Annotated in this window: 109 protein-coding genes and 2 pseudogenes (1 of these 111 only partly in view); 52 read left to right on the plus strand and 59 right to left on the minus strand. The window is 68.2% G+C overall.

All coding sequences use genetic code 11. The annotated features are described in order from the left end of the window. Nucleotides 1-393: 393 nt before the first annotated feature. From IFU30_RS00005 to IFU30_RS00055, 11 genes are all read right to left on the minus strand, one after another. Nucleotides 394-1,860, minus strand: coding sequence for a hypothetical protein (locus tag IFU30_RS00005; RefSeq protein WP_192003888.1), 1,467 nt, complete (start codon nt 1,858-1,860; stop codon nt 394-396). Next, a complete protein-coding gene (locus IFU30_RS00010) occupies nt 1,850-2,662 on the minus strand; it encodes a TIGR03943 family putative permease subunit (RefSeq protein ID WP_241160967.1) in 813 nt (270 codons plus the stop codon). Before IFU30_RS00010 ends, IFU30_RS00005 begins: the two co-directional genes overlap by 11 nt. Next, nucleotides 2,655-3,743, minus strand: coding sequence for a permease (locus tag IFU30_RS00015; protein WP_441005539.1), 1,089 nt, complete (start codon nt 3,741-3,743; stop codon nt 2,655-2,657). The genes IFU30_RS00010 and IFU30_RS00015 overlap by 8 nt, the downstream gene beginning before the upstream one ends. A 7-nt stretch (nt 3,744-3,750) precedes the next feature. Then, on the minus strand, nt 3,751-4,152 hold the full coding sequence (locus tag IFU30_RS00020; protein WP_079704165.1) for a Fur family transcriptional regulator: 402 nt from the start codon (nt 4,150-4,152) through the stop codon (nt 3,751-3,753). Between the two features lie 92 nt (nt 4,153-4,244). Then, nucleotides 4,245-5,144: a metal ABC transporter permease gene (locus IFU30_RS00025; protein ID WP_085511689.1), complete on the minus strand. Its 900-nt coding sequence runs from the start codon at nt 5,142-5,144 to the stop codon at nt 4,245-4,247. Next, nucleotides 5,141-5,995, minus strand: coding sequence for a metal ABC transporter ATP-binding protein (locus IFU30_RS00030; protein WP_192003889.1), 855 nt, complete (start codon nt 5,993-5,995; stop codon nt 5,141-5,143). The genes IFU30_RS00025 and IFU30_RS00030 overlap by 4 nt, the downstream gene beginning before the upstream one ends. Next, the gene (locus IFU30_RS00035; protein WP_192003890.1) at nt 5,992-6,966 is read right to left on the minus strand and encodes a metal ABC transporter solute-binding protein, Zn/Mn family; all 975 of its coding nucleotides are present in this window, start codon (nt 6,964-6,966) and stop codon (nt 5,992-5,994) included. Before IFU30_RS00035 ends, IFU30_RS00030 begins: the two co-directional genes overlap by 4 nt. Before the next feature lie 97 nt (nt 6,967-7,063). Next, entirely contained in the window at nt 7,064-8,437 is a 1,374-nt protein-coding gene (locus IFU30_RS00040) for a dihydrolipoamide acetyltransferase family protein (RefSeq protein ID WP_192003891.1), read from the minus strand. A 26-nt stretch (nt 8,438-8,463) separates the two neighbouring features. Beyond that, nucleotides 8,464-9,444: an alpha-ketoacid dehydrogenase subunit beta gene (locus IFU30_RS00045; protein WP_192003892.1), complete on the minus strand. Its 981-nt coding sequence runs from the start codon at nt 9,442-9,444 to the stop codon at nt 8,464-8,466. Continuing rightward, nucleotides 9,441-10,580: a thiamine pyrophosphate-dependent enzyme gene (locus IFU30_RS00050; RefSeq protein WP_079704171.1), complete on the minus strand. Its 1,140-nt coding sequence runs from the start codon at nt 10,578-10,580 to the stop codon at nt 9,441-9,443. Before IFU30_RS00050 ends, IFU30_RS00045 begins: the two co-directional genes overlap by 4 nt. Beyond that, nucleotides 10,577-11,728: a histidinol-phosphate transaminase gene (locus IFU30_RS00055; RefSeq protein ID WP_342450772.1), complete on the minus strand. Its 1,152-nt coding sequence runs from the start codon at nt 11,726-11,728 to the stop codon at nt 10,577-10,579. Before IFU30_RS00055 ends, IFU30_RS00050 begins: the two co-directional genes overlap by 4 nt. Nucleotides 11,729-11,828: 100 nt before the next feature. Between IFU30_RS00055 and IFU30_RS00060 the strand changes: the two genes are divergently transcribed. Further along, nucleotides 11,829-12,221 carry a phage holin family protein gene (locus IFU30_RS00060; RefSeq protein WP_159876305.1) on the plus strand — a complete coding sequence of 131 codons (393 nt, stop codon included), beginning with the start codon at nt 11,829-11,831 and terminating at the stop codon, nt 12,219-12,221. A gap of 21 nt (nt 12,222-12,242) precedes the next feature. On the opposite strand, the gene IFU30_RS00065 is transcribed toward IFU30_RS00060, so the two are convergent. Beyond that, nucleotides 12,243-13,685 (minus strand): hypothetical protein, encoded by a 1,443-nt coding sequence (locus IFU30_RS00065; RefSeq protein ID WP_192003893.1) that lies wholly within the window; start codon nt 13,683-13,685, stop codon nt 12,243-12,245. 478 nt (nt 13,686-14,163) lie between these two features. On the opposite strand from IFU30_RS00065, the gene IFU30_RS00070 reads away from it, so the two are divergent. Both IFU30_RS00070 and purB read left to right on the plus strand, forming a co-directional pair. Further along, nucleotides 14,164-14,691, plus strand: a complete 528-nt coding sequence (locus IFU30_RS00070) for a low molecular weight protein-tyrosine-phosphatase (RefSeq protein ID WP_079704175.1) — start codon at nt 14,164-14,166, stop codon at nt 14,689-14,691. Continuing rightward, nucleotides 14,688-16,070: an adenylosuccinate lyase gene (gene purB / locus IFU30_RS00075; protein ID WP_064296029.1), complete on the plus strand. Its 1,383-nt coding sequence runs from the start codon at nt 14,688-14,690 to the stop codon at nt 16,068-16,070. Before IFU30_RS00070 ends, purB begins: the two co-directional genes overlap by 4 nt. 114 nt (nt 16,071-16,184) lie before the next feature. Here purB and IFU30_RS00080 read toward each other — a convergent pair whose 3' ends face one another. The 3 genes from IFU30_RS00080 to IFU30_RS00090 form a co-directional block, all read right to left on the minus strand. Next, on the minus strand, nt 16,185-16,451 hold the full coding sequence (locus IFU30_RS00080) for a hypothetical protein (protein ID WP_056010480.1): 267 nt from the start codon (nt 16,449-16,451) through the stop codon (nt 16,185-16,187). Continuing rightward, the gene (locus IFU30_RS00085) at nt 16,448-17,107 is read right to left on the minus strand and encodes a hypothetical protein (protein ID WP_192003894.1); all 660 of its coding nucleotides are present in this window, start codon (nt 17,105-17,107) and stop codon (nt 16,448-16,450) included. Before IFU30_RS00085 ends, IFU30_RS00080 begins: the two co-directional genes overlap by 4 nt. Before the next feature lie 70 nt (nt 17,108-17,177). Further along, nucleotides 17,178-18,233 (minus strand): nitronate monooxygenase, encoded by a 1,056-nt coding sequence (locus IFU30_RS00090; RefSeq protein ID WP_192003895.1) that lies wholly within the window; start codon nt 18,231-18,233, stop codon nt 17,178-17,180. A 124-nt stretch (nt 18,234-18,357) separates the two neighbouring features. Here IFU30_RS00090 and IFU30_RS00095 point away from each other — a divergent pair, with 124 nt between their 5' ends. From IFU30_RS00095 to IFU30_RS20145, 6 genes are all read left to right on the plus strand, one after another. Beyond that, nucleotides 18,358-19,137, plus strand: coding sequence for a carbon-nitrogen hydrolase family protein (locus IFU30_RS00095; RefSeq protein ID WP_192003896.1), 780 nt, complete (start codon nt 18,358-18,360; stop codon nt 19,135-19,137). Nucleotides 19,138-19,198: 61 nt separating this feature from the next. Continuing rightward, the gene (locus tag IFU30_RS00100; RefSeq protein WP_192003897.1) at nt 19,199-20,665 is read left to right on the plus strand and encodes an APC family permease; all 1,467 of its coding nucleotides are present in this window, start codon (nt 19,199-19,201) and stop codon (nt 20,663-20,665) included. Nucleotides 20,666-20,706: 41 nt separating this feature from the next. Then, complete coding sequence (locus IFU30_RS00105; RefSeq protein WP_192003898.1) at nt 20,707-21,441, plus strand: FadR/GntR family transcriptional regulator; 735 nt, start codon at nt 20,707-20,709, stop codon at nt 21,439-21,441. A gap of 124 nt (nt 21,442-21,565) precedes the next feature. Then, nucleotides 21,566-23,197 (plus strand): chromosome partitioning protein ParA, encoded by a 1,632-nt coding sequence (locus IFU30_RS00110; protein WP_192003899.1) that lies wholly within the window; start codon nt 21,566-21,568, stop codon nt 23,195-23,197. A gap of 7 nt (nt 23,198-23,204) precedes the next feature. Next, nucleotides 23,205-24,065: a helix-turn-helix transcriptional regulator gene (locus tag IFU30_RS00115; RefSeq protein ID WP_192003900.1), complete on the plus strand. Its 861-nt coding sequence runs from the start codon at nt 23,205-23,207 to the stop codon at nt 24,063-24,065. A 97-nt stretch (nt 24,066-24,162) separates the two neighbouring features. After that, complete coding sequence (locus IFU30_RS20145; protein ID WP_159876324.1) at nt 24,163-24,732, plus strand: MmyB family transcriptional regulator; 570 nt, start codon at nt 24,163-24,165, stop codon at nt 24,730-24,732. Between the two features lie 38 nt (nt 24,733-24,770). Here the strand turns inward: IFU30_RS20145 and IFU30_RS00120 are convergent. Next, nucleotides 24,771-25,592: pseudogene (locus tag IFU30_RS00120) on the minus strand (helix-turn-helix transcriptional regulator); the annotation flags it as partial. A 184-nt stretch (nt 25,593-25,776) separates the two neighbouring features. On the opposite strand from IFU30_RS00120, the gene IFU30_RS00125 reads away from it, so the two are divergent. The 5 genes from IFU30_RS00125 (at nt 25,777) to IFU30_RS00145 (ending at nt 30,543) form a co-directional block, all read left to right on the plus strand. Beyond that, nucleotides 25,777-26,322 carry an MmyB family transcriptional regulator gene (locus IFU30_RS00125; RefSeq protein ID WP_192003902.1) on the plus strand — a complete coding sequence of 182 codons (546 nt, stop codon included), beginning with the start codon at nt 25,777-25,779 and terminating at the stop codon, nt 26,320-26,322. A gap of 126 nt (nt 26,323-26,448) precedes the next feature. After that, entirely contained in the window at nt 26,449-27,666 is a 1,218-nt protein-coding gene (locus IFU30_RS00130) for a cupin domain-containing protein (protein WP_192003903.1), read from the plus strand. A 95-nt stretch (nt 27,667-27,761) separates the two neighbouring features. Further along, the gene (locus tag IFU30_RS20150; RefSeq protein ID WP_192003904.1) at nt 27,762-28,661 is read left to right on the plus strand and encodes a helix-turn-helix domain-containing protein; all 900 of its coding nucleotides are present in this window, start codon (nt 27,762-27,764) and stop codon (nt 28,659-28,661) included. 8 nt (nt 28,662-28,669) lie between these two features. Next, nucleotides 28,670-29,737 carry a Dyp-type peroxidase gene (locus tag IFU30_RS00140; protein WP_342450773.1) on the plus strand — a complete coding sequence of 356 codons (1,068 nt, stop codon included), beginning with the start codon at nt 28,670-28,672 and terminating at the stop codon, nt 29,735-29,737. Between the two features lie 2 nt (nt 29,738-29,739). Continuing rightward, nucleotides 29,740-30,543 (plus strand): family 1 encapsulin nanocompartment shell protein, encoded by an 804-nt coding sequence (locus tag IFU30_RS00145; protein WP_192003905.1) that lies wholly within the window; start codon nt 29,740-29,742, stop codon nt 30,541-30,543. On the opposite strand, the gene IFU30_RS00150 is transcribed toward IFU30_RS00145, so the two are convergent. Further along, complete coding sequence (locus tag IFU30_RS00150; protein ID WP_192003906.1) at nt 30,540-31,619, minus strand: GlxA family transcriptional regulator; 1,080 nt, start codon at nt 31,617-31,619, stop codon at nt 30,540-30,542. The two genes, IFU30_RS00145 and IFU30_RS00150, sit on opposite strands and share 4 nt — an antisense overlap. 174 nt (nt 31,620-31,793) lie before the next feature. Here IFU30_RS00150 and IFU30_RS00155 point away from each other — a divergent pair, with 174 nt between their 5' ends. Together IFU30_RS00155 and IFU30_RS00160 are read left to right on the plus strand one after the other, a co-directional pair. Then, nucleotides 31,794-32,609 carry an SDR family NAD(P)-dependent oxidoreductase gene (locus tag IFU30_RS00155; RefSeq protein WP_197977342.1) on the plus strand — a complete coding sequence of 272 codons (816 nt, stop codon included), beginning with the start codon at nt 31,794-31,796 and terminating at the stop codon, nt 32,607-32,609. A 31-nt stretch (nt 32,610-32,640) separates the two neighbouring features. Beyond that, nucleotides 32,641-33,882: an MFS transporter gene (locus IFU30_RS00160; RefSeq protein ID WP_249404614.1), complete on the plus strand. Its 1,242-nt coding sequence runs from the start codon at nt 32,641-32,643 to the stop codon at nt 33,880-33,882. 21 nt (nt 33,883-33,903) lie between these two features. On the opposite strand, the gene IFU30_RS00165 is transcribed toward IFU30_RS00160, so the two are convergent. From IFU30_RS00165 to IFU30_RS00185, 5 genes are all read right to left on the minus strand, one after another. Continuing rightward, a complete protein-coding gene (locus tag IFU30_RS00165) occupies nt 33,904-35,163 on the minus strand; it encodes an FAD-dependent oxidoreductase (RefSeq protein ID WP_192003907.1) in 1,260 nt (419 codons plus the stop codon). After that, nucleotides 35,160-35,525 carry a UBP-type zinc finger domain-containing protein gene (locus tag IFU30_RS00170; RefSeq protein WP_249404615.1) on the minus strand — a complete coding sequence of 122 codons (366 nt, stop codon included), beginning with the start codon at nt 35,523-35,525 and terminating at the stop codon, nt 35,160-35,162. The genes IFU30_RS00165 and IFU30_RS00170 overlap by 4 nt, the downstream gene beginning before the upstream one ends. Nucleotides 35,526-35,638: 113 nt before the next feature. Beyond that, nucleotides 35,639-35,965: a transcriptional regulator gene (locus IFU30_RS00175; RefSeq protein WP_192003908.1), complete on the minus strand. Its 327-nt coding sequence runs from the start codon at nt 35,963-35,965 to the stop codon at nt 35,639-35,641. Further along, nucleotides 35,958-36,401 (minus strand): hypothetical protein, encoded by a 444-nt coding sequence (locus IFU30_RS00180; protein ID WP_192003909.1) that lies wholly within the window; start codon nt 36,399-36,401, stop codon nt 35,958-35,960. Before IFU30_RS00180 ends, IFU30_RS00175 begins: the two co-directional genes overlap by 8 nt. 97 nt (nt 36,402-36,498) lie before the next feature. Then, the gene (locus IFU30_RS00185) at nt 36,499-36,813 is read right to left on the minus strand and encodes an ArsR/SmtB family transcription factor (RefSeq protein ID WP_124767719.1); all 315 of its coding nucleotides are present in this window, start codon (nt 36,811-36,813) and stop codon (nt 36,499-36,501) included. Nucleotides 36,814-36,898: 85 nt separating this feature from the next. Here IFU30_RS00185 and IFU30_RS00190 point away from each other — a divergent pair, with 85 nt between their 5' ends. Both IFU30_RS00190 and IFU30_RS00195 read left to right on the plus strand, forming a co-directional pair. Further along, nucleotides 36,899-37,948: an SDR family oxidoreductase gene (locus tag IFU30_RS00190; RefSeq protein ID WP_192003910.1), complete on the plus strand. Its 1,050-nt coding sequence runs from the start codon at nt 36,899-36,901 to the stop codon at nt 37,946-37,948. Nucleotides 37,949-38,036: 88 nt separating this feature from the next. Then, nucleotides 38,037-38,531 carry a hypothetical protein gene (locus tag IFU30_RS00195; protein ID WP_192003911.1) on the plus strand — a complete coding sequence of 165 codons (495 nt, stop codon included), beginning with the start codon at nt 38,037-38,039 and terminating at the stop codon, nt 38,529-38,531. 36 nt (nt 38,532-38,567) lie between these two features. On the opposite strand, the gene bla is transcribed toward IFU30_RS00195, so the two are convergent. Genes bla through IFU30_RS00210 form a run of 3 tightly spaced genes read right to left on the minus strand, consistent with a single transcriptional unit; the run spans nt 38,568 to nt 40,800 of the window. Further along, the gene (gene bla / locus IFU30_RS00200) at nt 38,568-39,506 is read right to left on the minus strand and encodes a class A beta-lactamase (protein WP_192003912.1); all 939 of its coding nucleotides are present in this window, start codon (nt 39,504-39,506) and stop codon (nt 38,568-38,570) included. Continuing rightward, on the minus strand, nt 39,503-39,907 hold the full coding sequence (locus IFU30_RS00205; protein WP_192003913.1) for an SRPBCC family protein: 405 nt from the start codon (nt 39,905-39,907) through the stop codon (nt 39,503-39,505). The genes bla and IFU30_RS00205 overlap by 4 nt, the downstream gene beginning before the upstream one ends. 8 nt (nt 39,908-39,915) lie before the next feature. After that, nucleotides 39,916-40,800 carry an AraC family transcriptional regulator gene (locus IFU30_RS00210; RefSeq protein WP_192003914.1) on the minus strand — a complete coding sequence of 295 codons (885 nt, stop codon included), beginning with the start codon at nt 40,798-40,800 and terminating at the stop codon, nt 39,916-39,918. 122 nt (nt 40,801-40,922) lie between these two features. Here IFU30_RS00210 and IFU30_RS00215 point away from each other — a divergent pair, with 122 nt between their 5' ends. The 4 genes and pseudogenes from IFU30_RS00215 to IFU30_RS00230 all read left to right on the plus strand — a co-directional run bounded on the left by IFU30_RS00215 (nt 40,923) and on the right by IFU30_RS00230 (nt 43,986). Then, nucleotides 40,923-41,471: a carboxymuconolactone decarboxylase family protein gene (locus tag IFU30_RS00215; protein ID WP_192003915.1), complete on the plus strand. Its 549-nt coding sequence runs from the start codon at nt 40,923-40,925 to the stop codon at nt 41,469-41,471. A gap of 27 nt (nt 41,472-41,498) precedes the next feature. Further along, nucleotides 41,499-41,726 (plus strand): hexameric tyrosine-coordinated heme protein, encoded by a 228-nt coding sequence (locus IFU30_RS00220; protein WP_192003916.1) that lies wholly within the window; start codon nt 41,499-41,501, stop codon nt 41,724-41,726. A gap of 104 nt (nt 41,727-41,830) precedes the next feature. After that, complete coding sequence (locus tag IFU30_RS00225) at nt 41,831-42,901, plus strand: S41 family peptidase (protein ID WP_192003917.1); 1,071 nt, start codon at nt 41,831-41,833, stop codon at nt 42,899-42,901. 249 nt (nt 42,902-43,150) lie between these two features. Further along, a pseudogene (locus IFU30_RS00230) lies at nt 43,151-43,986 on the plus strand (alpha/beta fold hydrolase). A 141-nt stretch (nt 43,987-44,127) separates the two neighbouring features. On the opposite strand, the gene IFU30_RS00235 reads toward IFU30_RS00230, so the two are convergent. After that, nucleotides 44,128-44,595 (minus strand): LptM family lipoprotein, encoded by a 468-nt coding sequence (locus tag IFU30_RS00235; protein WP_192003918.1) that lies wholly within the window; start codon nt 44,593-44,595, stop codon nt 44,128-44,130. A gap of 86 nt (nt 44,596-44,681) precedes the next feature. On the opposite strand from IFU30_RS00235, the gene IFU30_RS00240 reads away from it, so the two are divergent. Then, nucleotides 44,682-45,080 (plus strand): AraC family transcriptional regulator, encoded by a 399-nt coding sequence (locus tag IFU30_RS00240; RefSeq protein ID WP_307783365.1) that lies wholly within the window; start codon nt 44,682-44,684, stop codon nt 45,078-45,080. 9 nt (nt 45,081-45,089) lie between these two features. Here IFU30_RS00240 and IFU30_RS00245 read toward each other — a convergent pair whose 3' ends face one another. From IFU30_RS00245 to IFU30_RS00255, 3 genes are all read right to left on the minus strand, one after another. Continuing rightward, on the minus strand, nt 45,090-45,548 hold the full coding sequence (locus IFU30_RS00245) for an NUDIX hydrolase (protein WP_192003920.1): 459 nt from the start codon (nt 45,546-45,548) through the stop codon (nt 45,090-45,092). 80 nt (nt 45,549-45,628) lie between these two features. Further along, a complete protein-coding gene (locus IFU30_RS00250) occupies nt 45,629-46,204 on the minus strand; it encodes an NUDIX hydrolase (RefSeq protein ID WP_192003921.1) in 576 nt (191 codons plus the stop codon). Between the two features lie 41 nt (nt 46,205-46,245). Continuing rightward, the gene (locus tag IFU30_RS00255; RefSeq protein ID WP_071262105.1) at nt 46,246-46,629 is read right to left on the minus strand and encodes a cupin domain-containing protein; all 384 of its coding nucleotides are present in this window, start codon (nt 46,627-46,629) and stop codon (nt 46,246-46,248) included. A gap of 203 nt (nt 46,630-46,832) precedes the next feature. Here IFU30_RS00255 and IFU30_RS00260 point away from each other — a divergent pair, with 203 nt between their 5' ends. From IFU30_RS00260 to IFU30_RS00275, 4 genes are all read left to right on the plus strand, one after another. Next, nucleotides 46,833-47,468 carry a phosphatase PAP2 family protein gene (locus tag IFU30_RS00260; RefSeq protein WP_161578592.1) on the plus strand — a complete coding sequence of 212 codons (636 nt, stop codon included), beginning with the start codon at nt 46,833-46,835 and terminating at the stop codon, nt 47,466-47,468. A gap of 49 nt (nt 47,469-47,517) precedes the next feature. After that, the gene (locus IFU30_RS00265; RefSeq protein ID WP_197977344.1) at nt 47,518-48,300 is read left to right on the plus strand and encodes a phosphotransferase; all 783 of its coding nucleotides are present in this window, start codon (nt 47,518-47,520) and stop codon (nt 48,298-48,300) included. A 101-nt stretch (nt 48,301-48,401) separates the two neighbouring features. Then, nucleotides 48,402-48,875 (plus strand): GNAT family N-acetyltransferase, encoded by a 474-nt coding sequence (locus tag IFU30_RS00270; protein ID WP_192003922.1) that lies wholly within the window; start codon nt 48,402-48,404, stop codon nt 48,873-48,875. Nucleotides 48,876-49,015: 140 nt separating this feature from the next. Further along, the gene (locus tag IFU30_RS00275) at nt 49,016-49,525 is read left to right on the plus strand and encodes a hypothetical protein (RefSeq protein WP_192003923.1); all 510 of its coding nucleotides are present in this window, start codon (nt 49,016-49,018) and stop codon (nt 49,523-49,525) included. On the opposite strand, the gene IFU30_RS00280 is transcribed toward IFU30_RS00275, so the two are convergent. Together IFU30_RS00280 and IFU30_RS00285 are read right to left on the minus strand one after the other, a co-directional pair. Continuing rightward, entirely contained in the window at nt 49,480-49,884 is a 405-nt protein-coding gene (locus IFU30_RS00280; RefSeq protein ID WP_124767731.1) for a VOC family protein, read from the minus strand. The two genes, IFU30_RS00275 and IFU30_RS00280, sit on opposite strands and share 46 nt — an antisense overlap. A gap of 53 nt (nt 49,885-49,937) precedes the next feature. Then, nucleotides 49,938-50,426, minus strand: a complete 489-nt coding sequence (locus tag IFU30_RS00285) for a MarR family winged helix-turn-helix transcriptional regulator (protein ID WP_137243013.1) — start codon at nt 50,424-50,426, stop codon at nt 49,938-49,940. Between the two features lie 96 nt (nt 50,427-50,522). Here IFU30_RS00285 and IFU30_RS00290 point away from each other — a divergent pair, with 96 nt between their 5' ends. Beyond that, nucleotides 50,523-51,314: an SDR family NAD(P)-dependent oxidoreductase gene (locus IFU30_RS00290; RefSeq protein ID WP_192003924.1), complete on the plus strand. Its 792-nt coding sequence runs from the start codon at nt 50,523-50,525 to the stop codon at nt 51,312-51,314. A 58-nt stretch (nt 51,315-51,372) separates the two neighbouring features. Here the strand turns inward: IFU30_RS00290 and IFU30_RS00295 are convergent, their stop codons facing one another. Both IFU30_RS00295 and IFU30_RS00300 read right to left on the minus strand, forming a co-directional pair. Then, nucleotides 51,373-52,689, minus strand: coding sequence for a DUF7507 domain-containing protein (locus tag IFU30_RS00295; protein ID WP_192003925.1), 1,317 nt, complete (start codon nt 52,687-52,689; stop codon nt 51,373-51,375). A 229-nt stretch (nt 52,690-52,918) separates the two neighbouring features. Beyond that, complete coding sequence (locus IFU30_RS00300; protein WP_192003926.1) at nt 52,919-53,809, minus strand: MurR/RpiR family transcriptional regulator; 891 nt, start codon at nt 53,807-53,809, stop codon at nt 52,919-52,921. A gap of 202 nt (nt 53,810-54,011) precedes the next feature. Between IFU30_RS00300 and IFU30_RS00305 the strand changes: the two genes are divergently transcribed. The 5 genes from IFU30_RS00305 to IFU30_RS00325 all read left to right on the plus strand — a co-directional run bounded on the left by IFU30_RS00305 (nt 54,012) and on the right by IFU30_RS00325 (nt 61,233). After that, on the plus strand, nt 54,012-55,337 hold the full coding sequence (locus IFU30_RS00305) for an MFS transporter (protein WP_197977345.1): 1,326 nt from the start codon (nt 54,012-54,014) through the stop codon (nt 55,335-55,337). Next, nucleotides 55,334-56,497, plus strand: a complete 1,164-nt coding sequence (locus tag IFU30_RS00310; protein ID WP_342450774.1) for an anhydro-N-acetylmuramic acid kinase — start codon at nt 55,334-55,336, stop codon at nt 56,495-56,497. The genes IFU30_RS00305 and IFU30_RS00310 overlap by 4 nt, the downstream gene beginning before the upstream one ends. An 87-nt stretch (nt 56,498-56,584) precedes the next feature. Continuing rightward, complete coding sequence (gene murQ, locus IFU30_RS00315; protein ID WP_192004730.1) at nt 56,585-57,481, plus strand: N-acetylmuramic acid 6-phosphate etherase; 897 nt, start codon at nt 56,585-56,587, stop codon at nt 57,479-57,481. 19 nt (nt 57,482-57,500) lie between these two features. Then, complete coding sequence (gene nagB / locus IFU30_RS00320) at nt 57,501-58,286, plus strand: glucosamine-6-phosphate deaminase (protein ID WP_192003928.1); 786 nt, start codon at nt 57,501-57,503, stop codon at nt 58,284-58,286. Between the two features lie 148 nt (nt 58,287-58,434). Beyond that, nucleotides 58,435-61,233, plus strand: a complete 2,799-nt coding sequence (locus IFU30_RS00325) for an FAD-binding and (Fe-S)-binding domain-containing protein (protein WP_192004731.1) — start codon at nt 58,435-58,437, stop codon at nt 61,231-61,233. A gap of 105 nt (nt 61,234-61,338) precedes the next feature. Here the strand turns inward: IFU30_RS00325 and IFU30_RS00330 are convergent, their stop codons facing one another. The 4 genes from IFU30_RS00330 to IFU30_RS20780 all read right to left on the minus strand — a co-directional run bounded on the left by IFU30_RS00330 (nt 61,339) and on the right by IFU30_RS20780 (nt 67,346). Next, nucleotides 61,339-61,890 carry a TetR/AcrR family transcriptional regulator gene (locus IFU30_RS00330; protein ID WP_192003929.1) on the minus strand — a complete coding sequence of 184 codons (552 nt, stop codon included), beginning with the start codon at nt 61,888-61,890 and terminating at the stop codon, nt 61,339-61,341. Nucleotides 61,891-61,977: 87 nt separating this feature from the next. Beyond that, the gene (locus IFU30_RS00335; protein WP_192003930.1) at nt 61,978-62,406 is read right to left on the minus strand and encodes a hypothetical protein; all 429 of its coding nucleotides are present in this window, start codon (nt 62,404-62,406) and stop codon (nt 61,978-61,980) included. 106 nt (nt 62,407-62,512) lie between these two features. After that, nucleotides 62,513-65,623 carry a DUF7507 domain-containing protein gene (locus IFU30_RS00340; protein WP_192003931.1) on the minus strand — a complete coding sequence of 1,037 codons (3,111 nt, stop codon included), beginning with the start codon at nt 65,621-65,623 and terminating at the stop codon, nt 62,513-62,515. Nucleotides 65,624-65,813: 190 nt separating this feature from the next. Further along, the gene (locus tag IFU30_RS20780) at nt 65,814-67,346 is read right to left on the minus strand and encodes a LuxR C-terminal-related transcriptional regulator (protein WP_192003932.1); all 1,533 of its coding nucleotides are present in this window, start codon (nt 67,344-67,346) and stop codon (nt 65,814-65,816) included. 160 nt (nt 67,347-67,506) lie between these two features. Here IFU30_RS20780 and IFU30_RS00350 point away from each other — a divergent pair, with 160 nt between their 5' ends. Continuing rightward, a complete protein-coding gene (locus tag IFU30_RS00350) occupies nt 67,507-68,361 on the plus strand; it encodes a helix-turn-helix domain-containing protein (protein WP_192003933.1) in 855 nt (284 codons plus the stop codon). 502 nt (nt 68,362-68,863) lie between these two features. Here IFU30_RS00350 and IFU30_RS00355 read toward each other — a convergent pair. Then, entirely contained in the window at nt 68,864-69,466 is a 603-nt protein-coding gene (locus IFU30_RS00355) for a hypothetical protein (RefSeq protein ID WP_192003934.1), read from the minus strand. Then, on the minus strand, nt 69,466-70,188 hold the full coding sequence (locus IFU30_RS00360) for a hypothetical protein (protein ID WP_192003935.1): 723 nt from the start codon (nt 70,186-70,188) through the stop codon (nt 69,466-69,468). Before IFU30_RS00360 ends, IFU30_RS00355 begins: the two co-directional genes overlap by 1 nt. 144 nt (nt 70,189-70,332) lie before the next feature. Here IFU30_RS00360 and IFU30_RS00365 point away from each other — a divergent pair, with 144 nt between their 5' ends. The 3 genes from IFU30_RS00365 (at nt 70,333) to IFU30_RS00375 (ending at nt 72,069) form a co-directional block, all read left to right on the plus strand. Next, the gene (locus tag IFU30_RS00365) at nt 70,333-70,692 is read left to right on the plus strand and encodes a PadR family transcriptional regulator (protein ID WP_124767744.1); all 360 of its coding nucleotides are present in this window, start codon (nt 70,333-70,335) and stop codon (nt 70,690-70,692) included. Then, nucleotides 70,689-71,435: a hypothetical protein gene (locus IFU30_RS00370; protein WP_192003936.1), complete on the plus strand. Its 747-nt coding sequence runs from the start codon at nt 70,689-70,691 to the stop codon at nt 71,433-71,435. Before IFU30_RS00365 ends, IFU30_RS00370 begins: the two co-directional genes overlap by 4 nt. Before the next feature lie 241 nt (nt 71,436-71,676). After that, complete coding sequence (locus IFU30_RS00375; RefSeq protein WP_192003937.1) at nt 71,677-72,069, plus strand: hypothetical protein; 393 nt, start codon at nt 71,677-71,679, stop codon at nt 72,067-72,069. A gap of 56 nt (nt 72,070-72,125) precedes the next feature. Here IFU30_RS00375 and IFU30_RS00380 read toward each other — a convergent pair whose 3' ends face one another. Continuing rightward, nucleotides 72,126-72,857, minus strand: coding sequence for a hypothetical protein (locus IFU30_RS00380; protein WP_192003938.1), 732 nt, complete (start codon nt 72,855-72,857; stop codon nt 72,126-72,128). Between the two features lie 133 nt (nt 72,858-72,990). On the opposite strand from IFU30_RS00380, the gene IFU30_RS00385 reads away from it, so the two are divergent. Next, nucleotides 72,991-73,827, plus strand: coding sequence for a hypothetical protein (locus IFU30_RS00385; RefSeq protein WP_192003939.1), 837 nt, complete (start codon nt 72,991-72,993; stop codon nt 73,825-73,827). 51 nt (nt 73,828-73,878) lie between these two features. Continuing rightward, nucleotides 73,879-74,223: a hypothetical protein gene (locus IFU30_RS00390; protein WP_192003940.1), complete on the plus strand. Its 345-nt coding sequence runs from the start codon at nt 73,879-73,881 to the stop codon at nt 74,221-74,223. A gap of 130 nt (nt 74,224-74,353) precedes the next feature. Here the strand turns inward: IFU30_RS00390 and IFU30_RS00395 are convergent, their stop codons facing one another. Further along, entirely contained in the window at nt 74,354-74,752 is a 399-nt protein-coding gene (locus IFU30_RS00395; RefSeq protein WP_137242998.1) for a hypothetical protein, read from the minus strand. A gap of 247 nt (nt 74,753-74,999) precedes the next feature. Next, nucleotides 75,000-75,887 carry a MerR family transcriptional regulator gene (locus tag IFU30_RS00400; RefSeq protein ID WP_192003941.1) on the minus strand — a complete coding sequence of 296 codons (888 nt, stop codon included), beginning with the start codon at nt 75,885-75,887 and terminating at the stop codon, nt 75,000-75,002. 151 nt (nt 75,888-76,038) lie between these two features. On the opposite strand from IFU30_RS00400, the gene IFU30_RS00405 reads away from it, so the two are divergent. From IFU30_RS00405 to IFU30_RS00415, 3 genes are all read left to right on the plus strand, one after another. Continuing rightward, a complete protein-coding gene (locus tag IFU30_RS00405; protein ID WP_192003942.1) occupies nt 76,039-76,242 on the plus strand; it encodes a hypothetical protein in 204 nt (67 codons plus the stop codon). 181 nt (nt 76,243-76,423) lie between these two features. Further along, nucleotides 76,424-77,353 carry a hypothetical protein gene (locus IFU30_RS00410; protein ID WP_192003943.1) on the plus strand — a complete coding sequence of 310 codons (930 nt, stop codon included), beginning with the start codon at nt 76,424-76,426 and terminating at the stop codon, nt 77,351-77,353. A 171-nt stretch (nt 77,354-77,524) separates the two neighbouring features. Continuing rightward, complete coding sequence (locus IFU30_RS00415) at nt 77,525-78,322, plus strand: hypothetical protein (protein ID WP_192003944.1); 798 nt, start codon at nt 77,525-77,527, stop codon at nt 78,320-78,322. A gap of 62 nt (nt 78,323-78,384) precedes the next feature. On the opposite strand, the gene IFU30_RS00420 is transcribed toward IFU30_RS00415, so the two are convergent. Then, the gene (locus IFU30_RS00420) at nt 78,385-79,257 is read right to left on the minus strand and encodes an alpha/beta fold hydrolase (protein ID WP_191939907.1); all 873 of its coding nucleotides are present in this window, start codon (nt 79,255-79,257) and stop codon (nt 78,385-78,387) included. A gap of 85 nt (nt 79,258-79,342) precedes the next feature. Here IFU30_RS00420 and IFU30_RS00425 point away from each other — a divergent pair, with 85 nt between their 5' ends. Next, nucleotides 79,343-79,840, plus strand: coding sequence for a CGNR zinc finger domain-containing protein (locus IFU30_RS00425; protein ID WP_192003945.1), 498 nt, complete (start codon nt 79,343-79,345; stop codon nt 79,838-79,840). Between the two features lie 46 nt (nt 79,841-79,886). Here the strand turns inward: IFU30_RS00425 and IFU30_RS00430 are convergent, their stop codons facing one another. The 5 genes from IFU30_RS00430 to IFU30_RS00450 form a co-directional block, all read right to left on the minus strand. Continuing rightward, nucleotides 79,887-80,396, minus strand: a complete 510-nt coding sequence (locus tag IFU30_RS00430) for an RES family NAD+ phosphorylase (RefSeq protein WP_342450775.1) — start codon at nt 80,394-80,396, stop codon at nt 79,887-79,889. Between the two features lie 61 nt (nt 80,397-80,457). After that, the gene (locus IFU30_RS00435) at nt 80,458-81,243 is read right to left on the minus strand and encodes an SDR family NAD(P)-dependent oxidoreductase (protein ID WP_191939909.1); all 786 of its coding nucleotides are present in this window, start codon (nt 81,241-81,243) and stop codon (nt 80,458-80,460) included. Nucleotides 81,244-81,329: 86 nt separating this feature from the next. Beyond that, nucleotides 81,330-83,582 carry a glycoside hydrolase family 3 C-terminal domain-containing protein gene (locus IFU30_RS00440; RefSeq protein WP_192003946.1) on the minus strand — a complete coding sequence of 751 codons (2,253 nt, stop codon included), beginning with the start codon at nt 83,580-83,582 and terminating at the stop codon, nt 81,330-81,332. Beyond that, nucleotides 83,579-86,074: an alpha-L-rhamnosidase gene (locus tag IFU30_RS00445; protein ID WP_192003947.1), complete on the minus strand. Its 2,496-nt coding sequence runs from the start codon at nt 86,072-86,074 to the stop codon at nt 83,579-83,581. Before IFU30_RS00445 ends, IFU30_RS00440 begins: the two co-directional genes overlap by 4 nt. A gap of 27 nt (nt 86,075-86,101) precedes the next feature. Beyond that, complete coding sequence (locus IFU30_RS00450; protein WP_191939912.1) at nt 86,102-87,454, minus strand: MFS transporter; 1,353 nt, start codon at nt 87,452-87,454, stop codon at nt 86,102-86,104. 102 nt (nt 87,455-87,556) lie between these two features. Here IFU30_RS00450 and IFU30_RS20785 point away from each other — a divergent pair, with 102 nt between their 5' ends. Beyond that, nucleotides 87,557-88,567: a substrate-binding domain-containing protein gene (locus IFU30_RS20785; RefSeq protein WP_192003948.1), complete on the plus strand. Its 1,011-nt coding sequence runs from the start codon at nt 87,557-87,559 to the stop codon at nt 88,565-88,567. Nucleotides 88,568-89,141: 574 nt separating this feature from the next. Here the strand turns inward: IFU30_RS20785 and IFU30_RS00460 are convergent. After that, on the minus strand, nt 89,142-89,429 hold the full coding sequence (locus tag IFU30_RS00460; RefSeq protein ID WP_192003949.1) for a hypothetical protein: 288 nt from the start codon (nt 89,427-89,429) through the stop codon (nt 89,142-89,144). 142 nt (nt 89,430-89,571) lie between these two features. Then, on the minus strand, nt 89,572-90,558 hold the full coding sequence (locus IFU30_RS00465) for an aromatic alcohol reductase (protein ID WP_206757113.1): 987 nt from the start codon (nt 90,556-90,558) through the stop codon (nt 89,572-89,574). A 69-nt stretch (nt 90,559-90,627) separates the two neighbouring features. On the opposite strand from IFU30_RS00465, the gene IFU30_RS00470 reads away from it, so the two are divergent. Both IFU30_RS00470 and IFU30_RS00475 read left to right on the plus strand, forming a co-directional pair. Next, nucleotides 90,628-91,011 carry a MerR family transcriptional regulator gene (locus IFU30_RS00470; RefSeq protein ID WP_056781292.1) on the plus strand — a complete coding sequence of 128 codons (384 nt, stop codon included), beginning with the start codon at nt 90,628-90,630 and terminating at the stop codon, nt 91,009-91,011. 145 nt (nt 91,012-91,156) lie between these two features. Further along, on the plus strand, nt 91,157-92,827 hold the full coding sequence (locus tag IFU30_RS00475; protein WP_192003951.1) for a CTP synthase: 1,671 nt from the start codon (nt 91,157-91,159) through the stop codon (nt 92,825-92,827). Nucleotides 92,828-93,242: 415 nt separating this feature from the next. Here the strand turns inward: IFU30_RS00475 and IFU30_RS00480 are convergent, their stop codons facing one another. Beyond that, nucleotides 93,243-95,666: a glycoside hydrolase family 2 TIM barrel-domain containing protein gene (locus IFU30_RS00480; RefSeq protein ID WP_192003952.1), complete on the minus strand. Its 2,424-nt coding sequence runs from the start codon at nt 95,664-95,666 to the stop codon at nt 93,243-93,245. 52 nt (nt 95,667-95,718) lie between these two features. Next, nucleotides 95,719-96,933, minus strand: a complete 1,215-nt coding sequence (locus tag IFU30_RS00485) for an MFS transporter (RefSeq protein ID WP_056781287.1) — start codon at nt 96,931-96,933, stop codon at nt 95,719-95,721. 224 nt (nt 96,934-97,157) lie between these two features. Between IFU30_RS00485 and IFU30_RS00490 the strand changes: the two genes are divergently transcribed. Then, entirely contained in the window at nt 97,158-98,108 is a 951-nt protein-coding gene (locus IFU30_RS00490) for a LacI family DNA-binding transcriptional regulator (RefSeq protein ID WP_192003953.1), read from the plus strand. Nucleotides 98,109-98,262: 154 nt separating this feature from the next. On the opposite strand, the gene IFU30_RS00495 is transcribed toward IFU30_RS00490, so the two are convergent. Beyond that, on the minus strand, nt 98,263-100,434 hold the full coding sequence (locus IFU30_RS00495) for a glycoside hydrolase family 3 protein (RefSeq protein ID WP_249404617.1): 2,172 nt from the start codon (nt 100,432-100,434) through the stop codon (nt 98,263-98,265). Between the two features lie 98 nt (nt 100,435-100,532). Between IFU30_RS00495 and IFU30_RS00500 the strand changes: the two genes are divergently transcribed. Further along, nucleotides 100,533-101,126 carry a TetR/AcrR family transcriptional regulator gene (locus IFU30_RS00500; protein WP_192003955.1) on the plus strand — a complete coding sequence of 198 codons (594 nt, stop codon included), beginning with the start codon at nt 100,533-100,535 and terminating at the stop codon, nt 101,124-101,126. 877 nt (nt 101,127-102,003) lie between these two features. Here the strand turns inward: IFU30_RS00500 and IFU30_RS00505 are convergent. After that, nucleotides 102,004-102,588: a MarR family winged helix-turn-helix transcriptional regulator gene (locus IFU30_RS00505; RefSeq protein ID WP_124767772.1), complete on the minus strand. Its 585-nt coding sequence runs from the start codon at nt 102,586-102,588 to the stop codon at nt 102,004-102,006. A gap of 108 nt (nt 102,589-102,696) precedes the next feature. On the opposite strand from IFU30_RS00505, the gene IFU30_RS00510 reads away from it, so the two are divergent. Next, a complete protein-coding gene (locus tag IFU30_RS00510) occupies nt 102,697-104,055 on the plus strand; it encodes an MFS transporter (protein ID WP_194718732.1) in 1,359 nt (452 codons plus the stop codon). A gap of 21 nt (nt 104,056-104,076) precedes the next feature. Beyond that, on the plus strand, nt 104,077-106,725 hold the full coding sequence (locus tag IFU30_RS00515) for an alpha-L-rhamnosidase (RefSeq protein ID WP_079704265.1): 2,649 nt from the start codon (nt 104,077-104,079) through the stop codon (nt 106,723-106,725). A 155-nt stretch (nt 106,726-106,880) separates the two neighbouring features. Here IFU30_RS00515 and dnaB read toward each other — a convergent pair whose 3' ends face one another. The 5 genes from dnaB to rpsF all read right to left on the minus strand — a co-directional run bounded on the left by dnaB (nt 106,881) and on the right by rpsF (nt 110,558). Next, complete coding sequence (gene dnaB, locus IFU30_RS00520) at nt 106,881-108,254, minus strand: replicative DNA helicase (protein ID WP_369808454.1); 1,374 nt, start codon at nt 108,252-108,254, stop codon at nt 106,881-106,883. A gap of 575 nt (nt 108,255-108,829) precedes the next feature. Continuing rightward, the gene (rplI, locus tag IFU30_RS00525) at nt 108,830-109,282 is read right to left on the minus strand and encodes a 50S ribosomal protein L9 (protein ID WP_056010352.1); all 453 of its coding nucleotides are present in this window, start codon (nt 109,280-109,282) and stop codon (nt 108,830-108,832) included. Between the two features lie 12 nt (nt 109,283-109,294). After that, entirely contained in the window at nt 109,295-109,558 is a 264-nt protein-coding gene (gene rpsR, locus IFU30_RS00530) for a 30S ribosomal protein S18 (protein ID WP_056010351.1), read from the minus strand. Between the two features lie 65 nt (nt 109,559-109,623). After that, a complete protein-coding gene (locus IFU30_RS00535; RefSeq protein ID WP_064295656.1) occupies nt 109,624-110,145 on the minus strand; it encodes a single-stranded DNA-binding protein in 522 nt (173 codons plus the stop codon). Between the two features lie 5 nt (nt 110,146-110,150). Further along, nucleotides 110,151-110,558 carry a 30S ribosomal protein S6 gene (rpsF, locus tag IFU30_RS00540; protein WP_194718777.1) on the minus strand — a complete coding sequence of 136 codons (408 nt, stop codon included), beginning with the start codon at nt 110,556-110,558 and terminating at the stop codon, nt 110,151-110,153. Nucleotides 110,559-110,762: 204 nt separating this feature from the next. Here rpsF and IFU30_RS00545 point away from each other — a divergent pair, with 204 nt between their 5' ends. Both IFU30_RS00545 and IFU30_RS00550 read left to right on the plus strand, forming a co-directional pair. After that, on the plus strand, nt 110,763-112,055 hold the full coding sequence (locus IFU30_RS00545) for a heparan-alpha-glucosaminide N-acetyltransferase domain-containing protein (protein WP_192003956.1): 1,293 nt from the start codon (nt 110,763-110,765) through the stop codon (nt 112,053-112,055). After that, nucleotides 112,052-112,182, plus strand: the 5' end (the start) of a protein-coding gene (locus IFU30_RS00550; RefSeq protein WP_192003957.1) for a hypothetical protein. The gene runs 973 nt beyond the window's last position; 131 of the gene's 1,104 nt are visible here — the first part of the coding sequence; the start codon lies at nt 112,052-112,054; its stop codon lies beyond the right edge, outside the window. Before IFU30_RS00545 ends, IFU30_RS00550 begins: the two co-directional genes overlap by 4 nt.

Genomic DNA, 112,182 nt, shown 5'->3' on the forward strand with positions numbered 1-112,182 from the left:
GTGCACGCTGTTGAGTTCTCAAGGATCGGATGCTCCTGCCTTTGGCCATCACGACCGCCCTGCAGGGCAACTTCTCTATCTTACATCTTCCCGGCTTGTTGTCAACTCGGCATTTCAGCCGCTCTGCGAACAGAGTCATGCTGAGCACGAGTGACACCAGGAGGAAGTCATCCAACCGAGACTTGAAACGGTAACATCGAAATGTTCTCGCTTTTGGCTGGGGATTGTCCCCGCTTGAGGCCGAGAAGCTCTTCCGCTTCCCGCACCTTTGGGGTGACGAGTGATTACTCTACGTGTGTCTCGGGATCGTGGCAAATTCCGCTTGCATCCCGGGCGTGTCGCCCGGAATCACGCGGTTTTCGCCGAGGCGGCCGCGAACGGGTCGGCGCAGGGTCACTGCGCGACACCCGTGCCTGCGCACCAGGACAGGTCGAAACCGGCCTGCGTCCCGACCACCTTGCCGGTGCGGGCGTCGACGACCTCGATCTCGGGGCCGTTGGGCATCGGCGCGTTGGCGTACCCGTCGAAGCCGGCCTTCGCGAAGTCGGGGACTACGACGACCGCGACGTACTCCGCGTTCGGGCTCGCGCACAGTGACCAGATGACGGCACCCGCGTCAGGTCGATAGAGCTCGGCGGTCGCGCCGTCCTTGATCGCCAGTACCCGCTGCTCCGTGGTTCCGGCGGCGCGGTCGTAGTCGGCGTAGATCCTGGCCGACAGGGACTCGGACAGTGCGACGAGTTGTCCGGGGATCTCGGTGGGTGCCACCGAGGGCAGGACGAACGGTTCGCTCTTCCCCGTCGCGAGGTCGAGCACGACCACACCGTCGACCTGCTCGATGACGACCTTGGTGGTGCCCGGGATGTAACTCGAGATGAGGGAGGCCCGGCCGAGCAGCACCGGGTCGGTCGTCGCAGCAGGATCGAGCAGCTCGAGCGAGTTGTCGACCGTGCGGACGAGCATCGAGGAGGTCCGGGGCACGAACGACCACTCCGCCGCCTGGACCGCAGCCCCGTCGATCCCGCCGACCCTGGCGGCCTCGGTGGGTTTCCCCTGCCGCAGCTCGAACGAGTACAGCGTGAGGTTGTCGCCGCCATCGCGACCGAACGACTGTTCCGTGAACAGGAACCCCACCCGACTCTGCGCCGGAGCGGTCTGCAATGAGGTGATCATCCCGCCCATCGGGAGTGCCACCTCCTCGGTACTCCCGTCGGTCGTGTCCACCACCACGATGCGACCGAGCCCGCTCGTCTCCTGCTCCACGACGATCAGGGAGTCGCCGATCGTCGCGAACTCCTGGATCTTCGCCGCTTCGTACGCGGTCTCGGGTTCACCACCGCCGATCGAGAGCCGCACGATCCGGTCGTCCGCCTTCGCCGCCGCCGAGCCGCCCTCCTTGACCGGACTCCGCACGAGCGAGAACCCCTCGACGGGCGGCGTCGAGAACGACGTCGTGAGCGTGGCCGCCGGTCCGCCACCCGGTGCGGTCACCCCGTCGACCGTGATCCGGTAGTCCGTCGCATAGGCGAGCGGCTCGGGGAACACCAGCGTGATGCCGCCGGCCCCGGTACTGACGTCGAAGTCTGCTGCCGGCTCGATCCGCACTCGGTCCGACCCGAGATCCGCGATCGGTTGGTTCACCGCCAGGACCACCCGCTGGCCCCAGGACTCCACGAGTCCGGTGGGATCGACCACCGTGCGGACGAGCTTCGGCCCCTGGGTCAAGCCCACGACGGCCGCGCCGCCACCGATGACGACGAGCGCGATCAGCACGATCGCGACCAGCCGGCCGAAACCGCTCCGGTCGCCGGCGGCCTGCGTCGACCGGCCTCGTGCGCCACCCCGGCGATCAGTAGTCATACGGGTCCGCCGGCTCCTCGACCTTGTCGACCTTCGCCGTCCCGACCACCAATGGCAGATGCGAGGCGTCGCTCGCGGTGAGCGCCCCCGAGACCTCGACCCAGTCACCGGGCTTGAGCTGTTTGTCCCAGCCGTCGAGCTGCACGGGCACACCGACCGGCTGGGCGTCCACGGCGCAGCAGTTCACGACGAACCGCGAGACGTAGAAGACGTCGGCCGCGTCCGGATCGGCGATCACGAAGCCGACCCCGGTGAAGGCGCGCCCTTCGAGGTCGGCGGGACGCGTCGTCTGGCGCAACAGCGTCGCCCAGTCCTTGATGCCGAAGGTGCTGAAGTCCGGGTTCGAGGTCAGCACCGTCTGGGCGTCCTGCCCCTGGACCTCCCCCGCGAGCGTGCCGGAGTTCACCGCGCGCTGGTCGGCCGTCGCGACCGACAGCGTCGACGGCGGGAGCACCACCATCGCACCGACCACCGCGAGACTGCCCACGACGGAGGCGAGCTGCAGCGCCGTTCGTCCGCGACGCTTCGGCACCTCCTCGACGTCCACGTGGACGAGTACGCTGACGATGCCGAGCGCGACCGCGATGAGCGCCATGATGACGGTGAACACGAAGTAGCGCGGGTGGATGTAGAGCCCGAGGCGGTCGGTCAACGCGAGCCAGAGGATGCACACGGCGGCGGTGACGAGCAGCAGCACGCCCCACCATCGCTGCCGGAGGCGTTCGAGCAGTGGGACGCGACGATCGCCGGCCGTCGACGTCTCGGCATGCGCGTGTCCGTGGGTGGCGTTCTGATCAGGCAAGGGCGTTCACTCCGAATCCGAGGGCCGCCGAGAACAGCACGGCGACCGCGGTGATGATCACGAGGGTCCTGGTCGTGTAGGTGGTGCGCATGAGTGCGAGCATCTTGACGTCGACGACGGGGCCGAGGACGAGGAAGGCGACGATCGAGCCGGGCATGAACGTGGATCCGAAGGACAGCACGAAGAAGGCGTCGACGTTCGAGCAGATCGAGACGATCACGGCGAGCGTCATCATCGCGAGCACCGACCAGACCGGGTTCGCGCCGAGGGTGACGAGCACCTCGCGCGGCACGAGCACCTGCACGGCGCCGGCCACGGCCGACCCGATGAGCAGCGCCGGCATGATCGCGCGCGCCTCGGCGACGAACTGCTGCAGGCTGCGCTCCACCTTCGTGTGCTCGTGCCCGTGCTGCTCGGTCACCTCGCAGCTGGCTTGGAAGGTCGGCGTGAGCAGCGAGCTGGGGTCGGGGTGCTTGCTGAAGAGCCACCCGATGAGGTTCGCGAGCAGGAACCCGCCGACGAGCCGGGCGACGAGGATCCCGCCGTCCCAGCCGAAGGCCTGATGCGTCGTGACGATGACGATGGGGTTGAGGATCGGCGCCGCGAGCAGGAAGGTGATCGACTCCGGCACCGTGAACCCGCGCACGATGAGGCCGCGGGCGAGCGGGACGTTCCCGCACTCGCAGACCGGCAGGAACATGCCGAGCAGCGAGATGCAGGCTCGGCGGAGGATCGGCTGCATCGGCAACCACCGCTCGAGCCAGCCGTCGGGAAGCCAGATCTGCACGAGGATCGACAGCACGATGCCGAGCACCACGAACGGCAGCGACTCCACCACCACGCTGAGCGTCAGGGTCACGAAGTCGCGCACCGCGGTGGGCGGGGTGAGCGCCTCACCGAGCGGCATGAGCGCCCGGAGCACGAAAAGCCCGACCACCACGAGCAGTGCGACGCCGATCAGGAGCGGTGTCCGCAGGTTCCGTGGATCACGCCCCTCGGTGCGACCCCAGTGCTCCGCGCCGTCGTCGTCGGGCGCGGTCCAGTCGTCGTCGACCCCGAGGGTGCCGGTCGTCCTGCTCACTCCGGCCTCACGCGCGCTGGGCCGCCGCCGAGCAGTTCTCGCAGAGCCCGAAGACGTCGACGACGTGCTTCGCCTCGGTGAACCCGTGCTGCGACGCGACCGAGCGCGCCCAGGCTTCGACCTCGTCGGCCTCGATCTCGATGGTGAGACCACAGTTGCGGCAGATGAGGTGGTGGTGGTGGGTGCCCGGCGTGCAGGCGCGGTAGAGGTTCTCGCCCTCCGGCGACTGCAGGGAGTCCGCCTCGCCCTCGACCGCGAGGTCGGAGAGGGCGCGGTACACGGTCGCGAGCCCGATCGGCGAACCGGTGTCGCGGAGTTCGGCGTGCAGACCCTGGGCGCTGATGAATCCGTCGTTGCCGCCGAGGGCCTCGCGGACAGCTTCTCGCTGCCAGGTGTTGCGCTTCGCCACGGGTGCTCCTGCCTGTCGCTTCAAGGGTACCCGGGAACCGCTCGGAGGACGCTCCGAAGCAGCTCCACGCGGACGCGGTGCACGGTCCACGATCATCGTGCGACCTGGGCGTGCCGCGTCTCGCCGACGGGTGCCCGACGACCACGTCGCCCGGACGCGGTGCGCGGCCCGACGATGCGGCAGACGAGGTAGATGAGGAAGGAGATCGTCGTGATGTAGGGGCTGATCGGAAGCGATCCACCGATGGCGAGCAGGATGCCGCCGACCGCCGAGACGAAGCCGAAGAGCATGCTCAGCACCGGGACGAGGACGGGCGACGACGACACCCTGAGCGCCGCGGCCGCAGGCGTCACGAGCAGTGCGAGGACGAGCAGCGCACCGATGATCTGCACCGACACCGCGACGGTGAGCCCGAGCAGCACCATGAAGGCGAGCGAGACGAACCGGCTCGGCACCCCACGCGCTGCGGCGACGTCCGGGTCGAGGCTGTCGAAGCTGAGGGGCCGCCAGAGGAGGAGGAGCGCTACCAGCACGACGATGCTGATGACGATGAGCAGGCCGAGCTGCGGGTCGTCGACCGAGACGATCTGCCCGGTGAGGAGCCCGAACTTGTTGGCACTCCGGCCCGGATAGAGCGCGAGGAACAGGATGCCGAGGCCGAGGCCGAACGGCATGAGCACCCCGATGATCGAGTTGCGGTCGCGCGCTTTGGAGCCGAGCAGGCCGATGAGGATCGCGGCGACGAGTGAGCCCGCGAGGGACCCGACGACGACGTTGGCCCCGAACAGCAGCGCACCCGCGGCGCCGGCGAAGGACAGCTCGCTGATCCCGTGCACCGCGAACGCCATGTCCCGCTGCATCACGAACACGCCGATGAGGCCGCCGACGATGCCCAGGACCGCGCCGGCGATGATCGAGTTCTGCACGAGTTCGAGGAGTGCGCCGTAGTCCTGGAAGTTGAACAGGCGTCCCCAGAGGTCGTCGGTGTTCATGCGCCGACCCCCACCGCACCGGTGTGCGGATCGTCGTGGTGATGGTGGTGGGTCTCGCTGTCGGGGATGCCGACCACGACGACCCGGCCGTGGCTGCGGAGCACGTCGACGGGCGTGCCGTAGAGCTCCGACAGCACCTCGCTGCGGAGCACCTCGTCAGGGGTACCCTCCCGGAACCGGCCGCCCGCGAGGTACAGGATGCGGTCGACCATGGGGAGCACCGGGTTCACGTCGTGGGTGACGAAGACCACCGCGGTGTCGTGCTCGCGCCGACGACGGTCGATGAGTTCGCTGACCCCGCGCTGATGCTGGAGGTCGAGGCTGAGCAGCGGTTCGTCGCAGAGGAGGAGGATCGGGTCGTCTGCGAGCGCCTGGGCGACGCGGAGCCGCTGCTGCTCACCGCCGGACAGGGTGCCCACCGCGCCGTCGGCGTAGGCGGTCGCGCCGACGGAGGCGATCAGCTCGTCGACCCGACGCTTCGTCGCCGCGGTGCGGATGGGGAGACCGAAGCGGTGACCGTCGACGCCGAGGGCGACGAGATCGCGACCGCGCATCGGCGTGCCGGCGGGGATGAGCTTCTGCTGCGGGATGTAGCCGATGCGGCGGTTGCCGCGGTGCACCGGGCCTCCGGCGACCCTGATGGTCCCGCGGTCGAGCTGCTGCTGCCCGAGGATGGTGCGCAGCAGACTCGTCTTGCCGGAGCCGTTCGGGCCGAGCACGGCGAGGAACTCCCCCGGGCGCACCGAGAGGTCGAGGCCGTCCCAGAGCGTGCGTCCGCCGAAACCGAGCTCGGCCCCGGCGAGCGCCAGGACGTCGACGGGGCCTGAGTCGTTGGTCGGACCGCTGGTCATCGATTCAGGGCGTCCGCCACGGCGTCGACGTTCTCGGTCATCCACGAGAGGTAGTCCTTGCCGTCCGGGAGGGTCTCGGTGAATGACAGCACCGGCACGCCTGCGTTCTCCGCGGCGGTCTTGACCTGTTCGGTCTCGCCGCCACTCGTCTGCTCATTGTAGGCAAGCAGCGCGACCGATCCGCCGCCGAAGAGGTCGAGCGTCTCCTTGAGGACGGTCGGTGACACGTCGGTGCCCTCCTCGATCGCCTCGCTGAACGCCTCGGGGGTCCGGTTCACGAGTCCGGCGCCCTCGAGCAGGTAGAGCGGGACGGGCTCGGTGATGGCGACGCCCTCGCCGTCGTGTGCGGTCTTGATCGCGGCCTGGGCCGTCTCGATCGTGCCGAGGGACTCGGTGAAGGCCTTCGCGTTCGCGGTGTACGTGGCGGCGTTCGCGCTGTCGAGTTCGCCGAGCTCCTTGGCCAGCTCGTCGGCGAGCTTCGCCATCGTCGGGAAGCTGTACCAGACGTGCTCGTTGAAGCCCTCGATGTGGTCGTGGCCGTCGTCCTCGGCGTGCGCCTCATCCGTGTGCTGCTCGTCTGCGTGGTCGTCGTCCGGGGCGAGGCCCGACAGGTCGACGACGTTGACGACCTCGACGGACTCGTTCTTGGCTGCGTCGAGGAGCGTGTCGACGAAGGGGTCGTAGCCGCCGCCGTTCTCGATGACGAGGTCGGCGTTCTTGATGGAGAGCTGGTCCTGCGTGCTCGCCTCGTAGGAGTGCGGGTCCTGGGCGGCCGAGGAGATGAGCGAGGTCACCTCGACGTCCTTACCGCCGATCTTCGAAGCGATGTCGCCGTACACGTTCGTGGAGGCGACGATGTTGATCTTGCCGTCGTCGGCCGCGCTCGACGCGCCGCTGCCGGAGCAGCCCGCGAGGACGAGGGCGGCCGCCGGGAGGATGGCCAAGGCTGGGAGCAGGGTGCGAGCGCGCATTGATGAACCTTCTCGATCGGGGTGAGAAGGCCAACGCTACGCCTATTGATACTGATTCTCAAAATCGCCCGGCTGGAAGGTTCCTGGGCAGGTGTACTCAGTCGAGCAGCAGCGCCGGCTCCTCGATGATCGACGCGACGTCCGCCAGGAACCGGCTCGCGACGTCGCCGTCCACCACGCGGTGATCGAAGGAGGCGCCGAGCGTCGTCACGAACCGACTGCGCACCTCGCCGTCGACGACCCACGGCTTCTGCTTGATCGTGCCGAGCGCGACGATGCCGACCTCGCCCGGGTTGAGGATCGGGGTGCCGGTGTCCATGCCGAAGACACCGATGTTCGTCACCGTGATCGTGCCGTTCTGCTGGTCGGCCGGCGGCGTCTTGCCGTCGCGGGCCGTGAGCGTGAGGGTCTCGAGGGCGCGCGCCAGCTCGAGCAGGCTCATCGCCTGCGCCTCCTTGACGTTCGGGACGATCAGTCCGCGCGGTGTCGCGGCGGCGACGCCGAGGTTCACGTAGTGGCGGACGATGATCTCCTGGTCGGTCCACTCGCTGTTGACCGTGGGGTTGCGGCGGACCGCCCAGATCATCGCCTTGGCCATGATGAGCAGCGGCGAGACCTTGACGCCCGCGAAGTCCGTCGAGTTCTTCAGGCGCTTGACGAACTCCATCGTGCGCGTCGCGTCGACGTCGACGAAGAGGGAGACGTGCGGCGCGGTGAAGGCACTGCGGGTCATGGCCGTCGCGATGGCCTTACGGACGCCCTTGACCGGGATGCGCTCCTCGCGCTCGTCGGCCCACTCCGGCGTCTCGATGTTGCGGAACACGCTCGCCTGGCTGGCCTCACGGATGACGTCGTCGCGGGTGATCTCACCCGCGAGCCCGGTGCCCTCGATGGCCGTGAGGTCGACCTCGAGGTCCTTCGCGAGCTTCCGGATCGGCGGCTTGGCGATGACCGGCAGCGCGGAGGCGGCGGGGATGCTCGACGGCGGCTGGCGGCGCACGGGCGGCTGCGGGGTGACGGCCGGGCTCGACGGCTCGACGATCGGCGTCGCGCCACGGCCACGACGACGGCTCGAGGTGCTGCCGGCACTGCCGTACCCGACGAGCACGGCACCAGGGCGCGGCTCTTCGGCAGGAGAGACGCTCGCCGCGGTGTCGGCGGCCAGCGTGGCCTCCTCCGACTCGACGACCGCCGGTGCGGGCGCGGTCGGCTCGGCGGTCGCTGCCCCACCACCGGTGCTCACGCTGATGATGGGCGTCCCGACGTCGACGGTCTGGCCCTCCTCGACGAGCAGAGCGCCGACAGTGCCGGCGAACGGCGACGGGAGTTCGACGAGCGACTTCGCGGTCTCGATCTCGACCAGCACCTGGTTGACCGAGACGGCGTCGCCCGGCGCGACCTTCCATGCGACGATCTCGGCCTCGGTCAGGCCTTCGCCGACGTCCGGCAGTTCGAACTGGAGATCACTCATCGTGGTTCCTCGTCTTCCTTCGGTGTTCAGTACGCCAGCGAGCGATCGACGGCCTCGAGGATGCGGTCGGCATCCGGGAGGTAGACGCCTTCGAGCTTCGCCGGCGGGAACGGGGTGTCGAACCCGGACACCCGAAGAACGGGTGCCTCGAGCGAGTAGAAGGCACGCTCGGTGACGGTCGCCGCGATCTCCGAGCCGACGCTCGTGAAGCCGGGCGCCTCCTGCACGTAGACGAGGCGGCCGGTCCGGCGGACGGATTCGACGAGCGGGTCGTAGTCGATGGGCGACAACGAGCGCATGTCGACGACCTCGACGCTCGTGCCCTCCGTGGCGGCCAGTTCAGCCGCCTGCAGCATGACGCTCACGATCGCGCCGTGTCCGGCGAGGGTGACCTCCGTGCCGGTGCGGACGATGCGGCTACCGTGCAGTGGCGCGGCCGAGCTGTCGAGGTCGACCTCGCCCTTCGGCCAGTAGCGGCTCTTCGGCTCGAGGAAGACGACCGGGTCGTTCGACGCGATGGCCTCCTGGATCATCCAGTAGGCGTCGTTCGGGGTCGACGGGCTGACGACGCGCAGGCCGGCGGTGTGGGCGAAGTACGCCTCGGGGCTCTCTTGGTGGTGCTCGACCGCGCCGATGTGTCCGCCGTAGGGGATCCGGATGACGACAGGCATCTGCAGCTTGCCCTCGTGCCGGTTGGTGAGCTTCGCGAGCTGCGTCGTGATCTGGTTGAAGGCCGGGAACACGAAGCCGTCGAACTGGATCTCGCACACCGGACGGTAGCCGCGCATGGCGAGACCGATCGCGGTGCCGACGATGCCGGACTCCGCCAGCGGGGTGTCGAGGACGCGGTCGCCGCCGAACTCGGCGTGCAAGCCCTCGGTGACGCGGAAGACGCCGCCGAGCGGGCCGATGTCCTCGCCCATCAGCAGGACCTTGTCGTCCTCGGTCATCGCCTTCCGGAGGCCTGCGTTCAGCGCCTTGGCCATCGGCATGGTGGTCGTCGTCATGCGTTGCCTCCTTCGAGCGAGGCCTCGTAGCGTTCGAGCCAGGCCTGTTGCTCGACCATGAGCGGGTGCGGTTCGGAGTAGACGCCGTCGAAGATGAGCTCTCGGCCGGGCGCTTCGAGGGCGAGCGTGCGGACGCGGGTGTCCTCCGCGAGCGCAGCAGCCTCCTCGTCGACCTCGGCGAAGAACGCGTCGGAAGCGCCGAGACCCTGGAGGTACGTCTTGAACCGGACGATCGGGTCGCGGGCGATCCAGGACTGGAGTTCGTCGTCGGTGCGGTACTTGGTCGGGTCGTCGCTCGTGGTGTGGGCGCCGACGCGGTAGGTCATCGCCTCGATGAGGCTCGGGCCGTGGCCGGCGCGGGCGTCGTCGAGGTGCTTCGCCGCCGTCGCGTAGCTCGCGAGCACGTCGTTGCCGTCGATGCGGACGCTGTCGAGGCCGAAGCCGGCCGCGCGCTGATACAGCGGCTCGCGGGCCTGACGGGAGACGGGGACGGAGATGGCCCACTGGTTGTTCTGGAGGAAGAACACCTGCGGCGTCTGGTAGCTGGCGGCGTAGATGTACGCCTCGTTCGCGTCACCCTCGGAGCTCGAGCCGTCGCCGAAGTAGACGAGCACGGCCGTGTCGCGGTCGGGGTCGCCGGTGCCGACGGCCTTGTCGAAGTTCAGGCCCATCGCGTAGCCGGTCGCGTGCAGGGTCTGGGCGGCGAGCACGAGGGTGTACAGGTGCATGTTGCCGTTCGACGGATCTGCCGGGTCCCAGCCGCCGTGCGTGTTGCCGCGCATGAGCCGGACGATGTCGATGGGGTCGACGCCGCGGATCATCGCGACGACGTGTTCGCGGTACGAGGGGAAGATGTGGTCCTGGGCTCGCGCCGCACGGGCCGAACCGACCTGCGCCGCCTCCTGCCCGTGACTCGGCGGCCACAGCGCCATCTGGCCCTGGCGCTGCAGGTTCGTCGCCTCGATGTCGAAGGCGCGGACGTTCGCCATGTCGCGGTAGAACTGCTGCAGGTCGGTCTCGGTCAGGCGATCGAGGAACGGCTGATAGCGCTCCGCGTGTTCGTTCGGCGCGAAGGTGCCGGCCGCGTCGATGAACTGGACGCTGGGCACGGTGGGGTCGTCTCCGGAACGGCTCATCGTGAGCGCACTCCCTCTCGTGTCGGGTGGTCGGCCGGCAGTCCGGCGAGGATCTCTGCAGCGGCGGCGAGGAGCGGTTCGATCGACTCGGCTTCACCGATCGAGATGCGGACGCCGTCGCCGGGGAAGGCGCGGCCGACGATGCCGTGCGCGAGGAAGGTCTCGTTCGCCGCAGCCGTCTGCTCGCCGAGGCCGAACCAGACGAAGTTGCCCTGTGACGCGGGGATGAACCAGCCCTGCTCGCGGAGTGCGGCGGCGAGGTCGTCGCGTCGGGCGGTGATGACCGCGACGCGGGCTCGGATGTCCTCGGCGTTCGCGAGTCCGGCGATGGCCGCCTGCTGCGCCGGCGCGGTGCTGGAGAGCGGGATGGCCGCGTTGCGGGCGCCGTCGAGGACGAGCTCGTGGCCGATGGCCCAGCCGACGCGGAGGCCGGCGAGTCCGTAGGCCTTCGAGAAGGTGCGGAGCACGACGAGGTTCGGGTGCTCGTCGAGGAGCGGGATGCCGTTCACGGCGTCGTCGTCCGTGACGAACTCGCGGTAGGCCTCATCGAGGAGGACGAGCACGTCGGACGGCACGGAGCGGAGGAAGGCGAGGAAGGCGGCGCGCTCGACGACCGGGCCCGTGGGGTTGTTCGGCGTGCAGACGATGACGACGCGGGTGCGGTCGGTGACGGCTGCGGCCATCGCCTCGAGGTCGTGGGAGCCGTCGGGCCGGTTCGGGACGCGCACGGACGTCGCGCCGGCGACGGTCACGAGACCCGGGTAGGCCTCGAAGGATCGCCAGGCGAAGACGACCTCGTCTCCCGGACCGGCGGTGGCGGTGATGAACTGGCTGAGGAGTGCGACCGAGCCCGCCCCGATGTGGATGCGTTCCGGCGTGACTCCGTTGGCTTCGGCGAGCGCCGTTCGCAACGCGAGTGCGGCGCCGTCGGGGTAGCGGTGGGAGTTGGCAGCCGTGTCGGTGATGGCCGAGAGGACGGCGTCGAGCGGCGGGAACGGGACCTCGTTGCTGGAGAGCTTGAACGCGTCGGGTGCGGCCGGCTTGCCCTGACGGTAGGGCGGCAGATCTGCGATCTCCGGACGGAGACGGACCGGGCTCCGGCCCGGCTGAGCGGCCGGCTGGGCGGTGGTTGGCAGGTTGTCACTCACTCGACGAGTCTAGGCCGCGAAGGATACCTGCGTCGGAATGCAGTGCGCCGGTCCGAATCGGCCCTTTGCCCGCCGTGGCAAGGGTGGGAGGATTGCCGTCATGGGACGTTTTCTGCTGAACCTGATCGTCAACGGCTTTGCCATCTGGGTCACCACCCTCATCGTCGCCGGTGTGAACGTGACACCGTACGCGCCCGGCGGCACGCTCGAGACGATCCTGACCTTCGCGCTCGTCGCCCTCATCTTCGCGGTCGTGAACACCATCATCGGCTCGGTCATCAAGGTGCTCGCGTTCCCCCTCTACATCCTCACGCTCGGCCTGATCGGGCTCCTCATCAACGGGCTCCTCCTCCTCATCACCGCGGGCATCAGCGGCTGGTTCGGCTTCGGCCTGACCGTCGACGGCTTCTGGTGGGGCGTCCTCGGGGCGATCGTCATCTCGATCGTGAACTGGCTGCTCGGCATCGTCATCCGCCCGAAGACGCGCGACTGACCACTCGGCTCCACCGCACGGTCACGGCAGGACCTTGTCGGCCCGGTACTGCCAGACCTCCCCGGTGCCCGTGAGCCCGGCGAGGGGGTCGATCGCTGGCGTGAGCCGCTCCTCCGAGGACTGGTCGATGAGGCGCGCCGTCTCCCGGTAACGGTCCAGATTGTGAGCCGGAAGGGGGTCGTCACCGGCCGGCGGTGGTCCTCCGTCGTACAACGAACGCTGGACGACGGTACCCCCGTTGAGTGAGTCGCGTCGTTCACCGGAGAGCGCGGGGATGACGTCCTCGGTGTGTTCGACATGGGTGCGCGGGAGGTCGTCCGCGAAGTCGACGGATTCGACCGGCGATCCGAAGGTGACGACCGAGGAGTCGTAGGTACCGCTGGCAGCGATGCGGGACGCGATGATGCCGCCCTGGGAGTACCCGACGTGGAGTACGGAGGCGCCGTCCGGGATACCCGCGAGTCGCATGGCTTGGAGGGTCGCTTCGGCGCTCTCCGCCTCCAGACCTGCGACGGCGTTGACATTGCTGCGGTTGTCGAAGGGCTCGGTCGATGTCTCAGGGAACCCGGTCTCGATGGTTCCACCCGACCAGACGATCCACTGGTCGGCGCCGGAGGCGTCCTCGTACCGCTCGATCCTGATCTGCGGGGAGCCCGCTCCCCCGTGCGGCATCCGCTCGACGAGGTCCTCGTACCGGGTCGGAGGTTTCAGGGGCGCCGGAGCGCCCTGGGCCTTCACCTCGACCGTGCGGACCGGCGCCGCGGGAGTGAGGAGGCCGGCACGGTCGACTCCGCGCAGTGCGACCGCGGCTGCGAACGCCACCCCGGTGATGCCCTCCTCGCTCAGACGGTTCGCGTCGAGCATCGCCGGCAGACCGAACGCGCTGATCATGAACTCGTCGGAACCCGATACGACTCCGCGCACGAGGGCGACGAACGCGGGTGACGACATCAGCTCACGCGCAGTCTTCGCCGAGACCTCATCGAAGCCGTCCTGCAGGTCCGAGGACAGCAACCCCAACACTCCGCGGAACACGGTCCTGATGAGCGTCACCTCTCCAACGGCGGCGAGGACACCGAGCGGGATCAATGGGGAGGCTCCCAGGACCCATCCCGCGGCGCCCCCGGTGAACGTGAACAACGATTGGACCATCCGCTCGAGCTCTCCGTACTGCTTCGCCCCGACGATGAGATGCCCGCCCAACCGGCTCGCGTCGTCGCTCGCACGCCGCAAGCTGGTGGCGGCCTTCGCAGCCGCCCCGCTTCCCGCCCCCGCATCGGCTTGGGGAACGATCGTCGGGCCGACGGGCACCAGGGACACGTCGTCGGTCGACACCGATTCCACGCGGTCGGCCCAGCTCGCGCAGGCCTCGCCGAGTTCGAGGAGCAACGCGCCGAGGAGCAGGTGATCCTCAGTGGCGACGGCTACGACGCCTCCTCCTCGGATGGTGAGGTCGTCGCTCATCTTCCACTCCCGTCGGCGATCGACGATGCCGCCCCACGAGCGCTTCGGAGTCCCTCATCGAGTGCAGAGGCCGATTGACGAAGCACTGCGGTCAGTTCGTCCGCGGACCAGGAGAACTGCACGGCTGCTGGACCGACCCACTCGAGACCGCTGCGCGCTTGCGCGAACCTGAGGATCTCCGGCTCCAGTTCGAGCAGGACGTCCTCGAGACATCGAGCGCGCCCCTTGAGGATCGAGGCAACCTCCTCTGCCGTCGACTGCGACGGGAAGCCCATCGCCAACGGGTCGTACTCCAACGCCATGTCCCCTCGCCCTCCGCCCGCCCACCGCCGGCATCACGCTCGACTCTGCCCAACCGGCGGAGCGGTCACGACGGCACACCGTGGTGATGTGGAGGAAGCTGACCGGAGTGGAGCTGTGGAGCGGAGTCAGCTGAGAACGGTTCGACGGCTCGGGCGCGGTCGGCCAGAATAGACGCATGAACACCCTCGGGGAGGCCGACCCCGGCACGACCCCGTTCCGCGTGTGCTTCGTCTGCGCGGGCAACATCTGTCGATCCCCGATGGCCGAGAGCGTCTTCACCGACCTCGTCGCGGCCGCCGGGCTGGAGCGGGTCGTGGAGGTCTCCTCCGCCGGCACCGGCGACTGGCACGTCGGCGAGCACGCCGACCACCGCACGGTCACCGCACTGCGAGCGCACGGCCACGACGCCACCGCCCACCGGGCCAAGCAGTTCGACCCCGACCGCTTCGACAGCTACGACCTCGTCGTCGCCCTCGACCGCAGTCACGAACGCATCCTGCGGGCCTGGGCGGGCAACGACGCCGACCGTTCCAAGGTGCACCTGCTCCTGAGCTTCGACAGCACCTCCGGGACCCGCGACGTGCCCGACCCCTATTACTCGGACGCCCAGATGTTCGAGACCGTCCTCGGCATGATCGACCATGCCTGCAGATCCCTCTTCCACCAGCTCGAACCAGCACTGACCCAGGGAGCCACCCCATGACCGAATTCCCCGCCCAGCCGCTCAGCCCGCTCGACGGTCGCTACCGCCCCGCCGTGACGGCGCTCGGAGAGTACCTCTCGGAGGCCGGCCTGAACCGCGCCCGCGTGCAGGTCGAGGTCGAGTGGCTCGTCTACCTCACCGAGCACTCGATGTTCGGCTCCTCCCCGCTCACCCCGGCGGAGATCGAACAGCTCCGCGCGCTCTACCTCGACTTCGGCCAGGCCGACATCGACTGGCTCGCCGAGAAGGAGGCCGTCACGCGTCACGATGTGAAGGCCGTCGAATACCTCGTGCGCCACCGCCTGTCCGAGCTCGGCCTCGACCGCATCGCCGAACTCACCCACATCGCCTGCACGAGCGAGGACATCAACAACCTCTCCTACGCGCTCACGGTGTCGCAGGCCGTCCGCGCCATCTGGCTGCCGAAGCTGCGACTCGTCCTCGACTCCCTGCGCACCAAGGCCGTCGACTTCCGGGCCGTCCCGATGCTCGCCCGCACGCACGGCCAGCCGGCGACGCCCACCACGATGGGCCGCGAGCTCGCCGTCACCGTCTACCGACTCGAGCGCATCGCCCTGCAGATCGAGGCGAACGAGTACCTCGGCAAGTTCTCCGGCGCGACCGGCACCTTCGCCGCCCATGTCGTCGCCGATCCCGACGCGGACTGGCCCGCCATCTCGCGCGAGTTCGTCGAGGGGCTCGGCCTCGACTGGAACCCGCTGACGACCCAGATCGAGTCGCACGACTGGCAGGCGGAGCTCTACGGCAAGATCTCCCACGCCAACCGCGTGCTGCACAACCTCGCCACGGACATGTGGACGTACATCTCCATCGGCTACTTCCGACAGATCCCGGTCGCGGGCGCTACCGGCTCGTCGACCATGCCGCACAAGGTCAACCCGATCCGCTTCGAGAACGCCGAGGCCAACCTGGAGCTGTCGAGTGCGATCCTCGACTCCCTCGCCGCCACCCTCGTCACCTCGCGACTCCAGCGCGACCTCACCGACTCGAGCGCCCAGCGCAACATCGGTGTCGGGTTCGGCCACTCGCTGCTCGCCCTCGACAACATCCTCGGCGGCCTCGGGCAGATCGACCTCGCAGAGGACGTGCTCGCCGCGGACCTCGACCACAACTGGGAGGTGCTCGCGGAGGCCATCCAGACGGTCATCCGCGCCGAGGTGACCGCGGGTCGCTCGAGCATCGAGGACCCCTACGCGCTCCTCAAGGAGCTCACGCGCGGCAAGCGTCTCGGCCAGGCGGAGCTCGTCGAGTTCGTCTCCAAGCTCGACATCGGCGACGCCGCGAAGCAGCGCCTGCTCGAGCTCACCCCGGCGACGTACCTCGGGCTCTCCGACGACCTGGTGGACTACCTGCCGTAGGTCGCCCATCGACAGGCTCGGGGAACGGGAGACCGGTCACCGAGCCTGTCGGCGTGCGCCCTTCGACAAGCTCAGGGACCGGAGGGAGCGCTCAGGGCCGGAGGGACGAGACGGTCAGTGGCCGGAGGGGCGCGGCGGACGCTTGTCGTCGCCGTCCTGCTCGTCGAGGTCGAGCTTCTCCTGGAAGTCGGGCTTCACGGCGAGCGCCAGCATCGCGAGGACGACGAGCGAGGCGATGAACGCGATGCCCAGGCCGATGAGCGACAGGACGATCTCGCGGGTCGACATCAGGACGACGACGCCGGTGAAGACCCCCATGACGCCCGAGAGCACGAGGAGCTCGATCGGCCGCAGGACGTCGTCGCGGTTGGGCTTGCTCATGATGCGGCTCCAGCCGTGCCGGTGGTGTCGTCGGTGGCTGCGCCGGTGACCGGGCGCTTGCCCGCCCACCGCAGCGACAGTCCGCCGATGACGAGGTAGACGCCGATGATCGCGGCGTATGCTCCGACGAGGCCGACGACGACGATGTCCGCACGGAGGACACCCTCGACACCTCCCGGGGCGGCGAATCGCTGCTCGAGTCCGGGCGGGACGAGGAGCGTCGCGATGGCGAGCAGCACCGTGAAGGCACCGACCGCGGTCCAGTCCTTCGCCGCGGCGAGGCGTCCGCGCCAGCGGATCCCGCTGTACAGCTCGAGGAATCCAGTGAGGGCCGCCCACAGGGTGACGACGTAGAGGAAGATGCTCAGCCCGCCGCCGCTCACGAGCAGCGAGAAGACGCCGGTCACGACGCCGATGACGCCCTGGCCGAGGAAGAACGCGCGCGTCACGGTGTCGGAGAAGTTCGGGAAGGCGAAGGCGCCGACGATCGCGCCGGACAGCAGCGTGAAGACCCCGAAGACCACGAGGCCGAACTGCGAGGAGTGGCCCTGCGTGAAGGTGACGACCCCCGCCGTGGCGAGCGCGATCACCGCACGCAGGATCGGGACCATCCAGTACCGATCGTGCTTGGCGCCGTCGAACGGAATGCTGGGCACGGTGAACGTCTCATCTCTTGCAGGAAGTCCCCTCCAGCTTACGCGGTCCTGCGGGCGACGCGGACCGGGGTCAGGGTGCCCTGGGTGGGACCGAAAGGCCCGCGGCGAGTTCCGCGAAGACGGACTCGGCATCGGCCCGATCCCGGGTCAGCAGTGACGCCTGCCCAGCCCAGAAGCCCTGGAGGTCCGCGACGCCCCGCTCGGAGGCGACGGTGCGGAACCGACCGGTCAGCCAGTTCTGGACCGGGAACGGGGCGACGACCCCCGAGGCCTCGATCTGGCGCAGCACCCGGTTCGGGACACCCCGGCCGAGCCTGCCGCTCATCGCGCGCGTGAGGACGGTGCCGTCGGCGGGCGTCGAGACGATGGCCGCCCGATGCTCGGCCGTCGCCGCGGAGACGCTCGTGCGGAGGAAGGCGGTCCCGACCTGCACGCCGGCGGCGCCGAGCGCCCGTGCGGCGGCGACACCACGTCGGTCGGCGATACCGCCGGCGGCGATCACCGGGACGTCCAAAGCGTCGACGAGTTGCGGGATCAGGGCGACCAGACCGACGAGGGAGTCCTCGGCCGCTCGCAGGAACGAGACGCGGTGGCCGCCGGCCTCCATGCCCGTGCCGACGACGACGTCGACGCCGCCCTCCTGCAGGGCGAGCCCTTCGGCAACCGTGGTCGCCGTCCCGAGCACGACGATGCCCCGCTCGTGCGCCGCGTCGACCACCGGCCGCGGCGGAACCCCGAAGACGAAGCTGACCACGGCGGGCCGCGCGTCCAGGACGGCCTCGATCTGCTCGTCGAACGGCGGCACGTACCGGGCCGGGCGATCGGGCAGCTCGAGCGACAACTCGTCGAACACGGGTCGGAGCGCCTCGACCGCGGCTGCGAAGGACGCCTCTGAGTCGTCGGGAGACAGCTCGTCGCCACGCGGCAGCCACAGGTTGAGTGCGAACGGCGCCGCGGTCCGTTCGCGGAGCGCCGTGACCGTCCGCTCGATGCGCTCGGCGTCGTAGCCGTACAGACCGAAGGAGCCGAGGCCGCCCAGCTCACTCACCGTCGCGGTGAGTTCGACGGAGGACAGGCCTCCGAAGGGGCCGAGCACGATCGGGACGTCGACAGGAAGGGCGCGCACGCCACCAGTATGGCCCTCGCCTCTTGCGGGCGAAACCGGATCGAAACATGATGGACATCAAACAACTCACTTTGAGCTGTTTACTGAGTGCATCGACGCACGCCCGCAGAGGAGCTCCACCGCCATGACCCTGACCATCGCCGGACTGCAGCACCACGGCGTCCCCGGAGACGTCGAGGCGAACCTCGCGCTCGTCGCCGACGCCGCCCGACAGGCATCGGATCGCGGCGCGGATCTGCTCGTCACCCCCGAGATGTTCATCACCGGCTACAACCTCGGCGACCGCCTCGCCCCGCTCGCCACCCCGGAGCTGGTCGACCGGGTCGCCGCGATCGCTGGCGAGACCGGGATCGCGATCCTCGCCGGCCTCCCCGAACCGCTCCCCGGCGGAGCCGTCGCGAACGCCCTCGTCCTCGTCGGTCCTGACGGGACGGAGCTACTCCGGTACCGCAAGACGCACCTGTTCGGCGAGCTCGACCGACAGCTCTTCGTGGCCGGTGACACCCTCGCACCGACCGTCGACCTGGGTGGCGTCCGCGTCGCCGTCCTCATCTGTTACGACGTCGAGTTCCCCGAGACCGTCCGCGCGGCGGCCCTCGACGGCGCCGACGTCGTGATCGTCCCCACCGCGCAGATGGAGCCGTACGCGCACATCGCCGAGCGGCTCATCCCGGTGCGCGCCTGGGAGAACCAGGTCCACCTCGTCTACGTCAACCGCGTCGGCTCCGAAGGGGACCTCACCTACGTCGGCCGCAGCAGCATCGTCGGCCCGGACGGCGTGGTCCTCGACGCGCTCGACGCGGACGCCGTCGGTCTCATGATCGCCACGATCGATCCCGAGGCCACCAAGCGCGCCAGGCAGGAGAACCCCTACCTCGCCGACCGCCGCGCCGAGCTGTATTGAAGGATCCCGTCCTTCCTCCCCACCCCCTCCGAGTCCCCCGACTCCCCTGGAAAGTGACCTCATGACCGTCAACCCCATCGCCGAGCCGCGTCAGCGCCTCGACGGCCAGCTCGGTACCGGCTCCATCGTCTTCATGGTGATCGCCGCCGCCGCACCACTCACCGTGATCGGCGGCAACGTCCCCATCGCGATCGGCACCGGCAACGGCGCCGGAGCCCCGATCGGCTTCGCCCTCGCCGCCGTGATCCTCCTCGTCTTCTCCGTCGGCTTCGTCACCATGACGCCGTTCGTCCGCGAAGCCGGCGCGTTCTTCTCCTATGTGACGGCCGGACTCGGCTCGCGCCTCGGTCTGGGTTCCGCCTTCACCGCGCTCGTCGCCTACACGGCGATCCAAGTGGGCGTGTACGGCTACATGGGGTGGGCGCTCGACGACCTCGTCACGTACTTCGGCGGCCCGAGCCTGCCCTGGTGGCTGTACTCCTTCGCGACGATGGCGATCGTGGCGGTGCTCGGCTACCGGCACATCGACCTGAGCGCGAAGGTGCTCGGCATCGCCCTGACGCTCGAGATCCTCGTGGTCGTCGTGCTCGACGTCGTCATCTTCGCGACGGGCGGCGCGGACGGCATCGCGGTCGAGACCTTCGACCCCGCCAACATCTTCACCGGTGGAATCGGCGTCGCCGTGCTCTTCGCCCTCACCGGTTTCATCGGATTCGAGGCGACCGCGGTCTTCCGAGACGAGGCGCGCAACCCGGAACGCACCATCCCGCGAGCAACGTACCTGGCCGTCGTCATCATCGGTGTGTTCTACGCCATCTCCTGCTGGGCGCTCGTGACGGGCGTCGGCGCAGGGAACGCCGTCGCGGTCGCCCAGCAGACGCTCGCCGGCGAGGGCAACCTCCTGCTCGACACGACGACGACCTACCTCGGCCCGATCATGCGCGATGTCGTCCAGGTGCTGCTCATCACGAGCCTGTTCGCGTGCGTGCTGTCCTTCCACAACGTCATCGCGCGCTACCAGTTCACACTGGCGCAGAAGTCGGTGCTGCCCGCCCGCCTCGGCCGGCGCCACCCCGCACACCACTCCCCGTCGGCCTCCTCGATCGTGCAGACGGTGACGGCGGCCATCGTCCTCGCAGCACTCGCACTCGCCGGCCTCGACCCGCTCGTCGGGGTCTTCGGATCCATGGCCGGGGTAGCGACCGTCGGGATGGTGCTGCTCATGCTGACGACCTCGATCGCCGTCCTCGTGTTCTTCGCGCGGCGACCCGAGCTGGTCGCCGGCCGCATGTGGGGTGCGCGGGTGTTCCCGATCCTCGCGGTGGTCGGACTCGCGTTCGCGCTGTGGCTCGTGCTGTCGAACTTCACGCTCGTCACCGGCGGAAGCGTCACCGTGAGTGTCGTGCTCGCCCTCATCCCCGTGGTCGCCATGCTGATCGGTATCGTGTTGGGGAAGCGGTTCCCCCTGGACGCCGAGCCGGACGGCGCGGTGAGCGAGGCGACCGCCGACCAACCGACCGCCGGCTGAACCAGGGTCGCGGAGTCGATCAGCGACGAGACGAGGGTGCCATGGATCTGGGTTCGCCCTCACTCGGAGCGATCCGACGCACGACCGCCGTCGACACCGTCCGCGCGCGGATCTCGCTGGCGCTGGAGCTCGGGATGCTGGTGCCCGGCCAACGGCTCCCGGCACCCGAGGAAGCGGCTCGAGCGTTCGGGGTCAGCGAGATGTCGGTGCGGCGCGCGTATCGGGCGTTGAGCGACGAGGGCGTCGTGGTCCGGCGGCAGGGCAACACGGGCGGCACGTTCATCGCGGATGCGCCCGCGGTGGGCACCGTGCCCGAGATCGCCGCCTACCGCGAGGACGCCGTCCACGTGCACACGCTCATCGACCAGCGCGCGACGCTCGAAGCCGGGCTGGCGGCGCGGGCCGCCGCTGCGCCGGAGGCGGCCTCCCTGCATCGACTCGACGACCTCGTGGCGACCATGCGGACCGAGCCGGACTGGAGCCGGTTCCGAGAGGCCGACGCGGCGTTCCACGCCGAGCTGGCGGTTTCGGCAGGTGTGCCGGGCGCGGCCGACCTCCATGACCGCGTGTCCCGCGAGCTGTACTCCTACTTCATCCCCTACCGGATCGAGTACCTGCGCGCGTCGAACGAGGAGCATGCTCTGCTCGTCGACGCCCTCCGCATCGGCGATGCGGCAGCAGCGAGTCGCCTGGCGTTCGACCACGTCGCGGAGCTCCACCGCTCGATGTACGTCGGCCTCGCGGGCCACACCGACGGCGCGCAATCCACTTCTTGAAGCGCCTGGAGACGACCGAAGGCGCGCCCTCGGCGAGGCGTCACGGCTGGGGCCGGAAATCCGACATGCGCCGTACTAAGGCATAGTGGGGACGGGTTCACCCCCGCCGCGAAGGAGTGAGAGCATGATCGACAAGGCCTCGATACAGGACTTCCCGCCGATGACGGCATCGCTGCTGGCGGATAATTCCGGCGTGTTCCGCGTCGGCACCGCCGAGCAGTACCTGACCGCCACCGACGAGGGAACGGCCCGCCGCCAGCTCGTCGAACTGATGCAGGCGGAGGCCCGGAAGTCGGGTCGACCGATCCGCGTGACGGTGACCGACCCCACGAGCGTCACCGTGCTCCTCATCGGTGTCGACGGCGAACTGCAGGAGGAACCGCAGTCCACAGCGCCCGCGCGCACCGCGCAACGGACCACGCCACCGCCCGCAGCCGCGCAACGGGTGCCGCTCATCCAGGCGCCGCCGCCCACGCCCGCGCAGCCGGCACCCGCGCGCCCGGCCCCGGCTCAGCCGCCGACACCGCCCCGTGCTGCGCCCGTCCAGCCGTCGACACCTGCGCCGGTCCCGGTGCAGCCCAAGCCGCCAGTCTCCGCCAACCCACAGGCGACCACGACGCCGCAGCCCGTCCCGCCGCAGCGCCCGACCGTGCAGCAGCCCGCGTTCGGCACACCTCCGTTCCAGCCGGTCTCGAACCAGCCGAACGCGCAGCAACCGGTGCCGTCGCAGCGGGCGGTCCCGGTCCAGCAGTCGGTGCAGGCACCGCCGGCCGCGCCCGCGCAGCAGCAGCACCCGGTCCCACAGCAGCAGCAGGCTCCGGGCCAGCCGGCCGCCACGGCTCGACGAGACCTGCGCGATGCACCCTCGTTCCTCGCGCCGCCCACGATCGGCCCGGCGCAGCAGGGACTCGCCGGCCTGCTCAACAAGCTCGGCTTCTCGGTGCCGCCGTCCGCGAGCGAGCGCGCCGAGCGTGACGACGTCCACGCCGTGTCACGCCACTTCCCGAGGCGTCGCACCATCTCCGTCGCGAACCAGAAGGGCGGCGCCAACAAGACGCCGACCGTCGTCAACCTGTCGTCCGTCTTCGCCCGGTACGGCGGTGGCGGCGTCGCGGCCTGGGACAACAACGAGACCATGGGCACGCTCGGCTGGCGGACCGAGCAGGGCGGCCATGATTCGACCGTCCTCGACCTCCTCGCCGCGGCGAGTGACCTCCTCTCCCCCGGCGCCGAGCGAGCCGACCTGTCGCGGTTCGTCCACCACCAGCCCGGCGACAAGTACGAGGTGCTGCGATCCGCGGCCGATGGCGAGCATGTGGTGACCGCCGACGAGGTCGACCTCGTCCATCGCGTCCTCGCGAAGTACTACCGCCTGATCGTCATGGACTCGGGCAACTCTGCCGGTGCCCCCAACTGGCGGCGCATGGTGGAGCTGACCGACCAGCTCGTCATCCCGACCACGACCGTCGAGGACAAGAAGGAGGGCGCGCGGCTCACCCTCACCGCCGTCAGCCGCGTGAGCGAGCGCGGTGCTGAACTCGCGCGCAACGCCGTCGTCATCGTCTCCGAGGCCGAGGCCAAGGACACGTCGATCGCCAACGCGTACGCCGAGGACTTCCGACCCTACGTGCGCGACGTGGTCGTCGTCCCCTTCGATCCCGCCTTGAAGAACGGCGTCATCCGTCACGACGCCCTGCGGTCGAGCACGCAGCGGGCGTGGCTCGCAGCGGCAGCCGCGGTGTCGCGCGGACTCTGACCGGGCCATGACGCAGGGAGCATCGGAGACCGGCATCACGCGGGCGGCCGCGCTGGGCGACTACCTCAGGGCTCGTCGAGGACTGGTCCGACCGGAGGACGCGGGGTTCGTCCCGGAGGACGGGCGGTGGGTCGCCGGACTCCGACGCACCGAGGTGGCAGCCCTCGCGGACGTCAGCGCCGACTACTACCTCCGCCTCGAGCAGGGGCGGGATCAGCGCCCGTCGGAAGAGGTGCTGGCGGGCATCGGTCGGGCCCTTCGACTCGACGAGCACGCCGTGGACTACCTCTTCCGGCTCGCCTATGACGTCGACCTCTTCCCGGCCGAGCGCCGACCGTTGGACGCCGGCACGCCCGCACCGGCCGGACGATCCGTCCCGGACACGACACTCCTCGACCACTGGTCGGACACCGGGGCGTACATCACCGACGGCAACCGGGACATCGTCGCATCGAACGCGCTCGCGCGACGCATCGGCGGTGGCCTCCTCGACGTCGGGCAGAACGACGTGCTCGGGTACTTCGACGATCGGGTGCGTTCCATCGCCCCGGAGTGGGAGGTGAGCGCCCCGGCCGTGGTCGCAGCACTCCGCTACAGCAGCGATCCGAGCAGCCCTCGATTACAGACAATCGTCGAGGAGCTCACCGCTCGCAGTCCGCTGTTCGCCCGCCTCTGGGCTCGCCATGACGCCCGTCCCCTCGCCGGCGGTCCACTTCGGGCCTCGATCGACGAGTTCGGAACCGTCGAGCTGCAGTATCAGCACCTCCTCGTCCCCGACTGGCCCGGTCATCAGTTGACGACGGTCTTCGCAGAGCGCGGCTCCCCAGGGGCCGCGGTGCTCGCCTACCTCGCCGCCCGGGCCGACTGACCGCCAACCGGAGCGATGACCGGCGCACGCTGACCGAGGTGGGCCGGCGGGCACCGGAGGGGTAGCCGACGGCGGTCGCAGCGCCTACCGTGGACGCATGATCGCGAACGAGGGCGTGCGTGAGCGCCGGGACCGGATCAGGGACTTCATCGACTCGTGGCGAGAGGTACCCGTGGTCCTCTGCGACCGCACGCTGGATGTCCTCGAGGCGAATCCGGCGGCGGCACGCTTGACGCCGGCGTTCCACACCGGCGTCAACCTGGCGCGCTTCGCGTTCCTCTCCCCCGACCGGGTCGTCGGCGATCCGCTGTGGACCCGGATGTCCGAGACCACCGCGGAGCTCCTCAAGCGGTCGGTCGAGGAGCACGATACGGATCGCCCGGCGGCTCGGATCATCGGCGAACTCTCCGCGAAGTCGCGCGACTTCGCCCAGACCTGGGCCTCGGGCGACGGCCACTCCGGGACGTCGGGCCCCATCGTCTTCCCCACGCCGGCCGGGGAGGTCCGGATGGTCTACAACGTCTTGAACGCGCCCGGGCCCGAGGGCGACCTGCTGTTGGTCTTCGTCCCGTCGGGAGCATCGTCCCGGGCGCGGCTGAAGCGGCTGTCCGAGGCGGTCTCGCCGGACGAGCCCTCCACCTCAAGCGATCCGGTGCCCTCCCGCTGAAGCTCGTCCCGAGCCGCGAGGTAGGCGATCGCCGCCGCCGCAGCTGAGCCTGGCTCGTCGAAGAACACCGTGAGGAACTGGTCCGTGTGCGGGACCTCGAAGGTCTGCGCCCGGAAGTCGACCCAGCCGAGCGGCTCGATGAACGTGCGCGTCCGCCGGGACATCTGCGGTTTGACGAGGTGTTCCGCCCAGATCGTCCGGAACACCGGGTGCCGTGCCGAAAGCATCCCGACGATCTCCTGGAGGCGCGGATCGTCCGGTCGGCCGTAGTAGCGGAGCGGGGCGGTGAGGTCGCGGAGGGTCCCTTCCCACTCCCGGTGCATGCGCTCGTACTCCGGTGCGTCGGGCGACGTGGTGCCTCGGAAGTCGGCGTACTGCTCGAAGGCCGAGACGAGTAGGTTGACCCCGGGGTCGAGCATGCCCGGCGGCACCCATGCCCGCGCGAGCGCGTTCGCGGCGACGACGTACTGATTGTCGTCGCTGACGTAGGCGGGCGTGCCGGACCAGTGCGCGAGGAGCCGGGCGACCCGGTCGTCGAGTCGCGTCGACCGGTCGTCGACCGCGCGCATGAACGGCCTCGGGCTCGCCAACCGGAGCAGGTATCGGCGTCCACTGTCGTCCAGCAGCAGGGCACGGGCGAGCCCGAGGAGGACCTGCTCCGACGGCCGCCGCACACGACCCTGCTCGATCCGCAGGTAGTACTCGGGGCTGATGCTCGCAAGGTGCGCGACCTCCTCGCGGCGCAGGCCCGGCACCCGTCGGGACGTGTCGGCGCCGATGCCGACCTGCTCTGGCCGCACGAACTCCCGGCGCGCGCGGAGGAACTCGCCGAGAGCATTCGACAGCCGAGTTGGTGACATCGCCGCGTCCTCCGGAGAGCGAGTGGGATCGACGCCAATCCTCCCCTAGCAAGCTCGTCCGTATGCATCCTTCCGCGGCCGATCATGGGTCGTTTCTGGACATGTCGACCGACGATCGGTCGTTCGCTGAGCCTGACCCTGCGCGTCCCACCCGGTCGCCGCCCGACGTCACTATCGTGGTCGCATGGTTGAGCGCGGACCCGCCGATCGGCTCCCTCAGGACCTGGTCGATCTCGTCGACTCCTGGTCGACCGTCCCCGCGTTCGTCCATGACCGCCACTTCACGGTGCTGCACGCCAACCCCCTCGCCCAGGCGTTGTCGCAGGCCTTCCGTCCAGGAGCCAACCTGCTGCGCTCGACCTTCCTCCGCCCGGAGGTCCTCCGGGCGAGTCCCGACCCCGGCCTCGTCACCGAGCATGTGGTGGGCGAACTCCGGAAGTCGCTCGGCACCCACGAGTGGGACGCGGTCTTCGAGGGCCTCGTGGACGAACTCCGCTCCGGGAACAGCCGCTTCGCCGAGGCCTGGGCCGGGCTGGAGCCGGGCCTCCGACCCGATGCGGCCGAGTCGTTCACCTTCGACCGTCCGGATCTCGGGCGCCTCGAGCTGCGCTACCTCCAGTTGGAGGTCCCCGAGCACTTCGGCATGAGTCTCGTGGTCTGGCGAGCGTGCGACGAGGCTTCGGCACGGCTGCTCGCGGTCCTCGCCGGGCAGTCCCCCGACCGGACCTGACGAGCGGGCCGCTACGATCCGACCGCCGACGGGCACGATCTCGTCATCCGTCGGAAGGGTTGTCGTGCCGTCCCTGCTGGGCTGGAGACGATCCAGGCCGCAGGGCGGCGGAGCGAGGAGGACACCATGGATTCGACGGACGACACCGTCCCGCACCACGAGACCCCGAGTCCGGGCAATCCGGATCTTCCGGCGGAGGGCGAGGTGAACACGCTCCGCCACCCGCAGAGCACGCAGATGACCGGCCCGCAGAACCCGGCAGTCGCAAGCCAGTTCCCGAACCAGATCGACGCTCCAGGAACCGACATCAGTACGCAGGCGTTCTTCTGGTCGTCCTTCAACATCTCGCCCCGCCGTGTGCAGGACGGCGGGTGGGCGCGCGAGGTGACGAAGCAGGACTTCGCGATCTCCGACGAGATCGCCGGCGTGAACATGTACCTCGAGTCAGGCGGCATCCGCGAGCTCCACTGGCACCAGACGGCCGAGTGGGCCGTCATGACCCGTGGCAGGTGCCGGGTCACCACCCTCAGCCGATCCGGGATGCCCAGCGTCGAGGACGTGGAGGAAGGCGATCTGTGGTTCTTCCCCGCCGGGACGCCGCACTCCCTGCAGGGGCTGGGTCCCGACGGCGCCGAGTTCGTGCTCGCCTTCGACGACGGCGACCAGTCGGAGTCCAACACCCTGCTGCTCACGGACTGGTTCGCCCACACGCCGCCGGACGTGCTGGCGAAGAACTTCGGGGTGGCCCAGGAGACCTTCGCGGACATCCCGCTCCACAACCTCTGGATCTTTCCCGGCGACGAGCCCGGCCCGCTCGCCAAGGACCAGGAGGACGCCGGAGTCGAGTGGGGAGCGTCGGAACCGATCATCTTCCGACTGTCGCGGTCCAAGCCACTCCACCGGAACAGCGGCGGGAGCATCCAGATCGCGGACAGCACCAACTTCCCGCTGTCGCAGTCGGTCGCCGCAGCGCTCGTGACGGTGGAACCCGGGTCGATGCGCGAGCTGCACTGGCATCCCAACGCCGACGAGTGGCAGTACTACCTGCGCGGATCCGCCAGGATGACCGTGTTCAACACCGGACCCCACGCGAACACGACCGACTTCCGCCCCGGCGACATCGGCGTCGTGAAGAAGAACCTCGGACACTACGTGGAGAACACCGGTGACGACGTGCTGCAGTTCCTCGAGGTGTTCCGCACGGACCGCTACGAGGAGGTCTCCCTCGCGAACTGGCTGGCGCACGTGCCGCCGTCGCTCGTCGCCGCACACCTGAACATCGACGAGGCGACCCTGGCGACCTTCCCCCGGGAAGCGCAGGGGATCACGCCGCTGCGTCCGTGATCCGGGCAGGGTGGCTCTCGGCGGGCCACGCTCGCCCAGGGCCATCCGTCCTAGCTTGAGCGGGACACCACTCGTTCAACCGCGCGGAGGCACCGATGAACAGCGAACGCAGCACGATCGAACCGGCCGAGGGCTCCTGGTCCATCTCGGACGACCGGGCGTTCGTCCTCATCGACATGCTCAGCGACCACCGGGATCGGCGGCGCCACGCGCTCAGGACCGCGCGCTCGAGGCGCTGGCTCGACTCCTACGGTGAGGTGGTCGTGCGCTCGGTGCTGCTCGGGACCACGAGCACGATGGAGCGGGACGAGTATGCGCGGGCCCTCCGTCACGACGGCCGCGACCACACGCTCGTCCTCGAGCACGTCGGCGGCTTCGTCCTCGTGACCTCCGAACGACGCGCCGCCTCACCCGTCGACGAGTGGGTCCGCTCCGTCGCGCCGGCCGGTGTCCGCATCTCCGCGATCGGTTCGGCCGTGCTGCACGCGGACGAGGACGACCTGCTCGGCGTCGTCGACGAGGCCCGCACCGCTGCCGAGATCGTCGGTCAGGTCGGGGACGCGCTCGGGTCGACCCGCGCGGAGGATCTCGGCGGATGGCGACTCCTGCACGCGATCGGTGGCGGGCCGCAGCTCGTGACCTCGGCGTCGCCGGCGGCCGACGAACTCTGGCACGCGGATCCCGTGCGTCGGGAGACGGTGGAGACCTACCTCGACTCCGGGTGCAACGTCGTCGTCGCGTGCGAGCGGCTCCACATCCACCGCACGACGCTCTACTACCGGCTCGACACCATGCCGGAGGTCGTGCGCGACGCGCTGGCCGACGGCTTGAAGCGGAGCACGCTGCACCTGTCGCTGAAGCTGCTCCGCCTCTGGAACGACGTCCCCACCGCGTCGGAGCGGTCGTCCGCGTCCAGCCGACGCCGACGCGTTTCGGAGACCCGTACCGTCGCCCCGGTGCGGCAGCTGCACCCGCAGACCGCTGGCACCGAGTAGAGGTCGACGTGACCAGTTCAGCACGACGCGTCCCGATCGAGCCTCAGGCCGTGGACGCGCCGCTCAGCGGGACCGCCGTCTTCCTCGTGCTCACGGTGGGCGACGCGGTCGGCGCGATCGACACCGTCCGCAGCACCCTGGCGGGTGTCGCCGATGTCCTGAAGAACGTCGCCTTCCGCGACCTCGACGCCGCCCTGTCCTGCACCGTCGGGATCGGCGCGCGCGTCTGGAGTGAGCTCACGCGCAGTCCCGCACCGAGGGAGCTCCATGTCTTCCCCGCGGTCGTCGGCGACCGGCACACCGCGCCCTCCACGCCCGGCGACGTCCTGCTCCACATCCGCGCTGCGAGACGCGACCTGTGCTTCGAGTTCGAGCGGCAGCTCCTGGACCTGCTCGGCGACGCAGTCGAAGTCGTGGACGAGACGGTCGGCTTCCGGTACTTCGACGTCCGCGACCTGCTCGGCTTCGTCGACGGCACGGCGAACCCCGTCGGGCAGGACCTTCCCGACGCCACGCTCGTCGGTGACGAGGACCCGGCCTTCGCCGGTGGCAGCTACGTCGTGGTGCAGAAGTACACGCATCCGCTCGACCGCTGGCGCGCGCTCACCACGGAACAGCAGGAGGCGATCATCGGCCGCACGAAGGCCGACAACGTCGAACTCGACGATGCGGAGACCGGCCAGAAGTCGCACAAGACCCTGTCCACGATCGTCGTCGACGGTGCCGAGCACGACATCCTCCGCGACAACATGCCGTTCGGGAGCCCGGCCGGCGGCGAGTTCGGCACCTACTTCATCGGGTACGCCCGACGGCTCTGGGTCATCGAGCGGATGCTCGAGCGCATGTTCATCGGTGACCCACCGGGACTCCACGACCGACTCCTCGACTTCTCGACCGCCCGGACCGGCTCCGTGTTCTTCGCTCCGAGCGCCGCGTTCCTCGAGGCGATGGACGACGATCCGGCCCTGTCCGGCCCCGCTGATCCGGCGAGCGCCGTCATCCCTGCCTCGCCGCCCGAGCCCGCCGACGGTTCCCTCGGTCTCGGCTCGCTCCAAACCGCTCCCGAAAGGACGTGACCGTGAACAACCATCTCTTCCGACACCTCGCGCCGATCACCGATGAGACCTGGCAGATGCTCGACGACGAGGCCCGTGCGCGCCTCACCCCGGTCCTCGGCGGCCGACGGGTGGTCGACTTCGCCGGCCCGCTGGGTTGGGAGCACTCCTCCACCGACATCGGCCGTGTCGGCGCGGTCGTCGACGCCCCGATGGACGGGGTGATCGCCCGACAGCGTGCGTCGCTGCCCCTGACGGAGGTGCGTGCCGACTTCGCGCTCATGCGCAGCGAGCTGGACAGCGCGGCGAGAGGCGCACTCGACGTGGACCTCTCCCCGCTCGACGACGCGGTCACCCGCTTGTCCACGGTGGAGAACGCGGCGATCCTGTCCGGCTGGTCCGCGGCCGGGTACACGGGTGCGACGGCTGCCTCGCCGCACCCACCGTTGACGCGGGACGACGACCCGACGCGGTTCGCACAGGTGGTCGCCACGGCGGTCGAGACGCTCGCGCGGGCCGGGGTCGGCGGCCCCTACGCCCTGGCCGTCGACGCTCCGGGCTGGGTGTCGGTCACGGGCGGCAACGACAGCGGTGGTGCGCGGCTGTCCTCGCACATCGAGGCGATCCTCGGCGGGGAGATCGTCTGGACGCCCGGCATCGAGGGAGCCGTCGTCCTCAGCCGACGTGGCGGCGACTTCCTGTTCGAATCCGGTCAGGACATCGCCCTCGGCTATGCGGCGCACTCGGCCGAGTCGGTGAGCCTGTACCTGGAGGAGAGTTTCAGCTTCCGCGTCGTGACGCCAGAGGCTGCCGTCGCGATCCGTTAGCGCGCCGACACGGCTCCGTCGATCGGGTCGGCCAGGGGCGACCGGGTCTGCAGGGACGCCTCGACCACACCGACGCCCGTCGTGCGGAACCGTCGCTGGTACTCGGAGGGCGTCGTGTTGTACCGTGCCGCGAACGCGCGGCGGAAGGCGATCGGGCTGGCGTACCCGGCGGCAGCGGCGACCTGCCCCACCGTGTCCCCGGCCTCCAGCATGCCGAGCGCGACGTCGAGTCGGAGCGAGCCGACGTACTGGATGGGCGTCATGCCCAGCTCGTCCCGGATGACCCGGTTGAGATGGCGGACACCGACGTTCGCGTGTGCGGCGATGTCGGCCAACGATCCCGCCCGGGTCGGATCGCCATGGATGTAGTCCGCGACGGCCTTCGCGATCGAGGTCCGCGCCGGCTTCGCGCGGACGGAGGCGGAGAACTGCGACTGGCCGCCGGACCTGCGCATGTAGACGAGCAGCAACTGCGCGATGGAGCGTGCGACATCCGCACCGTGGTCCTCCTCCACGATCGCGAGCGCGAGGTCGATCCCGGCGGCGACTCCGGCCGAGGAGTAGGTGTCGCCGTCGCGGACGAAGATCGAGTCGGGACGGACGTCGATGGAAGGGTAGGCGGTGGCGAGCGCGCCGGTGAACTTCCAGTGGGTCGTCGCCGACTTGCCGTCGAGGAGACCCGTGACCGCGAGGGCGAACGCTCCGCTGCAGATCGATGCCACCCGCTCGGCTCGGGCCGCGAGGTGGCGGACCGCACGCTGCACCTCCTCCGGGCGGTACACCTGTGGTGCGGACTCGCTCCCCGGGACGATCACGAGGTCGAGCGGTCCGCTGTCGGCCGCGGCGGCGTCCACGCCGACCCGGAGTCCCATCGACGTGACGACGTCCTCGCCGTCGTGGGAGAAGAACCGGACGTCGTAGCCGTCGACCCGCTGGTTCGCCTCGGTGAACACCTCGGCCGGGCCGACGAAGTCGAGCGTCTTCACCTGGTCGAACAGGAAGATCCCCACGCGGCGTCGTCGCACGGGTCCTCCGAGGATGGGCTGTGGTCCTGGCTCCTGCTGGGGCGGGCTCATCCCCACATCCTGCCCGACGAGAGCGCCCCGGCCAACGTCGGATTCGACTTCTGTCGCACCTGCCGCCGACGAACGTCCGAAGACTCCGGCCCGGCGCCGGCGTAGCCTCGGTCGGACCGGCCCGCCGCCTGGAATCCGGCCCATACACTCCACGACGCCCAAGGAGATCCGCTCATGCGACTCGAACGCGCGGGGACCATCCCCCTCGACCTCACCCATCGCACCGCGCTGGTGACCGGCTCGACGAGCGGAATCGGTTACGCCATCGCCGCGCGGCTCGTCGAGGCGGGGGCGGACGTCATCGTCAACGGCCGCGACGCCGATCGCCTTGAGGCCGCCGTCCTCTCGCTCGACACCGAATCGGTCGAGTCGGTCCGGGGGATCACCGCAGACGCGACCACCCGGGAGGGGGCCGAACGGCTCGTCGCTGAGGCCGGTCAGGTCGACATCCTCGTCAACAACCTCGGTGTCTTCGAGGCCGTACCGCCGCTGGACATCACCGACGAGCAGTGGCGGTCGATGTTCGAGGTCAACGTGCTGTCGGCCGCTCGCCTCACCCGGCTCCTGCTCCCCGGCATGTCCGGTCGCGGCTGGGGTCGTGTCGTCAACATCGCCAGCGACTCCGCCGTGGTCATCCCCGAGGAGATGATCCACTACGGCATGTCGAAGACCGCCCTCCTCGCGGTGAGCCGCGGCTTCGCGAAGGCTGCCGCAGGGACCGGCGTCACCGTGAACTCGGTGATCGCCGGCCCCACCCACACGCCGGGCGTGGAGACCTTCGTCCGGCAGCTCGTCGGCGACGAGCTCGAGTGGGACGACGCCCAGCGAGAGTTCATGCGTCTGCACCGCCCGCAGTCGCTCATCGGTCGCCTCCTCGAACCCATCGAGATCGCGAACCTCGTGGTGTACCTCGCCTCGCCGCTCGCGTCCGGCACCACCGGCGGCGCGCTCCGGGTCGACGGCGGCTACGTCGACTCGATCCTGCCCTGACGTCGACACCGATCGAGAGCCGAGCGACCCGATGACGACCTCCACTGTTTCGACCCGATCCCGCGTCTCCCACGGTGCCGGATTCTGGATCGTCGCCACCACGTTCCTGCTGGTGATGGCCTACTCGACGGTCCCCACCCCGCTGTACGCGCTGTACCAGGCGAGGGACGGGTTCCCCGTCTCGACGATCACCGTCATCTTCGCCGCCTACGCCGTCGGCGTCGTGTTCAGCCTCTTCTTCGTCGGCCACATCAGCGACTGGGTCGGGCGGCGGCGGATGCTGCTCATCGCGATCCTGATCTCGGCACTCTCGGCAGTGCTGTTCCTCCTCTGGAGCAGCGTGGAGGGGCTCATCGTCGCGCGGATCGTCAACGGTGTCAGCATCGGCGTGCTCACCGCGACGGCGACCGCTCACCTCGGCGAGCTGCGTGCGGTCGCCCGGCCGGACGAGAACTCGATCGTCGCGGCATCGGTCGCCGGGGCAAGCAACCTGGGCGGTCTCGCCCTCGGACCGCTCATCGGAGGACTCTTCGCCGAGTTCCTCCCGAACCCGCTCGTGCTCCCGCACGCGGTGTTCCTCGTGGCGCTCGTCATCGCCGCGATCGTCATGGTCTCCGTGCCCGAGACCGTCGAGCAGAGCGAGCCGCGGAGGCGCTACCGACCACAGCGCCTCGCGGTCCCGGCGTCGTCCCGAGGGGCGTTCATCGCCGCGGGGTTCGGGGCCTTCGCCGGCTTCGCGCTCCTCGGCCTGTTCACCTCACTCGCACCCACCATCCTCATCGGCACCTTCGACGCACCGGACCACCTGCTCGCCGGTGTGACGACGTTCTCCGTGTTCGGAGCCGCCGCGCTCGGTCAGGTGCTGCTCGCTCGACTCCCGTTGCAGCGCCAACTCCTGATCGCGACCGTGAGCTGTGGCATCGGACTCGCCGCGGTCGCCGCGGGGGCGGTCCTGCCGCAGCTGGGGGGTCTTCCTCGTCGGCGGTGTGATCGCCGGACTCGGTGTCGGCGTCCTGTTCAAGTCGGCGATCGCGACCGCCGGATCGCTCGCCGATCCCGCCCGCCGGGGCGAGACGCTGTCGCTCGTGTTCCTGATCGCCTACTGCGGCCTCGCACTCCCGGTGCTGGCCATCGGCTTCGCCCTCACCTTCGCACCGGAGATCGACGTGCTGCTGATCTTCGTCTCGCTCGTACTGGTGACGACGGTGGTCGCCGGTGTCGCGATGACCCGGCGAGCGGCCGGACGCCCCTGACCGGGCCCGGCGGCCACTGAACGGGCGGTGTCGGCTTCGGCCTACCCGAACGTCTCGGCGAGGTAGCGATGGACGAGGGAGACCGCCATCGCCCCCTCACCGACGGCCGACGCGACCCGCTTGATGGAGTTGGCGCGGACGTCACCGGCGGCGAACACGCCGGGCTGGTTCGTCTCGAGGTGCAGGGGCTGACGGCGGAGTGGCCACGCCGACAGGTGCTCCGGCAGCAGGTCGCCTCCGGTGAGCAAGAAGCCGCGCGGGTCCAGCGCGACCGCGGAGTCGCGGGCCCAGGCGGTGTTGGGGCTCCCGCCGATGCAGATGAACAGGCGCGACGCAGGCACGTCGGTCGTCGTCCCCGCGGAGTCGATGGTCAGGCCGCGGAGGCGGTCCTCGCCGTGGAGCGCGGTGACCGTCGTGTCCACGAGGATCTCGACATTGGGAGCCGCGAGCAGTCGCCGCAGGAGGTAGGTCGACATCGTCGACGAGAGGGAGTGCCCGCGGACGAGGACGGTGACCCGCTCAGCGTGCGCGGCAAGGTTCATCGCCGCCTGGCCCGCCGAGTTCGCACCGCCCACGATGTAGACGTGCTCGCCGACGCACGAGGACGCCTCGCTCGTGCCGGCGCCGTAGTAGACGCCGGAGCCCTCCAGCTCGTCCTCCTTCGGCAAGCCGAGGCGACGCCACTGCACCCCCGTCGCGCAGACGACCGCCCGTGCGGAGAGTCGCGAGCCGTCCGCGAGCTCGGCCTGCATGTGGTGGTCGCCGAAGCTCCGGCTCAGGCTGTGACGCATGACGAGCAGTTCCGCGCCGAACGCGATCGCCTGTCGTCGCGCCTGCTCGGCAAGCTCTGCGCCGGAGATGCCGTGCGCGAAGCCGAGGTAGTTCTCGATGAGACTGCTGGAACCTGCCTGGCCACCGACGGCATCCCGTTCGACCACGGCGACATCGAGTCCCTCGGACGCCGCATAGACCGCTGCCGAAAGCCCGGCCGGTCCGGCGCCGTAGACGAGGACGTCGTACTCGCTGCGCTGCGGTCGCTTGATCCAGCCGAAGTGTTCGGCGATCTGCGCGGGCGTCGGATCGGCGAGCCGGGTGCCGTCGGGGAAGGCGACGACGGGAAGCCGGGCCTCCGCCAGACCCGAACCGAGCTGCGTCCGACAGTCCTCGTCCGTCTCGACGATCACCGTCTGGAACGGGACACCGCTGCGGGTGAGGTAGTCACGGATCGCGAAGGCCTCGCGACCGAAGGACCGCTCGAACACGAGCAGTGGTGCGATCGCCACCTCCCCGACGACGGTCATGAACCGAGGAGTCGTTCCCACTGGGCGGGGACACGGTCGTGCGGCCCGGGGACCGTCTGCGAGCGTGGGTGACTGAGCGGAGGCGCGAGGGTCGGACCGACGAAGGACTCCTCCGTGCCGTAGTCGTAGAACCAGTCCTCACCCGGCTCGTAGCTCCGGATCACGCGATGACCGGTGGTGGTCGCGTGCTTCGTCGCGTGCTTGTTCAGGGAGTCGTCGCAGCATCCGATGTGCCCGCAGAACGTGCAGCGGCGGAGATGCAGCCACCAGCTGTCGGTCGCCTCGCACTCGACGCAACCGGGCCCGGACGGCGGGACGTCCGGCTTGATGTACTGCTCGACGTCGTCCATGGTGGACCTCATCTCGGCTCGTGCTGCGGTGACGTGGACTCACCGTACGGCCCTCCGTGCGCGGCCCGCTTCGACCTCAGTCGGAAATCGAAGGCTCGTCAACCGTTCGTTCGCGCAGCATCCCGTCAGCCCCGAGCGTTCTGCACGATCGCGGTCAGGGCGTCGAGATAGGAGTCGAAGGCGACCCGGCCCTCCGCGGTGAGTGCGATGCGGCGGCCGCGGCGGTCCGTGTCGCTCTTCCCGACCTCGATCACCCCGGCGTCGGCGAGCGCCGAGAGGTGCTTCGAGAGGGCCGACTTGCTGACGCCGGTGATGCGCAGGAGCGAGGCGAAGTCGGTGTACTCGGCGGGCGCCAGTGCGGACAGCAGGGCGAGGCGGGCAGGCTCGTGGAAGAGCGGGTTCAGCGCCTGACGGCTGACCGCGGCGTCTTCGACTGCATCGTCGTCAGGCATCGCGCGACCCCGACCGTCCGCCGAGCGGCGTGGAGCGGTTCGCGAGGCGCACCAGTGCGGGCAGACAGACGGCGAACACGACGACGGCTGCGACGAGCGCGGACACCGTGTTCGGTACGGAGACACCTGCGGAACGGGCGATCCACTGGGTCACGACGTAGACCACGGCGACCGCCACGCCGCTCGCGGTGAGCAGCAGTACGCCGGTCCGGTCCGCCCAGTCGAGGCGGAGCTTCACCGGGCGCGCGAGGGACAGTGCGACGAACCCGATGGCGACGAGTCCGAGCAGCCAGACCATGTCGAGGTCGACGACGACCCCGAGCGCGATGATGAGTACCGCGGTGAGGATGGCGGTGGTGAGCGCTCCCTGGCGGGCGGAGCGGCGCGAGGCGTCTCGTGCCTGGTTCAAGCGGTCCTGTGCGTCTTCATGATCCATGATCGACCTCCAGTCGTTGCGCCTGAAGAAACTATCATAGTGTTTCCCTAAAGGAAACAACCATCGGGCGCGACGCTTGCCATCGCGCCACGCCCCCCTAGACGGCGAGCGTCACGTGCCGACCGAGCGCTTCGATCGCGGCCTCGTCGCGCTGATAGTGCGACCACTGGCCGATCCGGGTGCATGTCACGAGGCCGGCGCGCTGGAGGGTGGCCATGAACTGCGAGGCCGTCGACTGCGACACCTCGGCCCTCGCCTGGATGTGCTTGAGACACACGCCGACCTCGGCCGCCGGCTGATCCTGCGGCGGGAACGACTCGGGATCCTTCAACCACCCCAGGATGGCCAGGCGCGTCGGGTGGCCGAGCGCCTTGAAGACCGCCACCAGGTCCAACTCGTCAGCGTTCGTCATACGTCGACCATATCGCAATATCGCGATTCCACGATGTTGTGCAACACTGTGGATCGGTAAATCGCGATCTAACGATGGAGATGTCATGGCGCAACACACAGCACTGGTGGTCGGAGCCCGCGGAGTGATCGGCGGGAACCTGATCACCCACCTCGAGGGGCTCGGCTGGGACGTGATCGGGTTGTCCCGCCGGGGCGGTACCGACCGGGGATCCGTCAGGCACCTCGCGGTGGACCTGCTCGACCGCGACGCGACCATCCACCAGTTGCAGGGCCTGTCGGAGGTGACGCACCTGTTCTACGCCGCGTACCAGGACCGCCCCAGCTGGGCCGAGCTCGTCGAGCCGAACCTCGCGATGCTCACCAACGTCGTCGATGCCGTCGAACCCGTCGCGCCGGGCCTCGAGCACATCAGCCTGATGCAGGGCTACAAGGTCTACGGCGCGCACCTGGGACCCTTCGCGACACCCGCGAAGGAGTCCGACCCGCCGCACATGCCGCCGGAGTTCAACGTCGACCAGCAGCAGTTCCTCGAGCGCCGCCAGGTCGGGGCCACCTGGTCGTGGTCGGCCTTACGGCCGTCGGTCGTCGCCGGGATCGGCCTGGGCAACCCGATGAACCTGGCGATGGTCATCGCCGTCTACGCGTCCATGAGCAAGGAACTGGGCATCCCGTTGCGATTCCCCGGAAAGCCCGGCGCGTACGCGAGCCTGATCGAGATGACCGACGCCGACCTCCTCGCGAAGGCCACCGTGTGGGCGGCGACCACGGAGCATGCCCGCAACGAGGCGTTCAACATCACGAACGGCGACCTGTTCCGGTGGTCGTCGATGTGGCCGAAGATCGCCGCCTTCTTCGACCTCGACGTCGCGCCGCCACTCGAGATGAGCCTCGCCGAGGTGATGGCCGACAAGGAGGCCCTGTGGAACGCGATGGTCGAGCGGCACGGCCTCGCGCCCACCAGCTACGCCGAGGTGTCGTCGTGGGCGTTCGGCGACTTCGTCTTCGCGTGGGACTACGACGTCATCGCCGACACCTCGAAGTCCCGCCGGGCCGGCTTCCACGAGTACGTCGACACGGAGGCGATGTTCCTCCGGATCTTCCAGGACCTCCGCGATCAGCGACTCATCCCGTAGGCGTCGGGTCGGTGATCCGCACAGGACGGATCACCGATCCACCGGATGGTCGATGTGCCGGCCGCCATCGCCTGGCTAGCGTCGCAGTATGGCCGAGCGAACCGCATCACCGACACTGCTGCCCGGGCCCGATCCGACTCGCGCTTCAGGCCACGACCAGGTGGTGCGACGTCGACAGCTCCGAGCCGCAGGCATCCTGCTCCTGCTCCAGGGTGTCCTGATGGAGGGGCTGGTCGCCCTGGCGCTGCCGGTACTCCTGATCCTCGGCGTTGCGCCAGACGATCTCCCGACGGGGATCCACGTCTTCGCGCTCCCCTACCTCGACGACAACCTCGGTCTCATGATGTTCATGAGCGGTGTCTTCGGTGCGCTCAGGACGATCGGAGCTATCGGGGTCCTCCGCAATCGGCAGTGGGGCTTTGCGCTGTCACTCGTGAACTGCGCCGTGACACTGGTGCTGATGATCTTCATGCTGCCCGCCGGAGTGGCGGACGGGCTCCTCTCGGGCGGCGCGCTCCTGCTGCTCCTGCTGGGGTGGTTCGGACGGGCGGAGATCCTGCCGGAGCCGCGGTCGGCGGCGTAGAGCTGGGATCGCCACGGACACTCCGGTGAGCGACCGCTATCGATCGAATGCGGCGAGCGCGACCCTCGCCGCCTCCGCGACCAACGCGTCGTCGTACTCGGCGTCCGGGTCGAGTGTGTTCGTGAGGATGGTCAGGACGATCGGGTCGCCGCCCGGCCGGTCGATGATCGCGATGTCGTTCCGGATCCCACCCGCACCCCCGGACTTGTCGGCCACCTGCCATCCCGCCGGAGCAGCGGCCCGGATCAGCGTGTCGCCGGTCGCGTTGCCGCTCATCCAGGCGAGGAGCGTCGCCCGGTCGGCGGACTCCAGGTAGGAGCCGTCGACGAGGCGGGTCAGGTCGTCGGTGAACGCGGCAGGGGTGGTGGTGTCATCGGTGCTGCCCGGTTCGATCACGTTCAGCAGCGGCTCCGCGTTGACGACCTCGGTCACCTCATCGCCGAGCGTGACGAGGGCGGCGTCCAGCGCGGCCGGCCCACCGATCCGCGCGAGGACGAGGTTGAGGGCCGTGTTGTCGCTCCGCCGGACGGCGGCCTCGGCGAGCTGTGACAGGGGCAGGCCGGTCTCGACCTGTTCACTCGTCACCGGCGAATAGCCGGCCGCCTCGACATCCTCCGCCGACCAGGTGATGACCTCGTCACGCGCCGAGCCACGCACCTCGTGGAGGAAGACGGCTACGGCGAGCGCCTTGATCGTCGATGCGTACCCGAAACGCTCGTCCGCGCGGTAGGACAACCGGGCGCCGGTCCCCATATCGAGGGCGCTCACGCCGACGCGCGCGCCGAACTCGGCCTCCAGGGCTTGGAACTCGACCGACCGGTCGGGCATCGACGTGGGCGGGGCCGACGGTGGGGCCGAGACCGGGGAACTCGGTGACATCGACGGGGACGGAGGAGCGGAGGCGCACCCCACGAGCCCGAACACCAGCGCACCGGCCAGGGCGACGGCGACGACACCACCGGTGCTCCGCGTCATCGAACGCCGGCCTGCCCGGCGACCTGGTGATCGAGGCGCTCGAGGTCCGCCTCGACCATGGCGACGTCACGCGCGAACGCGTCGTCGTCCAGCTCGATCTGGCGCACGGTGAACACCACCTCGGCACCCTCCGGATGGGCCAGGACACGCACCGGGTTGGTGACGACGGTCCCGGACGGCAGGGTCACATCGTGGTCTAGCACCCCGAGATGGTTGCGCTCGACGAACCGGACCTCCACCCGACCCATCGGCGACTCGACGAACAGCGAGTCACCCTCCCGCACCACCTCGGCCTGCGCGAGCCCGGCCGCCCACCGCGGGAGGTTGTCGACGTCAGACGCGTACTCGTAGACGGCTTCCGGCGAGGCGCTGATGACCCGGCTCACGTGGCGACTTCTCATGGACGGCATCATGCCACCTCGGTGCGCGAGCCATCAGGCACGTCGACGGCCGCAGCGAGCCACGCCCGCGGTGAGGCGCCGACCCGCTGGGAGAAGGCGCGGGAGAAGGCCGGTGCGCTCGCGTAGCCGAGGCGCGAGGCGGTGAGCCCGACCGGCTCACCAGCGCGGAGCATGCCCTGCGCGAGCGTCACCCGCCACGTGGTCAGGTACTCGGCGGGCGGCACGCCCACCAGTGAGGCGAACCGCGCCGCGAAGGTACTGCGCGAGAGCCGCGCCTCGTCGGCCATCGAGGCCAGTGTCCACGCCTCACCCGGAGCCTCGTGGATCGCGACGAGGGCGCGTGCCAGAGCCGGATCCGCCAGCCCCGTGAGGAGCCCAGCCGGCAGGCCGACCTCGTCCGTGTGGTCGAGCATCCAGCGGAAGAGCTGCATGAGCACCACCTCGAACAGACGATCGACGATGACCCGCTGCCCGCAGGCGCCGGCGTCGACCTCGGAGAACAGCAGGTCGAGGGCGGGCCGGAGCGTCGTGACGGCGTCGAGCGGGATCACGACGACGGGCGGCAGCGCCAGGAGCAGTGGGTGCGTGGCCCCACCGTCGACGTCGATCGTGGCGCAGGCGAAGTCGGAGTCCTCAGTGGGCGCGTTGTGGAAGGCGTGCTCGAGCGGCCTCGGGTAGAACAACAGACTCGGACGATCGACGATGACGGTCTCCAGCCGACCGTCGGCCTGCTGGTGGGTCACCGACATCTCGCCGTCACGGAGCACGTGGAGGAAGCCTCGTCCGGGCGACGCCGCGAACGTCGTCACGCCGCACAGCGGACCGGCGTGGAAGAGGCTTGCGCGGATCCTGAAGTGCTCGAGCATCGACGACAGGCGGTCCACGGGTGGCATGCGGACAGCATCGCAGACGATCTGCACTGAAGTCCAGGCGAAATGCATCGAATCGTCCGGTACTGACGCACAGGATGGAGGCATCCCCGGAAAGACCGGGGCAATCAGGACAGGAACCCCTCATGTCACTCATCCCCCTCGTCGACCCCGAGACCGCGACCGGCACCACGAAGGAGCAGCTCGACCAGATCCATGCCGCGTTCGGAACCGTACCGGCGATGTTCGCGACCGTCGCCAACTCGCCCGCCGCGCTCACGAGCATGTGGTCGGCCTTCGGCGCGTTCGGGTCGAGCAGTTCGCTCGGCGCCGCGCTCGGCGAGCAGATCGCCGTCGCCGTCGCGAATCGCAACGCGTGTGAGTACTGCCTCGCCGCTCACTCGGCCCTCGGTCGCAAGGCAGGTGTCAGCCGCGACGCGATGTCCGCCGCGCAGACGGGCCAGTCGGACGACCCGAAGACCGCCGCGATCCTCGCGTTCGCCCTGCGGCTCGTCGAACTCCGGGGTCAGATCCCCGCCTCCGACGTCGAGGCGCTGCGCTCGCACGGTGTCACCGACGAGCAGATCGTCGAGATCGTGGGTCAGGTCGCCCTCAATCTGTTCACGAACTACCTCAACGTCGCGCTCGAGGTGCCGGTCGACTTCCCGACCGTGCCGCTCCGTCGCGTCGCCTGAGCTCGACCGGGAACGACAGGCACCGACATGTCCGAATCCTGGCTCCCGAGCCTGCTGACCCCGACACCCGAGGAGGGTTACGCACTCGCGATCAAGCTCTCGAGGACCGGCGTCAAGATGACCCAGCCCGACGCGGACGTCCGTGCACGCCTACGGGTCGCGTATGCGGAGAACGCCGACAGCCTGATGGGCGCCTCCCAGGTCATCGCGATCAACTTCCAGACCGTCAGCGCAGCGAACGGCTACTGGCGCTGAGCGACACGACGAAGCACCACGATCCCGCCCGCGGATGACACTCCGCGAGCGGGATCGTCCTGCGGGCTGACGATTCGAGCATCGACGATTCGTAACCTGGAGGCATGCCCGGCATCACCCGCAATCGACCACCCTTGGCATCACCGGCCCCCATGGGACAGCGACGTCGTCGGCGTCGGCGTGGCCTCATCGCTGCCGTCGTCACGGCATCATTCCTCGCTTTGGTGGTCGGCGGCGCCGTCGTCGCCGCGCCGCTCCTGCGGTCGTACGGGATCTACCTCGTCCCGCCGTCGCCGCAGACGTACGCGGAGGTCGCGCTCGACGCCATGCGACAGGGTGTCGCGGCCACACCGGAACGCTACGCCGAGGTGCGGGCACGGGCCATGACCTCCGTCGCGGACGCCTCCGACTACGCCGACACCTACGGACCGATCGCGGAGGCGGCGACCGAGTTGGGAGGTCCGCACACCACCTTCAACGATCCTGCGGCCGCGGCGGAGCTGTTCGGCCCGTCGTCGGGGTCCGAGGCCGAGAACGAACCGCCCACCGTCACGTCCACCGACGGTGTGACGACCATCCGGCTCCCGACACTCATCGGTGGCGGCTCCGGGAGCGACTCCTTCGGCCAGCGATACATCGACACGGCCGTCGACGCGATCACCGCCGCCGCGCCCCACACGTCGGCATGGGTGGTCGATCTGCGGGACAACCATGGCGGCAACGTGTGGCCGATGTTGGCCGCCGTGGCACCCCTGCTCGACGACGGCACCGTCGAGACCTTCGAGTCCGTCGACAGGTCGACGGTCGTCTCGGTGTCGGGCGGCGCCGTGTCGTCCGACGGTAACCGACAGAGCGCGGCGACGAAGCCGCAGCCGAAGGTGGACGGCCCGATCGCCGTGGTCATCGACGGGATGACCGGCAGCTCCGCCGAGGCGGTCGCGATCGCCTTCATCGGGCAGTCGGACGTGCACGTGTTCGGGCAACCGAGCTACGGCTTCAGCACGGCCAACCAGCCGGTCCGCCTCTACGACGGTGCGGTCGTCAATCTGACCGTGGCCGTCGACGCCGACCGTACTGGCAAGCGCTACGGCGTTCCGATCGAGCCCGACACCGCCGTCGAGGACTTCACGCAGCTCCCCGCGGCGATCAGCACGTGGCTCGCCGACCGCGGCTGAACGATCCGTCCACCGAGAGTGCCCGTTCTGCTCGCCGAACTGCTCCGGAAGTGCAGAACGAGCACTCTCGGCCGCTCGGAACTGGACGTCTGCACCAACCGGTTTGGACAGGTGTCGGGACTTTCCGCGGACCAGCGAAACGGCCGCCTCGCCGCGTTACCGTGGTCGCGCTCCCACATTCCGTGGAAGTGGAATTCGCGAGAGTCGTTCCGAGCACGGCTTGGCTCGACATGAGCTTGGAGGTCAGTCATGCCATTCGTGACAACGGACGACGGCACGGAAATCTACTACAAGGATCTGGGCGACCCGACGGCGCAGCCCATCATGTTCCACCACGGTTGGCCGCTGTCGTCGGACGACTGGGACGCGCAGGTCCTCTTCTTCCTGTCGAAGGGGTACCGCGTCGTGGCGAGCGACCGCCGTGGGCACGGGCGTTCCTCGGAGATCGGCACCGGTCACGACATGGACCACTACGCCAGCGACGTGTCGGCGGTCGTCGAGCACCTCGACCTGCGCAACGTCGTCCACATCGGGCACTCGACGGGTGGCGGTCAGGTTGCGCGGTACGTCGCCAAGTACGGCGAGCCGCAGGGTCGTGTGGCGAAGGCGGTCCTGGTCTCGTCCGTGCCTCCGCTGATGGTGCAGACCGACGCCAACCCCGAAGGGACACCCATCTCGGTCTTCGACGGCTTCCGGAGCGCGCTCGCCGCGAACCGGGCGGAGTTCTTCCAAGCCGTGGCTTCGGGCCCGTTCTACGGCTTCAACCGCGACGGCGTCACCGTGTCCCAGCCCGTGATCGACAACTGGTGGCGTCAGGGCATGACCGGCAGCGCCGTGGCCCACTACGAAGGCATCAAGGCGTTCTCCGAGACCGACCAGACCGAGGACCTCAAGGCGATCTCCGTGCCGGTCCTCTGCATGCAGGGCGATGACGACCAGGTCGTGCCGTACAAGGACGCGGTCATCAAGCAGGCCGAGCTCCTCAGCAACGCGACCCTCAAGGTCTACGAGGGCTTCCCGCACGGCATGCTGACCACCACGCCGACATCATCAACCCCGACCTCCTCGCCTTCATCGAGCAGTAAGAGAACCACCGTCGGAGACGTGCGGCGCACCCGGGTGACCTCGGGTGCGCCGTTCGTGTGATGGCCGAGTCCGGCCGTCGCAATGACCCGACGTCGATCCCTCGGCGGATGTCTCCGCTGGTGTTCGGGCGAACGGTCGACTCAACGACGCACACATGGACCCGACGCGCCCAGGACGAGGACCGGCCCCCACTCGGACGTGTCAGCGAATTCGTCGAGACGCACGTAGTAGCCGTCATCGGAGATGAAGGAGACGCCACTCGTGAGGTCTGAGGAGTCGTCGGCTGCGACCACCTTCTCGACCTTCCAGGCCGCCCTGTCGGCATACATCGCTGCAGCCTCGTCCAACCAGGCGTTGCGATCGAAGTCCTCCGCGACGCTCACGGTGATGCTGCCGTCGTACTGGACGGCACCGACGCTGCAGGCGAGTTCCACGTCGTTCTGGCTCACCGTCGACGCTCCGTCCGGCAAGGTCGCTTCGAACTCCTGACGCAGGGAGAGCGCTTGTTCCTTGGCAGACTCGTAGCTCGGCCCACGGTCGAACACACCACACCCCGCCAGTGCGCCGACGAGACACAGGGCGAGGAGAGTGCTGACGGCGCGGCGCATGGGGACCTTCTTACCACGGCGGCACGTGTTAGACACGAGGCATGAGGCACTTCCCGATGACGCATGAGCTCGGCCGGATCGACGTCGTGACGCTCGACGACATCGCCGCCCTCAGTCAGGACGTCGCACTCGACATCGAGCAGGTGCAGGCGGCCTGGCCGGCGTTCGAGAACTCGTTCGACTCGTTGCGGGGCCGCAGGATGATGGGCCTGGTCTACGGAGGAAGTGACAGGTACCGCATGGCGTCCGCGCGGCTGGACCGGGATGCCGACAACCCGCTCGGCCTGGAAGAGACCGTGGTCCCCGGCGGCGACTACCTCAGGCTGCGTCTTCGCGGCGAGACGCCCGGCGTCTACGCGCAGATCGCCGGCGCGTTCGACGTGCTCTTCGACCTTGCTGATCACGACGAAGACCGCCCCCACATCGAGCACTATCGGCGCGACGGCGAGGTCGACTGCCTCGTTCCAGTCAGGTCGCCCAGCTGAGCTGTCGGCTCAGCCCACCAACGGGTACCAGTGTCGGTCGCGCAGCTGATGCTCGTCATCGTCGAGACGCACCCAGGTTCCGTCAACCATCGGAGTCGCGTCCGAAGCCCACACGCCGAAGTGGGCGGCAGGGACCGGCCAGTCGTATCCGTCGGCCAGCGCCTCCACGACGTTGCGCACGGCGCCGATGAACCGAAGGCCAATGGCCTCGCCGGTGATGCGTTGCGCCAGCTCACGAACGGCCGCCGTCCCGTCCACGTCATCGGATACAGCCTCGAGCATTGGCAGATCGAGCCGCCCTGTGCCCTGCCTTGGCACGCAGAACACCTGGTCGGAGTCGCGCAGGAGCAGGCGCACGACCGCCATCGGCCGGGGTGGTGTCGTCCGGCGGACCACCTCGGCCCTGCCGCCAGGAGGCAGCCACGGCGCGTCGTGCGTCACGTGGACGAGCGTCTCGTCTTCGTTCACGCCGCGAGCGTACCCGAACCCGGGGAGTGTGACCGGTGCCGCCTGCTCGAACTCTCGGTCAGATGCGCTCGCGGAGATAGCTACTCGTTTGCCACTCCCAGCGGCGGGAGGATGCCCTGAGCCGCCGCCATGGCTCGAGCGACGATGAGCGGCGGGTCGACGATCGCTCCGGTGGCGATCAGTGCGTCGAGCTCGGACAGCGGGATGCGCACGAGCCGCACCTGCTCCGCGGGATCCGACAGGTCCACCAGGCCGGAACGGATGCCTCGAGTCGAGATGAACAGGTGTGTCGGCCAGGACGCCCGCCCCGGGTTCATGAAGAAGGTGTGCATCGGTCGGAGGTCGTCCGGAACGATACCGAGCTCCTCTTCGAGCTCACGCCGAGCGGCATCGAGCGGGGCTTCGTCCGTTCGACCGGCACCGCCCGGCAGGTCGTGGATCCAGCGGTCGAGCGGGTATCGGTACTGCCGGGCGAGGAGCACGTCGTCGCCGTCGATGATCAGCGAGGCGACGGAGAAGGGAACGCTCTCGTCGACGAGATAGCTCGACCGCGACCCGTCCGGCAATCGGACCTCGTGGTCGACCAAGGTCACTCGACCTCGGTGGACCGTCGTCTTCCCGAGCGTGGTCCAACGTGATTCATCCGGAACAGACATCCGCCCACCCTACGGTCGAGTGCCGTCCGGCGATCATGTCCTCAGCGGAAGTCGCCCAGCTGACGCTCGACGGGCACCGTGCCCTCTACGATCACGTCACCGGTGTGGGCGGTCGTGACGGTCTCGATCAAGACGATCTCGACCTCCTCGTCGGCGATGGGATTGTGCTGCACGCCCCGCGGCACCACGAAGAACTGGCCGGGCGTGAGCACGACTTCCTCATCGTCGGGGAGCTGGATACGGAGCGTGCCCGAGACGACGAGGAACATCTCGTCTTCGTTCGCGTGGTCGTGCCAGACCAACTGGCCGAGGAGCTTCGCGACCTTCACGTATTGATCGTTGACCCGCCCGACCACTCGAGGAGTCCAATGGGCCTCGACCTGTCGGAGTTCGGCGGCGATATCGATTCCGGAGAGAGCGGTCATGCATCCATCGTCTCGCGACTGACGTGCCTCGTGGCACGGTATCGCCCCTCGGTCTCGGTGCGCGCCGGCTTCCGACCACACAACTGCAGCGCTGAACGCGCCGGTTGCACGATCTCAGCGCTCTCCACATCCGACTCGGTGCCGACATCAGGGCCATCCGGAGTCCGATGTGCCGCTCACAGCTCGTCACTACGGTCGAGAACATGCCACTGCCCCTGCCATCTCGCCGCCTACTCCTGCCGTTCGGTGCTGCGACCCTCATGGCACTTGTCCTGCTCGTCGTCCCGGCACCGGGCAGCGTCAGCGTCGTCGGCACGCGCTGGCTCGCCGCCCTCGGCTCGGCCATCCCGAACGTCGAACTCGCCTCGGAGATCGGCCTCGCGCTCCTGGCGGCGACGACGATCTCGACGGCGGCGTTCGCCTGGATCCGCCACCCGGAACGGCGGGCGCGGCTGCTGGCCGGCGCCGCCGGGGTCGGCCTCGCCTACGCCGCGAGCGAGGGACTGAAACTCCTCTTCGCCCAACCCCGACCATGCACCCGGTGGTCGATCGCGACCGAATGCCCGCCGGCCGGTGACTGGTCACTGCCGTCAAACCACGCGACGCTCGCATTTGGAGCGACCGTCGTCATCGCGATCGCCGTCGGCCGATGGTGGGTCACGTGCTCGGCGCTCGCACTGGCGGCGCTCGTCGCCGCCGGCCGGGTCGCGCAAGGCGTGCACTACGTCCACGATGTCGCCATGGGAGCGGTCCTCGGCCTGGCGGTCACCGCCGCCCTCGTCGCCGCTACGGCGACATGGCAGCGCCGCTCGGCCGCGGCCCGCTCGTCGCTGGGGTGACGGTGACCACACCCGTGACCCGACGGCGCACCTCACCTACGATGACGTGATGGTCGACGACAACGAGCGCGGATTCCGTCGCGCCCTCATCGAAGCGAGCGACCACTTCGGGCTCGATCATGAACGCCTCGAGCCGCTCGGCGGGATGACCGGGCGGGTGTTCGGGATCGACGACGTCGTGCTGCGCCTCGGCTCCCCTGAGACGATCGCGCACGAACTCGCCGCTGCGAACGCAGCCGCCGTGGCGGTGCCGGTTCCAGCGACCGTCGGCACCTTCGTCCCGACCGACGGTGGGCCATGGGCAGCCGCGCTCATCGAGCGGGTCGACGGCACCGTCGCCGCCGATCTCAACGGCGTGACCGCAGAGCGGGCCTTCACGAGGGGTCTCGCCTGCGGTCGTGCGCAGGCGGCGCTGTGGACGGTCCTCGCCCCTCCGGCGTTCGCCTCCATCGACGGCGAACGCTCGCTCCTGCACCTCGATCTCCACCCGTTGAACATCCTGCTGGGGCCGGACGACCGCGTGACCGCGGTCATCGACTGGACCAACGCCGGGGCGGGGTCGCCGGACTACGACCGGGCCAGGACCTCCGCCATCTTCCGGCTGGACCCGCACGCGATGCCGCTGCTCGAGCAGCCGGTGTGGCGGGCGTTCCTCGCGGGCTGGACCGACGGCGCGAACCTCGACGAGGCGTCGACGGCCGCACGCATCTGGGCCTGCCGGTTCATGCTGCACGATCTGCAGCATCGCCACCCCGGGGATGCGTTGGACCATGTGCGTCACGAGCTGGAGGTCCTCGAGCAGGCCGCCGAGAGTGCGCGATCCGTCCCCTGAGACTCCAGGCAAGAGCAGAACGGGCGCTCTTGGCGGCGGCGTCAGACCGGCGGATACCGCATGGCGATCATGCGCGTCTGGCCCCTGCCAGACTGGCGTCGATGATCATCCGCACCGAACGAACCACCCTCGAACCGATCTCACCGGCGCTCGCGCGACGCATCGTCGAACGCGACGAGCGTGACGGTGACGCTTGGCACCCGGAGTACCCCTTCGCCGATGAGCTCGGTCCGCTCCGCGGTCTCGCGGAATCGACCGTCAGCGACCCGATCTTCACGATGTACCTCATCCGTGATGCCGACGGTTCGGCCGTCGGTGGACTCGGCTTCTTCGGACCGCCCGACAGCGACGGTCGCGTCGAGTTCGGCTACGGTCTCGTTCCCGCCGCTCGCGGGGTCGGACTCGCTACGGAAGCAGTCGCCGGCGCACTGTCGTTCGTCGCAGCGCATGGCGCAGAACGGGCGGCCGCGGAGACCGACGTCACCAACCTCGCATCCCAGCGGGTCCTCCTGAAGGCGGGACTCGCCGAGACCGGACGCACGGCCACGACGGTGTCGTTCGCGCGCGAACTCTGACAGGAGATGCCAGCCATGGTCGAAGGCTGATGCCCCTCGCCCTCGCACGACGTGAGGAGACCGTCTGGGTTCCGGGGAACGATGTATGGATCCCGTGAGGACCGGTATTCGGGCAGAATGCGAGGCGTAGACCGGAGGTCATGACCCTCACGACGATCCTGCCTTCACTCCGCCGCAGCATCCCGGACCCGTTCCTCCCCGACCGCTGGCCGGCACACACCCACCTCAGCACCACGGACGTGATCGTCGACGACGTTCCGATGCTGCGCCTCGTCGAGCAGTGCGGAACCCCGTGCGTCCACTCGGCGGCAGCGGTGATCCCCGGCACAGGCGGATGCCCGTCTCCCGTCGAGCAGACCTCCGTGGTCGTCATGCGCGTCGTCGCTGCGGCGTTCGGCGAGGACGGCCATCACCTCACCCTCGACGCCTGCCTCTCAGACGTCGAACCGTGCTGGTCGGAACTCCGGCTGATCGGGCGAGCGTCGACGACGCACACAGTGTCGTTCCACCTCGACAGCGCGGCAGGAACCGAGCAGCGCGTGCTGCTCCCCCGCGACCTCACGGCCGGCGACCTGCTCGCCGTGCCGTGTCGCGGTGAGGTCGTTCAGGCGGTCGGCTCGGCGTCGGGCTTCATCCAGAACGGCGAGTAGTGGTACCCGTCGGGGTCGTCGAACTGGCGCTGGTACATGAACGGGTAGTCGTCGGTGTCGCCGATCCGTCCACCCGCGGCACCGGCCCGCTCGACGAGCTCGTCGACCGCCTCGCGACTGCCGAGGTCGAAGGAGACCGTCACCTTCGAGGGCGTGTCCGGTCCGCCGATCAGCTCCTCGGTGCCGCCGACGCTCGCGTACATCTCTCGGCTCCCGAGCATGACGTATTGCCCGGGAGCGATCTCGAAACAGGAGACCTGGTCAGAGGACATCGCCGCGTTGCGGGTCCAGCCGAGGGCGTCGTAGAAGGCGGTCGCGCGTTCGACGCTCTCGACCGGACACGTGATGAAGAGGCTCATGCGGTCAAGCTACGCCCGGCGTGAGCGCGCCCACAAGGACGTCTTTCCGAGGTTCACTCGGACGGCGCCCACGGCACGGTCGGATCGATCGTCGTCGCGATCCTCGCGCTGATCTCGGCCAGTTGCCGCACCTGCGCCTCCGTGAGCGAGCCGAAGACGAGCTCCTCGACGAGGGCGTGGTGTGCCGGCGTGGACCGGGCGACGTGCGCGTGGCCGTCGTCCGTGAGGACGGCGAGGGTGAACCGACCATCGGTGGGGTCGACCTCGCGTCGCACCCAGCCCTGCTTCTCGAGTCGCGAGACCGCGCGGGAGAGCCGCGAGAGCGTGCTGCTCGCGTACCCGGCGAGCGTGCTCATCCGGAGTGTGCGGTCCGGGGCGGTGTCGAGCGCGAAGAGCAGCCCGTGCTCGTAGTGGGTCAGCCCGCTGTCTCGCTGCAGCTGGGCGTCGAGTGCCGCGGGAAGCCGCTCCACCAAGGTGGCGACTGAGGCCCAGGCCGCGAGCCGCTCGCCGCTGAGGCCAGGATGTTCGGCGGATTCGGTCATGGGGCAAGCCTATTCGACTTGCTTGAGCAAGTGAACCGACCTAGAGTGACTTGCCTGAGCAAGTGAGGCGGCGTATCGCCGACAGAGGGAGACGACATGGACCTACAACTCCGCGGCAAGACGGCGTTCATCAGCGGATCGACCGGCGGCATCGGTGCCGCCGTCGCGCGGAGGCTCGCTGCCGAAGGCGCACGCGTCATCGTGAACGGACGCTCCGAGCAGGCGGTGCAGGACGCGGTCGCCGCGCTTCGGCGCACGCACCTCGATGCCGGCCACGACGGGATCGTCGCGGATTTCGCCGATCCCGCCTCCGTCGAGCGACTGCTCGGTGACCTCGGCGCCGTGGACATCCTCGTGAACAACGTGGGCCAGTTCGGTCTCGCGGAATTCGAGGCCATCTCGGACGACGACTGGTCCCACGTCCTCGAGGTCAACCTGATGAGCGGCGTCCGGCTGTCCCGGCACGCCCTGCCAGGCATGTTGGATCGTGGCTGGGGGCGCATCCTCTTCATCAGCAGCGAGTCCGGCGTGAACATCCCCGCCGACATGATCCACTACGGCGTCTCCAAGGCGGCGATGATCGCCCTCGGCAACGGACTCGCGAAGCTGACCCGCGGCAGCGCCGTGACGGTCAACACGATCCTCGGCGGCCCGACCTACTCGGCCGGCGTCGCCACGACGATCGAGTCGATCGCCGCCGGCCAGGCCGCGCCGGTCGACGCGGTGAAGGCCTCGATCATCGGTCGCAACACCACCACTCTGCTCGAACGCTTCATGGAGCCCGAGGAGATCGCCTCGCTGGCGGCCGACCTCGCGAGCCCACTGGCGTCGGCGACGAACGGTGCAGCCCTCCGCGCGGACGGCGGAGTGCTGACCGGGATGCTCTGAACCCAGCCAAGCACTCCGCCGCTCGTCGAGATCACGTCGTCTCGCTGAGGAACTCGGCTCAGGCGTTCCGGCGGCGGACGAGCAGGAACGCCGCGCCTCCGGCCAGCAGCGCCAGTGCGCCACCCACCGACGCCCACAGCTCCGCACCCGTTCGTGCCAGCTCTCCTCCGGGACGCCCATCGGTGGGCACGACAGGAGTCACTGCCGCAGGGACGCCCGTGTACCACGAGGCATCCGAAACCGACACGGTCTCCAGGTCGGGTCGTGCGGCGCCGGTCGAGTCGGCAGGGACACCGACGGCCGTCGCGGTGTTCATGTAGGGCCCGTCGATGGCCGTTCCGTTCGCGACGCAGGTCACCGACTCGCCGGGGGCGAGCAGCGCGATCACGTTGCCGCCATCACCACAGACGATGTCGGCGCCGTCGACCTGGTCGTCCGTGACGACGACCTCGGCGAGGTGGGTGTTGCCGGCGTTGCCGACCCGGTAGGTCCAGGCGACGGCGCTGTCGATCACGATCTCCGGGCCGGGTGCCTCGGTGACATCCTGATCGTTGGTGAACTTCTCCATCGAGATTGCTGGCGCGACCGCCTCGAGCGGGAGTTCGAACGCCCACCACAACCCGGACATGGGAGTGGTGTTCGGCGAGGAGCCGTTCAGCGTGATCGTGAGGTCGGAGATCTCGGTGTTGGTGGTGAAGGTCTGCGTGACGCCGTTCGCGCCGGCCGGGCACACCGAACTGATGTCGACCTGACCCGTCTCCGCATCCACCGTGACCGCGCCGGGGGTTCCGGATCCGGTGTCCGCCCGGTAATCCAGCCAGGACCCGGCGACATCGGAGGACAGCTGTGCGCTCTCCGACGCCGCGTCGCCGCACACGTCGACGTCGTTGAAGGCCAGGACCGCGCCGGCGGGAAGGGCACCACCTTGCAGACCGGAGAAGTCGAAGGTGTAGGTGGCGCTCCCCTCGTTGTTGAAGACCGTCCAGGAATCCGCGTACACCTGCCCGACGGGCGTCTGTTCGGCGTTGTTGAACTTGGGTCCGATCGTCGGCAGGAAGGTACCGGCATCTGTCCGACCACTGGTCGACACGGCCATCTGGACCTCGCCGATCGCTGCCGGCGGGAGCACCTTGCCGGTCGACGGGTCCGGCTCGCGGAATCGCAGTGGGTAGGTCTGGCCATCAGCCAGCGTGGTCTGGTCCATTCCGGTCAGGCCGGTCACGCCATCGCTGGTCAGAGGCGGGACGGTGGTTCCGATCGGGTGGTCCGGCGTCATCGGTGCAGACGCCGCGTGAGCCGGCGCGGCCATCAGCGTCGAGCCGACGGTGGCGAGGACCGCAAGAGTGATGAGGTTCGTCGTCCGTTTCGTGGACATGGTTCTCCTAGGGGGCGCGGTGCATGGGTGGGCCTCACCGAAGCTGTCGCGAACGCGGGTCATCGACATCCGGTGAAGGGGCGGTGCGGCGGAACGTCATGACGACGCCTCGGGGAGGACGTCAGGTCTCGCCACATATCGACTCGTTTGAGTAACTGATATGTAAGACTTTATACGACGAATGCGAAATACTCAACCGTCGTTGCGGAGTGCAACCGCACGGTCGACGTCACTCGGTCGAGCGACGCTCCCGGACCGCGTCGAAGGTCCGCTGCAGCGCACCGATGGACGACTCGGAGTCGACCTGGGCGACGCCGATGAAGAGGCAGTCGACGACCATCAGCTGTGCGATCCGACTGCCGAGCGCTCCCGAGCGGAACGCCGTCTCCCGCGCGGACGTCTGGAGGACGATGTCCGCGCTGGTCGCCAGGGTCGACTCAGCGTGGTTGGTGATCGCGATGGTCGTCGCCCCGGAGCGGGCCGCGAGCCGGAGGTAGTCGACGGTGTCAGCGGTCGCGCCGGAGTGCGAGATCGCGACGGCGACCGCCTGCTCGTCGAGGATCGCAGCGGCGGTCCAGGCGGCATGAGGGTCGGGCCATTCGAGCGCCACCCGTCCGATCCGCGAGAGCTTCCGCTGCAGGTCGACGGCGACGATGGAGCTCGCTCCGACACCGAAGATGTCGACCCGGCGAGCGCCGGCGACCGCGGCGACCGCACGCGTGAGGGCTGCCGTGTCGAGCGCCTGTGCGGTGTCGGCGATCGAGAGCGATTCGTTCGCGGCGACCTTCGCGACGATGTCGTCGAGACTGTCTCCGGCGACGATGTCGGGCGACTGCACGTTCGTCCCGGCGAGCGCGAGCCGCTCGCGGAGGTTCTCCTCGGTCAGGTCATGGCGGAAGTCCTTGAAGCGGTCGTAGCCGATCTTGCGCGTGAAACGGACGACCGTCGTCGTCGACGTCGATGCCTCTTCGGCGATCTCGGCGACCGATCGCGTTGCGAAGGCACCCGGGTCGGCGAGCAGCGATTCGGCGATCCGCCGCTCGGAGGGACGGAGTTCGTCGAGACGGGCGCGCACCTCGGTGGACACCGCCCGTGATGTCCGGTGGACGTCGGCTCCCATCGGTGCTCCTCTCGACCGTCATCACTGTACCGTCGGCACCCGCGGTCAGGATGTATGGAAATTACCATCCACGATCGAATTGTGTATGTTTGTTGCACCGACTCGCGACCAGTGCCCTCCTCAGGTGCGGACTGGCCGACACGTGTAGCGGAGTACCGCGGGTGCTGCCGGCATGCACGATCCAGGAACCAAGGGAGGTCCCGTGACCAGCTCCACACCACGCAGCGACGTGATCAGCAGCACCGCCCGACGCCGGGCCATCGTCGCCGGCAGCGTCGGCAACTTCATCGAGTGGTACGAGTTCGGGATCTACGGGTTCCTCGCCACGATCCTCGCCGCGCAGTTCTTCAGCGACGGCCAGCAGACCGGTATCGAGTCGCTCATCGCGACCTACGCGTCCTTCGCGATCGCCTTCTTCTTCCGTCCGGTCGGGGCGGCGCTCTTCGGCCGGATCGGCGATCGGATCGGCCGCAAGCCGACGCTCATCCTCGTCCTGGTGATGATGTCCGGGGCGACCGCACTCATCGGCATCCTCCCGACGTACGCCTCCATCGGCATCGCGGCGCCCATCCTGCTCACGATCGTGCGCATCCTGCAGGGCCTGTCCGCCGGCGGTGAGTTCGGTGGCGCCGTCTCGGTCATGACCGAGTTCGCACCTGCCGGGAAGCGCGGCTTCTACGGATCGTGGCAGTCGTTCACGGTCGCACTCGGACTCCTCGGCGGCGCCGGTACCGTCGCGCTGCTGGCATCCCTGCTGTCCGAAGCCGATCTGGCGGCGTGGGGCTGGCGGATCGCCTTCCTGCTCGCCATCCCCCTCGGCGCGGTCGCCCTGTTCCTCCGCCTGAAGCTCGAGGAGACCCCGGAGTTCCAGAAGGCCGCCGCCGCCGACACCACCGACGTCGCCAAGCCGGTGGTCGTGCGGGCGGGCGCCGCCGAGACCGCCAAAGCGATCCTCCTGGGGATCGGTCGCCTGATGGGCTGGTCCGCCGCCGGGTACACCTTCCTCGTCGTCATGCCCTCCTACCTCCAGAGCAGCCTCAACGCCTCGTTCCAGGAAGCACTGATCTCCACGGTGCTCGCGAACGCCGGCTTCGCCGCGACGATCCTCCCGGCCGGCTGGCTGTCGGACAAGATCGGTCGGCGTTGGGTGATGCTCACCGGCACCGGGCTCATCGTGATCCTGGCGCTGCCCCTGCTCAACGTGCTGCAGAACCCGGACCTCGGCGTCGGAGTCCACGGCCTCGCCGTGTTCGTCGCCGGAGCGGTCGTCGGCCTGATCGCGGGCCCGGGCCCCGCCATGCTCGCCGAGATGTTCCCCACCTCCGTGCGGTACACCGGTCTCGGACTGTCCTACTCGATCTCGAACGCCGTCTTCTCGGGCAGCGCCGGCCTCATCATCACGTCGCTGATCGCCTCGACCGGCAACGTCGACGTCCCGGCGTACTACGTGATGGCGACCTGCCTGGTGAGCGCGATCGCCATCGGCACGCTCCGCGGGAACGCCCACCGGGCGGAGCTGCGCAAGTGAGCCGCCCGATGCGCGTCATCGGCCTCATGTCCGGCACCTCGCACGATGCGATCGACGCCGCCGCAGCCGAGATCAGCGTGGACGGCGACACCCTCGTCGTCCGCCCCCTCGGGATGCTCACCGCCGGGTACGACCCGGAACTGCGAGCCGCGATCACCGCAGCCCTGCCGCCGGCAACCACCAGTGTCGACGACATCTGTCGGTTGGACACGCGGATCGGGCAGGCCTTCGCCGACCTCGCGGTGCGAGCGGTCGCGGAGCTCTGCGACGGTGACGCCGACCTGATCGTCTCCCACGGCCAGACGATGTACCACTGGGTCGAGGACGGCCGGGTCGAAGGCACGCTCCAGCTCGGCCAGCCGGCCTGGATCGCCGAACGCACCGGCTGCACCGTCGTCGCCGACCTGCGTTCACGTGACGTCGCGGCCGGCGGGCAGGGTGCTCCGCTCGTGAGCATGATCGACGCGCTCTGGCTGGGGGGCGAGACCGCAGCGGCAGTCAACCTCGGCGGCATCGCCAACGCCACCATCGTGCGGCCTGGCCACGACCCGATCGCCTTCGACAGCGGGCCGGCGAATGCCCTCATCGACGCCGTCGTCGCCGAGCACACCGACGGCGCCCTGCAGTTCGACGCCGACGGCGAGCTTGCCGCGCGTGGCACCGTCGACGAGGAGACGCTCGACCTCCTCCTGCGCGAGCCGTACTACCAGCGCCCCGCCCCGAAGTCGACGGGCAAGGAACTGTTCCACCTCGACTACCTCCGCGAGCAGCTCGCCGTCCGTCCGACGCTTCCGATCGAGGACCTCGTCGCGACCCTGACCGAGCTGACCGCACGGACCGTCGCCGACGCCGTCCGTGGGGTGGAGCGCGTCATCCTCGCCGGCGGAGGGGTGCGCAATCCCCAGCTCGTCGCGCGCATCCGGGCCGCACTCCCCGAGGCCGACGTCGTCAGCAGCGACGACGCGGGCCTCCCGTCCGATGCGAAGGAGGCGCTCGCCTTCGCGGTCCTCGGCTTCCTGACGGTGAACGGCCAGGCGGGATCCCTCCCCTCGGCCACCGGCGCCTCGCACGGCAGCGTCCTCGGCGTGATCGTCCCGGGGCACTCGCTCCCCGCGCGGACGCTCGACGGGCCGCCTCGCTCGCTGCGGTTCGAAGCATGACCGTCGACAACCCCACGGACCACTACGACGGCGCCAGCCCGTCCGACCCAGAACGGAGGGCCGATCGTGCCTGAAGCATCGAGTACCTTGGCAGCGCTCTCCACCGAGGGACGCAACCCGCGCACGGTCGACCTCGACACGCTGGACACGCTCCGGCTGCTCGAGGTGATCAACGACGAGGACCGACTCGTCGCCGACGCGGTCCGAGCGGAACTGCCGAGCATCGCGCGCGCCGTGGAGCGCATCACGGAGGCTCGTCGGCAGGGTGGACGACTGATCTACCTCGGCGCGGGGACGAGCGGTCGGATCGGACTGCTCGACGCGGTCGAGTGCCCGCCGACCTTCGGCACCGACCCCTCCGAGGTCGTTGGGCTCATCGCCGGGGGCGAGCACGCCTTCGTCGTCGCCGTCGAGGGTGCTGAGGACGACATCGAGCTCGGCGCCTCGGAACTCATCGCGGCCGACCTCCGCCCCACGGACGTCGTCGTCGGTCTCGCGGCCAGCGGTCGCACCCCGTACGTCATCGGCGGCCTGCGCTACGCACGCCACCTGGGCGCGGGGACGATCGCGGTGTCCTGCAACCGGAACGCCAGGATCAGCGCCGAGGCGGACATCGCCATCGAGGTGATGACCGGCCCCGAGGCGCTCACCGGTTCGACCCGTCTGAAGGCCGGTACCGCACAGAAGCTCGTGTGCAACATGCTGTCCACCGCGTCCATGGTGCGCTCGGGCAAGGTCTTCTCCAATCTGATGGTCGACGTGAAGCCGACCAACGAGAAGCTCGTCGACCGCGCGCAGCGGATCGTCGCCGACGCCACCGGGGTCGAACGGTCGATCGCCGACGCCGCCCTGGAGCAGGCCGGCGCCCACGCCAAGACCGCCGTCGTCATGCTCCTCGCCGACGTGGACGCAGCGACGGCCGCCCGGCTGTTGGAATCGCACGACGGCGACGTCCGCTCGGCCGTGGCTGCGGCGAGCGCCTGAGCAGGAACGAGAGGACACCGTGGAGATCATCATCCTTCCCGACGCCGCCGAGGTCGGTCGCGTCGCCGGCGCGAAGATCGCGTCGATCGTCGCCGGGCGGCCCCAGGCCGTCATCGGGCTCGCGACCGGGTCCAGCCCCCAGGGCATCTACGCGGAACTGGCCCGTCGCGTGCAGGCGGGCTCGCTGTCGTTCGCCGAAGCGCGCGGCTTCGCGCTGGACGAGTACGTGGGCATCCCCGCAGACCACCCCGAGTCGTACGCCAGCGTGATCGCGCGCGAGGTCGTCGCCCCGCTCGGCTTCGACCCCTCGCGCGTCCGCGTCCCGGACGGTCGCGCCGCGGACCTCGCGGCCGCCGCGAAGGAGTACGACCGGGCCATCGCGGAGGCCGGCGGCATCGACGTGCAGATCCTCGGCATCGGATCGAACGGGCACATCGGGTTCAACGAGCCGACGTCGTCGTTCGCGTCACGCACGCGCATCAAGACCCTGGCACCGAAGACCAGACAGGACAACGCCCGCTTCTTCGACTCGCCCGACCAGGTGCCCACCCACTGCATGACGCAGGGACTCGGGACCATCCTCGAGGCGCGCGAGCTCGTGCTGGTCGCCCAGGGTGCCGGGAAGGCCGACGCCGTCGCGGGCGCCGTCGAAGGACCGCTCAGCGCGTTCGTCCCCGGTTCGGCGCTCCAGCTGCACGAGCACGCCACCGTCATCGTCGACGAGGCGGCGGCATCAGGGCTGCGGTTGTCGGACTACTATCGCTACACCTACGACAACCGGCCGGACTGGCAACGCTTCGAATGAATCGGCCGGGCGATGGCCGACGACGCCCCATCCTCTGAGGCGTCCGGCCACCGCAGCCGCAACCCAGCACCCCGCACCCCTGCACCCCGCTGACGCCCGCATTCGAGAAGGAAGCCTCGTGGCACACCCGACCACCGTCCCATCCCTCATGACCGAAGCCATCGGCGAAGCCGTGGGTGACCCCTCCCGGATCCGCACCCGGGCGATCGACCTGGCCGCGTACGCCGGGGATGCATCGCACTACCTGCTGACGCCCGAGGCGGTCGTCATCGCGGAGAGCGCTGCCGAGGTCGCATCGATCCTCCGGGCGGCGACGCGGTCCGCCGCGCCCGTCACGTTCCGGTCGGGTGGCACCAGCTTGTCCGGTCAGGCGTCCGGTTCCGGCATCATCGTCGACACGAGGCAGCGGTTCAAGTCCATCGAGGTGCTCGACGACGGCAAGCGCGTCCGGGTGCAGCCGGGGGCGACGGTGGCGCAGGTCAACGCGCGACTCACGCGACTCGGCTACCGCCTCGGCCCGGACCCGGCGAGCGAGGTGGCGTGCACGATCGGCGGCGTCATCGCGAACAACTCCAGCGGCATGGCATGCGGGATCGACGAGAACACCTACCGGACGCTGGAATCGATGGTGTTCGTCCTCCCGTCCGGCACCACGATCGACACGGCTGACCCGACGGCCGACCGACGGCTCCACGAAGCGGAACCGGAGCTCGCCGAGGGGATCGAGCGTCTGCAGCGCCGCGTGCGATCGGACCCGGCGTCGGTCGCGTCCATCGAGCGCCAGTTCTCCCTGAAGAACACCATGGGGTACGGCATCAACGCGTTCCTCGACTTCGAGTCGCCCGTGGACGTCCTGCAGCGCCTCATCATCGGCTCGGAGGGCACGCTGGCGTTCGTCGCCGAGGCGACCTTCCGCACCGTCCCCGTCCTCCCGCTGGTGTCGACGGCGCTGGCCGTGTTCCCCTCCCTCGATGCGGCGACGCGCGCGCTGCCCGAGCTGGTCGCGTCCGGAGCCGCGACGCTCGAGCTCATGGACGCCACGTCCCTGACGGTCGGGCAGCGTCTCCCCGGCAGCCCGGCGGAGATCCAGGGGTTCACGCCGCAGGATCACGCGGCACTCCTCGTCGAGTACCGCTCCGAGGACGCCGTCGAACTCAGGGACCGCGCGACGGCGGGCGGTGTGCTCCTGAACGGTCTGGACGTGCACGCGCCGGTGGTGTTCTCGAGCGACGCGTCCCAGCGGTCGCGCGCCTGGGCACTCCGGAAGGGCCTCTACGCTTCGGTCGCGGGAGCGCGACCCTCCGGCACCACGGCCCTCCTCGAGGACATCGTCGTGCCGACCGCCGCCCTCGCAGACACCTGCGCGAGCCTGCAGGAGCTCTTCGTGCAGCACGCCTATCGCGACTCGGTCATCTTCGGCCACGCGAAGGACGGCAACATCCACTTCATGCTGACCGACCGGTTCGAGGGCGACGCCGCGCTCGGCCGGTTCAACGGTTTCACCGAGCAGATGGTCGACCTCGTCCTCGACGCGGGCGGCAACCTGAAGGCCGAGCACGGTACGGGTCGCGCCATGGCACCGTACGTCCGCCGGCAGTACGGCGATGAACTGTACGGGGTGATGCTCGAGCTGAAGCGGTTGGTCGACCCGGCCGGGGTGATGAACCCCGGCGTGCTGATCGACGAGGATCCCCAGGCGCACCTCCAGGGGATCAAGCTCCAGCCGACCGTCGAGGAGGAGGTCGACCGCTGCGTGGAGTGCGGGTACTGCGAACCCGTCTGCCCGAGTCGCGACCTGACGCTGACGCCGCGGCAGCGCATCGTCGTCCGCCGTGCCGAGGAGTCCGCTCGCGCTCGCGGGGACATCGCCCTCGCGGAGGAGCTCGCGGACGACTACGACTACGCCGGCGTGCAGACCTGTGCCGTCGACGGGATGTGCCAGACGGCGTGCCCGGTCCAGATCAACACGGGCGCGCTGGTCAAGCGCATCCGGCGCACCGAGGCGGCTCCGGTCGCCGCCGCGGGCTGGAAGGCTGCTGCCACCGGTTGGGGGCCGGTCACGAGGATCGGTTCGGTCGCGCTCTCCGGCGCGAAGCTCCTCCCGGCTCCGGTGGTCGGTGCGGTGACGGACGTCGCGCGTGCCGTGCTCGGCGCGGACACCGTGCCGAAGTACTCGGGCGATCTGCCGGGCGGCGGACGCTCGCGGAAGGCACTCGGTCGGACGGTGGGCGCCGGTGACGGTCCGACCGTCGGCATCTACGTCCCGGCGTGCGTGAACAGCATGTTCGGCGCGGCGGACGGTGGGGACGGCGTCATGGGCGCTTTCACCCGACTGCTCGAGCGGGCGGGCCTGAGCATGATGGTCCCCGACGGCGTGGAGTCGATCTGTTGCGGCACCCCGTGGTCGTCGAAGGGGTTCGCGTCCGGTGCTGCGGTGAACGAGCAACGCACGGTCGAACGCATCCGAGCGGCCGTGGCCGACAGTGGGCTCGTGGTCGTCAGCGACGCGTCGAGCTGCACCGAGGGCTTCGCGAAGCTCCTCAGCGAGAGCGGCGTGGTCGTCGAGGACGCGGTGGCCTTCGCCGCCCGGGAGATCTTGCCCCGGGTCGACGTGTCAGCGCAGATCGAGCAACTCGTCCTGCACCCGACCTGCTCCTCACGACAGATGGGCCTCGACCCGGATCTCGTGCTGATCGGCGAAGCCGTGGCCGAGCGCGTGCACGTCCCGGACGACTGGGGCTGCTGCGCCTTCGCGGGCGACCGCGGCATGCTGCACCCCGAGCTGACGGCGTCCGCGACGAAGGCCGAGGCCACCGAGGTCGCCGCCCTGGGTGCCGACGCGCACGCGTCCTGCAACCGCACCTGCGAGCTCGGGATGACCCGCGCCACGGGCGAGGACTACCGCCACGTGCTCGAGCTGCTCGACGCCGCGTCGGCCCCCCGCTGATCCCCGCATTGGGTCGTCTGCCGTTGGACCGGCGTGTCACGATCCCGCCTGGCGTCGCTGACGCGAATGCAGTGTCACTATGTGGCCGATCGCGCCACCTGGCCGTCATCGGAGGAGCGGCTCCCGGGCTGACGCGAGCACCGCCATGATGTCGTCTCGGTCGAGGCGTCGTCGGGAGGCGGCCAGCTTGTACCGGATCACTTCCGCGGAGGCACCGGCGATGGCCGACGCACGGTCGGGCGCCATGCCGGGGTCAGCGGAGCAGGCTCGGACGGCGAGGTGCGACGCGAGGGTATGGAAGAGCGCGCCTGCGGCAGCGGGGTCGGGGAGGGCCGTGCGGTAGATCCGTTGGTACTCGTTGACGTGTTGGATCGTCGCCTCGAGCAACTGCTCGAACGGTGGCTGATCCTGAGTCATCAGCGCGGTGTCCATCGTGCGCTCGAAGGCGTTCGCCAAGGCTGCGCAGAGCAGTGTCGTGGGGCTGGGGGCGTGGTGGTAGAAGGTCGTCCGATTGATCTCCGCGCTGAGGACGACCTCGCGGACCGACACCTCGGTCGACGGTTTGCTCGAGGTGAGCTCAAGGATGGCGTCGGCGAGTCGTGCGCTGGTACGCCAGAAGCGGAGATGGGTTCGGGTGGTCGTGTCGGGTACACGCAAGGCGGACGTTCTTTCGGATAGGGGCGTCCTCTGAGGGGCCGCCGCGGGAGGACACGAATCGTCGTGGTGCTCGAATGAGCGGTGCGGTCAGGAGGCTGACGGGATCACCGTCCGGTCGGGCGTCGCCGTCCTGGTCTCATGAAGCGCCCGGACGAGGTCCTCCGCCGGGTACCCGATCGTGCCGCCGGCATCGGTGGACAACGCCGGAAGCAGGCCGGTGTCCGCCCAGTGTCGGATCTCCGTCGACGGAATCCGTGCGAGCAGCGCGAAATGTTCGGGCGCGATGATCCCACCCGGCGTGGCACGGGATCTGACCGAACCTTCGACGGTTCCGGTGAGCGCCGCGATGACCGCAGGGGCGGTTCCAGCCGCGATCAGGGCGCCGATCACATACCGGGTCGTCCGGAAGGCGGATCGCCGTTGGTGCCCAATGGCCGCTTGCTCGGCGTCGATCGCGGTCTGCAGGAGGACGGTGAACTCGACGGGCAGCTCGTCGAGCGTTGACAGAGAGGGCATTGCCGAGCTCCGATGAGGTCGTCGAGCGCAGAACGCTCAGGGTGAACGGCTCGCGGGTGGGTGGGATCGATCTGATCCCACCCACCCGCGAGGTCATGCCGCGGTGTTACTGGTCAGTGCTGACCATGCGTCGTCGGATGACGAGCGCCCCACCGAGGAGCAGCAGAACGGCTGCACCGAGGCCCAGCGGCAGCACGTTCGCACCGGTGGATGCGAGTGCGGGGCCGGGGGTCACGACCTTGACCGTGGACGGGTCGGAGGTGAACGGGTCGCCGCCCGGCGTGACACCGGTGCCGAACGCGGTGTTGCTGATCGACCCGGCGTTCAAGTCGGCCTGCGTCACCTGGTAGGTGGCGGTGCAGATGATCTGCAGCCCCGGCGCGAGCGACGTGGCGCCGCTCGGGCAGGTGATCGCCGACAGGGTGCCGGTACCGGTGAAGGTGCCCTCGGTGACCTTGACGTTCGTCAGGGTCACGTTGCCGGTGTTGGTCACCTGGAACGAGTAGGTGATGACCTGCCCGACCGTGGTGGCCTTCTCGACGTTCGCGGTCTTGATGACCGAGAGGCCGGGGACCGGCGGTGACGGGACCGTCACCTCGGACGGCGGCGACACCGGCGGGGTTCCACCATTCGGCGGGGTGCCGGTCGCGGTCGCCGAGTTCGTGATCGTGCCGGCGTCGACGTCGGCCTGCAGCACCGTGTATGTGGCGGTGCAGGTGATCTGCGCGCCCGAGTCCAGCACAGCCGGCACGGCGGGGCAGACGACCTCTGACAGCTCGCCGGCACCGGTGAACTCACCCTCGTCGACGGTGATGTCCGACAGCGAGACGTTGCCCGTGTTGGTCACGAGGAACGAGTACGTGATGACCTGGCCGACGACGTAGTCACCCTGTGCAGCCTCATCGGCGGTCTTCACGACCGTGATGGAGGGTGCCGGCGGGATCTCTACGGTGACCTCGGACGGCGGGGACTGCGGCGGGGTGCCGCCCCCGGGCGGCGTGCCGGTAGCGGTCGCGGAGTTCGTGACCTCACCGGCGTTGACGTCCGCCTGCGTCAGCGTGTAGCTGGCGGTGCAGGTGACCGACGCCGCAGGTGCGAGCGACCCGGCTGTCGGCGGGCAGACCACATCGGAGAGCTCGCCGGTTCCGGAGAACTCACCCTCGTCGACCGTGACGTTCGACAACGTGACGTTGCCGGTGTTGGTCACGAGGAACGAGTACGTGATGACCTGGCCGACCGTGCCGGCGGTCGCCGGGTTCGCTGACTTCTCCACCGTGATGGCGGGTGCCGGCGGGATCTCGACGGTCGTGTCGGACGGCGGGGACACCGGCGGGGTGCCGCCGTTCGGCGGGGTGCCCGTCGCGGTCGCCGAGTTCGTGATCGAACCCGCATCCGCGTCGGCCTGGGTCACCGTGTACGTGGCCTCACAGGTGACGGTCGCCTGCGGGGCCAGCGAGCCGGCGGCCGGCGGGCAGACCACGTCGGACAGTTCGCCGGTTCCCGAGAACTCACCCTCGATCACGGAGACGTCGGACAGCGTGACGTTGCCGGTGTTGGTGACGAGGAACGAGTACGTGACCGTCTCGCCCGCGTTCGCGACCGTCGCCGGGTTCGCGGACTTCACGACCGTGATGGCCGGGGCCGGGTCATCAGCGGGGATCGTGACCTCGGAGGGCGGCGACACCGGAGGGGTCCCGCGCGGCGGGGTTCCGGTCGCGGTCGCGGAGTTCGTGACCGAACCCGCATCGACGTCCGCCTGGGTCACCGTGTAGGTGGCCGTGCAGGTGATCGACGCCTGCTTCGCGAGCGAGGCCGCGCCTGCCGGGCAGGTGATCTCAGAGAGCTCACCGGAGCCGGAGAAGTCGACATCGTCGACCTCGACATCCGTGAGCGCCACGTTACCGGTGTTGGTGACGAGGAACGAGTACGTGACTTCCTGGCCGGCGGTGAACGTCTCACCGGAGCCGAGCGACGCCGACTTCACGACCGAGATCGCGGGAGCCTGGTCGACGAACTCCACCGTGGTGTCCGCCGGCGGGTTCAGGCCGACGCTGGTGATGTTGTCCGGACCGTTCGTGAACGTGCCGGCCTCGGGCGAGGTGACGTTGACGGTGACCGTGCAGGACGCCAGACCGGCCGTCAGGCTGCCGGTGACGTCGATCGAGGTGCCACCGACAGGAGCGGTGACGACGCCGGACGGGCACGTCGTCGACGCAGCGCCGTCGGCGATGGTCAGGCCGGCTGGAAGTGCATCGGTGAAGGACCAGCCGTTCTTGGCGGCCAACTCGTCTGTGTTGGTGATCGTGAGCGTCAACGTGGACGTCTCTCCGGCGACGACGGATGCCGGACTGAACGACTTGTCCAGCTGCGGCGTCACGTCGAGGATCCGGATGTTGTCGAACGCGGCATCGTTTCCGCCGCCGGAACCGTTCGCGTTCTGCATCCGGATGCCGAGGGACGCGCCGTCGAACAGCACGGACCCGTCGGAAGTGTAGGTTCCGACGTTGACCGACCGGGCGCCCAGGGGTCCAACTGCAGGCACCGCGGCCGTAGCAGTGGACGTGCAGGCGTTGAGCAGACCGCCAACATTCGTCGCGGTACCAGCCTCGTTCAGGAACGCGAACTGATACTGGGGGGCCGAGACCTGACAGTTGACGGCTGCGGTGTCAACACTGAAGGTGAGGAACCGGCCGCTGGAGCTCGCGAGTGGAATGTTGCCTACCGTTTGGAACTCGGTTGCGTTGGTACCGGGATTGTTCTCGGTGTACGCGGCGACAACGTCGTTGGCCGCGGGGGTCGCAGCACCGCCGTGTACGCCGAGGGCATAGGCGAGCTGGCGCAGCTGTGCCGAGTTGTTCTCAGAGGTGCAGTTCCCGAGCGCCGTGAATGGAATGTTGAAATTGACGATGGATCCGTTGCATGCCGTCAGCCATGCGGGGTCTGCGGTGTACTGCTGCCCGCCGACTCCGGTGTATGCGGCGAGGCCCTGAGGTGCTGTTCCCGGACCGTTCTCGAAATCTTCAGCGAAGACGACGGTGCTCCCCTGCGGGGTTCCCGGGGTGCCCGGTGCGGCCTGGGCTGCGGAGCCTGCGCCGAGGATCGACAGCGCGGCGAGCGCCGTCACGCCGATCGTGCCGAGCAGGGTGCGTCCCGCGGAACGTTCACCGCTCCACGCGCGCCACCTCCCCCGGTGGTGTTGCGGTGTTCGTACGGACATGCAGATGCCTCCCCTTGGCCACAGCCGCGCCCCCTCTGGACGCGAACGAAGATCGCCACGTGAGCCGGCAGGTCGATGCAATCCGTCACGTGTCGGTACCCAGTGAACTGCCAGGTATGCGCACGGAGACCGGAATCTTCCGGAATCCACCCCGAAATGCACCCCGGGGTGACGGACCGAACCGCGAGGGTTAACCGAGCCTCCGCGCTGCCCGAAGTGCCTGGTCCCGGTTCTCGACGTTGAGCTTGCGGTAGAGGCGTCCGAGGTGGCTCTTGGCGGTGTTGTGGGAGATGAAGAGCACGCCCGCGAGTTCCTTCACGGAGGTGTGGTCGGCGAGCAGCTCGAGGATCTGCCGCTCGCGCGGGGTCAGGTTGACCGGTTCGCGAACGAACGGCGCGAACGGCAGATCCGGGAGCTCCAGGTGCCCGAGCACGGATGATCTGATATCGGGGTCGGCATCGATGGCGGCATCATGTGCTCCGGTCAGTTCCAGGCGCCGCGTCGCTCGGGTGATCGCGGTGCGCTCGTCTGCCGCCGACATCAGGTGCGCGAGGTTCGCTCGCAGGACTTCCCATCGCGCCGGGGCCTGCGTCGTTCGAAGCGGAGGACTCATGGCCGTGTCGAGCAGGTTGAGGGCGCCGCCGGAGTCGTCGACGAGGATGAGCTGCCGAGCGAGCGTGCTCACGGCAGCCGGGTGGGGAGCGCCGGTGTTGAGCGGACCGAGGATCAGCCCGGCCCGGTCGAAGTGCCCTTCAGCCTGGTGGAGGTCGGCGAGATCCGCGCGCAAGATCACCCCGGCGAGCGAGGTGGGGCTCGTCAGCGACGGGAAGGCGTGCAGCTCCGCCTCGATCTCCCGGATGGCGGACGGACGATCGCCCCAATACAGGGCGACACGACTGCGAGCATGGACGCCGACCCACCACAACTCGCCGCCTTCCACGCCGACTTCGAGTTCGCCGACGGCACGTCGCGCCTCGCTGCGGTCAACGGCTCCGATCGCGATGAGGGCGTCCGCGAGCTTCGCAGCCGATGCCAGCCGGAACGCCATGGTTCCGGGACCACCGGCGTGCATCTCCGCGCTCCGTTCGCGCCAGGTGCGAGCGTGCACGTAGTCGCCGGCAAGCGCATGGGCGAGTGAGCAGTACGCTGCCGCGAACGGCGCGAACGGGTGCGGGGAGGCGATCGAGCTCCACCGCCACGCCTCGGAGAACGAGCTGATCGCCTGGTTGGCGTGGCCGGCGAGGAGTCGAACCAGGCCGAGTCGGATGAAGACGCTCGGGAGCACATCGTCGAACCCGTCGTGATCGTCGGCATGCCGGATGATGTCCTGGATCTCGTCGGCGACGGCGGATGCAAGGCCGAATCGCCCGGAGGCGAGATGCCTCCGGGTCTCCGCGATCTTCACCCCCAGTACATCCCGAGTCGCCGGGGGCTCCTGCTCCTCGACCCACGCAGCGAAGGCTCGTATCGCGGGGAGGTCGATCACCGGGAACGGTTTGCGCTCGGCGGCGCTGATCGCGGCGGCCATCAGGTAGCGAGGGTGAGCCTCGAGCCATGCTGCGGGTGCCTCGGCCCACACGCGTTCGACGGCCTCCGGCGCGGACAGCGACAGTGCGAAGAAGTAGTCGTCGAACAGTGCCCCGATCGCGTCCCACTGATTCGCGACGCGTGCCGCATCGACGGTATCAAGGAGGTCGGGGAGCCTGCGCTGCCAGTCATCCACGCGGGAGACCCTATCCAGAAAACGAAGCGCGGTCCCCCGTCGCGGTCGCTCAGCTGCAGATTTCGCGGATTCTGTCCACGATCGCGCAGAAAATGGCCGGTACATTTGGTCGACCGGTTTCAACGACGCGGACAGCGGATTCGGACGGAGGTGCCCCAGCATGACCATGGGCGCGCAAGCGGCGGAACGGTGCGATGACTTCGGGTGGCAGCCTCGCGGAACCGTCGACCCCGGCCTCGTCGCCGAGACGATGGCACACCCGAAGTTCGGACTCGGGCGGGCCTGGTCCAACTCCGCCGGCTACCGGCTGGCCCCCGCCCCGAAGCTCACCTACCTCGTCTACACCGTCGAAGGCGGCTTCGACTTCACCGTCGACGGCACGACGGTGCGCGCTGATCCGGGGTCGATGGTCCTGTTCGACGGCGAGGCCCCGGTCACGGCGCGCACCACCGAAGGAACCGCCCGGTTCGTCTGGTACTTCGAGCCGACGCTGCTTCACGCCGGCCGATCGCGGTTCGCGTTCCACGAACCCCTCAGGGTCGAGAACGCGCCACTCCGCGCCCTCGCCGCGATGACGCATTCCACGCTCGATGCCCCCGCACCGGGCAGCGCACATGCACGACGTCATCTCGGTATCGCGATGGAGCATCTCGTCTCCGCCGCCCTCGAGGAGGCGGGCGGTGCCGCCATCGGCTCGGACTCGCGGCACCGTGACGGTCTCTTCATGGCAGCCCAACGCTCGATCGAGACGCACTTCCGAGACCCCGCCTTCACCGTCGCACGCCTCGCGACCGACCTGTCGGTCAGCGTCCGGACGCTTCACGAGACGTTCAGACACCTCGGCACCACCCCGCGCCGCGAGATCGAACGTCGCCGCGTCTCCGAGATCGACCGCATCACGGACGGCCGGATGAACGCCACAGACCTCGCCGCCGCCGCCGGCTTCTCCTCCGCCAGACAACTCCAGCGCGCTCTCCGACGATCGGCTCCCAGCCCGGAGACCTTCGAACGCTGAAGCATGCCGCCTGGGTGCGGATGTGGCCGAGACGCGTCATGGATCGAGGGAGGTGCAGTCTCCTCAGGTAGGAGGCGAGCAGTCGAAAGCAGTCCGGCTGACACATGCTCGAACAGGATGATCAGTGCACTGTTGGTTCTCGCGGCGGTGTCGGCCTGCGTCGGCGTACTCATGATGGTGACCGCCCCGCCTCGCACGTGGCGGCATGTCCCAGTAGCCACTCGGCACCATGCTCAGACTCCCCCTCAGACGCCCGAACGGTGAACCGGCCCGAGCGAGCCTCGTTCGACCGTTCTTTCACGGTGAAGCGATCCGGGCGATTCCAGCCAACGCGCTGGTGATCCCGATCCCGACTGGCTACGCACCGTGGCATCTGCAGCGACATCGCGCCGGCTCGTCGAGGAGCTGGTCCCAGGCGGATCGTTCGCGCATGGCGTGTCTCCCGAGACGGCAGTCATGGGAGAGGAGCGGCTTCGGCCGCATAGCGCGCCTCAAGGGACGCTCATTCGGTGCCGTCGCCGGTTGATGCGAGGACATGCTCCGCGTACCCGCCACAGCCGGCGTCCTCCCAGTTGTAGCTTTCGCCCGCGAGCCGCGTGCCGACGTACGCCTTCCACTCCGGCGTGCCGACTGCGGGGAGATCGATGGAGTTGCTGCGGCGTTGATCCTCCGTCCGCTCCCACGGGAGGGAGAAGGTGAAGTCCAGGCCGAGTTCCGCCATGCATTGCGCCGCGATGAAGTTCCGGGCGACGAGCAGTTCCTGCACCGCACGTTGCTGGGGCGTGAGCGTGCTCGGGTAGGTCACGAGCTTCGGGTCGGTGTCCGCGTCGTAGACCGGGGTCCCGAAGGTGTTGCGCCGGCGGTCGTCCGCAGTCGTGATCGTCGGATCCGGATTCAGGTACGCGGAGACATCGACGCCACGGTCCTCGAGCGGGACGAATTCGAACGTGCCGACGGTGCGCTGCTCGGCCGCGTACGCGGTCTGGACGACCGCCGCGGCTCCGGTGCCGGCGAGGACGCCGACACCGAGCAGCGCGAACAGGAGGGCGGTCGTGGCGCGGGCCCGGCTCCTCGGGACCAGACGCTCGTCTCCCGATGCGACCATCAGTGAGCCGTCCGGCCGGACACGGCGTCGGCGACCACGACGCACGATGTCTCCCAGGTGCCTTGCTCCCACTCGGGGTAGCTGGAGTCGTACGCGTAGGCGTCGATGGTCCACTGGTGCTGCTCGTCCGCAGACAGCCCCTCGGGCATCCCGCCCGGCAGCTCGGAGTCAGCGTAGGGGACGGTCTGCAGCGTCATGTCGACGGCACCGACGAACTCGTGCCCCTTGTCGGCCATGCACGAGCGCATCGCATCGATCCAGACCTGGTACTGCGTCGCGAACGCCAGCGCCGCAGCCCGCTCCTCCTCGGTGGGGACGTACGCCGCCTCGGCCGCCGCGGACGCCGCGTCCCGCTGGACCCAGCACGGTTCCGCCGCGGCGTACCATGCCTCCTGGTCGACCTCGCTCAGCCCCGACGGCATCCCGTCGAAGGTGGTTCCGTCGAACGGGAACCCGGCCTCCACCATGCACGACTCCATCGTCAGGAGGCCCACCTGGCGGAACTCCTGCCACTTGTCCTGCAGGAAGAACTCGTCGATGTGAGCGGCATCGGTCGGTGGCGACGTCGGCGTCGGCGTCTCCGGGGAACTCGCCGAGGTCTCCGGAGCATCCGAGGAGTCCGCCGCGGGCCTCATGCTGAGCGCCTGCGCCGCCACGCCACCGAACCCGCCGGCGGCCACCAGCCCGGCCGCGACCAGGATCAAGAACTTCTTGCGAGCCATCATCTCTCCAACTTCAAACAACACGTTTATAGGAAGATAGCCCGCGAACAGACGGGCCGCAAATTGCCCGTGATATAGGACAACTGTTGCCCACGGAGAACACGACGTGGATTTATGGGCCGATAGCTTCCGTATACTGTCCGCATGGTCAAGCGTCGCCCCGGCACCCTGTTCCCCCTCGAGCTCGACATCCTCGACGTGGGCACAGTGCTGCAGGCGTCGGAGGGGTCCTTCTACGGATTCGCGCTCGCGAAACGCCTGGCCGGTCCCGAGGGGAAACTCGCCGCGCACGGCACCCTGTACAAGGCGCTCTCGCGGATGTCCGAAGCCGGCCTGATCGAGGAGGACTGGGAGGACCACGAGATCGCGGCCGCCGAGGGCCGACCCCGAAGACGGATGTACCGCATCACGGCGGTCGGTGCCGCCGCACGGAACCGCGAGCACGCCCGACTCGTCGACGAGCACCGCGTCGCGGCTCGCGTCGCCGACCAGGGGATCGCATGAGCCTGCTCCACACGAGGACGTTCAACACCACGGCACACTGGGTCCTCGCTTGGTGCGCTCAGTACACCCGCGACCTCCCCGAGGAGGTCGCCGCCGCGCGGCGCGATGAGCTCGCCTCCGACCTGCATGAGCACGCGCTCTGGGCGGACGAGGCCGGATGGTCGGCCGGGCGCCTTCGCCGGGACATCGTCCGGCGACTCGTCACCGGGAGCATCCACGACGTGAGCTGGCGCGCCCACCAGCTCGGTCGCAGCGCGGTGAGCGACCCACGCCACGGCAAGACCGTGCGGACCGCTCAGCACATCACGTCCTGGATGCTCGCGCTCGGCGTCACCCTGACCGTCCTCGGCGGGTACACCTACGCGCGGATCATCCGCGCCATCATCATCGACGACCTCCGGGTCCCGCCGCTGATGGCGATGCTCGTCGGTGTGCTCGCCGTCCTGTCATTGGTCGGGACCGCACTGACAGCCCGACGCCGCACTCGCATCGTCGGTGCGGTCGCGCTCGCGCCGCCCACGCTCCTGCTCGGGTACGTCGCCGTCGAATCGCTCAGCCTGATCAGCGCCACCGGTGTGCAGATCGCCTTCTGGGCCGACCACCTGACGGCGACCGCCGGAAGCCTCGGGCTCCTCGCCGCCGGTGTCGGGATCAGTTTCCTCCTCGGCCTCGTCGCTGCCGCGATCTGGTGGTGGCCGCCCACCACGTCGATGCCGGCGACCGAGGCGGGTGCGGAGAGCTGACCACGGAAGTGGTGGCGCTGCAGCTCAGGACATCCCGATGGCGAACGCCATGATCGCCTGCTGCACCGGGAGCAGCGACGCTTTGAACCGGTGACCGACGAAGGCGGGGTGTTCGATGGCGTCGACGCGGACCTCCTCGCCGCGCGTGAGTCGAGGGTCGTGGCGACCGCGGTGAGCCCTCGGCGGTGACGTTGCTCACGCCGAGGTGACGGGCGAGTGCCTGATGCGTCACAATACGGGCATGGACGACACCGGAAGCCTTCGACGATCGGTCTCGTGGTGGGTGCTGCTCGCGGTCGGGCTGGCGTCCGTCGTGGCGATGGGCGTGCTCGCGTTCCTCCCGTCGACCGTCCGTGAACGGGTCGACGGCGATGATCATCCCGGATACACCACCGTGTGCTCATCCGTGGTCGTCGCTGGCTGGCCCCGCGAGCTCGGCACGGGAGGCGACCGGATGGTCGCTCGCGGGATCGTCTCGACAGACACCTCGGAGCCGCCCTACGACGTCTGCGCCAATCGGCGCTCCCTCTCCGCCGCTGGGATGGCGGTACTCGCCATCCCAGCCAGCTCGCTGCTCGTCCTCGCCGGGGGCTCCGTTCGCCCGGCCCGCCGCGCCGGAACACGCGCCCGGTGACCGTGGACGACGATTCGGACCGGCATCCAGCCCGGAGGTGATCGTCGACAGACCGATCAGTGACCGGGCCCACCGCAGGCTGCGTCGGCGACGAATCCGCAAGACGCGTCCCAGGTGCTCTGCTCCGACTCGGGGTAGCTGGAGTCGTAGCCGGTCGCATCCAACTTCCACTGGTGGCTCTCCTCCGGAGACAGGCCGTCGGGCATCCCGGTCGCCTGCTGACCTTCGGGATACGGGTAGGCCTGGAGCGTCATGTCGACGGCGCCCACGAACTCGTGGCCGCGGTCGGCCATGCATGAGCGCATCGCATCGATCCAGCCCTGATACTGCGTCGCGAACGCCAGTGCCGTGGCACGCTCCTCCTCGGTCGGCACGTAGGCCGCCTCGGCAGCAGCGGTCGCCGCGTCACGCTCCTCACGACAGGGGACCGCGGCCGCCTGCCACGCGTCCTGGTCGGCCTCGCTCAGACCTGGCGGCATCCCGTCGAAGCTGGTGTGGTCGAACCCGAACCCCGCTTCGGTCATGCAGGACGCCATCGCGGCTTGACCAACCTCGAAGAATCGCTGCCAGAGGCCCTGCAGGTAGAACTCGTTGATGTGCGTGGACTCGGTGGGCGGCGTGGTCGCGGCCGGCGTCTCGGTCGGCGTCGCGGTCGCGGTCGGCGTCGCGGTCGCCTCCGCCGGCGCCTTCGCGGAGCTCGCCACGGCCTGCGCTGCCACACCGCCGAGTCCGCCGGCGACCACCAGTCCGGACGTGAGCAGTACCAGGATCTTCTTGTAAATCATCATCTCCCCCAATGTTCATGGAACGTGTTTATAGGAAGATAGCTTCCTCAAGTGGATGGCGCAACCGGCCCCTGAGCCGGAACACGTCTCCCCGCCACTCGTCGAGCGATGCGGCGGTGCCTCTACCCTGGGCTGTGTGAGCATTCCTCGGAACGACAGTGGGCCGGCGCGCGCCTGGATCGGCCCGGACTGGGAAGCGACCGTCGACGCCCGTCGACTGGATGAGTTGCGCTGGAAGGTCGAGCAGGAGCTCAGCACCCTCAGCGGGTTCCGACGCCGACTGAGGACCGAGGGTGAGTATCTCGTACCCGGGCTGGCCATCGGCATCCCGTTCCTGATCCCCCAGGCCTTCGGGCTGGTCGAAGCGCTCACCGCCGCGCCCGAGCCGGGCATCGACGCGTTCGGCGAGTGGATCTCGAGGCCGGCGGTCGCGGGCTGGCTGATCGTGAGCGCCCTCTTGTTCTGCTTCTCGCTGGTGTCGGTCCCGATGCGAGCGCTGGGGGAGTTCCGGATCTACCGCCGGGGCGGCTGGCTCGCCCTCCAGGCCCCGACGGGCCTTGTCCAGTGGGGCGGCGAGGCCCCGACCCTGATCGCCTACGATCATCGGCTGGTCGGCGGCAGCCGCGACACCGTCGAGCGGGACCTCCGCAACCCGTTCATGCTCGTCTCGGGACCACGCATGCCGGTGTGGGTGTTCGCCGGAGCGCTGCGCTCGGTGCGGGCGAGCACGGTGGCACGTTCCCTCAGCATCCACCGCCTGGCGGTGCTCAGACAGGAGATCGGCGTGTTGCGCGCCATCCCAGCACCGATGGTGTTCCCGCAGACCGACGGCTGCCTCATCGGCTCGCAGGACGAAGGGTTGCTCACCGTGGCCCTCCCTCGTCAGGTGAAGGCCGGCCAACGGATCCGGCTCGCCCGTGTGAAGCTCACCCGCGCCGAACGGGAGAGCGTCACGATCGGCCATCCGTCCTGATCGCTGATCGGCCCGGGGCTGTTGGTCACCAGTCACTGGCATCATCGACCCATGAGTGAATCCCCGATCGAACGAACGACCCTGAGTACGGTGACGCTCGATGGGGCTCCGAGCTTCGCCTCCGTCGAAGTGCGACGCATCACGATCGACGCCGATGTCCATCTCGGAGCCCACTGGCACAACGGGCCGGTGTTCGGCGTCATCGAAACCGGCTCCGTGAACTTCCAAGTGGGGACCGGGCCTCAGACCGTCCTGCGGGCCGGCGACACCTTCCACGAGCCGGCCAACGAAACGATCGTCTTCGACGCGACCGACGAGGGCGTCACCTTCCTTGCGTGGTTCCCGATGCCGGCCGGCGTCGAGCCGGAACTGACGATGGGCGAAGTGCCCGCCTGACGTCCGACGAACCGGCATTGGGCGTGGACATGGCCGTCGGTGTCGGAGGTGTCGGACCCGCACGAATCCGGGTCTGACCGCGGACGGGCCCCGAGAGGACCCCCGGGGCCCGTCATCGCACCGTGTGCGGTCACGCGACGCAGGACTTCAGTCCGTAGACGGAGGCAGCCAGGCCCACGTAGGCCACGACGCCGGTACCGGCCGTCTGGACGATGCCGTACGCGGACGCGCCGGTGCCGACGACGGCGACCAGGCAATCCATGTTGATGGCGTTCGGATCGGCGATGGTCCCGTGTCCGGTCAGCGCGATGGTCTCGATCTGCTTGCCGTTGATGTACTTCTGCAGGTAGGAGCCCTTGCAGGTGCTCAGCGCCGCGCCCTTGGTCATGCTGTAGGACGACCCGTCGGTGCCGACGCAGACGTATTCGTACTGCCCGGCAGGTTCGGCGTTCGCGGCGCCCGCCGCGCCGACGGTCAGCCCCATCGCTGCGACCGCGGTGATCAGGATCCGAGAGAACTTCGTACGCATCAGAGATACTCCTTTGTCTCGTTTGTTTCCGAAGCCGACACCGTACCCACCCGTCGTCGCTTGAAGTCAAGGACGAAGGCGTGTTACTCGCGGGCGCGCGTCCCACTTCGACGATCCGCGCGCCAGCCCGGTCCGATCGTCTCCACGGGACCGACCGCTGGATCGGAGGCCGCACCATCGACACCCACGTGAAGAACCTCCGGGCTGGTGACGACCAGTCCCGACACGGACGATCGCGGTCGACGACTCAGCGTTCGGCCGGTGGTGCGAGGTCAAGTGCATCGAGTTCGAGGACCAGTTCCATGCACCGCAGGCGCGCGCGGGAGAAGTCGTAGGGCATCATCCGGACGGCCTCGGTGAGGCTCGTCGAGCCGCACGTCGCGCCTGCGCCGTCCTCGTCGTCGGGAAGGGGGTGGCACTCGTCCCAAGCGTCGAAGCGGTCGTCGTCGGCCTGCGCCAGCCCGGAGTCCTCGATGACCGTGCGGAGGGCCGCCTCGAAGGCATGCCGTTCGGCGGCGACCTCCGCGACGCGGGGGTCGTCGACCGCGACCGTGTCGTCGAGTGCTGCTTCGGCGGCGTCGACCCGGTCGGACTCCTCCCGCAGCTCCGGGTGGGTGGCCAGGGCGATGAACCGCGACGCCTGGACGGACGCGCCGAGCCCACCGAAGATCCGCTCGGTCACGAGCAGGGTGTCTAAGTCGTCCTGCCGAAGGGCGCCCTCGGGCAGATCTGTGAGGCGGTCGCTCACGACGTCGGAGAGCAGCCCCAACCTGCTGCCCTGCGCACGCATGCGCTGCACGGCGGTCCGCTGCTGCTCGAGTTCCGACTGCCGAGCGACGAGGGAGCCCTCCAGGCGGTCCAGGATGCGCGCGACATCGTCGTCGGCATCGGTGATGCCACCCGCGAAGGCGTCGCGGATGTCGTCGAGGGCGATGCCGGCGTCCGCCATCCGACGGATCCACAACAGCCGGATCATCTCGTCGTAGCCGTAGCGGCGGCGATCGTCACTCCCCCGCTCGGGCTCAGGGAGCAGACCGATCTGGTGGTAGTGACGGATCGCCCGCGGGGTGGTGCCGACGAACGCAGCGGCGCCTCCGATCGTGACCTGGCGCGGCGGGGTGAAGGACGAGAACATGTGGGGGCCTTCCTCGGTGGGCGGAATACGTCCACTGCACCACATGACGCTACGGCAGGTGCAAGTCGACCCACGGCCGTCCCCCGGGAGACGGATGTGCATCGGTTGTGGTTCTCCTACGTTCGAATGCACGAACAGGATGGAGCCGACCATGACCAGAGCAACGAACCTGAACCTCTCCCAGATTGCGGCCGTCTTGACCGTGGTGATCGCTGTCGCGTTCATCATCTTCGGGATCGTCACCCAGAACTGGGCGGTCGTCGCAGTGTTCGCGCTCTTCGGCATCGCCGGGCTCGCCTCTACGACGGTTGTCGCCCGTGGCCACCACTCCCGGGCAGCATCGACCGACGAGTGAATTTCGATCGAACGAACGCCCCTGGGCACGGTGACGCTCGATGGTGAGCGGTCCCCATTCGCTGAGCCGATTGCGACCGGTACGGTTTGGCCATGGGGAATCGCATCGCACGCATCACAACGCTTCGGGACGCACCGCGAGAACATGCGCTGAGCGCGACCACAACGTTGCGAGGAACCCCATGATCACGAGCATCGAGATACTCGGCACTGAGGAGCTGCTGCTGCAGCGGAACCCGCGCGCCGCAGCCGTGCACCAGGCGATCGTGGCTCGCGGCCGCGAAGCCGTGATCGCGCTGAACGAACGATTCGACGACCCGTCGGACGATGCCGCTATGAAGCGACTCGACACCGAGCTCGAGGCGATCGTCGAGCGGAGTGTCAGTGAGTACGTCCGTCAGGCCAGTGGGCTGTTCAGCGCCGAGGACGTCGACCTGTGGACCGCGAAGATCAGCCGGGTGCCCGGCAGCTATGTCGGACGAGCGGCGGCCGTCGGCGTGCCCGGAGCCCTGCTGCTGATGGAGTCCGTGGAAGAGGCGGAGTCGGAGGAGAACAGCACCTTCATCTCACTCGACGACACCCTCTCCAACATCGCGGGGTATTGCCAGTGCGGCTACGCCACGAGCCGCATCGCGCCCAGGCAACTGTGCCGCCTCTGCTCCGGCGGCGTGCTCATCGCGTGGAGGACCGAGGAGGACCAGGTCATCGCGACAGCCCCCAAGGTCCGGTCCGAGCTGCACGCAGTGTTCGAGGAGTTGCTCGACGAGCTCGCCACCATCCACCTCGCGACGGGCGACGCCTCGGCCGAGACCCCTGCGCGCCGTCGAGCGGGCAACGCCGGGATCACCCGGGTGAACGAGACCTATGCCGAGGAGATCGCGATGCTCGACCTCACGCGATGGCGGGAACTCAGCGATCTGAACCAGCTCAGCCAGATCACGGCGGTGACGGCTCACGCGAAGCACTGGTCGCAGTGGGGTCTCGGATCGGCGCGGTTGGCGATGTTGGCGATGCAGAGCGATCCGGAGATCCAGGCACGGATGCGCCGGATCGCCGGCAGCCGGCCCGCTCCGAAGCCCTCGCTGTTCGAGCGGCTCTTCTCCCGACGATGATGTCCGCGACGGCGACGATCGGACCGGGCGCGGCCGCCGTCGGCACCGGTCGCCTCCGCCGACGCAGGTCGGCCACACAGGAAGTGGTGTGACGTGTTCGTCCAGCCGACCCTTCGCGAACCCCGGCCGAGATCGCCACGCATCCGCCGCAGTAGGGCCGGCCGGATCGTCGTGCTCGTCCTCCTCATCGCCATGGCCTGCATCGCAGCGATGATCCTGTACTCCTGTTCGACGATGAAGATCGCCTCCTGGCGGGTGACACCGGTCCTCCAGGAGGCCGTCGGCGATCACGGCACCGTCTCGGCGTACGCGAAGGAGTTCACCTACAGCTCCGGCTCGAGCTGCACCCTGTCGGTGGACCTCGACGAGGACATCACGGTCGATCAGACGGCGACGGTCCTCCAGTCACTCGCACCCACCGACCGCTTCGCGCCCTGCGACATCAGCACCGTCGAAACGGCCGCCCGTTCGACAGTGTTCGCCGAGAACTGGAACACCATCTCGGACGACGGCTGGGTGTCGGTCGCCGAACACCTGGCCGGACCGGGGCCGATCACGCTGTACTTCGCCACCGACGCCCCCGCCCATCTGGACGCTTCCGAGCGGGGACGGTACACCGACTTCGTCGACCTGCTCCGTCAGCACACGACCGGCGACCGCCTCGAGGACACCGTCGGTCCCGTCCGGTGGACCCTGACCTGGGACAGCGGCACCGGCGCCTACAAGGGCGTGCGCATCACCACTGACGAGACACCGCCCGCCGCGCTCGCCGAATTCCTCGAAGCGCTCACCATCCCGTTCCAGGGATCATCGGGCCTGGACAGCATCATCTACACCGTCGCCGACGGCGAAACCACGCTCCACGCCAACCTCAGCAAGCCGGATGACCAGGTCACCGCTGCCATCCAAGCGGCGTTCGCAGTCTCCGGACTCCCCGGCGAGCTCACGATCAACCCGCCAGCAGCCTGAGCCGTCCGAGCCGAACGCGCCGCCGCTGAACGCAGTCTGGATGGATGGACCGACCCGCCGAGCTATGCGCTCCGGTCAGTCGTCCGGAGCCAGTCCGTGATGGTGTCAGCGACGTGGTCGAGGTCGGATTCGAGGAGGAAGTGTCCGCCGTCGACGAGTTCGACGCGAGCATCGGGGGCATCACGGGTGAACGCTGTGGCGCCGGCGGCGGCGAAGATCTCGTCGTGACGCCCCCAGATCGCGAGCACCGGCACCTGTGAGGTGCGGAGCCATTCGTGCACCGCGGGGTACAGGTCCCGATTGGTGGCGTAGTCGCGGAAGAGCGCCAGCTGCACGTCGTCCTGACCCGGACGGGCGAGGAGCGCGAGGTCGTGCTCCCAGGCGTCGGGGTCGACGGTCGTCACATCTGGCACGCCGTGGGTGTACTGCCATTCGACGGCTTCCCGTCCGAGGGCTGGACGGAGCGCATCGCGCGTCTCGGTGGTCCGTTCGGCGGCGTCGGCCCAGATCGGGTCCCAGAAGCTCGAAATGAAGCCCTCTTCGTAGGCGTTGCCGTTCTGGGAGATGACTCCGACGACGGCAGTGGGGTCGTTGAGGGCCAGGCGCCAGCCGACCGGGGCGCCGTAGTCCTGGACGTAGATCGTGTACTGGGTCACGCCGATGGTCGAGAGGAACCGGCCGGTCACCCCTGCGAGGGCCGCGAAGGTGTACTCGAACTCGTCGACCGATGGGGTGGAGGAGCGACCGAATCCGATGTGGTCCGGAGCGATGACGCGGTACTGGCCGGCAAGCGCCGGGATGAGGTGCCGGAACATGTGGGAGCTGCTCGGGTACCCGTGGAGGAGCAGGAGGACGGGAGCGTCAGCCGGGCCGGCCTCACGGTAGAAGACGTCGAGCCCGTCGATCGAGACGGTGCGGTGGTGGACGGTGACCATTGCTAACCCCTTTAGATTGTTTTACTGGTTAGCCAGACGCTAGCATGGATCCTGGGCGCCGGACGGCGCACGAGAACGGAGAGCGATGCTTCGCGACGAGGAGCTGCTGCTGGGCCTACTGAACAGTGCGCCGGTCGTCGAGGGCACCCCGACCGACCGTCTCGAGGGGGCGACCGGACAAGACCTGGCGCGCAGCTGGGGCGGCACAGGATCCGTGGACGAGTTGGCGCGCCTTCGACATGCGAGACAGGCGCTGCAGACCATGGTCCGTGGCGATGACGGAGGAGCGATCAGAGACCTCGCTGGCATCCTCGACGACGCCGTGCGCACGCCGCGCATCACCGCGGATGGCGTGGTCTGGGAGCTTCAAGTCCCTGACGACGATCGCCTGGTGGCGGGGGTCGTGCTGGCGTGGTCGAGCGTGATCACGGAGTTCCCCGGGCGCCTCCGCGCCTGCGCGAACCACGAGTGCACGCAGTTCCTCGTCGACCACAGTCGACCTGGCACCGCGAAGTGGTGTTCGATGGCGGTCTGCGGCAACCGGATGAAGGCGCGCACGCATGCGCGCCGCGCTCAGAGCTGAGCGGCCCGGCACACGCTCGGATCAGGACGAACGTCGTCTCGCGGCGTCACTTCGCGGCGGCGACATGAGTCCCTCTCAAGCTGACGGTCGGCGCACCAGGCTCGTTCCAGCGGAAGAGCACCAGATGCCAGAGCCCCGGGCGTTTTCGCGAGGGGTCGATCAACCCGTTCGCGCCGCCGGCAAGGAGGCGGTCGCGGACGCTCCACGACGTCGGCGTGCCTCCGCCGGCGGCGATATCCTGCCACGGGGCTGTCGCGTCGGCGAGGTCGATGCCTGCCGACTCCAGCGCGCCCACGTCGCGCAGGTCGACGATGCCGGACGCCTCGACATCGATCTCCACGATCTCGCCCGCCGCCGCCCGAGCGTCCTGGTGGGCGATCATCGCGGCCTCGACGCCATCGACGGACGAGCTCAGGTAGAGCGTCGGCTCGTTCGCCCGCGAGTAGCGCCCGGCGGTGCGCGATCCGGCGATCGCGAACTCGCGGAAGCTCGGGTCGATCGCGCGATAGAACGTGCCCCTCAGCGGTGGCGCGAAGGTCAGGTCGATACCGGTCACAACGCAAGCTTCTCACCGCGGAATGTCGCGCGCGACCCGATGTCAGCAGGTGATCGAGGGGTCAGGCGTGGGTTCCGCCGTCGATCCGGATCTCCGTGCCTGTGATGAACGCGCCGTCGGCGCTCGCGAGCATCGCGACGACGCCCGCGACGGCATCGGGTGAGGCGAAGCCTTCACCGAGCATGGGTTGGAGCTTCATCATGAGGCTGTAGTCGACGTCGTCCGGCAGGCCCGGACCCACGCTTTGACCGCTCATGCCCGTCCCGCTGGTCATCCCGGATGAGATGGAGCCCGGCTGGACGGAGGTGAACCGGATGCCATCCTTGGCGTACTCGGCGGCGAGCGCGTGCGTCATCGACTGCACGCCTCCCTTGCTCGCGGCGTACGCGGCCATGTAGGGATGGGCGAAGCCGGCGGATGTGGAGCTGAAGTTCACGACGGCGGCTCCAGTACCCCGCTGCAGGGCTGGAAGGGCCTCGCGGATCATGAGGAACGTCCCGGTGAGGTTGACGCGGATGATCTGTTGGAAGCTCTCCAGGCTGGTTGTCGCCGTATGGGAGGAACGCAGGATGCCGGCCGCGTTGACGAGGACGTCGAGCCCGCCGAGGATTCCGACGGCCTCCTCCACGCCGCCACGAACCGATCCTTCGTCACCGATGTCGATGATTACCGGATGGAAGCGTTCGAGGTCAGAGCCTGCCTTCGACGCGGTGTCCGCCAGGCCTGTGTCGCTGATGTCCGCGGCGACGACCGTCCCGCCTTCCGCGAGGATCCGCAGGGTCGTCGCCTGTCCGATACCGGAGCCTGCCCCGGTGATGAGGACTCGCCTGTCGTCGTATCTGTTCATGTGTGCCTCCATCGGCGTCGTCGTTCTCGGGATGTTCTGTGGCCGGCTGACCGGCGAGCCCTGACCGCCAGGCGGCGGCACCCTCGTCATCGTGCGGCACCCGCAGCGGATCGCGACAACTGCATCATCTGCTCGAGGGACTCCTCGGGGATGGCGCCCTGGACGAATGCGAGGAACTGCTGCATGGGCATGGATTCGACCATCTTGAGCTGGTCGGGGTTCTCCGCGGCCTGCTGGGCCTGCTCCGCGGTCATCCCCGCGGACATGCCCTGCATGAGCAAGGGTCCGACCTCGGGGTGACCGAACCAGTCGCCGACCGTGGACGCCAGGGTGAGTTCGCGGACGATCGTGTCTCCGCTCAGCGTCACGGCCGTCTCGCGGGTGATGGTGGCGGCGTCCGAGCCGACCTGGATCAGGTGGTCGCCGGCGGTGACGACCCACCGGTCGAGCTCGATGTCCCAGTAGGCGAAGGCGCGCCGATCGAGCCGCAGCGTGACCGTGGTGCTCTCGCCGGCACCGAGGTCGACCTTCGCGAAACCGCGCAGCTCTCGAATCGGGCGGCGCACCGGCGCCGGTGCCGGGGCGACGTAGAGCTGGACGACGTGCTTGCCAGTGCGCTCACCGGTGTTGGTCACGGTGACGTCGACCTCGACCTCGGCGTCACCGACGACCCGGGCGACGACGCTCTCGGTGGAGAACGTGGTGTAACTGAGTCCGTGACCGAACGGGTACCGCACCGGCACCTCCGCCGAGGTGTAGTACCGGTACCCGACGAAGACGCCTTCGCCGTACCGCACGTGGCCCTGCTCGCCGGGGAAGTTCACCCAGCTGGGGGTGTCTTCCAAACGGAGCGGGATCGATTCGGCCAGGTGGCCGGACGGGTTGACCCGGCCGAAGAGCACATCGGACACGGCTGAGCCGCTCGCCTGACCGAGCAGCCACCCTTCCAGGATCGCGTCGACCTCGTCGTGCCAGCCTTCGAGCGAGACGACGCCTCCGTTCGAGAGGACGACGACGGTCTTCGCCGCTGTCGCTGCGACCGCCTGGATGAGATCGACCTGCGGGGCCGGAAGGGCCAGGGTGTCGCGGTCGAACCCTTCGGACTCGTCGCGGTCTCCCAGCCCGACGAACAGCACCGCGACGTCTGCACGGGCGGCGACGGCGACCGCTTCGTCGAGGAGCGCGGCGGTGTCACCGGAGCCGTCCTCGGTGAACCCGGTCGCGTGCTCGATGGTCACCCCCTCCGCCCACGACTGGTCGCGGATGGCGTCGAGGGCGGCGTCGACGCGGGTGGCGTTGATGTGGGAGCTGCCGCCTCCCTGATACCGGGGTGTGGTCGCGAAGGCGCCGATCACGGCGACGCGGGCGTCCGGCCGGATGGGGAGGGTGGACTCATCGTTCTTGAGCAGCACGATCGAATCCGCCGCGACCTGTCGGGCCAGCGTGTGGTGGCCGTCCACGTCGAGATCACCGGTGGCATCGCCTGCCAGCTCGGTGAGCGCTACGACGCGGCGGACGGAGTCGTCCACGAGCGCTTCGTCGAGTCGACCGGCCAGCACGGCGTCAACGATCTGCTGGTCGGTGGCCCCTCCGCTGCCGGGCATCTCCAGGTCCATCCCGGCTGCCACACCTGCGACGCGGTCACTGACGGCGCCCCAATCGGAGACCACCGCGCCCTCGAAGCCCCAATCGGTGCGCAGAATGTCCGTGAGCAGCCATCGGTTGTGGGAGGCGTAGACCCCGTTGATCTTGTTGTACGAACACATCACGGTGGCGGGCCTGGCTTCCCGGACGACTCGTTCGAAGGCCGGGAAGTAGATCTCCCGGAGTGTGCGTTCGTCGACGTCTGCGCTGATGCGCATCCGTTCGTGCTCCTGGTTGTTCGCGGCGAAGTGCTTGACGGAAGCCCCCACCCCCGTCTCCTGCATCGCGGTGACGTGAGCGGTGCCGAGCACTCCGGAGAGGTAGGGGTCCTCTGAGTAGTACTCGAAGTTCCGGCCGCACAGCGGGCTGCGTTTGATGTTCACCCCCGGTCCGAGGACGACGGAGACTCCGAACGCCCGTGCTTCCCGGCCGACGGCGGCACCCACCTGTGCGGCGAGCTGCGGGTCCCAGCTGCTGCCCACCGCCACGGCGAGGGGGAAGCACGTCGATGGCAGGCTGTCGTTGATGCCGAGGTGGTCGGCGTCACCGGCCTGGCGTCGCACGCCGTGGGGTCCGTCGGTGAGGACGATCGATGGGATGCCCGCGTCGGACAGGCTCTTCGTGGACCAGAAGTCGGCGCCGGAGAGGAGGGCTGCCTTCTGCGCGAGGGTCAGTGCTGATGGATCGAACGTCATGCTGATGCTCCAGTGGTTGCGGCGTCGAGGGACGCTTCGATGTCGGTCTTCAGTTCCTCGGATGCGCCCGGGATGTAGTCCAGGAGGGTTCTGATGGACAGGGCCGCGGCGCCGGGGTCGTCGCCGTCCAGCGGCACGCCAGGGACGTGTCGGCCGAACGCGTCGGTGAACAGGCGCCAGGCGTTCGGGTCGGCGGCGATATCGCCCAGGGTCGAGTCCAAGTTGTACGAACCGCCCTGGCTCGCGTCGTCCACGGGGTAGTTCCACTCGTGCGACCCGGCAACGATCTCGAACACTGCCGCATCCGGGTGCAGGGGGAGCTCGACCTCGGCGGTCGTGCCGTCCGGGATGGTGACGAGCACACGGCCCTCGCCGTCGACGATCCGCCAGTCGACGAGGACGTCTCCGTGGACAGTGGTGTGTCGGAGAACGGCGGAAGTGACACCGCGGCCAGGCCGGGGTGCGATGCGCATCCTGGAGTAGCCGGGCTCGACCGGAGTGAGGCCGCCGATCGTGCGGTGCATCCAGTCGACGACGGCGCCGAGTGCATAGTGGTTCAGGGAGGTCATGCCGGACGGGTTGATGGAGCCGTCAGGACGAATCGAGTCCCACCGCTCCCAGATCGTCGTGGCCCCCATGGTTACGGGGTACAGGAACGACGGGCAGCCCGTCTCCAGGAGGAGCAGGTAGGCCGCATCGAGGTGGCCGGTCGAGGACAGTGCGTCGGTGACCAACGGGGTGCCGGCGAATCCGGTCGAGATGCGGTAGCCGGCCGCCGCGACGATCGCGGCGAGCCGGTCCCCTGCGTGGGCTCGCTGAGACTCGTCGAGGATGTCGAAGGCGATCGCCAACGCGTAGGCGGTCGCCGTCTCGTTGGCAACTCGTCCGTTCGCACTGACGTATTCGTTCAGGAAGGCGTTCCGCACGCGATCGGCCAGTGCTCGGAACTCTGCTGCATCGTCTGGTTGTTCGAGGACGCTGGCGGTGTCGGCCATCTCCCGGGTGGTCCGGCAGAGATAGGCCGCAGCGACCAGGTGCCGATCGGTCTTCCCGCCGGCCGGGTTGTCGGCCGGCGCATCGGGGTCGAGCCAGTCCCCGTACTGGAATCCGCTGCTCCACAGCCCGTTCTCGTCGAGCAGATCGGCCACCTGGCGGATGAACGCGGTCATCGAGGGGTAGGCCTCTGCGAGGATCCGCGGGTCGCCGTACTCCCGATAGAGCGTCCAGGGCAGGCTGACGGCCACGTCGCTCCACAGGGCCGTCGGCGAGGACGGCGTGGACAGGACGTCGGGGACGACCCAGGGCACGAAGCCCCGCACCGCCTGCTCGGCGGCGAGGTCGCGCAGCCAGGATCCGAGCACACCGCGGACGTCGTAGAGGAACGCGGCGGAGGGCGCGAAGGCGTTGATGTCGCCGGTCCAGCCCAGCCGCTCGTCCCGCTGCGGGCAGTCGGTGGGCACGCCGACGAAGTTGTCGCGCATCGACCAGACGGCATTCGCGTGGAGTTGGTTCAGCAGCGGATCGGACGTCTCGAGCCACCCGGTGCGCCGCATGTCGGAGTGCACGACGATCGCGCGAACCGAATCGGCGGTGAGTTCACCGGGCCACCCGTCGACCTGCACATACCGGAAGCCGTGGAACGTGAAGCGCGGTTCCCACACCTCGGGGCCACCACCGCTCAAGGTGTAACGGTCCGTCGCCCGCGCTGTGCGGATCGTCTCGTAGTCAGGCTCACCGTCGGTCATGACCTCTGCGTGGCGGAGCGCGATGGTCGTGCCGGCGGGGCCCGTGACCTGCAGTCGCACCCATCCGGAGATGATCTGGCCGAAGTCCAGCACGGTGAGACCAGCGGGTGTGGTGAGGATGTCCACCGGCGCGAGCTCCTCGATGCGCCGGATCGGCGGGGCGATGGGTTCGACGAGGGACTCCTGCGGCCAGTCCATCAGGGACACACCATCCCAAGCACTGTCGTCGAAGCCCGGCGCGTCCCACCCTGATGGCTCCAGGCGCGCGTCGAACTCCTCACCGTCGTAGATGCTGTCGGTCAGCCCCCCACCGGTGCTGGATCGGAAGGTGTCGTCGCTCACGATCACCTCGGTGCTGCCGTCGGCGTATTCGAGCTCGAGCTGCAACCAGCCGGCGGGTCGCTCCGAGTAGTGGTGGCGCTTGCCCTCCCACCCGAGTCGCCCCAGCGCCCACCCCTCGCCCACGACGGCACCGATAACGTTGCCGCCTATGCGGATGCGATCGGTCACCTCGTGGCTGCTCACCACGAGGCGGTGACGATAGGACGTCCAGCCCGGAGTGAGGACCTCATCACCGACCACTGATCCGTTGAGGTGGGGTTCGATCAACCCCACGGCGGTGACTCGCAGTGTCGCGGCAGCAGGTTGTCTCGTGAGCGTGAATTCCTTGCGAAGGTACGCGGCAGGGCCCTCGGGCGCTGGACTGGGGGTGGCTGAAGTGATGAAGGACGCGGTCCAGGTCGACATGGTGGCTCCTCGAGCGGTGGTGACGGGCTATCGGACGGATCGGATTCTCAGGACCACGAGCCCTCCGAGCAGGGTGAACGCTGCGGCGATGATGTAGAGCAGTGTGTAGTTCTTACCGCCGCCGGCGGTCACGCCGATCGCGAGGAAGACGGGCGCGATGAACGGCGCGACAGCTTGCGGGATCGACACGGCGAAGCCGATGATCCCCATGTACCGCCCGGCGTTGGTGGCCTTCTCCGGCAGGACGTCCAGGATCAGCGCCTGATCGACCGCGGCGAACATCCCGATGCCGACCGACGTGATCAGCGACCCGGTGTACAGCACCGGGACGTCGGATGCCAGGGCCATCACGATCGCGCCGACGGCGAACAGCACGGCGCCGAGGAGGACGAAGACGCGTCGGCGGCGGACCTTGTCCGACAGGAACCCGCCCCCGATCGCGCCCAGGGTCGTCGCTCCGATCCCGAACAGGCCGAGGGTGGCGATGATCGGTGCGACCTCGGTCACCTCGACGCCGAGCCGTGAGGCGAAGAAGAACGCGGTGAAGGTCGTGTTCAGGGTGAGACCGAAGTAGAAGAGGAACCGCCCCAGCCAGACCAGCGAGAAGTCCGGGAACCGCCGCGGGTTGTACAGATACTTACTGAACAAGGTCTTCGGCGAGAGCCGCTCATCGAAGCGGGCCCCCCGCGTGTCCGGTTCCCGCGTGAAGAGCACGAACATGGCGACGAAGATCACTCCGACGAGCCCCGGGAGCAGGAAGAGGAGCAGAGCGTTCCCGGAGAACGACCCGGCGATCACGACACCGAACACCGGCGCCACCTGGGTCGCGAACCCCGCGAGTCCGGCGACCTTGCCACGCTGTGTTTCAGACAGCTTGTCCGCCATCGACGTCTGCAGATTCTGCAGCACCTGACCCCAGCCGATCTGCGCGAGAACCCAGCCGAAACCGAGCACCAACACGGATGGAGCGAGCGCCATCACCACGAGGGAGACCACACCCAACACCGTGCCCGCGATCATGAACGGACGACGACGCCCGATCCGCGTACGCGTGCGGTCGCTGAGCACCCCGAACAACGGAGCGGTGAGCATCACGACGAGGGCACCCGACCCGGTGATGTAGCCGAGGTACTCGTCACGGCCGGGAGCAAGCTCCGAGAGGCGGATCGCCAGGGAGATCGCCAGCGGAGTGATGAAGGCGACGAAGACGCCGAACTGCCCCAGTACCTGGAACCAGATGTAGGACGGGCTCGCCTGCGGCTCGGCCCGGGTGGGTGCGCTGTCGATGACCTCCTCGACGGCTGCCGGCGCTGCAGGGAACGGCTGGGCGGGGGCAGCGGACGCTCGCGGCGTCTCGTTGCGTGGGGGCTCGTGTGTCATGGGGACTCCGTTGTCGAAATGGCGCCGGGTAGCGCGCGCTAGTTGAGCACTCTAGTCCGGTCGAACTAGCACGCGCAAGCACAAGTACGGCAGAGTGGTCCGGTGAGCGATCCCCTCGTGAAGAAACGCCCAACGGCCGCCGACGTCGGACGCGAAGCCGGAGTGTCGCGCGCGACCGTCGGGTTCGTCTTCAACCAGACCGCCGGACAGACGATCTCGTCGAGTACCCGCGCACGCGTGTTGGAGGCGGCCGAGCGGATCGGCTACCGGCCGCACGCCGGAGCGCAGGCACTCGCCCGAGGGGCGAGCCGCATCGTCCTCCTCGTCCTCCCCGACTGGCCTGTCGGCGCGAGCATGCAGCGGTTGATCGAGGCAGCCAGCAGCGTGCTCGACGATGCCGGGTACACCCTGGTGACGTATACGCCTCGCCGCGAAAGCGCCGTTCGGCCACTGTGGGAGCTGCTCGAGCCGGAGGTCGTGATGGGGTTCGCCCCGTTCACGCCGGAGCAACTCGTGAGCATGCGCGCTCAGGGCATCAATCACATCTTCCCCGACGACATCGGCGGCAGCGCCTCACCCGAAACGGGACCTGCCGAGCAACTCAGGTTCCTGCACGGCCTCGGACACCGCCGCATCGCTTATGCCTCGACGGCTGATCCCCGGCTGACTGATCTCGCCAGCGTGCGCGTCCAGGCAGCTCAGCAGCACGAGCAACGACACGACCGGGTTCCACTCGACGTGCGGACACTGGCCGGGCAGGACGATGCGATCGAAGCGGTCCGTGACTGGCGCGCCGCCGGAGTCACCGCCGTAGCCGCCTACAACGACGACGTCGCGGCCCTCATCGTGGGAGCGGCTCTGCGACTCGGCCTCAGCGTGCCGAACGATCTCTCCGTGATCGGCCACGACGACGCACCGATCGCAGCCCTCTTCGTCCCCTCCCTGACGACCGTGCGCCGCAACGAAGAAGCCGACGGCGCGAACTTCGCAGCCGTCGCGATCGCCCAAGCCAGCGGGACCGAGCTGCCGGATCTCTCCGAAGCGGTCCTGGAACAGGTCATCGTCCGTGACTCCTGCGCCGCGATACCCGCCTCGGACCAGCTCGTTCGCTGAACGGCGGGCGACCTCGCGAAACGCGGTCCTACCTACATGTGAACGCGCACGCAAAGTGTCGCCACGGTCCCGCTGAATCAGCGGGTTTCCAACGTAAAGTGTCGCCGGCGTTTCCAACACAACGTGTCGCTCCGAACATGCCCGCGTGATTCCGCGGATCTGAGGACGGGCTGGGGGCATTTGGTGGCGCCCTCCGCCGAGGCCCGGCCTGGAGTGACCGGTCTGCATAGTTGTCGCGCTCGACAGTAGCGCGGCCCCACACTCACCGTCAGGATGTGTGCCGCGACATCGCAGATCTTCGCTCGAACTCGACGGCCCTGAAACACCTAGACCGTTGACCCCAACCCGCCGAGCCACGTAGTGGTTCACCGGCAACCGTCCTGCAACTCGTTGTTCATGGGGCGTCTCGCGGGTCATCCTCTAGGAGGCCGCGAACGCTCCTCCTCCTCCGTTCCGCTAACGGTTGCGCCGGACAACGAAGGCGACTAACCGCTATTTGATGGAAGCGAGAGCAGTCGCATCCAGGCGCCTGCAGGGCCGCGACTGGAGTGAAGCACGATTCGTTTCCCCGGGGCTAGCTGGTGGCAGTCACCATGTTGAGTTCGTCGGCTTCTTCTTCCGTGACGATTCCGACGAGCTCGGCTATCTTCACGGCAATGTCCTCCATTGGCTCTTCGGCCGTGCTGAATCCACCTCGCGACGCAAGGGTGGGGGTGACTTGATCGAGCTCCTCGAATGTCACACCGTGCATGACCGGGACGAGGATTTGCGATGGGACATTGGACATCGCCCCGCCTCCTTCGGTCAGGAACAGCCCCGTGGCGAGCGTGCTGTATCGCACGTCCCCTTCGGTGAAGGTCAACCGGGCGTGGAATATGACATCTTCACCTGGAAGACATAAGACAGCTACTTGTGAACGCGCGCGCAAAGTGTCAAGCAGTGCGCCCCGCGTGGAGTGCTCATGGGCGCCTCCTCTCGAGCTCTACGCCGCTTGGATCCGGTACTCAGGCGACGAGGTTCTGCTGGGCCCACTCCCGGAGCGTTGTAGTCGGGATCGACCGGCCCTCGTTAAACGTGTCGCTCTTGTCCCAGGCTACGCCTCGCCCCTGCGCGAACACGGCGCGGTACTTCCGGGTCATGTTGTCTGGGTCTTTCGCCAGCTCGTTCATAAGCGACAACTCTGTCCAAACTGCAAGTTCGAACGGACGACCAAGGACTGCTTCCAGGGTTTCAGCGACCTGGCGATACGTGATCGTGTCGCCTGCTACGTAGACGATCTCGTTGCGGATCCGGGGCTCCTCGAACAGAATCTCCGCCGTGAGTGCTCCGATGTCTTCCGGCGTGGTCACCGTGACCGCGGTGTCGGGGCTGCCGAGCGCGTTGACGGTGTGGTTCGGCAGGTCGACCATTCCTGAGCCTGGCTCGAAGAGGTAGTTCATGAACATGCCGGTGGAGATGATCACCCACTCGGTGTCGTGCTGCGCCCTGAGCAGATCTCGCACGTCGAGTTGCGAGTCGAAAATGTCCTGTGGACTGCCACGCCCGATCACATCGAAGTCGACGCCGAACTGCCACGGGAAGTACCGCGGAATCTTCGCCTGCAAAGCGGCCTGTGCGACTTTCATCGGAGTTTCAACGCCGGCTGTGATCCCGGTGCAGCCGATCACGGTGTCATATTCCGCGAAGATGGCCGCGAGTTCATCGATTGACTGCCCAACGAGATCCCCTTGAACGATGCCGACTCCCAAAGCGCGGATCTCAGCGACGTTGCGCTGCTTTGCGGGAGTGGTGGAGTCGATCGTGTTCGACCGCAGGAGCACATCGACGGACGCTTCCGGAGCTGGTGAGGCGCGCCTCACGACGTTGCGGAGGACCGGCATGCCGAGTTCTCCTGCTCCGATGACGAGAATGTTCCGCGAGGGGGCGCTGGAGGCGGTCGCCGACATAGGTGTGTCCTTCCTTTGGTCGCCCAACGGTTGGGCGACCATCATGTCAGCCAGCGTAAAGTTTGACACCAGTGTCAATGTCAACTCCGGGTGCGGTGAAGGGATGGCTGAAGGATGAAGATCGGTGAAGCGGCTGCTGTGGTCGGCGCTCCGACGCGCATGCTGCGCTACTACGAACAACAAGGACTGATCCAGTCGACGCGATCGGCGAACGGCTACCGCGAGTACTCCGACGAGCAGGTCGAACACGCCCGCCATGTCCGCGCCCTGGTCCAAGCCGGCTTGTCCACACGCATGATCAAAATCGTTTTGGACATCGAAGCACCACAGCCGGGACAGCAGTCTGCCTCGTGCAGTCGCGCATTGGCGGAGGATCTGGCACGAGAATTGCGCGTCGTGGAAGACAGGATCGTGTGTCTTGAGAAAAGCCGTGACGCGGTCATCCACTACCTCCAGCACACCGACCACGCCGATCTGCTGTCGCCCGCGCGGCCCTGAACCGTCGCTGCCAGAGGAATCCCGGCGCACGGTGCAGACACTGATCGAGCGCTGAACTAACCGCGGCGTGAAGTTAGTATGGAATCCCGTGGCGAATACTCAAAGCAACGGAACCAGCACCCCGCCCTCGATCTCAACTCCCAGAGTGACGAAACAGATCTTCGTCACGGGCGGGGTCGTCTCCTCGCTCGGCAAAGGCCTGACGGCGGCCAGCCTCGGCAACCTGCTCACGGCCCGGGGTATCAACGTCGTGATGCAGAAGCTCGACCCGTACCTCAACGTCGACCCGGGAACGATGAATCCGTTCCAGCACGGTGAGGTCTTCGTGACCGACGATGGAGCCGAGACGGATCTCGACATCGGGCACTACGAACGCTTCCTTGGCATCAACCTCAACCAGGGCGCGAATGTCACGACCGGCCAGATCTACTCGACGGTCATCGCGAAGGAGCGCCGCGGCGAGTACCTCGGGGACACCGTCCAGGTCATCCCGCACATCACCGACGAGATCAAGCGCCGCATGCGGTTGCAAGCTTCCGATTCCCCCCAGCCCGACGTCATCATCACCGAGGTCGGCGGCACGATCGGCGACATCGAGTCCCAGCCGTTCATCGAGGCGGCCCGACAGGTGCGTCACGAGCTCGGCCGTGACAACGTCTTCTTCGTACACATCTCCCTCGTGCCGTACATGGGCACTTCTGGTGAGCAGAAGACCAAGCCAACACAGCATTCGGTGGCACAGCTCCGCTCCCTTGGAATCCAACCTGACGCGCTCGTCCTGCGCAGCGACCGTCCAGTCAGCGGGTCGAACAAGACGAAGATCGCCCTGATGTGCGATGTCGACGAAAACGCCGTGGTGAACGCCATAGACGTGCCGTCGATCTATGACCTACCGACGCTGCTCCATGACCAGAGCCTCGACCAGGTCATCATCGACGCACTGCAGCTCGACGCGCATGACATGGACTGGTCGGCTTGGAAGCCGGTTCTTGATGCCGTGCACGAGCCGGAGGGGGATGTCACCATCGCCCTGGTCGGCAAGTACATCGACTTGCCAGATGCGTACCTGTCCGTCACCGCAGCCCTCCGGGCGGGCGGCTTCGCACACCGCACCACGGTGAATCTGAAGTGGATCGCTTCGGACGACTGCATCACAGCGGAGGGCGCCGCGGAGCAGCTCGGCGACGTGGACGGCATCTGCGTGCCCGGCGGGTTCGGTGTGCGCGGCATCGAGGGCAAAGTCGGAGCGCTGAAATTCGCTCGCGAACAGGGCATCCCGACGCTTGGCCTGTGCCTCGGGATGCAGTGCATGGTCATTGAATACGCCCGCCACGAAGCCGCCCTGCCGGAGGCCTCGAGCACCGAATTCGACCCGGAGACATCGACCCCGGTCATAGCGACCATGGCCGCGCAGGTCGACATCATCGCGACGGGCGAGCTGGGTGGCACGATGCGCCTTGGGCTCTATCCGGCTTCGTTCACGACGGGCTCTCTAGCCGCCGACCTGTACGGCGCTGTGACAGCATCCGAGCGGCACCGTCACCGCTACGAGGTCAACAACACTTACCGTGATCAGATCGCGGCGGCCGGACTCGCTTTCTCCGGCACATCACCTGACGGCACTCTCGTCGAGTACGTCGAGCTCGACCGCGGCGTGCACCCGTTCTACATCGGTACCCAGGCACATCCTGAACTCCGCTCTCGCCCGACCAACCCACACCCCTTGTTCGCAGGACTGGTCGGCGCGGCCATGACGAGGCGTGACTCATCCAGACTCTTCACTCGAGAGATCAACTCAGAACAGATCCAAGCGTGATGATCCTCTGCAAGGACACCCACCCGACTGTCGTGCTCGACACGAGCGGCACCTTTCCCTCCGCTCGGATCCGCACCAGCCGGATGGCCGAACCCTTGCGAGGCTCGCTCGTCCCGCGAAGCCGGCATCGCCCATGTGAGGAGCGCCCTAGGTTCGAGTGGCCGCGCCCATCTCCCACCTCGCCGCGGAGAAGCTCGCTGTCGTCGCTCAGGCCAGCAGTCGGGACAGCCGCTCAGAATGAGCACCGTATTCGAGGGCATCTGGCGTCGCGGTGAAGAGCGCCCGGTGATCCCCTCGATCCCAACCAGACACCCCATACAGCTGGCCACCGCAGGCCGCATCAAGACCGACGGTCGTTGCTAGCCGGGCGCAGGGGTGGTCAGTGCTTCATGGGTGCACTGACCACCCGTCGTGCTCACCGGGCCGTGAGATTCACGTACTGCGGCGGAAGGCCCGCCGCCGCAGCGCGCACGGTGATCGTCCCGGGGCCGGTTGGACGGATGATGGCCAGTGCCCGTCCGTCGTAGGTGGTCCGGGTCGCTGCCGCGAACGCTTCTGTGGTGTCAGGTTGAGCGCTCCCGAAGCCGGCGAGGATTCCGGGCCCTTCGATCTCCACCGAGACGGCCGTGGTGACGTCGGTCGCGATGGTGCCCACCTTGTCGGAGAGTTCGACGCTGAGGTAGGCGAGATCGGTGCCGTCGGCGGTCAGCTCGGTGCGATCGGCGGTGAGAGCGAGTTGGATAGTGTCGCCGCGAGTATGCAGGGTGCTGACGCCGATTTCCTTCCCGTCTCGGATCGCGATCGCCGTGAGTTCGCCCGGGTGGTATTCGGTTTCGAACTTCGCGATGCACGCCTTTTGGGCTCCGACCTGAGCGCGTCCGATGATTGTGCCGTTGAGGCGGAGTTCGACTTCGTCGGCATCGCTGTAGACGTCGACATTGATCGGTGACCCGGGCGGGACAGCCCAGCTCCAGCTGCTGATGGCGTCATCCCAGGACCAGCCGCCCACGAAGACTTCGCGTCCATGATGTTCGGGGCGCTGGACAGCGATGTATGGTTCGTCTCGCAGTCCCCAGATCGTCTCTTGCCAGAACGACACGGGGCGACGATTCCCGAGGATGTCGATCGTCCCGGACTGTGCAAGCATCCAGGGATAGGGGGAGCTCGTGCCTGTCGGCACATCAGCGTCGTCCGGGTAGACCGGTCGACCGATGCTCGCTTCCCCGATGTAGTCCCAAGCGGTCCAGGCGAAGTCACCGATCACCGTCGGGTGCTGCTCGACCAGCGGCCAGATCCGGTCGAGCGCGCGCGGGAAGGTCTCGGATCCTACGAGGATGCGGTTCGGGTGATGCTCGGCGTCGATCGCGTAGCGGGCTTCGGCGTAGTTGATCCCACTGACGTCGAGCTGCGACTGGGATTCTTCGATTCGATCGGAGACCAACGCCGTGGAGCCGAGCGTGTTCATCATGTCTTCCATCGACCCCATGAGCGCGTTGATGTTCATCGGGGTGTCGCCCGAGGCCATCTGTGCGGCGAAGACGTCCATGGTGGCGACCATCCCGTTGATGGCATTGGTGATGAGTCGCGAGTCGTCGAGCGAGCGCACTTTCTCTGCAAGCGCCCGCCCCCAAGTAGATCCGATAGCGCTGCCGGTCTCGAAGATCTCGTTGCCGGTCGAGTACATGATGACGCTTGGGTGATTGAAGTCCTTGGCGACCATCGACTCGACGTCTCGTTCCCACCACTCCGGGAAGTCGAGCGAGTAGTCGAAAGCGGTCTTGCTCTTCGTCCATACGTCGGACACTTCGTCCCAGACAAGGAGCCCGTGGCGGTCACAGGCGTCGAGAAAGGCACGGCTGATGTTGTTGTGGGAACTACGGACGGCGTTGTAGCCCGCCGCCTTGAGCAGTTGCACGCGACGCTCCTCCGCGCGCGGGTGGGCTGCACTGCCGAGCGGGCCGTTGTCGTGGTGGATGCAGCCACCCCGAAGCTTCACCGAGCGCCCGTTGATCCGCAGACCATGCACCGGATCGACGGTGACGGATCGTACACCGAAGACGGATTCGTCCTCATCGAGCAGGGTGTCGCCCTCTCGCACCCGAGTGTGCGCGGTGTGCAGTCGCGGGTCGTCGACATTCCAGAGTGCTGGCTCGGAGAGGTAGTGACGGAGGTGCACTCGTCCAGTCGTCCCGGGGAGCAGGGTGATCGGCGCGGTCTGCAGGCTGAGCACCACATCGGCATCGTCGCGGATCTCTGTTTCGACCCGGACGGTGCGCGTGTGACGGGTCTCGTTGGCGACCTCGACGGTGGTGATCACGGATGCCAGGTCGGGCTCGATGACGGGGGTGGTGATGCGCACACCATCGAGCGGGATGTGCACCGGCTCGGCGGTGACGAGCCACACGTTGCGATAGAGACCGGCGCCGGCGTACCACCGGCTGTCTTCGTGGGTACGGACCTCAACGCTGATGGTGTTCGCCTCACCGAACCGGAGAAACGGGTCCAGCGCAACGGAGAACCCGACGTACCCGTTCGGGCGCTGAGCGGCGAAGTCGCCGTTGACGTACACGACAGCATCACGGTAGGCGCCTTCGATGTCGAGGACGATGCTCTGATCACGCCATTCCGCCGGCACATCGATGGTCTTGGTGTACTCGAGGTGCGCGCTCGGGTAGTAACCGGTGTGACTGCCATTAGGGCTGTCTGCGGACCGCGGCAGGTCTCGGAGGCCGTCGTGCGGGAGCGTGACGGCCGTCTTGGCTGATCCGCCGCTGAAGGCGTCGAAGGGCGAACCCTTGTGACCGACGGTCCAGTCTCTGTTGAAGGGTGTGCGGATCATGCGTGTGCCTTTCTGGCGATGTGCGATAGGTGGTCGGATGCGGGATCGGTGGTCACCGAACGCTCTTGATGAATCGGACGCTGATGGCACCGAGGATGACGGCGACGATGGTCACGATGAAGAGCGGCTGGTAGAGCCCGGTCGCCGCGACAACGGCGCCGGCCAGAACGGGGGCGATCACCTGCGGTCCGGCATTGGCGACGTTCATCACGCCCAGATCCCGTGCGGCGTTGTCCATATTCGGGAGGACTCGGGTGATCAGCGATTGGTCGACGGCGAGGTAGACGCCGAAGGCGATACCGAAGATGCCGCTGGCGATGAAGGCGCCGGTGAGCGTGGGCACCAGGAGGTAGACGAGGGCGCCCGGGGCGAAGAGGAGACTCGACAGGCCCACGAACACACGGATTCGTCCGAATCTGTCCGACAGCCACCCGCCGATGATCGAGAAGACGAGGAGTCCGAGCGTGCTCACTCCCTGCACAGCGACGAGGACGGCGGCGGCTTCCGTGACCGTACCCACACCGATGTAGTCAGCGAGGATGTACAGCTGCATGCCGGACATGAAGTTGTAGCCGAAGATGATCAGGAACCGGCCGGCGAACGTCCACCAGAAGTCCGGGGCACTCCGGAAACTGGGGAAGCGAGCCGCCGCCCGACGCTCGGCCTTGGAGGCGTGAACCGCGGCACGGACCGGCACGTAGTCCTTCGTCGTCAACGCGAAGATCGTCCCAAGGACGAGCACAACCGCAGCGATGCCCACGTACCCTACGAAGAGGTTCGTCGTCAGGCCGGCGATCGTGATCCCTCCGAATGCACCAAGGATCGACGACGCTCCGACCAATCCGGACATGGTCCCCCGGTTCCGGATCGGGACGCGTTCGGGGAGAACGGCGGTCAGGGCCGCCTGCAAACCGCTCAGAGGCCACATCGCGATCGCCCACGTGATGGCGAGGACGAGCGGGCTCGGGCTGCTGGCGGTGACGAGCAGGGCGAGGGCCGCGGCGACCGCGGATCCCAAGATCCAGATGTTGCGCCGGCCAAGGAAACGGCTGCTCGTCTTGTCTGAGAGGAGTCCGAGCAGTGGCTGCGCCACCAAGCTCGAGATCGCACCAGCACTGATCACGAGGCCCAGCATGCCGGCTGCCCCGGTCGTCTCTCCGAGCAGCTCGGCGACCTGTCTGCCGAGCATCACCTGAAGCACACCGCCCCAGACGACGTTGACGCTGATCATCGCCAGCGGATAGATGACCCAGAGCCATCGGCTCATGTGCTGGGGACCCGTCGATGGCTCGAGAAGGGCATCCGGTGTCACTGGTGATCCAGGTACAGCGGCTTGATGAGGGCCGGTTTCGGGTTGAACGCTGTTGGTCGACATTGGGGATCTCCACGGCTCTGTGAGGGAAACGCTTACGCGCGTTATCGCCTCATCTAACATCATCTGATTACGCGCGTCAACTACACTGGTCAGACAGACACAAGGGGGAACGCGGGATGGCAGTCACGAGCGATGACGTTGCACGCGCTGCGGGGGTATCTCGGCCGGCAGTCAGTCAGATCCTGAACGGGCGAGGACGGTTCGCTCCGGAGACCATCCGACGAGTGGAAGAGATGGCTGCGGCCATGAACTACCGCCCGTCAGCGGCCGCTCGGACGCTTGCCACCGGAACGAGCGACGTCGTCGTCGCTCTCGTGCCCAACACCACGTTCGGCACCAATCTGCAAGACGTCATCGACGTGCTCACCGCAGAGCTCGCTCAAGTCGGCCTGACGCTCGTTCTGCGTTTCGCGAGTTCTCCCGTGGAACTGCTCGAGCACTTCGTCACGACCGTTCGACCGCGCGCATTGATCGCGCCCTTCGTCGCTGCCACGGCTGCGGAGCGGAAGTTCATAGAAGGCAGCGGGGTTACCCTGATCGATCTGGCCGCGGGAGAGGATGTGAACTATCGCATCGGTCAAATGCAAGGCGAGTATCTGGTATCGAAGGGGCACCAGGCGCTCGTCTACGCGCACCTGCACGACGCCCGCATCGACGTGTACGGCGACATGCGGGAACGAGGACTCGCCGATTCCTGCCGCGAGCACGCGATTGCAGCGCCGAAATCGATTCGGCTGTCTGTCGACCTGGTGGACGCAGTGTCCGTCTTGCGCGACCTTCCTACCGGAGTGGCCATCGCCTGCTACAACGACGACGTGGCTATCGCGCTCCTCGCCGCAGCACGAGAACTCGGACGTCGCGTTCCGGAGGATGTCGCTCTGCTTGGAGTGGACGCGACTCGGATCGGTGCCCTCATGTCGCCCCGGCTGACCACCATCGCGGTCGACACGACGACCGCTTTGCACGCAATGGTCGACAACATCGTGAGCCAGCTGTCCGGTTCTGTTCCCGTCGACTCCCTCGCGGATCGACTTGTGCTCAACGTCGTACACGGCGGCTCCGCCTGACGGCGGGCACTGAGATGCCCCATTGGTCACCAGGTTGCTTGCCCAGTCGGATCTCGCTTTCTCGGCCAGGGTGGCGCAGCGACCGAAACTCGTCCTGCTAGCCGCGGCGCCGGCCAGCCAGGACGGAAGCCGTGCGCCGCGGTGGCGATACTCGTCAGGAGCGCGCTAGATGCAGCCCTACCGATACGGCGTCGTGGTCGCCCGAGTACGCTGCTGCCTCGATGCGAACACTGTCTGCGGCAGGCGCGAACCCGGCGTCTGTCCATCGCTGAAGTGGACGGGTGGAACCCGCGAGGCGGACCGTCCGGGTCTTTCCTGCCTCAAGCGTCAGCGGAGCGAATCCGACGAGGACCCTCTGTGGAAAGTCCGGAGCCTCGACCGCAGCGTAGAGCTGCACCACGTGTCGTCCGGGACGTTTACCGGTGTTCCGGACGGTGACGAAGGCGGAGAATTCCTCGCCGTCGACGTCGCCGAGCTCAATCGTCTCGATGTCGAACGAGGTGTACGACATACCGAAGCCGAGAGGGAAGGCGGCCTGGTGGCCGTCCCGGTCGAGCAGTCGCTGACCGTGCCAACGGTCGTAGGTGATGGCGGCGGCGTCGATGTCGAACGGGGGGAGGTGGTCTTCACTGGTGGGAATCGAATACGGGAGTCGTCCGGTTGCATCGCGTTCGCCGAGGATGACGTCCGCCAGTGCCGTGCCGCCTTCGCTGCCGCTGTACCAGCCGACGAGCACGGCGGGGACAGCGTCGCGCCATTCTTCCGTGATCACCGCACCGGCGGTGACGATGACGACGACGGTCCGCGGATTCGCGGCCGCGGTCGCTCGGATGATCTCGGCATCGACTGGGCGGACGCGGAGGGAGCGCCGGTCACCGCCGAGCGCTGTTCCCATGGTGTGCTGCGAGTCGCCTGCGCCGGCCATGAGTGCGGCGAGGTCCACGCCCTCGGGAGCTGGTGGAAACAGGTTCAACAGCTCGGGCTGTGATGTGAGATCGCCCATGTATTCACCTTCGTCGGCCGCGGTGTATCCAACGACAACGATCGCCACATCGGCTCCTGCTGCCGCGATAGCGGCTGCTTGTGGGTCGTCCTCGCCGGCGAACGTCACCGTAGCGTCCGGCAGCGCGGCCTGCAGACCGCGCAACGGCGTGATGACCTCGGGTGAGCGGACATTCGAGGAACCGCCGTCGCCCGTGTTCGGCAGGTCGGCGAGACGCCCGATGACCGCAACCCGATCCAGCCCCTCACGGTTCAGCGGGAGGAGCGGTGCACCGTTGACGTGGTCGTTCTTGAGGAGCACGATCGCCGTCGCGGCGGCCTCCCGCGACAGTGCACGGTGCTCGGGCGAAAAGACGACCTCGAGGCCTGGCTCCGCATCGAGCGGCCGAGCGAAGAATGCGAGCTGCGTCGCGAGGATCCGACGTGCCGCCCGATCGACGTCGGACCACACCACTCGACCCGCTTCGAGGTCGGCAGGCAGTTGCCCGGCCCGCTGCTGTCGGAACGGCTCTTCAACGTCGAGACCGGCTCGGAGGGACTTGGCCGCGTCGCGCAGGCCGAAGATGAAGTCGGAGACGGTGACGCCGGCGAATCCCCACTCTTCGCGGAGAATGCCCTCCATGAGTCGTTCGTTCTCGCCTGCCCACTCGCCGTTAACGCTGTTGTATGCGGTCATGATGCCGTCGACACCTGCCTCGACGACGCGGCGGAAGTGCGGCAGATACACCTCGTGCAAGGTGGCATCATCGGCCGTGACGTCGATCGTGAACCGGGCGTTCTCCATCGAGTTCAGCGCGTAGTGCTTCGCAACAGCCATGGCGTGCCGACGGACACCGCGGGTCAGCGCCACCCCGAACTCCCCGAGCAGCAGACTGTCCTCGCCGTACGTCTCCTGGGCCCGCCCCCAGGCAGGGTGCCGAGGGAGGTTGATGCAGACGCCTCCGAAGAAGTTCGCTCCCTGTGCCCGCATCTCGGCGCCGATCGCCGTTCCGATGCGTTCCTCCAGGTCGACATCCCAGGTGGCGCCGCGCGCCATCGCGACCGGGAATGCTGTGGAGTTGCCCATGACGACGCCCCGCGGCCCGTCGCTGAACCGCAACCCAGGGATCCCGAGTCGATCCACGCGTCCCATGATGATCGGCCGCATGTTGTAACCAGCGCTCATCTCGCCCATGCCGGGCCAGAACTCATCATCCCCGTCAAGCAGCCACAGCTTCTCCTCGTCCGTCAGCAACGCGAGCAGCGCGTCCACTTCGGTAGCAAGCTCGGCACCGCTCTTGACGCGTTCGAGACTGCGCGAGAACTCCGTCGTCTTCGTCGACATCACAAAACCTTTCATCCCTTACCTGCACCGATGCAGGTAAGGGAATTGTAGGGAGCCGCAACAAATTTCACAAGGACGGATATGCGACGCTTGAGTCCATGACCGAGCAGCAGCGGAGAACGCGCCTTGCGCCCAGTGAGCGACGAGCGCTGATCATCGACGCGGCAACCCGTCAGATCGCAGAGGGCGGATACAACACGTTCACTCTTTCCAAGCTGGCCGAGGACTGCGGGATGACTCGAGCAGGTATCGAGCATCACTTCTCGTCGCGCGAGGAGCTACTGATCGCCGTCCTCCTCCATCGGGACGACCTCGACGCCTTCGCGATCACCACACCCGTCGAGGGACGGGATCCCCGGACCTTTGATGAGGACAGCGCGTGGAGAGTGCTCGACAACTTGGTGATACGAAATGCGGGGCAACCTGAGCTCCTGCGGCTCTACACGATCCTCGGCGCCGAGGCGCTTGATCCGCAGCACCCGGCACATGACTACTTTGCTGAGCGCACTCGAACTGCACGCGACCTGCTCGCGGACCTGTCCGGTTCATGGCACCCGCAACCACGGGCCTTCGCGCTCGCAGTGCTCGCGGTCCTCGACGGGCTGCAGCTCCAATGGCTGCGCTTCCCCGACGAAGACCTGGTCGCCCTATGGAAGGGCGCCGGAGGCGCGCTGGCTCGCAAGACGGCGTGAAAACAGTTCTGGTCTCGCCATCGAGACGACCCGTCAGCGGGTCAGCGATTCCGGGCAGCGCTGGGCGGCTCCCGGGTCGCGATTGCAGTTTTGATCGGTGTCGACTACGGATTCACCGGCGGCCGCCAGTATGTCTTCTGGACCAACGAGACCTACTGACACCGCGGCCTGAACGCCACCCACACACTCCGGCAATCCGAGGCACCGGCCTCGCCGCCGGGGCGCTCACTTGCTAGCTTCGGCGGCTGGACCGCTCAAGCCGCTCGGATGCAGCCGCGACTGCCACAAGACATCGCCGCGAGGACGTTTTGCAATCTAAAACGTCGCTCCGAACAGAAAGCGACAATTTAGACTGCAAAGCGACACTTTACGACGTGCGTTCACACTACATGTGAACGCGGACGTAAAGTGTCGCCGCGGGGCCAGTGAACGAGCGGGTTTCCAACATAAAGTGTCGCCGCCGTTTCCAGCGCAAAGTGTCGCCCCGAACACGCCTGCGTGATTCCGGGGTTTGAGGCCGACTTGGGGTCATCTGGTGGCGCTGCCTCTCGTCCGTAAAGCACGTCGGCTCGATGCCATCAGCCCCAAACTTTCGTCGAACTAGGGGCGGGCGTCCTCGAACTCTCCCGCTGCCTTGTGCTCCCGGCAAGCACCGACCAGCTCGACGACACCGGCTGCGTTATCGGCGCCGTAGAAACCGAATACTTGCCCCTGCACGGACGCGTGACAGCGCTCGTGTTGGCGCGATCGGAGAGCCGAAGGGATCTCCACGGTGAATCCCGGGAACGGATCTGCTCATGGGGCATTTGGGTCCGGATCGTGCCTCACTCGTGGCATTCATCAGCCTCCGGCTGCGCCCTCGCCAACGGGAGCGATGTCAGCGGCCCTGTTCAACCACAGCCGGCCATCGCTGCACAGAGGCAAACGGAACGCCCGCGGTAACCGTGAGCGGATGATTCGGAAACGCATCAAGCGTGCTCGCGAGCTTGATCGTCAACCGCTCGAGCGTCTCGATCTCCTCTGCGCTCCACCCGGTCAGCACACTGACATCCTGCATGGCGTCCAACACGCGGGAGCCGAGCGCTCGGCCCGAGGCAGTCAGCCCGATGACAGCACCGCGCGCGTCTCGCGGGTCGTGCGCGCGGAACACCAGGCCAGCGCTCTCCAGACGAGCGATGACCCGGCTCATGTTTGACCGCGTCGTGTCGACCGCGTCTGCAAGTGCGGTGGGCGTCGCCAATCCGCGATAGATGAGCTGGTTGATCACCAGGAACGCTGGCAGATCCTTCGGAAATGGGAACCCGCTGTCGCGCATGACTTGCTCGCGGTACGACCGCGACGTCCCCCACGCAACGATGGCTTGGAACGCCGATTGGAAGCTCGGCGCATCGCCTCCAACGAGTGGAGCAACGTCCTCGGCCGCGAGGGCGTCCAGCGGGAGCGTGTTCTTGCTTCTCGGCATCGGACGGGACTCTTTCTACGACTCGGGCTCCCCAGCATAGAGCGCTCCGCGAGAGAATCCTGTAAAACTATTTGACTCAGGAACATACTTGGTGGCACTGTTGGCGCGTTGATTCGTTTCATTTCGTCCCCCGACGATTCCCGCGCTCGTGCACTTCAAAGGAGAAGTCCCGTGTCACTCACATCAAAACCAGCCCCCCGCCCGTGGTGGGTCGCCGTTGTTTCCGGCATGGCCTCGTACGTCGACGCTGCCGCCATCACCGGCTTCGCCACCGCGATCGTCGTCTTCCAGCAGATCCTCGGGCTGAACGAGATCCAGATCGGCATGGCCGGCGGAGCACTCACCGCTTCCATGGCCATCGGCGCGCTCGTCGGCGGCCGGCTCGGCGATCGCTTCGGTCGTCGTCCAGTGTTCACCGCGACGATGATCGCGCTCATCATCGGCGCTGTCGTGCTGGTGTTCGCATCCTCGTTCCCCGTCATCCTCATCGGGGCGATCATGCTCGGATTCGCAAGCGGTGCCGACCTACCGGTCTCACTGTCGACCATCTCCGAGGCGGCGACCGAGCACAACCGGGGCCGCCTCATCGGGTTCACCAACCTCCTGTGGATGGCAGGCATCATCGCGAACATCGTCATCAGCACCCTCGTCGGCGATCTGGGCGCAGTGGCACCGATGATCCTGTTCGGGCACATCGCCGTGGTCGGCGCCCTGATCCTCCTCGGACGGCTGACGATCCCCGAGTCGGCAACGTGGCTCGCAGCCCGGGCCGAACGACGGGCCGGCGTGAAGACGGTCCGCGCGGAGCGCGCCGGCATTCGCATCCTGTTCCGTGGCCCTTACGGCACGGTCTTCCTCGCTCTGATCATGTTCGCCTCGCTGACCAACCTCATCGCGAGCACGATCGGCAGTTACGGCACCTACATCCTCGTGAACTTCGGGGACGTCTCGATCAGCCAGGCATCACTGGTCACCCTTCCGCTGCTACCGGTGAGCATCATCGGGTACCTCTGGTTCATGAAGATCGCCGACAAGCCCGTCCGGTTCCGCTACTTCCAGGCGGGAGGCATCGCATTCGTGCTCTCTCCGCTGGTCGTCGCACTCTTCGGCGCAAGCGTCCCCGTCTACCTCGTCAGCCTGCTGCTCATGGGCGTCGGTTCGGCCTTCGCATTCGAAGGCATCCAACGAGTGTGGGCACAGGAACAGTTCCCCACGCTCCTGCGCACGACGGCGCAGGGCAGCATCATCGCCATCCAGCGCTTCACGGCAGCCGCCCTCGCGAGCGTCACCCCGACCCTCCTCATCGGCGGGCCGTCACTCCTGTTCGGCATCCTGACCGTCGGCTCCGCCATCGGAGTCGGCTGGGCCTGGATCGTGTTCCGCACCCGCGACCGACACGACGAGTTCGAGTCAGAGGCCGGTGCGACTGAACCAGCAGAACGCTCCGCGCCGATCGCCTTCCACTAACCCTGTCAAGAGGACTCCACCATGACCCCGCACTCGCTCACCGTCGATCGACGCCCCGCGCCGTTCGGCATCGACTCAGCCACCCCGGAATTCGCCTGGAAGCTCCCGAACGACGCACCTTCACAGCTTGGATACGAGATCGAAGTCTCCACCGACTCGTCGTTCGCCCTTCACGACGTCCTCTGGACGAGCGGCCGGGTGAGGAGCACGACCCCCTACGGCGTCTTCTATGCCGGCGTCGCGCTCCGGTCCCGCACCGAGTACCACTGGCGGGTGCGGGTGCACGGAGCCGAAGGCGCCGTCAGTGAGTGGGCTGCCGCGTCGTTCGAGACCGGGCTTCTGAGTCCGAGCGACTGGCAGGCCGACTGGATCAGCCACCCGCTCACCAAAAAGAACGACCCCCGCAGCATCTACCTCTCGACGACGATCGAGCTTCCAGGGGACGTCGTCCGAGCGCGTGCGTACGCGAGCGCGCTTGGTTGGTACCGGCTCTTCATCAACGAGCACGACATCACCGGTACCGCCCTGGTGCCGCGGTGGACACCGTTCCACGAGTACACGGAGTACCAGGTGTACGACACCGTCCACGCGCTGCGGGCCGGCACCAACACCATCGGCATCATCGTCTCCGAAGGACGATTCCGCGGACGCCTCGGCGCCTTCTCCCTCCCCAACCGCTACGGCGACCAACTCGCCGCGCTCCTGCAGCTGGAACTGGAACTCGCCGACGGCACTACGGTCCAGGCGACGAGTGACGCAGGTTGGACTGCCAGCCACGGGCGGGTGCGGGTCGCGGACCCGAAGGACGGTGAGCGGGTCGACCTTCGCCTCCCGGAATTGCCGTGGCTGCAGGGTCCCGCGGAAGGCTCCGTCTCAGCGGTGGTCGTCCCTGAGCGGCGCCGGATGATCGCGGAATCCGTCGCACGGGTCGAGCAGATCGACCAACGCCCCGGGACAGTGTCACGGACCCCATCGGGCAAGCAGCTGATCGACTTCGGCCAGAACCTCTCCGGCGTCGCACGCGTCCGCCTGTCAGGCCCCGAGGGCGCCACGGTGCGGCTGCTGTACAGCGAGGTGCTGGCCTCGAGCGGGGAGATCGCGACCGGCTACCTCGGGGGCGGCCCGTCCAAGAAGGATTGGTTCCAGCGCGATGAGGCGATCCTGGCAGCCGAACCCGTCGTCTACACCCCCGGCGCCACGATCAAAGGCTTCCGCTACCTGAGCATCGAGGGGCCCGCCGACCCGATCTCCGCGGACGACGTCGAGGCCATCGTCCTCTCGACGCCACTCCCTGCGGTCAGCGAGTTCCACAGTTCGGATGACCGGCTGAACCAGCTGTGGAAAAACGTCGTGTGGTCACTGCGCTCGAACTTCACCGACACCCCGACCGACTGCCCGACCCGAGAACGCAGCGGCTGGACGGGAGACATCCAAGTGTTCGGGACCACCGCCGTGCAACTCGTCGACGCCGGCGCCTACCTTCGCCGCTACCTCCGCAACCTCGCGGCAGAGCAGCACTCAGACGGAACGATCCCTCCGTTCATCCCCTCGGAGGCAGCACCAGGGATCAGCCGCAACCCCTTGGGCTTCACCCGCACCTCGGCAGGATGGGGCGATGTCGCTGTCATGCTCCCGTGGACGCTGTACCAGTACTACGGCGACACCGCGGCACTTCGCGACCAGTACGCCAGCTCGAAGGCGTGGGTGGACCAGCTGGCGACGCGCGCCGCGCGCAAACGAGGCATCAGGCGCAGGTTGCGGCGCGGCGTCGGACAACTCGAGCGGTACGTCGTCGACACCGGCTATCACTGGGGAGAGTGGCTCCGACCCGGAGAATCTCTCGCGTCGGAGATGCCCGGGAACTTCCTCGGACGACGCACCAGCGTCGCAACGGCCTACCTCGCCCACTCCGCACGACTCCTGTCCCGGATCGCCGACGTCCTGGGCGAAGACGCGGATTCCCATCGCTACGCCACCCTGGCCGAGAACGCCAGCTCCGCCTGGCGGGCCGCCTTCGTGGCCGACGGCGGAGGGCGCATCGGTGACGACCGGCAGGACGACTACGTCCGCGCCCTCGCGTTCGACCTCCTGGAACCACAGCACCGCGACCGAGCGGCTACCCGCCTCGTCGGACTCGTCCAGCAGGCAGGGAACCACCTGGCCACCGGATTCCTGAGCACACCGATGCTCCTCGACACACTCGTCAACACCGGCCACCCCGACGTCGCTCTGAGCATCCTGCTCCAGACCAGCGCCCCATCCTGGCTGCAGGCCGTCGAACGCGGAGCAACGACCACCTGGGAGACCTGGACCGGCTACAAGGAGGGCGAACCCGAAGCATCACACAACCACTACGCATTCGGTGCCGTCGCCGCATTCCTGCAGGAGCGCATAGCCGGCCTCGCGCCCGCAGCTCCTGGATACGCCCGCCTCCGCATCGCCCCCATCATCGGCGGGGGCCTGACCTCCGCCGCGGTCACGATCGACACCCCGTTCGGCCGTGCGTCGTCGGCCTGGGCTCGTGACGACACCGGAGCGGTCTCCCTCACCGTCGAAGTACCCCCCGGCGTCCGGGCGGACATCGTGTTCGGAGAAATCTCGACAGAAGTAGGATCTGGGACTCACCGGTTCACCTCGAACGCATCGGAGACGGCCCGCAGCAGCCAGTAGCCACCCTTCAGCAACGCTCAGATGGCTGCACTGCACCTCGGAGGGTCTCACCGCCACCAAGCCGCCACCGGAGCGTTCTCGCAGCCTAAAGTGTCGCTCCGAACAGAAAGCGACGCTTTAGGTTGCGAAGCGACACTTTGCGTTGAGCGTTCACACTACATCCCCGGCGCCATGTCGGCGAAGCGCGAGAAGTGCCCGTGGAAGCCCACGGTGATCGTCCGGGTCGGTCCGTTACGGTGCTTGGCGATGATGAGGTCGGCCTCGCCGGCTCGCGGGCTGTCCTTCTCGTAGGCGGACTCACGGTGCAGGAGCACCACCATGTCGGCGTCCTGCTCGATCGAGCCCGACTCACGGAGGTCGGACAGTGCCGGCATCTTGTCGGCACGCTGCTCAGCACCACGGTTCAGCTGCGACAGCGCGATGACGGGGACCTGGAGCTCCTTCGCCATGAGCTTCAGCGCACGGGAGAACTCCGAGACCTCCTGCTGACGGCTCTCGACACGCTTACCGGAGGTCAGCAGCTGCAGGTAGTCGATGACGACCATCTTCAGCCCCACGCGCTGCTTGAGCCGACGGCACTTCGCGCGGATCTCGACGAGCGTCATGTTCGGGCTGTCGTCGATGTAGAGCGGAGCGTCGTTGATGCGGCCACGCACCTGCGCGATCTTCGTCCAGTCCTGCGAGTCGACGGTCCCCTTACGCATGAGCTGCAGCGGCACGGACGCCTCCGCGCTCATGAGGCGCATCGCGATCTCGCTGCGCCCCATCTCGAGCGAGAAGAAGATCGACGGCTGGTTGTAGTGGACCGAAGCGGCACGGGCGAAGTCGAGCGCGAGCGTGGACTTACCGATAGCGGGTCGGGCGGCGACGATGATGAGCTGACCCGGGTGCAGACCGTTCGTCAGTTCGTCGAGTTCGCGGAAGCCCGTCGGCACGCCGGTCATGGAACCGTCGGTGTGCTTGGCGGCCTCGATCTCATCGATCGCCGCGCTCACCGCGTCGGTCAGCGGGACGTAGTCCTCGACCTCCTGGTTTCCGGACACGGCGTAGATCTCCGCCTGCGCCGAGTTCACGAGCTCCACGGCCTCACCCTCGGCCGCGTAGCCCATCTGCACGATGCGGGTGCCGGCCTCGACGAGACGACGCAGCAGCGCGCGCTCCGCGACGATGCGGGCGTAGTAGCCGGCGTTCGCCGCGGTCGGCACGAGGCTCGTGAGCGTGTGGAGGTAGTCAGCTCCACCGGCGCGGGACAGCTCGCCCGTCTTGACGAGCTCGTCGGTGACGGTGATGACGTCGGTGGGCTCACCGTGCGAGTACAGCGTCAGGAGGGCGTCGTAGATGACCTCGTGCTTGGGGATGTAGAAGTCCACGCCACGGAGCGTCTCGACCACGTCGGCGACCGCGTCCTTCGACAGCAGCATGCCGCCGAGTGCACTCTGCTCCGCGAGGAGGTCATGCGGAGGGACCCGCTCATTGCCGCGCGGCTCGTCGTACGATCCGCCGCCTTCGGAGCGGTTGAGGTGAGCGATCGACAAGTGGACATCCCTTCTCGATGTGGACTCGGGTGGTGCGGGTGGTGACGACTCAGGTGTAGCAGGAACATGCGACACGCACGGGCCCTGCGGGGCGCTCGAGGGCTACGGACGAGGGCTGCTCAGCCTGCTCGTCCGGCTGTTCCGAGACGCCGATGACTCACGATAGGGCCACTCGTCTCCACAACCAACTCTGCCTGTGGATAACTCTGTGGAGAGATCGGGGGAAACGCCGCGTGTCGTGTGCACAAGCTGTGGGAAACCCTGTGGAGAGAGAAGTTTTTCTGCCACGCAATACGCCTCTGACCAGGTGATTCTGATTCCACAGGCTGTGTGTGGAAAGTTCTTTCGATCCTGTGTCGAACGTTGGGGAGAACGGGGGTCGCCTGTGTACAACTTGCTTGACGCAGAGGGCGAAACAGGTGTAGCACACAGGTGTCGGAGCGACGCCTCGCCCCCGTTCTGGGCACAGAAAAACGCGATGGCGGCAGACCTCTCGGTCCACCGCCATCGCGCTCATCACGACGTGCATGTGGCGCCGGACCCGAAGGCCCGACATCGCACGGCGGGTACTACTTGGCCGCGACCACCTGAAGGGTGATCGTGGCGACGATCTCGTCGCGGAGGCTGATGGTGGCCTCGTGCTCGCCGACGTACTTGATCGGGGTGTGGATCTCGATCTTGCGCTTGTCGACCTCGCCCAGCCCGGCTTCCGCCACGGCCTTCGCGATGTCGGCAGGCTTCACGGAACCGAACAGACGGCCTTCGCCACCCGTCTTGACCGTGAGCTTGACCTTGGTGGCCTGGAGGCGAGCCTTCAGGTCCTGGGCCTCTTCGATCGTGGCGTGCTCGCGCGCAGCGCGGGCCGACTTGATCTGCTCGACCTGCTTCTCGCCACCGCGGGTCCACGGGGTCGCGAAACCCTGGGGCACGAGGAAGTTACGAGCGTAGCCGTTCTTGACGTCGACGACGTCACCAGCGGAGCCGAGGCCGGAGACCTCGTGCGTCAGAATCACTTTCGACATGTGCGGCGCCTCCTAGCGGCCAGAGCCGGCGTAGGGCAGGAGCGCCATCTCGCGTGCGTTCTTGACCGCACGTGCGATGAGTCGCTGCTCCTGGACGTTGACACCGGTGATACGACGAGCGCGGATCTTTCCCCGCTCGGAGATGAACTTGCGAAGCGTGGCGACATCCTTGTAATCGATGACACCAACGCGGATCGCCTTCGCGGGAGCGACGTTCTTGCCGCCCTTAGCACCGCGGGCAGGCTTGCGGCGATCGCCGCTCGACTTTCCAGCCATGGTTGTTCCTTTGCGTGTGAATGGAGTGATCGGCTAGCCGGCAGAACCGGACCGATCGAATCTGTTTAGAAGGGGGTCTCGTCGCTGTAGCTGCCCGGAGTGTTCCAGGCATCTGCACCGCCGTTGCCGCCGGAAGCTGCGGGTGCGCTCTGAGCCCAGGGCTCGTTCTGCTGCACCTGCGGAGCTCCGCCGCCGCGCTGCTGACCACCGCCGCCGCCACCCGAGGGTGCACGGCTGATGGTCGCGGTCGCGTACCGGAGCGAAGGGCCGATCTCGTCGACTTCGAGTTCCATCGAAGTCCGCTTCTCGCCTTCCTTCGTCTCGTAGGAACGCTGCTTGAGACGCCCGGTCGCGATGACACGGCTTCCCTTGGTGAGCGATCCGGCCACGTGCTCGGCGAATTCACGCCAGACGCTCGCGCGCAGGAACAGCGCTTCGCCGTCCTTCCATTCGTTCGTCGCGCGATCGAAGTTGCGCGGCGTGGAAGCGATGGTGAAGTTGGCGACAGCCAGGCCGTTCTGCGTGAAACGCAGTTCCGGATCGCTGGTCAGGTTGCCCACCACGGTGATGACGGTCTCGCCGGCCATGAGCCCTAGGCTTCCTTGGTCTCAGCCGCGGCCGGAGCCGCGTCTGCCTTGGGAGCCGCGGCGACAGCAGCAGCGGGCTTGGCGGCAGCCTTGCGGGCGGCCTTCTCTTCGCTGCGCTTCGTCTCGGTGGCGACCTGAGCGATGGCCTCTTCGGCACGCAGCACCTTGGTGCGCATGACGGCCTCGGAGAGCTTCAGCTGGCGGTCGAGCTCCTGCGTGGCAGCGCTCGATGCAGTGAAGTCCACGACGGCGTAGATGCCTTCGGTCTTCTTGTTGATCTCGTAAGCGAGACGACGACGGCCCCAGATGTCGACCTTGTCGATGGTTCCACCATCGTTGCGGATGACGTTGAGGAACTTGTCGAGGCTCGGTGCAACCGTGCGCTCGTCAATCTCGGGGTCGAGGATGACCATGAGTTCGTACTGATGCGTCACTAACCCACCTCCTTCGGACTCGAACGGCCACAGACTTTCTGTGGCAGGAGGGTGTAAGCATCGTTGCGATCGGGTGAGAACAGAGCGGACGCACCCGGGCAACCTTCACAGCGTACCGGACGGGAGCCCGTACCGCCACCGCGGGCCTGTCGCAGAGCCGCCACGCGTGGGATGCTGGACCCGATGAGCAGCCCAGCCAGCCGACAGCGCGCCGACCGACTGATCGGTCTCGACCTCGCGCGGTTCCTCGCGCTCATCGGCATGATGGCCACGCACGTCTGGGCGTTCGACATCGCGACCGGTGGACACACGCCGATCACGGAAGTGTTGTCAGGCAAGGCCGCGGCCCTGTTCGCCGTGCTGGCCGGGATCGGGATCGTGCTCACGAGCCGCCGCGACCTCGCCGCCGGCTCCCCTGCCTCGGCGCGCCTCAACCTCTTCGGACGCGGCTTCGCCCTGCTCGTCCTCGGCCTCACCCTCGGCGTCCTGCCCGGTGGCATCTACGTGATCATCGCGTACTACGGCGTGACCTTCTGGCTCGCGATCCCGGCCGTCACGTGGCGTCCGCGCACGTTGCTGATCGCCGCAGCCGTCTGGGCGGTGGTCTGGCCGATCTGCTCGCAGGCGCTCCGTGTGCCGCTCAGTGGCGTGGACTCCCCCGAGATCGGCAGTGCATCCTGGTTCGACGTCTCGAGTGGCGGGTTCGCCCGCGGGCTGCTCCTCACCGGGGTGTACCCGGCGCTCACCTGGATCGTCTACGTCCTCGTCGGGATGGCGGTCGGTCGGCTGCTCGTGGATGCTCGGGCGAACGGGACCCTGCGGCGTTTCGCACTCCGGCTTGCGGCGATCGGACTCGTCGTCGCCATCGCCGCAGATCGCCTCGCCGCCCTGCTCCTCGGTCCCGTCGGCGGCGTCCAGGGCATCGCACGCGCCTGGACCGGCGGCCTCGAGCCCGATCCGACGACGATCACCGCCGTCGAGGACGCCCTCGCCGAAGGGATGTACGGCACGAGCCCCACGGAGTCCTTCTGGTGGCTCGTCGCCCGCGCCCCGCACTCGGGCACCACGCTCGACCTCGTCTTCACGATCGGGATCGCGGCGGTCGTCATCGGCCTGTGCCTGGCGCTCGGTACGGTCCTGAACCGCGGCTGGTCGCTCGCACTCCTGCCGGCGACCGGGGCCGGGGCCGCGCCGCTCACCGTCTACTCGGCGCACGTCTTCATGGCGTCGGTGGGCGCCTTGATCGCCGCGATCGTGGGGACGTATGCCGACACGGCGTGGCTCATCTCGAGCCCGCAGCTCTGGCTCATCCACGTCGCCGGCGCGCTCCTCCTCGGCTGGATCATCGCGCTCACCAAGCGTCGCGGACCGCTCGAGGCCCTCGTGCACGCGGCCGGCCGGGCGCTCACGGTCGCCGCGAACCGCCCTGGCCGGACGCCCGCGCCCGTACCCCACGGAACACCGCACGTGCGATGACCGCTCCGACGACTCGAACCTCGACGCTGGACACGCGACCACTCACGGAACGGATCGACCGACGCGCACTCCGCGAGTACCGCGCGGGCCTCCCGGGCGAGGTCCGTCCACCACTCATGGCCGCGAT

The sequence above is a fragment of the Plantibacter sp. CFBP 8798 genome (genome assembly GCF_014841195.1).
GTDB classification, from domain to species: domain Bacteria; phylum Actinomycetota; class Actinomycetes; order Actinomycetales; family Microbacteriaceae; genus Plantibacter; species Plantibacter auratus.

Coding starts and splice junctions, on each gene's coding strand:
- IFU30_RS00005 (WP_192003888.1), bottom strand. CDS start 1,860: ATGACTACTGATCGCCGGGGTGGCGCACGAGGCCGGTCGACGCAGGCC.
- IFU30_RS00025 (WP_085511689.1), bottom strand. CDS start 5,144: ATGAACACCGACGACCTCTGGGGACGCCTGTTCAACTTCCAGGACTAC.
- IFU30_RS00030 (WP_192003889.1), bottom strand. CDS start 5,995: ATGACCAGCGGTCCGACCAACGACTCAGGCCCCGTCGACGTCCTGGCG.
- IFU30_RS00035 (WP_192003890.1), bottom strand. CDS start 6,966: ATGCGCGCTCGCACCCTGCTCCCAGCCTTGGCCATCCTCCCGGCGGCC.
- IFU30_RS00040 (WP_192003891.1), bottom strand. CDS start 8,437: ATGAGTGATCTCCAGTTCGAACTGCCGGACGTCGGCGAAGGCCTGACC.
- IFU30_RS00045 (WP_192003892.1), bottom strand. CDS start 9,444: ATGACGACGACCACCATGCCGATGGCCAAGGCGCTGAACGCAGGCCTC.
- IFU30_RS00050 (WP_079704171.1), bottom strand. CDS start 10,580: ATGAGCCGTTCCGGAGACGACCCCACCGTGCCCAGCGTCCAGTTCATC.
- IFU30_RS00060 (WP_159876305.1), top strand. CDS start 11,829: ATGGGACGTTTTCTGCTGAACCTGATCGTCAACGGCTTTGCCATCTGG.
- IFU30_RS00065 (WP_192003893.1), bottom strand. CDS start 13,685: ATGAGCGACGACCTCACCATCCGAGGAGGAGGCGTCGTAGCCGTCGCC.
- IFU30_RS00070 (WP_079704175.1), top strand. CDS start 14,164: ATGAACACCCTCGGGGAGGCCGACCCCGGCACGACCCCGTTCCGCGTG.
- purB (WP_064296029.1), top strand. CDS start 14,688: ATGACCGAATTCCCCGCCCAGCCGCTCAGCCCGCTCGACGGTCGCTAC.
- IFU30_RS00080 (WP_056010480.1), bottom strand. CDS start 16,451: ATGAGCAAGCCCAACCGCGACGACGTCCTGCGGCCGATCGAGCTCCTC.
- IFU30_RS00095 (WP_192003896.1), top strand. CDS start 18,358: ATGACCCTGACCATCGCCGGACTGCAGCACCACGGCGTCCCCGGAGAC.
- IFU30_RS00100 (WP_192003897.1), top strand. CDS start 19,199: ATGACCGTCAACCCCATCGCCGAGCCGCGTCAGCGCCTCGACGGCCAG.
- IFU30_RS00105 (WP_192003898.1), top strand. CDS start 20,707: ATGGATCTGGGTTCGCCCTCACTCGGAGCGATCCGACGCACGACCGCC.
- IFU30_RS00110 (WP_192003899.1), top strand. CDS start 21,566: ATGATCGACAAGGCCTCGATACAGGACTTCCCGCCGATGACGGCATCG.
- IFU30_RS00115 (WP_192003900.1), top strand. CDS start 23,205: ATGACGCAGGGAGCATCGGAGACCGGCATCACGCGGGCGGCCGCGCTG.
- IFU30_RS20145 (WP_159876324.1), top strand. CDS start 24,163: ATGATCGCGAACGAGGGCGTGCGTGAGCGCCGGGACCGGATCAGGGAC.
- IFU30_RS00125 (WP_192003902.1), top strand. CDS start 25,777: ATGGTTGAGCGCGGACCCGCCGATCGGCTCCCTCAGGACCTGGTCGAT.
- IFU30_RS00130 (WP_192003903.1), top strand. CDS start 26,449: ATGGATTCGACGGACGACACCGTCCCGCACCACGAGACCCCGAGTCCG.
- IFU30_RS20150 (WP_192003904.1), top strand. CDS start 27,762: ATGAACAGCGAACGCAGCACGATCGAACCGGCCGAGGGCTCCTGGTCC.
- IFU30_RS00150 (WP_192003906.1), bottom strand. CDS start 31,619: ATGAGCCCGCCCCAGCAGGAGCCAGGACCACAGCCCATCCTCGGAGGA.
- IFU30_RS00155 (WP_197977342.1), top strand. CDS start 31,794: ATGCGACTCGAACGCGCGGGGACCATCCCCCTCGACCTCACCCATCGC.
- IFU30_RS00160 (WP_249404614.1), top strand. CDS start 32,641: ATGACGACCTCCACTGTTTCGACCCGATCCCGCGTCTCCCACGGTGCC.
- IFU30_RS00165 (WP_192003907.1), bottom strand. CDS start 35,163: ATGACCGTCGTCGGGGAGGTGGCGATCGCACCACTGCTCGTGTTCGAG.
- IFU30_RS00170 (WP_249404615.1), bottom strand. CDS start 35,525: ATGAGGTCCACCATGGACGACGTCGAGCAGTACATCAAGCCGGACGTC.
- IFU30_RS00175 (WP_192003908.1), bottom strand. CDS start 35,965: ATGCCTGACGACGATGCAGTCGAAGACGCCGCGGTCAGCCGTCAGGCG.
- IFU30_RS00180 (WP_192003909.1), bottom strand. CDS start 36,401: ATGGATCATGAAGACGCACAGGACCGCTTGAACCAGGCACGAGACGCC.
- IFU30_RS00185 (WP_124767719.1), bottom strand. CDS start 36,813: ATGACGAACGCTGACGAGTTGGACCTGGTGGCGGTCTTCAAGGCGCTC.
- IFU30_RS00190 (WP_192003910.1), top strand. CDS start 36,899: ATGGCGCAACACACAGCACTGGTGGTCGGAGCCCGCGGAGTGATCGGC.
- IFU30_RS00195 (WP_192003911.1), top strand. CDS start 38,037: ATGGCCGAGCGAACCGCATCACCGACACTGCTGCCCGGGCCCGATCCG.
- bla (WP_192003912.1), bottom strand. CDS start 39,506: ATGACGCGGAGCACCGGTGGTGTCGTCGCCGTCGCCCTGGCCGGTGCG.
- IFU30_RS00205 (WP_192003913.1), bottom strand. CDS start 39,907: ATGAGAAGTCGCCACGTGAGCCGGGTCATCAGCGCCTCGCCGGAAGCC.
- IFU30_RS00210 (WP_192003914.1), bottom strand. CDS start 40,800: ATGCCACCCGTGGACCGCCTGTCGTCGATGCTCGAGCACTTCAGGATC.
- IFU30_RS00215 (WP_192003915.1), top strand. CDS start 40,923: ATGTCACTCATCCCCCTCGTCGACCCCGAGACCGCGACCGGCACCACG.
- IFU30_RS00220 (WP_192003916.1), top strand. CDS start 41,499: ATGTCCGAATCCTGGCTCCCGAGCCTGCTGACCCCGACACCCGAGGAG.
- IFU30_RS00225 (WP_192003917.1), top strand. CDS start 41,831: ATGCCCGGCATCACCCGCAATCGACCACCCTTGGCATCACCGGCCCCC.
- IFU30_RS00235 (WP_192003918.1), bottom strand. CDS start 44,595: ATGCGCCGCGCCGTCAGCACTCTCCTCGCCCTGTGTCTCGTCGGCGCA.
- IFU30_RS00250 (WP_192003921.1), bottom strand. CDS start 46,204: ATGTCTGTTCCGGATGAATCACGTTGGACCACGCTCGGGAAGACGACG.
- IFU30_RS00255 (WP_071262105.1), bottom strand. CDS start 46,629: ATGACCGCTCTCTCCGGAATCGATATCGCCGCCGAACTCCGACAGGTC.
- IFU30_RS00260 (WP_161578592.1), top strand. CDS start 46,833: ATGCCACTGCCCCTGCCATCTCGCCGCCTACTCCTGCCGTTCGGTGCT.
- IFU30_RS00265 (WP_197977344.1), top strand. CDS start 47,518: ATGGTCGACGACAACGAGCGCGGATTCCGTCGCGCCCTCATCGAAGCG.
- IFU30_RS00270 (WP_192003922.1), top strand. CDS start 48,402: ATGATCATCCGCACCGAACGAACCACCCTCGAACCGATCTCACCGGCG.
- IFU30_RS00275 (WP_192003923.1), top strand. CDS start 49,016: ATGACCCTCACGACGATCCTGCCTTCACTCCGCCGCAGCATCCCGGAC.
- IFU30_RS00280 (WP_124767731.1), bottom strand. CDS start 49,884: ATGAGCCTCTTCATCACGTGTCCGGTCGAGAGCGTCGAACGCGCGACC.
- IFU30_RS00285 (WP_137243013.1), bottom strand. CDS start 50,426: ATGACCGAATCCGCCGAACATCCTGGCCTCAGCGGCGAGCGGCTCGCG.
- IFU30_RS00290 (WP_192003924.1), top strand. CDS start 50,523: ATGGACCTACAACTCCGCGGCAAGACGGCGTTCATCAGCGGATCGACC.
- IFU30_RS00295 (WP_192003925.1), bottom strand. CDS start 52,689: ATGTCCACGAAACGGACGACGAACCTCATCACTCTTGCGGTCCTCGCC.
- IFU30_RS00300 (WP_192003926.1), bottom strand. CDS start 53,809: ATGGGAGCCGACGTCCACCGGACATCACGGGCGGTGTCCACCGAGGTG.
- IFU30_RS00325 (WP_192004731.1), top strand. CDS start 58,435: ATGACCGAAGCCATCGGCGAAGCCGTGGGTGACCCCTCCCGGATCCGC.
- IFU30_RS00335 (WP_192003930.1), bottom strand. CDS start 62,406: ATGCCCTCTCTGTCAACGCTCGACGAGCTGCCCGTCGAGTTCACCGTC.
- IFU30_RS00340 (WP_192003931.1), bottom strand. CDS start 65,623: ATGTCCGTACGAACACCGCAACACCACCGGGGGAGGTGGCGCGCGTGG.
- IFU30_RS00350 (WP_192003933.1), top strand. CDS start 67,507: ATGACCATGGGCGCGCAAGCGGCGGAACGGTGCGATGACTTCGGGTGG.
- IFU30_RS00355 (WP_192003934.1), bottom strand. CDS start 69,466: ATGGTCGCATCGGGAGACGAGCGTCTGGTCCCGAGGAGCCGGGCCCGC.
- IFU30_RS00360 (WP_192003935.1), bottom strand. CDS start 70,188: ATGGCTCGCAAGAAGTTCTTGATCCTGGTCGCGGCCGGGCTGGTGGCC.
- IFU30_RS00365 (WP_124767744.1), top strand. CDS start 70,333: ATGGTCAAGCGTCGCCCCGGCACCCTGTTCCCCCTCGAGCTCGACATC.
- IFU30_RS00370 (WP_192003936.1), top strand. CDS start 70,689: ATGAGCCTGCTCCACACGAGGACGTTCAACACCACGGCACACTGGGTC.
- IFU30_RS00375 (WP_192003937.1), top strand. CDS start 71,677: ATGGACGACACCGGAAGCCTTCGACGATCGGTCTCGTGGTGGGTGCTG.
- IFU30_RS00380 (WP_192003938.1), bottom strand. CDS start 72,857: ATGATGATTTACAAGAAGATCCTGGTACTGCTCACGTCCGGACTGGTG.
- IFU30_RS00390 (WP_192003940.1), top strand. CDS start 73,879: ATGAGTGAATCCCCGATCGAACGAACGACCCTGAGTACGGTGACGCTC.
- IFU30_RS00395 (WP_137242998.1), bottom strand. CDS start 74,752: ATGCGTACGAAGTTCTCTCGGATCCTGATCACCGCGGTCGCAGCGATG.
- IFU30_RS00400 (WP_192003941.1), bottom strand. CDS start 75,887: ATGTTCTCGTCCTTCACCCCGCCGCGCCAGGTCACGATCGGAGGCGCC.
- IFU30_RS00405 (WP_192003942.1), top strand. CDS start 76,039: ATGACCAGAGCAACGAACCTGAACCTCTCCCAGATTGCGGCCGTCTTG.
- IFU30_RS00410 (WP_192003943.1), top strand. CDS start 76,424: ATGATCACGAGCATCGAGATACTCGGCACTGAGGAGCTGCTGCTGCAG.
- IFU30_RS00420 (WP_191939907.1), bottom strand. CDS start 79,257: ATGGTCACCGTCCACCACCGCACCGTCTCGATCGACGGGCTCGACGTC.
- IFU30_RS00425 (WP_192003945.1), top strand. CDS start 79,343: ATGCTTCGCGACGAGGAGCTGCTGCTGGGCCTACTGAACAGTGCGCCG.
- IFU30_RS00435 (WP_191939909.1), bottom strand. CDS start 81,243: ATGAACAGATACGACGACAGGCGAGTCCTCATCACCGGGGCAGGCTCC.
- IFU30_RS00440 (WP_192003946.1), bottom strand. CDS start 83,582: ATGACGTTCGATCCATCAGCACTGACCCTCGCGCAGAAGGCAGCCCTC.
- IFU30_RS00445 (WP_192003947.1), bottom strand. CDS start 86,074: ATGTCGACCTGGACCGCGTCCTTCATCACTTCAGCCACCCCCAGTCCA.
- IFU30_RS00450 (WP_191939912.1), bottom strand. CDS start 87,454: ATGACACACGAGCCCCCACGCAACGAGACGCCGCGAGCGTCCGCTGCC.
- IFU30_RS00465 (WP_206757113.1), bottom strand. CDS start 90,558: ATGATGGTCGCCCAACCGTTGGGCGACCAAAGGAAGGACACACCTATG.
- IFU30_RS00470 (WP_056781292.1), top strand. CDS start 90,628: ATGAAGATCGGTGAAGCGGCTGCTGTGGTCGGCGCTCCGACGCGCATG.
- IFU30_RS00480 (WP_192003952.1), bottom strand. CDS start 95,666: ATGATCCGCACACCCTTCAACAGAGACTGGACCGTCGGTCACAAGGGT.
- IFU30_RS00485 (WP_056781287.1), bottom strand. CDS start 96,933: ATGAGCCGATGGCTCTGGGTCATCTATCCGCTGGCGATGATCAGCGTC.
- IFU30_RS00490 (WP_192003953.1), top strand. CDS start 97,158: ATGGCAGTCACGAGCGATGACGTTGCACGCGCTGCGGGGGTATCTCGG.
- IFU30_RS00495 (WP_249404617.1), bottom strand. CDS start 100,434: ATGTCGACGAAGACGACGGAGTTCTCGCGCAGTCTCGAACGCGTCAAG.
- IFU30_RS00500 (WP_192003955.1), top strand. CDS start 100,533: ATGACCGAGCAGCAGCGGAGAACGCGCCTTGCGCCCAGTGAGCGACGA.
- IFU30_RS00505 (WP_124767772.1), bottom strand. CDS start 102,588: ATGCCGAGAAGCAAGAACACGCTCCCGCTGGACGCCCTCGCGGCCGAG.
- IFU30_RS00515 (WP_079704265.1), top strand. CDS start 104,077: ATGACCCCGCACTCGCTCACCGTCGATCGACGCCCCGCGCCGTTCGGC.
- rplI (WP_056010352.1), bottom strand. CDS start 109,282: ATGTCGAAAGTGATTCTGACGCACGAGGTCTCCGGCCTCGGCTCCGCT.
- rpsR (WP_056010351.1), bottom strand. CDS start 109,558: ATGGCTGGAAAGTCGAGCGGCGATCGCCGCAAGCCTGCCCGCGGTGCT.
- IFU30_RS00535 (WP_064295656.1), bottom strand. CDS start 110,145: ATGGCCGGCGAGACCGTCATCACCGTGGTGGGCAACCTGACCAGCGAT.
- rpsF (WP_194718777.1), bottom strand. CDS start 110,558: ATGGTCATCCTCGACCCCGAGATTGACGAGCGCACGGTTGCACCGAGC.
- IFU30_RS00545 (WP_192003956.1), top strand. CDS start 110,763: ATGAGCAGCCCAGCCAGCCGACAGCGCGCCGACCGACTGATCGGTCTC.